The 115343-nt window shown below is 53.5% G+C and carries 110 protein-coding genes, 2 pseudogenes and 1 riboswitch (2 of these 113 only partly in view); of the genes and pseudogenes, 44 read left to right on the top strand and 68 right to left on the bottom strand.

Annotation, left to right across the window (positions count from 1 at the left end; genetic code table 11):
* The 5 genes from thiK to ACMYSP_RS02895 form a co-directional block, all read left to right on the top strand.
* Nucleotides 1–561, top strand: the 3' portion of a protein-coding gene (thiK, locus tag ACMYSP_RS02915; protein WP_434585466.1) for a thiamine kinase. The gene continues 258 nt to the left of window position 1, outside the view; 561 of the gene's 819 nt are visible here — the last part of the coding sequence; its start codon lies beyond the left edge, outside the window; it ends in the stop codon at nt 559–561.
* A 31-nt stretch (nt 562–592) separates the two neighbouring features.
* On the top strand, nt 593–1603 hold the full coding sequence (gene nagZ / locus ACMYSP_RS02910; RefSeq protein WP_434585465.1) for a beta-N-acetylhexosaminidase: 1011 nt from the start codon (nt 593–595) through the stop codon (nt 1601–1603).
* A gap of 26 nt (nt 1604–1629) precedes the next feature.
* Nucleotides 1630–2172: an alpha/beta hydrolase YcfP gene (gene ycfP / locus ACMYSP_RS02905; RefSeq protein WP_154143625.1), complete on the top strand. Its 543-nt coding sequence runs from the start codon at nt 1630–1632 to the stop codon at nt 2170–2172.
* 233 nt (nt 2173–2405) lie between these two features.
* Nucleotides 2406–3710, top strand: coding sequence for an NAD(P)/FAD-dependent oxidoreductase (locus ACMYSP_RS02900; protein WP_434585464.1), 1305 nt, complete (start codon nt 2406–2408; stop codon nt 3708–3710).
* A 242-nt stretch (nt 3711–3952) separates the two neighbouring features.
* A complete protein-coding gene (locus ACMYSP_RS02895) occupies nt 3953–4492 on the top strand; it encodes a glycine zipper 2TM domain-containing protein (RefSeq protein ID WP_434585463.1) in 540 nt (179 codons plus the stop codon).
* A 56-nt stretch (nt 4493–4548) separates the two neighbouring features.
* On the opposite strand, the gene ACMYSP_RS02890 is transcribed toward ACMYSP_RS02895, so the two are convergent.
* Together ACMYSP_RS02890 and ACMYSP_RS02885 are read right to left on the bottom strand one after the other, a co-directional pair.
* Nucleotides 4549–6735, bottom strand: coding sequence for a TonB-dependent siderophore receptor (locus tag ACMYSP_RS02890; RefSeq protein WP_434585462.1), 2187 nt, complete (start codon nt 6733–6735; stop codon nt 4549–4551).
* A gap of 240 nt (nt 6736–6975) precedes the next feature.
* Nucleotides 6976–7611, bottom strand: coding sequence for a TetR/AcrR family transcriptional regulator (locus tag ACMYSP_RS02885; RefSeq protein WP_434585461.1), 636 nt, complete (start codon nt 7609–7611; stop codon nt 6976–6978).
* Nucleotides 7612–7857: 246 nt separating this feature from the next.
* Between ACMYSP_RS02885 and bhsA the strand changes: the two genes are divergently transcribed.
* Complete coding sequence (gene bhsA / locus ACMYSP_RS02880) at nt 7858–8115, top strand: multiple stress resistance protein BhsA (RefSeq protein WP_434585460.1); 258 nt, start codon at nt 7858–7860, stop codon at nt 8113–8115.
* A gap of 242 nt (nt 8116–8357) precedes the next feature.
* Here the strand turns inward: bhsA and ldtC are convergent, their stop codons facing one another.
* Nucleotides 8358–9320: a L,D-transpeptidase LdtC gene (ldtC, locus tag ACMYSP_RS02875; protein ID WP_434585459.1), complete on the bottom strand. Its 963-nt coding sequence runs from the start codon at nt 9318–9320 to the stop codon at nt 8358–8360.
* A 168-nt stretch (nt 9321–9488) separates the two neighbouring features.
* Complete coding sequence (mfd, locus tag ACMYSP_RS02870; RefSeq protein WP_434585458.1) at nt 9489–12935, bottom strand: transcription-repair coupling factor; 3447 nt, start codon at nt 12933–12935, stop codon at nt 9489–9491.
* 336 nt (nt 12936–13271) lie between these two features.
* Here mfd and lolC point away from each other — a divergent pair, with 336 nt between their 5' ends.
* The 5 genes from lolC to cobB are packed head-to-tail and all read left to right on the top strand — an operon-like array spanning nt 13272 to nt 18206.
* Nucleotides 13272–14471 (top strand): lipoprotein-releasing ABC transporter permease subunit LolC, encoded by a 1200-nt coding sequence (lolC, locus tag ACMYSP_RS02865; protein WP_434585457.1) that lies wholly within the window; start codon nt 13272–13274, stop codon nt 14469–14471.
* Nucleotides 14464–15165, top strand: a complete 702-nt coding sequence (lolD, locus tag ACMYSP_RS02860) for a lipoprotein-releasing ABC transporter ATP-binding protein LolD (RefSeq protein WP_434585456.1) — start codon at nt 14464–14466, stop codon at nt 15163–15165. Before lolC ends, lolD begins: the two co-directional genes overlap by 8 nt.
* Nucleotides 15165–16409: a lipoprotein-releasing ABC transporter permease subunit LolE gene (lolE, locus tag ACMYSP_RS02855; protein ID WP_434585455.1), complete on the top strand. Its 1245-nt coding sequence runs from the start codon at nt 15165–15167 to the stop codon at nt 16407–16409. Before lolD ends, lolE begins: the two co-directional genes overlap by 1 nt.
* A 46-nt stretch (nt 16410–16455) precedes the next feature.
* Nucleotides 16456–17367 (top strand): N-acetylglucosamine kinase, encoded by a 912-nt coding sequence (gene nagK / locus ACMYSP_RS02850; protein ID WP_434585454.1) that lies wholly within the window; start codon nt 16456–16458, stop codon nt 17365–17367.
* A gap of 14 nt (nt 17368–17381) precedes the next feature.
* Nucleotides 17382–18206, top strand: a complete 825-nt coding sequence (cobB, locus tag ACMYSP_RS02845; RefSeq protein WP_434585453.1) for a Sir2 family NAD+-dependent deacetylase — start codon at nt 17382–17384, stop codon at nt 18204–18206.
* A gap of 83 nt (nt 18207–18289) precedes the next feature.
* On the opposite strand, the gene ACMYSP_RS02840 is transcribed toward cobB, so the two are convergent.
* Genes ACMYSP_RS02840 through ACMYSP_RS02830 form a run of 3 tightly spaced genes read right to left on the bottom strand, consistent with a single transcriptional unit; the run spans nt 18290 to nt 20048 of the window.
* Nucleotides 18290–18577 (bottom strand): pentapeptide MXKDX repeat protein, encoded by a 288-nt coding sequence (locus ACMYSP_RS02840; protein WP_434585452.1) that lies wholly within the window; start codon nt 18575–18577, stop codon nt 18290–18292.
* A gap of 60 nt (nt 18578–18637) precedes the next feature.
* Nucleotides 18638–19426, bottom strand: a complete 789-nt coding sequence (locus ACMYSP_RS02835) for a molybdopterin-dependent oxidoreductase (protein WP_434585451.1) — start codon at nt 19424–19426, stop codon at nt 18638–18640.
* A gap of 10 nt (nt 19427–19436) precedes the next feature.
* Nucleotides 19437–20048 (bottom strand): cytochrome b/b6 domain-containing protein, encoded by a 612-nt coding sequence (locus tag ACMYSP_RS02830; protein ID WP_434585450.1) that lies wholly within the window; start codon nt 20046–20048, stop codon nt 19437–19439.
* A 313-nt stretch (nt 20049–20361) separates the two neighbouring features.
* Between ACMYSP_RS02830 and ACMYSP_RS02825 the strand changes: the two genes are divergently transcribed.
* Complete coding sequence (locus ACMYSP_RS02825; protein WP_434585449.1) at nt 20362–21990, top strand: long-chain fatty acid--CoA ligase; 1629 nt, start codon at nt 20362–20364, stop codon at nt 21988–21990.
* Between the two features lie 47 nt (nt 21991–22037).
* Here the strand turns inward: ACMYSP_RS02825 and potD are convergent, their stop codons facing one another.
* Genes potD through potA form a run of 4 tightly spaced genes read right to left on the bottom strand, consistent with a single transcriptional unit; the run spans nt 22038 to nt 25834 of the window.
* Entirely contained in the window at nt 22038–23072 is a 1035-nt protein-coding gene (potD, locus tag ACMYSP_RS02820) for a spermidine/putrescine ABC transporter substrate-binding protein PotD (protein WP_434585448.1), read from the bottom strand.
* The gene (gene potC, locus ACMYSP_RS02815; RefSeq protein ID WP_123753853.1) at nt 23069–23860 is read right to left on the bottom strand and encodes a spermidine/putrescine ABC transporter permease PotC; all 792 of its coding nucleotides are present in this window, start codon (nt 23858–23860) and stop codon (nt 23069–23071) included. Before potC ends, potD begins: the two co-directional genes overlap by 4 nt.
* A complete protein-coding gene (gene potB / locus ACMYSP_RS02810) occupies nt 23857–24714 on the bottom strand; it encodes a spermidine/putrescine ABC transporter permease PotB (RefSeq protein WP_434585447.1) in 858 nt (285 codons plus the stop codon). Before potB ends, potC begins: the two co-directional genes overlap by 4 nt.
* On the bottom strand, nt 24698–25834 hold the full coding sequence (gene potA, locus ACMYSP_RS02805) for a spermidine/putrescine ABC transporter ATP-binding protein PotA (protein WP_434585446.1): 1137 nt from the start codon (nt 25832–25834) through the stop codon (nt 24698–24700). The genes potB and potA overlap by 17 nt, the downstream gene beginning before the upstream one ends.
* A 257-nt stretch (nt 25835–26091) precedes the next feature.
* Between potA and pepT the strand changes: the two genes are divergently transcribed.
* Nucleotides 26092–27321 (top strand): peptidase T, encoded by a 1230-nt coding sequence (gene pepT, locus ACMYSP_RS02800; protein ID WP_434585445.1) that lies wholly within the window; start codon nt 26092–26094, stop codon nt 27319–27321.
* Nucleotides 27322–27434: 113 nt separating this feature from the next.
* Here pepT and ACMYSP_RS02795 read toward each other — a convergent pair whose 3' ends face one another.
* From ACMYSP_RS02795 to ACMYSP_RS02770, 6 genes are all read right to left on the bottom strand, one after another.
* The gene (locus ACMYSP_RS02795; RefSeq protein ID WP_434585444.1) at nt 27435–28556 is read right to left on the bottom strand and encodes a JmjC domain-containing protein; all 1122 of its coding nucleotides are present in this window, start codon (nt 28554–28556) and stop codon (nt 27435–27437) included.
* 122 nt (nt 28557–28678) lie between these two features.
* Complete coding sequence (gene phoQ, locus ACMYSP_RS02790) at nt 28679–30145, bottom strand: two-component system sensor histidine kinase PhoQ (protein WP_434585443.1); 1467 nt, start codon at nt 30143–30145, stop codon at nt 28679–28681.
* Nucleotides 30142–30816, bottom strand: a complete 675-nt coding sequence (gene phoP / locus ACMYSP_RS02785; protein WP_434585442.1) for a two-component system response regulator PhoP — start codon at nt 30814–30816, stop codon at nt 30142–30144. The genes phoQ and phoP overlap by 4 nt, the downstream gene beginning before the upstream one ends.
* A 286-nt stretch (nt 30817–31102) precedes the next feature.
* Nucleotides 31103–31738: a helix-turn-helix domain-containing protein gene (locus ACMYSP_RS02780; RefSeq protein WP_434585441.1), complete on the bottom strand. Its 636-nt coding sequence runs from the start codon at nt 31736–31738 to the stop codon at nt 31103–31105.
* A 115-nt stretch (nt 31739–31853) separates the two neighbouring features.
* Nucleotides 31854–33146: a DUF1254 domain-containing protein gene (locus ACMYSP_RS02775; protein WP_434585440.1), complete on the bottom strand. Its 1293-nt coding sequence runs from the start codon at nt 33144–33146 to the stop codon at nt 31854–31856.
* 26 nt (nt 33147–33172) lie between these two features.
* Nucleotides 33173–34690: a DUF1254 domain-containing protein gene (locus tag ACMYSP_RS02770; protein WP_434585439.1), complete on the bottom strand. Its 1518-nt coding sequence runs from the start codon at nt 34688–34690 to the stop codon at nt 33173–33175.
* A 270-nt stretch (nt 34691–34960) separates the two neighbouring features.
* On the opposite strand from ACMYSP_RS02770, the gene ACMYSP_RS02765 reads away from it, so the two are divergent.
* Nucleotides 34961–35254 carry a hypothetical protein gene (locus ACMYSP_RS02765; protein WP_434585438.1) on the top strand — a complete coding sequence of 98 codons (294 nt, stop codon included), beginning with the start codon at nt 34961–34963 and terminating at the stop codon, nt 35252–35254.
* 123 nt (nt 35255–35377) lie between these two features.
* Here ACMYSP_RS02765 and purB read toward each other — a convergent pair whose 3' ends face one another.
* From purB to rluE, 5 genes are all read right to left on the bottom strand, one after another.
* Entirely contained in the window at nt 35378–36748 is a 1371-nt protein-coding gene (gene purB / locus ACMYSP_RS02760; RefSeq protein WP_434585437.1) for an adenylosuccinate lyase, read from the bottom strand.
* 3 nt (nt 36749–36751) lie between these two features.
* Nucleotides 36752–37393 carry a high frequency lysogenization protein HflD gene (hflD, locus tag ACMYSP_RS02755; RefSeq protein ID WP_123753863.1) on the bottom strand — a complete coding sequence of 214 codons (642 nt, stop codon included), beginning with the start codon at nt 37391–37393 and terminating at the stop codon, nt 36752–36754.
* A 61-nt stretch (nt 37394–37454) separates the two neighbouring features.
* The gene (gene mnmA, locus ACMYSP_RS02750) at nt 37455–38561 is read right to left on the bottom strand and encodes a tRNA 2-thiouridine(34) synthase MnmA (protein WP_434585436.1); all 1107 of its coding nucleotides are present in this window, start codon (nt 38559–38561) and stop codon (nt 37455–37457) included.
* Nucleotides 38562–38617: 56 nt separating this feature from the next.
* Nucleotides 38618–39076 carry an NUDIX hydrolase gene (locus tag ACMYSP_RS02745; RefSeq protein WP_123753865.1) on the bottom strand — a complete coding sequence of 153 codons (459 nt, stop codon included), beginning with the start codon at nt 39074–39076 and terminating at the stop codon, nt 38618–38620.
* A 20-nt stretch (nt 39077–39096) separates the two neighbouring features.
* Nucleotides 39097–39747, bottom strand: a complete 651-nt coding sequence (rluE, locus tag ACMYSP_RS02740; RefSeq protein WP_434585435.1) for a 23S rRNA pseudouridine(2457) synthase RluE — start codon at nt 39745–39747, stop codon at nt 39097–39099.
* A gap of 234 nt (nt 39748–39981) precedes the next feature.
* Here rluE and icd point away from each other — a divergent pair, with 234 nt between their 5' ends.
* Nucleotides 39982–41232: an NADP-dependent isocitrate dehydrogenase gene (icd, locus tag ACMYSP_RS02735; RefSeq protein ID WP_434585434.1), complete on the top strand. Its 1251-nt coding sequence runs from the start codon at nt 39982–39984 to the stop codon at nt 41230–41232.
* 159 nt (nt 41233–41391) lie between these two features.
* On the opposite strand, the pseudogene ACMYSP_RS02730 reads toward icd, so the two are convergent.
* The 3 genes and pseudogenes from ACMYSP_RS02730 to tssD form a co-directional block, all read right to left on the bottom strand.
* Nucleotides 41392–41553 (bottom strand): annotated as a pseudogene (locus ACMYSP_RS02730) (IS3 family transposase); the annotation flags it as partial.
* A gap of 256 nt (nt 41554–41809) precedes the next feature.
* On the bottom strand, nt 41810–41941 hold the full coding sequence (locus ACMYSP_RS02725) for a hypothetical protein (protein WP_434585433.1): 132 nt from the start codon (nt 41939–41941) through the stop codon (nt 41810–41812).
* A gap of 16 nt (nt 41942–41957) precedes the next feature.
* Nucleotides 41958–42167: pseudogene (gene tssD / locus ACMYSP_RS02720) on the bottom strand (type VI secretion system tube protein TssD); the annotation flags it as partial.
* A gap of 295 nt (nt 42168–42462) precedes the next feature.
* Here tssD and ACMYSP_RS02715 point away from each other — a divergent pair.
* The gene (locus tag ACMYSP_RS02715; protein ID WP_434585432.1) at nt 42463–42711 is read left to right on the top strand and encodes a DUF4282 domain-containing protein; all 249 of its coding nucleotides are present in this window, start codon (nt 42463–42465) and stop codon (nt 42709–42711) included.
* A gap of 368 nt (nt 42712–43079) precedes the next feature.
* Here the strand turns inward: ACMYSP_RS02715 and ACMYSP_RS02710 are convergent, their stop codons facing one another.
* The 7 genes from ACMYSP_RS02710 to ACMYSP_RS02680 all read right to left on the bottom strand — a co-directional run bounded on the left by ACMYSP_RS02710 (nt 43080) and on the right by ACMYSP_RS02680 (nt 51898).
* Nucleotides 43080–44159 (bottom strand): LacI family DNA-binding transcriptional regulator, encoded by a 1080-nt coding sequence (locus ACMYSP_RS02710; RefSeq protein ID WP_434585431.1) that lies wholly within the window; start codon nt 44157–44159, stop codon nt 43080–43082.
* Entirely contained in the window at nt 44149–45588 is a 1440-nt protein-coding gene (locus tag ACMYSP_RS02705; protein ID WP_434585430.1) for an inositol monophosphatase family protein, read from the bottom strand. Before ACMYSP_RS02705 ends, ACMYSP_RS02710 begins: the two co-directional genes overlap by 11 nt.
* Nucleotides 45589–45642: 54 nt before the next feature.
* On the bottom strand, nt 45643–46746 hold the full coding sequence (locus tag ACMYSP_RS02700; protein ID WP_434585429.1) for an ABC transporter substrate-binding protein: 1104 nt from the start codon (nt 46744–46746) through the stop codon (nt 45643–45645).
* A 26-nt stretch (nt 46747–46772) separates the two neighbouring features.
* Nucleotides 46773–47852, bottom strand: a complete 1080-nt coding sequence (locus ACMYSP_RS02695) for an ABC transporter ATP-binding protein (RefSeq protein WP_434585428.1) — start codon at nt 47850–47852, stop codon at nt 46773–46775.
* 1 nt (nt 47853) lies between these two features.
* The gene (locus tag ACMYSP_RS02690; protein WP_434585427.1) at nt 47854–49677 is read right to left on the bottom strand and encodes an ABC transporter permease; all 1824 of its coding nucleotides are present in this window, start codon (nt 49675–49677) and stop codon (nt 47854–47856) included.
* Between the two features lie 217 nt (nt 49678–49894).
* On the bottom strand, nt 49895–51187 hold the full coding sequence (locus ACMYSP_RS02685) for a histidine-type phosphatase (RefSeq protein ID WP_434585426.1): 1293 nt from the start codon (nt 51185–51187) through the stop codon (nt 49895–49897).
* Between the two features lie 15 nt (nt 51188–51202).
* Nucleotides 51203–51898, bottom strand: a complete 696-nt coding sequence (locus tag ACMYSP_RS02680) for an oligogalacturonate-specific porin KdgM family protein (protein WP_434585425.1) — start codon at nt 51896–51898, stop codon at nt 51203–51205.
* A 479-nt stretch (nt 51899–52377) separates the two neighbouring features.
* On the opposite strand from ACMYSP_RS02680, the gene ACMYSP_RS02675 reads away from it, so the two are divergent.
* Entirely contained in the window at nt 52378–53115 is a 738-nt protein-coding gene (locus tag ACMYSP_RS02675; RefSeq protein ID WP_434585424.1) for a metallophosphoesterase, read from the top strand.
* 31 nt (nt 53116–53146) lie between these two features.
* Here ACMYSP_RS02675 and ACMYSP_RS02670 read toward each other — a convergent pair whose 3' ends face one another.
* Nucleotides 53147–54001, bottom strand: coding sequence for a LysR family transcriptional regulator (locus ACMYSP_RS02670; protein ID WP_434585423.1), 855 nt, complete (start codon nt 53999–54001; stop codon nt 53147–53149).
* 99 nt (nt 54002–54100) lie between these two features.
* On the opposite strand from ACMYSP_RS02670, the gene ACMYSP_RS02665 reads away from it, so the two are divergent.
* The 3 genes from ACMYSP_RS02665 (at nt 54101) to ACMYSP_RS02655 (ending at nt 56567) form a co-directional block, all read left to right on the top strand.
* Entirely contained in the window at nt 54101–54970 is an 870-nt protein-coding gene (locus ACMYSP_RS02665) for a DMT family transporter (protein ID WP_434585422.1), read from the top strand.
* A 19-nt stretch (nt 54971–54989) separates the two neighbouring features.
* Entirely contained in the window at nt 54990–55907 is a 918-nt protein-coding gene (locus ACMYSP_RS02660; protein WP_434585421.1) for a M14 family metallopeptidase, read from the top strand.
* 141 nt (nt 55908–56048) lie between these two features.
* Entirely contained in the window at nt 56049–56567 is a 519-nt protein-coding gene (locus ACMYSP_RS02655; RefSeq protein ID WP_434585420.1) for an anti-virulence regulator CigR family protein, read from the top strand.
* Between the two features lie 70 nt (nt 56568–56637).
* Here the strand turns inward: ACMYSP_RS02655 and ACMYSP_RS02650 are convergent, their stop codons facing one another.
* The 3 genes from ACMYSP_RS02650 to ACMYSP_RS02640 form a co-directional block, all read right to left on the bottom strand.
* A complete protein-coding gene (locus tag ACMYSP_RS02650) occupies nt 56638–57384 on the bottom strand; it encodes an SAM-dependent methyltransferase (protein WP_434585419.1) in 747 nt (248 codons plus the stop codon).
* 10 nt (nt 57385–57394) lie between these two features.
* Complete coding sequence (locus tag ACMYSP_RS02645) at nt 57395–57652, bottom strand: YjhX family toxin (protein ID WP_434585418.1); 258 nt, start codon at nt 57650–57652, stop codon at nt 57395–57397.
* A 278-nt stretch (nt 57653–57930) separates the two neighbouring features.
* Nucleotides 57931–58254: a gamma-glutamylcyclotransferase family protein gene (locus ACMYSP_RS02640; RefSeq protein WP_434585417.1), complete on the bottom strand. Its 324-nt coding sequence runs from the start codon at nt 58252–58254 to the stop codon at nt 57931–57933.
* 167 nt (nt 58255–58421) lie between these two features.
* Nucleotides 58422–58490: riboswitch (Fluoride riboswitch) on the top strand.
* A gap of 78 nt (nt 58491–58568) precedes the next feature.
* On the opposite strand from ACMYSP_RS02640, the gene ACMYSP_RS02635 reads away from it, so the two are divergent.
* The 3 genes from ACMYSP_RS02635 (at nt 58569) to crcB (ending at nt 60434) form a co-directional block, all read left to right on the top strand.
* The gene (locus ACMYSP_RS02635) at nt 58569–59477 is read left to right on the top strand and encodes a DHHA2 domain-containing protein (RefSeq protein WP_434587001.1); all 909 of its coding nucleotides are present in this window, start codon (nt 58569–58571) and stop codon (nt 59475–59477) included.
* Nucleotides 59474–59911, top strand: coding sequence for a universal stress protein (locus ACMYSP_RS02630; RefSeq protein ID WP_434585416.1), 438 nt, complete (start codon nt 59474–59476; stop codon nt 59909–59911). The genes ACMYSP_RS02635 and ACMYSP_RS02630 overlap by 4 nt, the downstream gene beginning before the upstream one ends.
* A 169-nt stretch (nt 59912–60080) precedes the next feature.
* On the top strand, nt 60081–60434 hold the full coding sequence (crcB, locus tag ACMYSP_RS02625) for a fluoride efflux transporter CrcB (protein WP_434587000.1): 354 nt from the start codon (nt 60081–60083) through the stop codon (nt 60432–60434).
* A 116-nt stretch (nt 60435–60550) separates the two neighbouring features.
* Here crcB and arsC read toward each other — a convergent pair whose 3' ends face one another.
* The 3 genes from arsC to ACMYSP_RS02610 are packed head-to-tail and all read right to left on the bottom strand — an operon-like array spanning nt 60551 to nt 62642.
* The gene (gene arsC, locus ACMYSP_RS02620; RefSeq protein ID WP_434585415.1) at nt 60551–60976 is read right to left on the bottom strand and encodes a glutaredoxin-dependent arsenate reductase; all 426 of its coding nucleotides are present in this window, start codon (nt 60974–60976) and stop codon (nt 60551–60553) included.
* 9 nt (nt 60977–60985) lie between these two features.
* Nucleotides 60986–62278 (bottom strand): arsenic transporter, encoded by a 1293-nt coding sequence (locus ACMYSP_RS02615; protein WP_434585414.1) that lies wholly within the window; start codon nt 62276–62278, stop codon nt 60986–60988.
* 43 nt (nt 62279–62321) lie between these two features.
* Entirely contained in the window at nt 62322–62642 is a 321-nt protein-coding gene (locus tag ACMYSP_RS02610; protein WP_434585413.1) for a metalloregulator ArsR/SmtB family transcription factor, read from the bottom strand.
* 87 nt (nt 62643–62729) lie between these two features.
* Between ACMYSP_RS02610 and arsH the strand changes: the two genes are divergently transcribed.
* Nucleotides 62730–63428, top strand: coding sequence for an arsenical resistance protein ArsH (arsH, locus tag ACMYSP_RS02605; RefSeq protein WP_434585412.1), 699 nt, complete (start codon nt 62730–62732; stop codon nt 63426–63428).
* A gap of 30 nt (nt 63429–63458) precedes the next feature.
* Here arsH and ACMYSP_RS02600 read toward each other — a convergent pair whose 3' ends face one another.
* From ACMYSP_RS02600 to ACMYSP_RS02575, 6 genes are all read right to left on the bottom strand, one after another.
* Complete coding sequence (locus ACMYSP_RS02600) at nt 63459–64199, bottom strand: SDR family oxidoreductase (protein WP_434585411.1); 741 nt, start codon at nt 64197–64199, stop codon at nt 63459–63461.
* Between the two features lie 275 nt (nt 64200–64474).
* Entirely contained in the window at nt 64475–65602 is a 1128-nt protein-coding gene (locus ACMYSP_RS02595) for an NADH-dependent flavin oxidoreductase (protein WP_434585410.1), read from the bottom strand.
* Nucleotides 65603–65641: 39 nt separating this feature from the next.
* Nucleotides 65642–66475, bottom strand: a complete 834-nt coding sequence (locus ACMYSP_RS02590; protein WP_434585409.1) for an SDR family NAD(P)-dependent oxidoreductase — start codon at nt 66473–66475, stop codon at nt 65642–65644.
* A gap of 72 nt (nt 66476–66547) precedes the next feature.
* Nucleotides 66548–67186 (bottom strand): SDR family oxidoreductase, encoded by a 639-nt coding sequence (locus tag ACMYSP_RS02585; RefSeq protein WP_434586999.1) that lies wholly within the window; start codon nt 67184–67186, stop codon nt 66548–66550.
* Between the two features lie 18 nt (nt 67187–67204).
* Nucleotides 67205–68137: an alpha/beta hydrolase gene (locus ACMYSP_RS02580; protein ID WP_434585408.1), complete on the bottom strand. Its 933-nt coding sequence runs from the start codon at nt 68135–68137 to the stop codon at nt 67205–67207.
* Nucleotides 68134–69057 (bottom strand): alpha/beta hydrolase, encoded by a 924-nt coding sequence (locus ACMYSP_RS02575; RefSeq protein WP_049005641.1) that lies wholly within the window; start codon nt 69055–69057, stop codon nt 68134–68136. The genes ACMYSP_RS02580 and ACMYSP_RS02575 overlap by 4 nt, the downstream gene beginning before the upstream one ends.
* 136 nt (nt 69058–69193) lie before the next feature.
* On the opposite strand from ACMYSP_RS02575, the gene ACMYSP_RS02570 reads away from it, so the two are divergent.
* The 3 genes from ACMYSP_RS02570 to ACMYSP_RS02560 all read left to right on the top strand — a co-directional run bounded on the left by ACMYSP_RS02570 (nt 69194) and on the right by ACMYSP_RS02560 (nt 72532).
* Nucleotides 69194–70093, top strand: coding sequence for a LysR family transcriptional regulator (locus ACMYSP_RS02570; RefSeq protein ID WP_434585407.1), 900 nt, complete (start codon nt 69194–69196; stop codon nt 70091–70093).
* A 319-nt stretch (nt 70094–70412) separates the two neighbouring features.
* A complete protein-coding gene (locus ACMYSP_RS02565; protein ID WP_434585406.1) occupies nt 70413–71453 on the top strand; it encodes a zinc-dependent alcohol dehydrogenase family protein in 1041 nt (346 codons plus the stop codon).
* 89 nt (nt 71454–71542) lie between these two features.
* On the top strand, nt 71543–72532 hold the full coding sequence (locus tag ACMYSP_RS02560; RefSeq protein ID WP_434585405.1) for a zinc-dependent alcohol dehydrogenase family protein: 990 nt from the start codon (nt 71543–71545) through the stop codon (nt 72530–72532).
* A gap of 5 nt (nt 72533–72537) precedes the next feature.
* Here the strand turns inward: ACMYSP_RS02560 and ACMYSP_RS02555 are convergent, their stop codons facing one another.
* From ACMYSP_RS02555 to ACMYSP_RS02545, 3 genes are all read right to left on the bottom strand, one after another.
* A complete protein-coding gene (locus ACMYSP_RS02555; RefSeq protein ID WP_434585404.1) occupies nt 72538–73437 on the bottom strand; it encodes a LysR family transcriptional regulator in 900 nt (299 codons plus the stop codon).
* A gap of 221 nt (nt 73438–73658) precedes the next feature.
* The gene (locus tag ACMYSP_RS02550; RefSeq protein ID WP_434585403.1) at nt 73659–74150 is read right to left on the bottom strand and encodes a DinB family protein; all 492 of its coding nucleotides are present in this window, start codon (nt 74148–74150) and stop codon (nt 73659–73661) included.
* A gap of 249 nt (nt 74151–74399) precedes the next feature.
* Nucleotides 74400–75245 (bottom strand): oxidoreductase, encoded by an 846-nt coding sequence (locus tag ACMYSP_RS02545; protein WP_434585402.1) that lies wholly within the window; start codon nt 75243–75245, stop codon nt 74400–74402.
* 106 nt (nt 75246–75351) lie between these two features.
* On the opposite strand from ACMYSP_RS02545, the gene ACMYSP_RS02540 reads away from it, so the two are divergent.
* Entirely contained in the window at nt 75352–76272 is a 921-nt protein-coding gene (locus ACMYSP_RS02540) for an AraC family transcriptional regulator (RefSeq protein ID WP_434585401.1), read from the top strand.
* Nucleotides 76273–76326: 54 nt separating this feature from the next.
* Here the strand turns inward: ACMYSP_RS02540 and ACMYSP_RS02535 are convergent, their stop codons facing one another.
* Nucleotides 76327–76704 carry a RidA family protein gene (locus tag ACMYSP_RS02535; protein ID WP_434585400.1) on the bottom strand — a complete coding sequence of 126 codons (378 nt, stop codon included), beginning with the start codon at nt 76702–76704 and terminating at the stop codon, nt 76327–76329.
* Nucleotides 76705–76878: 174 nt separating this feature from the next.
* Here ACMYSP_RS02535 and ACMYSP_RS02530 point away from each other — a divergent pair, with 174 nt between their 5' ends.
* Nucleotides 76879–77097, top strand: coding sequence for a DUF7661 family protein (locus ACMYSP_RS02530; RefSeq protein WP_434586998.1), 219 nt, complete (start codon nt 76879–76881; stop codon nt 77095–77097).
* A 1-nt stretch (nt 77098) separates the two neighbouring features.
* Here ACMYSP_RS02530 and ACMYSP_RS02525 read toward each other — a convergent pair whose 3' ends face one another.
* The 4 genes from ACMYSP_RS02525 to fhuE all read right to left on the bottom strand — a co-directional run bounded on the left by ACMYSP_RS02525 (nt 77099) and on the right by fhuE (nt 81251).
* Nucleotides 77099–77815 carry a hypothetical protein gene (locus ACMYSP_RS02525; RefSeq protein ID WP_434585399.1) on the bottom strand — a complete coding sequence of 239 codons (717 nt, stop codon included), beginning with the start codon at nt 77813–77815 and terminating at the stop codon, nt 77099–77101.
* A 41-nt stretch (nt 77816–77856) separates the two neighbouring features.
* Entirely contained in the window at nt 77857–78252 is a 396-nt protein-coding gene (locus tag ACMYSP_RS02520) for a VOC family protein (protein WP_434585398.1), read from the bottom strand.
* Nucleotides 78253–78425: 173 nt separating this feature from the next.
* The gene (locus tag ACMYSP_RS02515) at nt 78426–78950 is read right to left on the bottom strand and encodes a GNAT family N-acetyltransferase (protein WP_434585397.1); all 525 of its coding nucleotides are present in this window, start codon (nt 78948–78950) and stop codon (nt 78426–78428) included.
* A 96-nt stretch (nt 78951–79046) separates the two neighbouring features.
* Nucleotides 79047–81251: a ferric-rhodotorulic acid/ferric-coprogen receptor FhuE gene (fhuE, locus tag ACMYSP_RS02510; RefSeq protein ID WP_434585396.1), complete on the bottom strand. Its 2205-nt coding sequence runs from the start codon at nt 81249–81251 to the stop codon at nt 79047–79049.
* 567 nt (nt 81252–81818) lie between these two features.
* On the opposite strand from fhuE, the gene ACMYSP_RS02505 reads away from it, so the two are divergent.
* Complete coding sequence (locus ACMYSP_RS02505; RefSeq protein WP_434585395.1) at nt 81819–82907, top strand: YncE family protein; 1089 nt, start codon at nt 81819–81821, stop codon at nt 82905–82907.
* Nucleotides 82908–83005: 98 nt separating this feature from the next.
* On the opposite strand, the gene ACMYSP_RS02500 is transcribed toward ACMYSP_RS02505, so the two are convergent.
* Nucleotides 83006–84460 carry a UbiD family decarboxylase gene (locus ACMYSP_RS02500; protein ID WP_434585394.1) on the bottom strand — a complete coding sequence of 485 codons (1455 nt, stop codon included), beginning with the start codon at nt 84458–84460 and terminating at the stop codon, nt 83006–83008.
* Nucleotides 84461–84470: 10 nt separating this feature from the next.
* Nucleotides 84471–85049 (bottom strand): non-oxidative hydroxyarylic acid decarboxylases subunit B, encoded by a 579-nt coding sequence (locus ACMYSP_RS02495; protein ID WP_434585393.1) that lies wholly within the window; start codon nt 85047–85049, stop codon nt 84471–84473.
* A 97-nt stretch (nt 85050–85146) separates the two neighbouring features.
* Here ACMYSP_RS02495 and ACMYSP_RS02490 point away from each other — a divergent pair, with 97 nt between their 5' ends.
* Both ACMYSP_RS02490 and ACMYSP_RS02485 read left to right on the top strand, forming a co-directional pair.
* The gene (locus ACMYSP_RS02490) at nt 85147–85620 is read left to right on the top strand and encodes a MarR family winged helix-turn-helix transcriptional regulator (protein WP_434585392.1); all 474 of its coding nucleotides are present in this window, start codon (nt 85147–85149) and stop codon (nt 85618–85620) included.
* Entirely contained in the window at nt 85611–86624 is a 1014-nt protein-coding gene (locus tag ACMYSP_RS02485; protein WP_434585391.1) for a GlxA family transcriptional regulator, read from the top strand. The genes ACMYSP_RS02490 and ACMYSP_RS02485 overlap by 10 nt, the downstream gene beginning before the upstream one ends.
* A gap of 31 nt (nt 86625–86655) precedes the next feature.
* On the opposite strand, the gene ACMYSP_RS02480 is transcribed toward ACMYSP_RS02485, so the two are convergent.
* Nucleotides 86656–88041, bottom strand: coding sequence for an MFS transporter (locus ACMYSP_RS02480; RefSeq protein WP_434585390.1), 1386 nt, complete (start codon nt 88039–88041; stop codon nt 86656–86658).
* Nucleotides 88042–88307: 266 nt separating this feature from the next.
* Complete coding sequence (gene yddG / locus ACMYSP_RS02475; RefSeq protein ID WP_434585389.1) at nt 88308–89225, bottom strand: aromatic amino acid DMT transporter YddG; 918 nt, start codon at nt 89223–89225, stop codon at nt 88308–88310.
* Between the two features lie 394 nt (nt 89226–89619).
* On the opposite strand from yddG, the gene ACMYSP_RS02470 reads away from it, so the two are divergent.
* The 4 genes from ACMYSP_RS02470 to ACMYSP_RS02455 all read left to right on the top strand — a co-directional run bounded on the left by ACMYSP_RS02470 (nt 89620) and on the right by ACMYSP_RS02455 (nt 94516).
* On the top strand, nt 89620–90522 hold the full coding sequence (locus tag ACMYSP_RS02470; RefSeq protein WP_434585388.1) for a dihydrodipicolinate synthase family protein: 903 nt from the start codon (nt 89620–89622) through the stop codon (nt 90520–90522).
* Nucleotides 90523–90532: 10 nt separating this feature from the next.
* The gene (locus ACMYSP_RS02465) at nt 90533–92032 is read left to right on the top strand and encodes an aldehyde dehydrogenase (protein ID WP_434585387.1); all 1500 of its coding nucleotides are present in this window, start codon (nt 90533–90535) and stop codon (nt 92030–92032) included.
* Between the two features lie 234 nt (nt 92033–92266).
* The gene (locus tag ACMYSP_RS02460; protein ID WP_123753905.1) at nt 92267–92956 is read left to right on the top strand and encodes a GntR family transcriptional regulator; all 690 of its coding nucleotides are present in this window, start codon (nt 92267–92269) and stop codon (nt 92954–92956) included.
* Between the two features lie 240 nt (nt 92957–93196).
* Entirely contained in the window at nt 93197–94516 is a 1320-nt protein-coding gene (locus ACMYSP_RS02455; RefSeq protein ID WP_434585386.1) for an NAD(P)/FAD-dependent oxidoreductase, read from the top strand.
* A gap of 115 nt (nt 94517–94631) precedes the next feature.
* Here ACMYSP_RS02455 and asd read toward each other — a convergent pair whose 3' ends face one another.
* Together asd and ACMYSP_RS02445 are read right to left on the bottom strand one after the other, a co-directional pair.
* Entirely contained in the window at nt 94632–95750 is a 1119-nt protein-coding gene (asd, locus tag ACMYSP_RS02450; RefSeq protein WP_434585385.1) for an aspartate-semialdehyde dehydrogenase, read from the bottom strand.
* A gap of 418 nt (nt 95751–96168) precedes the next feature.
* The gene (locus tag ACMYSP_RS02445; protein ID WP_434585384.1) at nt 96169–97083 is read right to left on the bottom strand and encodes a LysR family transcriptional regulator; all 915 of its coding nucleotides are present in this window, start codon (nt 97081–97083) and stop codon (nt 96169–96171) included.
* Between the two features lie 101 nt (nt 97084–97184).
* On the opposite strand from ACMYSP_RS02445, the gene ACMYSP_RS02440 reads away from it, so the two are divergent.
* Entirely contained in the window at nt 97185–98099 is a 915-nt protein-coding gene (locus ACMYSP_RS02440) for a DMT family transporter (protein WP_434585383.1), read from the top strand.
* A gap of 211 nt (nt 98100–98310) precedes the next feature.
* Here ACMYSP_RS02440 and ACMYSP_RS02435 read toward each other — a convergent pair whose 3' ends face one another.
* Together ACMYSP_RS02435 and ACMYSP_RS02430 are read right to left on the bottom strand one after the other, a co-directional pair.
* Nucleotides 98311–99453, bottom strand: coding sequence for a phytanoyl-CoA dioxygenase family protein (locus ACMYSP_RS02435; RefSeq protein WP_434585382.1), 1143 nt, complete (start codon nt 99451–99453; stop codon nt 98311–98313).
* Nucleotides 99454–99460: 7 nt separating this feature from the next.
* Entirely contained in the window at nt 99461–100291 is an 831-nt protein-coding gene (locus tag ACMYSP_RS02430) for an SDR family oxidoreductase (protein ID WP_434585381.1), read from the bottom strand.
* Between the two features lie 113 nt (nt 100292–100404).
* Here ACMYSP_RS02430 and ACMYSP_RS02425 point away from each other — a divergent pair, with 113 nt between their 5' ends.
* The gene (locus tag ACMYSP_RS02425) at nt 100405–101418 is read left to right on the top strand and encodes a LacI family DNA-binding transcriptional regulator (protein ID WP_071359347.1); all 1014 of its coding nucleotides are present in this window, start codon (nt 100405–100407) and stop codon (nt 101416–101418) included.
* Between the two features lie 247 nt (nt 101419–101665).
* Here ACMYSP_RS02425 and ACMYSP_RS02420 read toward each other — a convergent pair whose 3' ends face one another.
* Nucleotides 101666–101881 carry a DUF6500 family protein gene (locus ACMYSP_RS02420; RefSeq protein ID WP_434585380.1) on the bottom strand — a complete coding sequence of 72 codons (216 nt, stop codon included), beginning with the start codon at nt 101879–101881 and terminating at the stop codon, nt 101666–101668.
* Nucleotides 101882–102236: 355 nt separating this feature from the next.
* A complete protein-coding gene (locus ACMYSP_RS02415; protein WP_434585379.1) occupies nt 102237–102986 on the bottom strand; it encodes an SDR family NAD(P)-dependent oxidoreductase in 750 nt (249 codons plus the stop codon).
* A 147-nt stretch (nt 102987–103133) separates the two neighbouring features.
* On the opposite strand from ACMYSP_RS02415, the gene ACMYSP_RS02410 reads away from it, so the two are divergent.
* Complete coding sequence (locus tag ACMYSP_RS02410) at nt 103134–104045, top strand: LysR family transcriptional regulator (RefSeq protein WP_434585378.1); 912 nt, start codon at nt 103134–103136, stop codon at nt 104043–104045.
* Between the two features lie 977 nt (nt 104046–105022).
* Here the strand turns inward: ACMYSP_RS02410 and ACMYSP_RS02405 are convergent.
* Nucleotides 105023–105247, bottom strand: coding sequence for a hypothetical protein (locus ACMYSP_RS02405; protein ID WP_434585377.1), 225 nt, complete (start codon nt 105245–105247; stop codon nt 105023–105025).
* 497 nt (nt 105248–105744) lie between these two features.
* Here ACMYSP_RS02405 and ACMYSP_RS02400 point away from each other — a divergent pair, with 497 nt between their 5' ends.
* The gene (locus ACMYSP_RS02400) at nt 105745–106755 is read left to right on the top strand and encodes a DUF1214 domain-containing protein (RefSeq protein WP_434585376.1); all 1011 of its coding nucleotides are present in this window, start codon (nt 105745–105747) and stop codon (nt 106753–106755) included.
* 155 nt (nt 106756–106910) lie between these two features.
* On the opposite strand, the gene ACMYSP_RS02395 is transcribed toward ACMYSP_RS02400, so the two are convergent.
* The 3 genes from ACMYSP_RS02395 to ACMYSP_RS02385 are packed head-to-tail and all read right to left on the bottom strand — an operon-like array spanning nt 106911 to nt 109471.
* Nucleotides 106911–107675, bottom strand: coding sequence for an inositol monophosphatase family protein (locus ACMYSP_RS02395; protein ID WP_434585375.1), 765 nt, complete (start codon nt 107673–107675; stop codon nt 106911–106913).
* Between the two features lie 9 nt (nt 107676–107684).
* Nucleotides 107685–108704, bottom strand: coding sequence for a LacI family DNA-binding transcriptional regulator (locus tag ACMYSP_RS02390; protein WP_434585374.1), 1020 nt, complete (start codon nt 108702–108704; stop codon nt 107685–107687).
* Entirely contained in the window at nt 108701–109471 is a 771-nt protein-coding gene (locus ACMYSP_RS02385; protein WP_434585373.1) for an MBL fold metallo-hydrolase, read from the bottom strand. Before ACMYSP_RS02385 ends, ACMYSP_RS02390 begins: the two co-directional genes overlap by 4 nt.
* Before the next feature lie 162 nt (nt 109472–109633).
* On the opposite strand from ACMYSP_RS02385, the gene ACMYSP_RS02380 reads away from it, so the two are divergent.
* The 4 genes from ACMYSP_RS02380 to ACMYSP_RS02365 all read left to right on the top strand — a co-directional run bounded on the left by ACMYSP_RS02380 (nt 109634) and on the right by ACMYSP_RS02365 (nt 113610).
* Entirely contained in the window at nt 109634–110683 is a 1050-nt protein-coding gene (locus ACMYSP_RS02380; RefSeq protein WP_434585372.1) for an ABC transporter ATP-binding protein, read from the top strand.
* 29 nt (nt 110684–110712) lie between these two features.
* Complete coding sequence (locus ACMYSP_RS02375) at nt 110713–111852, top strand: ABC transporter substrate-binding protein (RefSeq protein ID WP_434585371.1); 1140 nt, start codon at nt 110713–110715, stop codon at nt 111850–111852.
* A gap of 67 nt (nt 111853–111919) precedes the next feature.
* Nucleotides 111920–112753, top strand: a complete 834-nt coding sequence (locus ACMYSP_RS02370) for an ABC transporter permease (RefSeq protein WP_434585370.1) — start codon at nt 111920–111922, stop codon at nt 112751–112753.
* Entirely contained in the window at nt 112750–113610 is an 861-nt protein-coding gene (locus tag ACMYSP_RS02365; protein WP_434585369.1) for an ABC transporter permease, read from the top strand. Before ACMYSP_RS02370 ends, ACMYSP_RS02365 begins: the two co-directional genes overlap by 4 nt.
* A 608-nt stretch (nt 113611–114218) precedes the next feature.
* On the opposite strand, the gene ACMYSP_RS02360 is transcribed toward ACMYSP_RS02365, so the two are convergent.
* A protein-coding gene (locus ACMYSP_RS02360) for an NACHT domain-containing protein (protein ID WP_434585368.1) crosses the window boundary here: on the bottom strand, nt 114219–115343 show its 3' end. Its footprint extends 1584 nt past the window's final position; only the last 1125 of its 2709 coding nucleotides appear in the window; its start codon lies beyond the right edge, outside the window — the gene reads right to left on this strand; it ends in the stop codon at nt 114219–114221.

The following is a 115343-nucleotide window of genomic DNA, read 5'->3' as shown; positions in this document are numbered from 1 at the left end:
ATGGTGGTGGATTATTGCGCGGGCGAGATAAAAAGCGCGCTGCCGGGCAGTCCGCAGCTGGCGGGATTATTGTATCATCTGCACCAGCAGCCGCGGCTGGGCTGGCGTATTGCGCTGGCGCCACTGCTTACACGCTACTGGCAGCAGTGCGATAGCGCACGGCGTACGCCATTATGGTTGCGCTGGTACCGCCGTTTGCTGCGGCGTGGTGAACCTCGTCCTCTGCGCCTGGCGCCGTTACATATGGACGTGCACGCCGGCAATATCGTCCACGCCGAGAAGGCCTTGCGGCTGATCGACTGGGAATATGCGGGCGATGGTGACATCGCGCTGGAGCTGGCGGCGGTGTGGATCGCCCCTGAGGCGCATCGCCAACTGGTGAGCGATTATGCCCGGCTGGCGCGTATTGATGAGCGCCAGCTATGGCGACAGGTTCAACGCTGGCGCCCGTGGGTCATCTTATTGATGGCGGGCTGGTATGAGCGTCGTTGGCAACAGACCGGCGACCGGCAATTTATCACGCTGGCAGATGAAACATGGTGTCAGTTAGACAAAGAATAAAAGGATAAGAGAGGTCAGTGTGGGTCCGGTAATGTTGGATGTTGAAGGGTTTGAACTGGATGCAGAAGAGCGCGAGATTCTGGCGCATCCTCTGGTTGGCGGATTGATTTTATTCACCCGTAACTACCACGATCCGGCACAGCTACGGGAACTGGTTCGCCAGATCCGCGAGGCTTCTCGCAACCATCTGGTGGTGGCGGTCGATCAGGAAGGGGGCCGCGTTCAGCGTTTTCGTGAAGGCTTTACCCGCCTGCCAGCCGCGCAATCTTTTGCTGCACTGCTGGGTATGGAAGCCGGTGGGGCGCTGGCGGCCGAGGCCGGTTGGTTAATGGCCAGCGAAATGATTGCCATGGATATTGATATCAGCTTTGCGCCGGTTCTGGACGTTGGGCATATCAGCGCCGCCATTGGCGAGCGCTCTTATCATGAGGATCCGCAGAAAGCGTTGGCCATTGCCCGTCACTTTATTGACGGGATGCACGACGCGGGCATGAAAACCACCGGTAAACACTTCCCGGGACACGGTGCGGTGAGCGCTGATTCCCATAAAGAGACGCCACGCGATCCGCGCGCGGAAGCCGAGATACGGGCCCGGGATATGGCGGTATTTCGTACCCTGGTGGCGGAAAACCGTCTCGATGCCATTATGCCGGCACACGTTATCTACAGCGACGTCGACCCTCGTCCGGCCAGCGGCTCGGCACACTGGCTGAAGACGGTGCTGCGCGGCGAACTAGGTTTTGACGGGGTGATTTTCTCCGACGACCTGTCGATGGAAGGGGCGGCGATCATGGGCAGCTATGCTGAACGGGGGCAGGCCTCTCTGGATGCCGGTTGCGATATGATCCTGGTCTGCAATAATCGTAAGGGTGCGGTCAGCGTGCTGGATAACCTGTCGCCGATCAAAGCAGAGCGTGTTACGAAATTGTATCATAAAGGTTCATTTACCCGTCAGGAGTTAAGGGATTCTGCCCGTTGGAAGACGGTTAATGCGCAGCTGGAACATCTCCACGCGCGTTGGCAAGAGGCGAAGTCTGCGTAATTGACCTGAAGTCTGGTGAGGATGCGATGATTATCTATTTACACGGTTTTGACTCAAACAGCCCCGGCAACCATGAAAAGGTGCTGCAGCTGCAGTTTATCGATCCCGATGTGCGCCTGATAAGTTACAGCACGCGGCACCCGAAACATGATATGCAGCATTTGTTAAAAGAGGTCGACAAAATGCTGCAGCTCAATACCGACGATCGGCCGCTGATTTGCGGTGTAGGTCTGGGCGGTTACTGGGCAGAACGGATCGGCTTTCTGTGCGATATCCGTCAGGCGGTTTTCAACCCCAATCTGTTTCCTGCTGAAAACATGGAAGGCAAGATTGACCGGCCTGAAGAGTACGCGGATATCGGCACCAAATGCGTGAACAACTTCCGTGAAAAAAATCGCGATCGTTGTCTGGTGATCCTCTCCCGTCAGGATGAGGCGCTGGACAGCCAGCGTTCCGCCGATCTGCTGCATCACTACTATGAGATAATCTGGGATAACGAGCAGACCCATAAATTTAAAAACATCTCACCACATCTGCAGCGTATAAAAGCCTTTAAGACCCTCGGCTGACCCCTCCCCAAGACCCGTTGTATGACCATACAGCGGGTTTTTTTATGCCATTTTTATTGCCCGCTTAAAAAACATGCGGTAAAACTTGATGCATATCAATTTTGGTATGACCAATGACCCGTTCATGGTATTCTCAATATCGCTGAATGGTTTCACTGCTGTAACTTGTTGTTAAATAAGAGCTATTTTTATAACTTTTAATTAACAATTGGTTAATAATTTTAGGGGGTCTCGTGACTACACCATTGAAAAGAATCGTCATCGTAGGTGGCGGCGCTGGCGGGCTGGAACTGGCGACTCAGCTGGGGAGAAAGCTGGGACGTCATAAAAAAGCGAAAATCACGCTGGTCGATCGTAACCATAGTCATTTATGGAAGCCGTTGCTGCATGAAGTGGCGACCGGTTCACTCGATGAAGGTGTTGATGCGCTGAGCTACCTGGCACATGCCCGCAATCACGGCTTCCAGTTCCAGCTGGGTTCCGTAGCGGATATCAATCGTGAAGCCAAAACCATTACCCTGTCGGAATTGCGTGACGAGAAGGGCGAACTGCTGGTGGCGGAACGTAAGCTGCCGTATGACACCCTGGTGATGGCGCTGGGTAGTACCTCAAACGATTTCAACACCCCGGGCGTCAAAGAAAACTGTATTTTCCTTGATAACCCGCATCAGGCGCGTCGTTTCCACCAGGAGATGCTGAACCTGTTCCTGAAGTACTCGGCCAACCTGGGTGCCAACGGTAAAGTGAATATTGCTATCGTAGGCGGCGGGGCGACCGGCGTTGAGCTGTCTGCTGAGCTGCATAATGCGGTGAAACAGCTGCACAGCTACGGTTACAAAGGGCTGACCAACGAAGCGCTGAATGTGACGCTGGTGGAAGCCGGTGAGCGTATTCTGCCGGCGTTGCCGCCGCGTATTTCCGGCGCTGCGCATAGCGAGCTGACCAAGCTTGGCGTGCGCGTGCTGACCAAAACCATGGTCACCAGCGCCGACGCCAACGGCCTGCACACCAAGGATGGCGAGTTTATCGATGCCGACCTGATGGTCTGGGCTGCGGGGATCAAAGCGCCTGATTTTATGAAAGAGATCGGCGGTCTGGAAACTAACCGCATTAACCAGCTGGTGGTGCAGCCAACCCTGCAGACCACGCTGGATCCGGACATCTATGCTATCGGCGACTGTGCCTCCTGCGAGCGCCCGGAAGGTGGATTTGTGCCGCCGCGTGCGCAGGCCGCGCATCAGATGGCTACCTGCGCGCTGAACAATATTCTGGCGCAGATGAAAGACAAGCCGTTGAAATCCTACGTCTATAAAGACCATGGTTCACTGGTGTCGCTCTCTAACTATTCGACGGTCGGCAGCCTGATGGGTAACCTGATGCGTGGTTCGATGATGGTGGAAGGGCGTATCGCTCGCTTCGTCTACATCTCGTTGTACCGCATGCACCAGATTGCGCTGCACGGTTACTGCAAAACCGGGCTGATGATGCTGGTGGGTCGTATCAACCGTATTATTCGCCCGCGTCTGAAACTGCACTAAAATCCTGAATCATTAGCGTCCGGAGCAGGCCATCAGCCTGTCCGGAGCCATAACCCGGCAAAGCGTCGACTCGCCGGGTTATTTCCAGAATATCCGTCTGCTTTGCTTGCTATATCGTCTCAGATTCCTCTGAATCCCCGCTATTTGCCGCTGCTTCTCGCATTTTTCATCCGCTTTCTCATTTGCAAGGTTCCCTGCGCGATCGCAAAATTACGGTTATCAGCAACAAGGGAGGATGTCCCGTGAATAAATCAATGTTGGCGGGTATAGGGATTGGCGTCGCTGCCGCGCTGGGCGTAGCAGCCGTCGCTGGTCTGAACGTGTTAGATCGCGGACCGCAATATGCGCAGGTGGTTTCCAGTACACCGATTAAAGAGACGGTTAAAACCCCGCGTCAGGAGTGCCGTAACGTCACCGTAACCCATCGTCGTCCGGTGCAGGATGAAAACCGCATTGCCGGTTCGGTACTGGGGGCCGTGGCGGGTGGTGTTATCGGTCACCAGTTTGGCGGCGGTCGTGGCCGTAGCGTGGCGACAGTTGCGGGCGCGCTGGGTGGCGGCTATGCCGGCAACCAGATCCAGGGAGCGATGCAGGAAGGCGATACCTACACCACAACGCAGCAGCGCTGCAAAACGGTGTACGATAAGTCGGATAAAATGCTGGGTTACGACGTCACTTATAAAATTGGCGACCAGCAGGGCAAAATCCGTATGGATCGCGACCCCGGCACGCAAATTCCGTTGGACAACAACGGCCAGTTAATTCTGAACAATAAAGCGTAAAAAAGATGCCAGTAACGATAAGCCCCCCATCCGTTCAGGCTGGGGGGCTTTTTTTATCAGAAGCTCAGGGCGTAGTTCAGACCAAAAGTGCGTCCGCGGCCTTTGTACTCATACAATGAGCTGCTGCCATAGGTCGGGCTGTACAGCAGCGGCGCTCGTTGACCCCAGACGGTGACATAATCTTCATTCAGCAGGTTTTCAATGCTGAAGGTCAGTTTACCCAGCGGCAGTTCATAGCTGCCGATAAAGTCGACGGTATTGTAGCCATCCAGCTTGTTGCCGCTGGCGTCACTCAGATCGAAGACCTGCTGGGTCTGCACGCGCAGTGACCACGGATCCGGCGCCCAGCCGACCCAGGCGGTGGCTTTCGATGGCGAGGCGAGGGTGACATCCCATTTCTGCCAGCTACCATCCGTCTTCACCTGTGATTTCAGGACGTTGAAGTTCGCGCCGGTACTCCAGTCGCTCTGCGGGAAGGCGTAGTCAACCGCGCCTTCCACGCCGTAAATACGTCGCTTGTCAGACTGCACGTCGATGGTCATATCGGTGCGGTTAACGACGATGGTTTTGTCTGAGGTGGAGTAGTATGCCGCCAGCTGCGTGCGCAGGTTATCGCCGGTGTAACGCCAGCCCAGCTCGTAGGAGTTGACCTTAATCCCCTGCAACGGCGAGTCGCCGACGTTGACGCTCGACAGCAGCGGGTAGTTGCCGTTTACCGCCGCGCCATATTTACCGATGCCGTAGTATTTCCCTGGATCCGGAAGCTCGACCCCTTGTGAGAAGTTGAACCAGGTCTGCTGGCGGTCGGTGAGGTGGGCGACAATCCCGGCGTTAAACAAGAAGTTATCGTAATCGGTTTTGCCACCCGGGATGGCATCAGCCGAATTGACTTTGCCGCTCGCCACGTCTTGCTGCTGAGCATAGCCGACAAAATCATTGACCCGGTTTTCCGTCCACTGATAGCGCACGCCGCCGCTCAGGGTGAAGATATCATTAAGGTCATAACTGCTTTGCAGGAACGGCGCCAGGTTGGTGATGCTGTAGCCCGGGTAGCGGCCGGTGGTGTAAATCGCGTCGTTGTGCAGGCCGCCGGATGCCATCGAGGTATTGAGGTCGAAGAACATCTGGTTGGCGTTGAAGGTCTCGTGATCGGCATCCAGTCCCCAGGTCAGATCCCAGCCGTCAAGCGGTTGGCTGTTGAGGGTGATTTTCGCCCCGTACTGATCGGTATCCTGTTTTGAGGAGGAGAAGCTGCTGACCTGGCCTTTGCTGAGCGTCGGGAAGGGATAGAAGCTCAGCGACTCGTCGCGGTAGTAGATCTGGCTGACCAGGTTCTGGCCATAGAAATCGGCGTCGGAATATTGCAGGCTAATCAGATGGCGCTCGGTACCGGGAACGCGGTCAGAGTCCAGCCCGTTGGTGGTGTAGGCTTTCCCGTCGCCGGTGACTGCCGACATATTTTTGCCAAGATAGAGGCCGTAATCGTCGCCCTGGCTTTTATAGTATTGCGTCACCAGCTGCAGCTGGCGGTTTTCGTCGATGTTAATCGTCCCGGTACCCATGACATCCAGGCGGTCAGAATGCTGCAGGCCGGTCTGGGTGTTATCAAGGATCAGCGCATCGTTATTGCCGTCATACCAGCCACCGAAGCGCTGATACGCGACAGATAAGCGCCCGGAAGCGTGATCGGTTCCACCGCTGACTGCTGCCGCTACTCGCTCGTCATGGTCGTTGCTGTTGGCAAAACCCGTTTTACCGCCGAGCTCAAGGTCAACCTGGCGTTCCTGCTGACCTTTTTTGGTGACGATATTGATCAGGCCGCCGGTACTGCCGCCGCCGTACAAAGAGGTGGCGCCAGAAATCACTTCAATGTGTTCAATATTGAACGGATCGATAGAATCGAGCTGGCGGCTGTCGGTACGGGATGAATTGAGGCGCACGCCGTCAATCAGTACCACGATGGCCCGGCCACGCATGTTCATACCGTAGTTAGTGCGTCCCTGGCTGCTGACGTCAATCCCGGGGATCAGTTGGGCCAGTACGTCTTTAAACTCCTTGCCCCCCTGTACCTGCTGTTCAATTTCCTGACCTTCGATAACCCAGGTGGTTTGCGCCATTTCGGCGACGGTACGATGGGTTCGGTTGGCACTCACGATAATGTTTTCTTCATCGACCTGTGCGGCAAACGCGGGCAGGGCAGTAGCCAGCAGCAGTGGGTTAAGCACCCAGAGACGCGTGTTCATTCGCATTCCTTTTATGAGTTAATTGCAGCATTGTTTTTTTATTCCGGGACTGATGCCCGGCGGTTACAGACTGAAATATTTCGAAAAGCAAATGCGAATTTTGCACATATTGATTATCGTTATCAATATCATTTACAACAAAATAACGACTTAATAATATGAAAACATTAATAAAAATAAGGTTAAAGCTGGAGGGGGAGTGAAGGCCCGGTGGTGAGTGTCACCGGGCGGCAGTGCAGATTAGTGCTGAAGGATTTGTGGCCACAGCCGCAGCGTGGTGTCGGCGATGCGCATCAGTTTCTCGAAGTCAGCGCCTTCGCGCGCGCTGATAGACATCCCTTGTAAAACGCAGTTCAAAAACTGCGCCAGCTGCTGGACGTCACCTTTTTCCGGGAGCTCCCCGCGCAGCTGACGCTGCTGAAGAAACTGGGCCAGGGTCTGCTCTTGCTTCGCATGGCGTGATTTGATGGTGTTGGCGATATCGGTTGACGAGGCCGCCAGTGCCGCTGAGGTGTTGATCATAAAACAGCCCGCTGGCGTATCTTTGCTGGTAAAGCAGGTCGCGATGGCGGTGAAGTAGTCGCGCAACGCCTGGTCGACGGATTTATCCTCGGCAAACAGCACCGCTTCGTGCCTGGCCGCGAAGCGCGAAATATAGCGATCGAGTACCGCCAGGAATAACCCTTCTTTGTTGACGAATTCCGCATACAGCGTCGGCGCCTTTGCCCCGGTCGCTTCTACAAGATCGGCAAGAGAAGTTGCCTCGTAGCCGTGCTGCCAGAAAAGTGCCATGGCCTTATCCAGCGCCGCTTCCTTGTCGAACACTTTTGGTCGGCCACGGCTTTTTTTTACGCAACTTTGAACGTCAGTTGTCATGGTGCCGCTGTACCTATGTTGGTTTGTTGAGTGGGCATTATAAAAATAAACGCTGCAACCTACCAGCGCCGAACCCGCAAAAATAAATAATTCATATATGTATGAATTTTAAGTTGTTTATAAATAAATAAACGATCGTTATAAAAATGATTTGACGTGTGATATGGATCACATTAATATTTACCTAGCGATCGTTAAGTTAATTCTTGCGACCCTACTAAAATCATCTGCATAGGTATAATAATCATGAAAAACATCAAAACTCTGACGCTGGCCGCTGTGCTGAGCTCTCTCTCTTTCGCCAGTTTTGCTGCTGTTGAAGTGCAATCCACTCCAGCTAACCAACACAAAATTGGTACCGTTTCCGCGACCGCTGGCACCAACTTAGGTTCTCTGGAAGATCAGCTGGCACAAAAAGCGGAAGAAATGGGCGCCACCTCTTTCCGTATTACTTCCGTCACGGGTCCGAACACCCTGCACGGAACCGCTGTTATCTATAAATAAGTCTGTTTTACCCCTGTCATGCCACTGACAATACGCGAGCCTGACCCCTTTATCAGCTCGCGAGTAGTACGCTGTAAGATGTTCCCTGCTATGCCACAGACGTGAGGCGGTTCTCACCCCTTTATGAGACCGCTGCATGTCGACTTTTCGCGTTATCTTGTTTGTTAGATATCCATAAAAAAACCGCCTGTCAGGTTACCTGCAGGCGGTTTTTTTTCATGTCGGGAGCCCGACTTATTCCCTTACATTGCTTGCTCGTGCGCCACATGGTGGCGGGTCACGTTAATCGGCATGCCTGAGCGCAGTTCCATGGCGTGGTTCATCACCTCCTGATTGGTTGCCGGTGACTGTTTAAAGCTCTCCATCGTGCTGTTCAGGACAATCGGCAGAGTTTGCGGATCGTCATCCAGATGTTTGGACAGGGGCTGGTGGATCTCCACCAGACGCGTTCCGTCCGGCTCAACGGAGGCCTTAATTGGCGTGTTGATGATGTTGACTCTGGTGCCCGGGGTGATCTTGTTAAACAGCGTCTTGATGTCATCATCGCGCAGACGGATGCAGCCGGAGCTGACGCGCATGCCAATACCAAAATCAGCATTGGTACCATGCAGCAAATAGACACCGCCGTAGGCCGCGAGGCGAATGGCGTGATGGCCCATCGGGTTATCCGGCCCGGCAGGCATCACGGCAGGGAGGTCTATCCCCATCGCTTTATAGCGGGCCCGAATGTTGGCGGTTGGCGTCCAGGTCGGGTTGGCGCGCTTGTCGGAGACGGTGGTAACCATAGTGGGCGTAATCGTATCGCCCCCCAGTTGACCAATACCGATAGGGTAGACGGTGACCTCGTTTTTACCCGGCGGGTAATAATAGAGGCGCAGTTCGGCAAGATTGATCACCAGACCTTCGCGTGGCGCATCGGGTAACAGGGTCTGTAGCGGAATGGTCAGGACGCTCCCGGCCCGTGGCACATAAGGGTCGACGCCAGGGTTGGCCTGCAGCAAGGCCAGGAAGCCGACGTTGTAGCGCTTGGCGATAGCCTCCAGCGAGCCGCCGTTGTTTTGCACGACGTGAAACTGGTTCTGCCCCACAACGCGGCTGCCCGCTGGCGGTAGCGGCCAGGTGTTGGCGCGGGCGGGAAGCACCATGACGACGGCGACGGCCAGTGCTGCCAGCCAGAGAGATAAACGCGATACGAAAATAGTCATAATAAATAAGTGGTTATTTTTTATGAGGAAACAGACGGGAATTATCGCGTGGGTGAATGTGGGGAAACCCTGGTATATTGCAAAACATTTGTAAAGTTTGCCAGGGATGTCAGATGCTGACGGCAGAAGAGCAGGGATACGGTTGCTGCCACCGTATCCCTGAGATGATTATGCTGCGGCGTTCTCTTCGAGCTGGCGCATAAACTGACGCACCCACTCCATACGAGTTTTACGTTCGCCGAGGTCCTGCATAAACTTCAGGCGGGTCGGTCCGTCGAGGCGGAAATGCTGCGGCTGCTTCTGCAGCAGCCCAATCAGCCAGACCGGGTTGACGTTGTTCTTTTCATTGAACTCAATCACGCCGCCTTTCTCGTTGCCTTCCAGCTTACGGATGCCGAGTTTTTGCGCCTGTTGTCTCAGGCGGGCGATGTCCAGCAGGTTTCTCGCCGCATCCGGCAGCAGGCCGAAACGATCGATTAGCTCAACTTTAATCTCTTCCAGATCGTGCTCATGCTTCGCGCTGGCGATCCGCTTGTAGAACGACAGGCGGGTATTGACGTCAGGAATAAAATCATCCGGCAGCAAGGCCGGCATCCGCAGCTCGACTTCGGTCTGCTGACTGGTGAGATCCTCAAGGGAAGGTTCACGCCCGGCTTTCAGCGCATCGACGGCATTTTCCAGCAGCTCCATATACAGCGAGAAGCCGATGGTGGTCATCTGTCCGCTCTGGTCCTCGCCCAGCAGTTCACCGGCCCCGCGGATCTCCAGATCATGAGTTGCCAGCGCGAAGCCGGCTCCGAGATCTTCCAGCGAAGCGATGGCTTCGAGGCGCTTTTGCGCATCGGTGGTCATGGCTTTCGGATGTGGCGTCAGTAGCCAGGCGTAGGCCTGGTGATGCGAGCGCCCGACGCGCCCGCGCAGCTGGTGCAGCTGTGCCAGGCCGAAATGGTCAGCTCGCTCAATGATAATGGTATTGGCGGTGGGGATATCGATCCCGGTTTCGATAATAGTGGTACACACCAGCACGTTGAACCGCTGGTGGTGGAAATCGTTCATGACGCGTTCCAGCTCGCGCTCGCGCATCTGCCCGTGACCGATAGCAATGCGCGCTTCCGGCACCAGCTCCGCCAGGCGGTCGGCGGCTTTCTGGATGTTTTCCACGTCATTGTAGAGGTAGTACACCTGGCCGCCGCGCAGCACTTCACGCAGGATGGCCTCGCGTACCACCAGCGAGTCGTATTCACGCACGAAGGTCTTCACCGCCAGACGGCGGGCCGGCGGAGTGGCAATAATGGACAGATCGCGCATTCCGCTCATCGCCATATTCAGGGTTCGCGGAATCGGCGTGGCGGTCAGGGTCAGGATATCGACATCGGCGCGCATGGCTTTGATGCGTTCCTTGTGTCGGACCCCGAAGCGGTGCTCTTCATCGACGATCAGCAGCCCAAGATCGCGCAGTTTGACCTCATTTTGCAGCAGCTTGTGCGTCCCGATAAGAATATCGATTTTGCCTTCCGCCGCCTGTTCCAGGATCTGCGCTTGCTCTTTTGCGCTACGAAAACGCGACAGCATTTCGATGCGAACCGGCCAGTTGGCGAAACGGTCGCAGAAGTTATCGAAGTGCTGCTGAGCGAGCAGGGTAGTCGGCACCAGCACCGCTACCTGTTTGTGGTTCTCAACCGCCAGGAAGGCGGCGCGCATTGCCACTTCGGTTTTGCCGAAGCCGACATCGCCGCACACCAGGCGATCCATGGCCAGCGGCTGACACATATCGCTGAGTACGGCGTTGATGGCCTGCGCCTGATCCGGGGTGGTTTCAAAGGGGAAACCGTCACAAAACAGCTGATACTGTTCGCGATCGTGTTTAAAGGCAAAGCCCGATTTTGCAGCGCGCTGGGCGTAGATATCGAGCAGTTCCGCCGCCACATCGCGGACTTTTTCCGCCGCTTTCTGCCGCGCACGAGTCCAGGCATCGCCGCCGAGTTTATGCAACGGTGCGTTTTCTTCCGCGCCGCCGGCATAGCGGCTGATCAGATGCAAAGAAGAGACCGGCACGTACAGCCTGGCATCATTGGCGTAGATGAGCATCAGATACTCGGCGGTGATCCCACCCGCTTCCAGAGTGGTCATCCCGGCATAGCGGCCAACGCCGTGCTCGAGGTGCACCACCGGCTGGCCTTCATGCAGCTCTGCGAGGTTGCGGATTAAGGTATCGGGGTTGATGGTGCGCCGTGAATCCTGACGACGACGCGCCACGCGCTCGCCCAGCAGATCGCTTTCGCAAATCAGCGCCAGCGAGCGTTGCCCATCGATAAACCCGTGCTCAGCCGCGCCAATCATCAGATAGCGACCATTACCGCTCGCCTCTTCCAGCCGCAGAATATGTTTCGGGGCGATTTTGATCCGCGCCAGCACTTCACCGAGCGCTTCGCGGCGGCCTTCACTTTCTACCGAGAAGATCACCGGACCGTTAAACGATTCGAGGAAGCGGCGCAGATTATCCAGCGGCGCCTTACTCTGCGCCTGAATGGAGAGATCCGGCAGCGTCTGATAGCCGAGGTTGGTATTGGCGGCTTTCTCGGCCAGACGCTCGGTTTTTAGCTGCACGCGCGGCCACTTTTTCAGCTCGCTGAACAACTCATCGACCCGCAGCCAGAGCAGCTCAGGCGGCAGCAACGGGCGCATAGGGTCAACGCCACGGCTTTCAAAGCGCGCGCGGGTTTCATTTTGAAAACGCTCGGCGCTGGCTTCCAGATCGCCGGTGTTGACGAGCAGGGCGTTCGTCGGGAAGTAGCTAAACAGCGGCGGAAGCGGTTCATTGAAGAACAGCGGCTGCCAGTATTCGATCCCGGTCGGCAGCGTGCCTTTGCTGACCTGCTGATAGATATGTTCGGCATCGCGTTTCACTTCAAAACGGTCGCGCCACTGGCTGCGGAACAGCTCGATAGCGGTCTGATCGGTCGGGAACTCGTGGGCTGGCAGCAGATTGATGGCCTGTACTTCTTCCAGCGTGCGCTGGCTGTCGACGTCAAACAGGCGCAGGCTGTCAATTTCATCATCGAAAAAGTCAAGACGATAGGGTTGTTCGCTGCCCATCGGGAACAGGTCGAGCAGGGCGCCACGGGTGGCATATTCGCCGTGCTCCATTACCTGATCCACATGGCGATAGCCGGCGCTGTCCAGTTGCGTACGCAGACCATCGCGCGACAGGCGCTGGCCTTTTTTCATGACCAATGCATGTCCGTGCAGGAAGCTGTGCGGGCAGACGCGCTGCATCAGAGTACTGACCGGCACGATCAGCACGCCGCGTTGCATAGTCGGTAACTGGTAAAGCGTGGCGAGGCGGGAAGAGATAATATCCTGATGCGGCGAGAAGCTGTCGTATGGGAGGGTTTCCCAGTCCGCCAGGCCGATCACCATGCTGTCGGTAAACTGGCGGATTTCATCATTCAGACGAAGGGCATTTTGCATATCCGGGGCGACGAGTATCACCGGGCCAGCATGGCGTTCGGCCATTTCCGCCACCAGGGTGGCGCAGGCCGCACCGGTTAATTCACCGAGGTGCCGCTGATCGCCGGGCTTCACCGGCAGTGTGTATCGATAATGTTGAGACATAGCTGTTATCAGGATCCCTTCGTGATTCGCTCTATGTGGATACCGTAAATCTTTCGCGTTGCAGCGTGAAGTATGAGGGGTATATAAGGGCAAACCGCTAATATTCAATGATGATTATTATCCGTGATTGACCCGCATTCGCCAACCCGATTGACGGCAGGTTAGGGGCGTCAGGGGGAAAGATTCTGATAGATAAGCGCAGAAGAACCAAATATCCAGTTGATTTTTCTTTGTTTTTTCCTCTTTTTGCGACAAAAACTTACCGTTTCAGTGATTTACGCGTTGGGTGATGACATATATACTCGTGCATCGGCTATCAGCAACCAGATGGATTACATGTACCAACCTGCCGCACTTTTTATTGGTCTTCGCTACATGCGTGGGCGTGCAGCCGACCGCTTCGGTCGTTTCGTCTCCTGGCTATCCACCATCGGCATCACGCTAGGTGTGATGGCGCTGGTCACCGTGCTATCGGTCATGAACGGCTTTGAGCGCGAGCTGCAGAACAACATCCTGGGGCTGATGCCGCAGGCCATCCTCAGCGCCCAGCAGGGCTCGGTGAATCCTCAACAACTGCCGGAAAGCGCTGTCAAATTACAGGGCGTTACCCGCGTGGCGCCGATCACTACCGGCGATGTGGTGCTGCAGAGCGCCCGCAGCGTCGCGGTGGGCGTGATGCTGGGTATCGACCCGGCACAAAAAGATCCGCTCACTCCGTACCTTGTTAACGTCAAGCAAAGCGACCTCGCCGCCGGGAAATATAACGTGATCCTCGGCGAACAGCTGGCCGGCCAGCTTGGGGTGAATCGCGGCGACCAGATCCGCGTGATGGTCCCTTCAGCCAGTCAGTTCACGCCGATGGGGCGTGTGCCCAGCCAGCGTCTGTTTAACGTCATCGGTACCTTCGCCGCCAATAGCGAAGTGGATGGCTACCAGATGCTGACCAATATCGACGATGCCTCGCGCCTGATGCGCTATCCGTTGGGGAATATTACCGGCTGGCGCCTGTGGCTTAACCAGCCGTTGCAGGTTGATACCCTCAGTCAGCAGACGCTGCCGCAGGGAACCAAGTGGCAGGACTGGCGCGAGCGGAAAGGCGAGTTGTTCCAGGCCGTGCGCATGGAAAAAAATATGATGGGACTGCTGCTGAGCCTGATCGTTGCCGTGGCGGCGTTTAACATCATCACCTCTTTGGGGATGATGGTGATGGAGAAACAAAGCGAAGTGGCAATCCTGCAAACGCTGGGGCTAACGCCGCGGCAGATCATGGTGGTCTTTATGGTCCAGGGGGCCAGTGCCGGGATCGTCGGCGCGCTGCTGGGGGCGATCCTCGGCGTATTGCTTGCCAGTCAGTTAAATAATTTAATGCCCGTGATCGGCGCGTTCCTGGATGGCGCGGCGTTGCCGGTAGCTATCGAACCGTTACAGGTCACGATTATCGCCCTGGTCGCCATGGTGCTGGCATTGTTGTCTACGTTGTATCCTTCCTGGCGCGCTGCCGCCACTCAACCCGCTGAGGCTTTACGTTATGAATAATATCCTGCTGCAATGCGACAATCTGTGCAAACGCTATCAGGAAGGCAACGTGCAAACGGATGTATTGCACAATGTCAGCTTCAGCATTCAGGAAGGGGAGATGATGGCGATTGTCGGAACTTCGGGCTCCGGCAAAAGTACGCTGCTGCATCTGCTCGGCGGGCTGGACACGCCAACCTCCGGCGACGTGGTGTTCTCCGGCCAGTCGATGAACCAGCTTTCTGCTGCCGCCCGTGCCGACCTGCGTAACCGCGAGCTGGGCTTTATCTACCAGTTTCACCATTTGTTACCCGATTTCACCGCGCTCGAAAACGTGGCGATGCCGTTGCTGATCGGCAAACAGAAGGCCTCGGATATTGAGCGACAGGCGAAAGCAATGCTGCACGCGGTAGGGCTTGAACACCGTAGCCATCACCGTCCGTCCGAGCTTTCCGGCGGCGAACGTCAGCGCGTGGCAATCGCCCGTGCGCTGGTAAATAAACCGCGTCTGGTGCTGGCGGATGAACCGACCGGTAACCTCGATGCCCGCAATGCTGACAGCATTTTCCAACTGCTGGGAGAACTGAACGTAGCCCAGCGCACCGCGTTCCTGGTGGTGACCCACGACCTGCAACTGGCACAGCGAATGAACCGCCAGCTGGAGATGCGTGACGGGCACCTGAACGCGGAACTGACCCTGATGGGGGCCAGGTAATGACGGCTCCGTTATCATTATTGATTGCCCTGCGTTTTAGTCGCGGACGGCGACGTGGCGGCATGGTATCGCTGATCTCGGTGATTTCGACCATCGGCATTGCCCTTGGGGTGGCGGTACTTATCGTTGGCCTCAGCGCGATGAACGGCTTTGAACGCGAGCTGAATAATCGCATTCTGGCCGTGGTGCCTCATGGCGAAATTGAACCGGTCAAACAGCCCTGGACCAACTGGAACGAAGCGCTGGCGAAAGTGGAGAAGGTGAAGGGTATCGTGGCCGCAGCGCCCTATATCAACTTTACCGGGCTGGTGGAGAGCGGCAGCAACATGCGCGCAATCCAGGTGAAAGGCGTCGATCCGCAGCAGGAAAGTCGCCTCAGTTCGCTGCCACAATATATCCAGAATAACGCCTGGGCCAGCTTTAAAGCCGGCGAGCAGCAGGTGATTCTGGGCAAAGGTGTTGCGGATGCACTGCACGTGAAGCAGGGCGACTGGGTGTCGATTATGATCCCCAATTCCGATTCCGAACATCAGCTCCTGCAACCCAAACGCGTCCGCTTGCATGTGACCGGGATTTTGCAGTTAAGCGGCCAGCTCGATCACAGTTTTGCGATGATCCCGATGGTCGATGCCCAACAGTACCTGGATATGGGTAGCAGCGTCACCGGGATTGCGATTAAAGTCACCGATGTCTTCCACGCCAACACGCTGGTGCGTGATGCGGGAGAAGTAACCAACAGCTACGTCTACATCAAGAGCTGGATTGGGACGTACGGCTATATGTATCGTGATATTCAGATGATCCGCGCCATTATGTACCTTGCGATGGTGCTGGTGATCGGCGTGGCCTGCTTTAACATTGTCTCCACTCTGGTGATGGCGGTGAAAGATAAAAGTAGCGATATTGCGGTCCTGCGCACGCTGGGGGCCAAAGACGGCCTGATCCGCGCCATTTTTGTCTGGTATGGTTTACTTGCCGGTTCGGTCGGCAGCCTGATAGGGGTGGCGATCGGCGTGGTTGGCGCGCTGAAGCTGACATCGGTGATTAACGGGATCGAATATCTGATTGGGCACAAACTTCTGTCCGGCGACATCTATTTTATTGACTTCCTGCCGTCTGAACTGCACTGGCTGGATGTCGTTTACGTGCTGGTGACGGCACTGTTGCTGAGTTTGCTGGCCAGCTGGTATCCCGCCCGCCGCGCCAGCCGCATTGACCCGGCGAGGGTGCTGAGTGGCCAGTAATTTATCGTCATAACCGGCTTTGCTGGTTAACAAGAGGAATTGCTGAATGTACTACGGATTTGACATTGGCGGCAGCAAGATAGCACTGGGTGTCTTCGATCAGGAGCGGCAACTGCGTTGGGAAAAGCGCGTTGCCACACCGACATCAGGTTATGAGGACTTTCAGCAGGCGGTGGAGTCGCTGGTACGCGAAGCGGACAGCCGTTTTGACTGTCAGGGATCGGTAGGCATTGGCATCCCCGGGATGCCTGAAACGGCGGACGGCACGCTGTACGCTGCTAACGTCCCCGCCGCCAGCGGCCAGCCGCTTCGCGCCGACCTTAGCGCGCGCCTCGGGCGCGAGGTTCGTCTGGATAACGACGCTAACTGTTTTGCCCTTTCAGAAGCCTGGGACGACGAGTTCACGCAATATCCGCTGGTGATGGGGTTGATCCTGGGCACCGGCGTTGGCGGCGGGCTGGTACTCAACGGTAAATCGATTACCGGACATAGTTATATCACCGGCGAATTCGGCCATATTCGCCTGCCGGTGGATGCCCTGGAGGTGGTGGGGCGTGATTTCCCACTTACCCGTTGCGGCTGCGGCCAGCTGGGCTGCATTGAAAATTATCTCTCCGGCCGTGGTTTCGCCTGGCTGTATGAACACTTTTATCAACACACCTTAACCTCCCCAGAGATCGTCGCCCAATGGCAACAGGGCGAGGTGCGGGCGCGTGAGCACGTCGAGCGCTATCTTGACCTGCTGGCGGTTTGTCTGGGAAATATTTTAACCATTGTCGACCCGGATCTGCTGGTGCTTGGCGGTGGGTTGTCTAACTTTACAGCAATAAGCGAAGGGCTGGCGCAGCGCCTGCCGCGTCATTTACTGCCGGTTGCCAGGGTACCGCGAATTGAACGCGCGCGTCATGGTGATGCTGGAGGTATGCGCGGTGCGGCCTTCCTTCATTTGACTCGTTAACCACAGGGGTAGCTATGTTGTCGCGCCGCTTACACCGATTGAGCCGTTTTCGCCGTAACAAACGTCGCTTGCGTGAACGTCTGCGCCAGCGAATTTTCTTTAAAGAGGATAAAACGGCGTTGGAAACAATGGATAAACCTAAGGTTGTGGTGCTGACCGGCGCTGGGATTTCGGCGGAGTCCGGTATAAAAACCTTCCGTGCAGCCGATGGCTTGTGGGAAGAGCACCGGGTTGAAGATGTGGCCACGCCGGAAGGTTTCGCCCGCGACCCCGCGCTGGTGCAGGCGTTTTACAATGCCCGTCGCCGACAACTGCAAGGTCCCGATATTGTTCCCAATGCGGCGCATCAGGCGTTGGCGCGGCTGGAATCGGCGTTGGGTGACCACTTCCTGCTGGTGACGCAGAATATTGATAACCTGCACGAGCGCGCCGGGAATCAGCGGGTAATTCACATGCATGGCGAATTACTCAAAGTCCGCTGTTCGTGGAGCGGGCAGGTGCTGGAGTGGACCGGGGACGTCACCGCAGAGGATAAGTGCCACTGCTGTCAGTTCCCGGCGCCGCTGCGCCCGCACGTGGTCTGGTTTGGCGAGATGCCGCTGGGAATGGATGACATTTACAGCGCGCTGGCCGATGCCGATATCTTTATTGCCATCGGCACTTCCGGGCATGTCTATCCGGCGGCAGGTTTTGTACACGAAGCCCGTCTGCAGGGGGCGCATACGGTAGAGTTAAACCTTGAGCCAAGCCAGGTGGGCAGCGAATTTGCTGAAAAACACTACGGGCTGGCGAGTGAAGTGGTGCCGGCATTCATTGAGCAGCTGTTAAAAGATCTGTAAGCGTCGGGGTGTTACCCGCGCATAAAAAAAGCGATTGCCTGGCCGGGCAATCGCTTTTTTCCTGGCGTCGGGCGCGACGATAATTAATGACTCATCGCGCCTTTGGCCATCTTGTCTTTTGACATTCCGTCTTTGCTCATCGTGTCTTTATGCATGCTGTCTTTCGACATCCCATCTTTCTTCATCCCGTCTTTAGCCATGCCATCTTTCGACATACACTCTTTTTTCATGCTGTCTTTAGTACAGTCATGGGACATTTTGCCCATACTGTCTTTCGCCATATTATCCTTGGCCATATTGTCGGCCGCATGGGCGCCGGCCATTCCAAACAACAAAGCAGAGCACATCAGCAGGGTATTGAGCTTTTTCATTTCGTCATTCCTTCATATTGTATGAGTTCTGGATCAATCACAGATGATGACCACAGTGAATTAGCTACCGCCGAACCAGTTATAGCCCTGGTCCTCCCAGTAACCGCCGGGGTAGCGATTGGTGATTTCAATAGCCAAAATATGTTTGGGGTTCTTATAGCCCAGCTTGGTTGGGATCCTTATCTTCATCGGGAAACCATATTGACGAGGCAAAATCTGGCCGTCGTACGTTAGCGCCATGAGGGTCTGCGGGTGGAGTGCAGTTGCCATATCAATACTGGTGTAGTAATCATCCGCGCAGCGGAAGCTGACGTAGCTGGCATTCAGGTCCGCGCCGATCGTTTTGAGAAATAAAGCAAAGGGTACGCCGCCCCATTTACCAATAGCACTCCATCCTTCCACGCAAATATGCCGTGTGACCTGGCTGACCTGCGCCATGTTATGCAGTTCGGCAAGGCTCCAGGCACGCTTGTCACTCACGCGCCCGGTAACCTCCAGGCGATAATCGCTGCCATCGATCGTCGGCGCCTGATCTTCGCTATAAAACGCATTAAACGGGAAAGGGCGCGTTATCATGCTTTCGGGATATACCGGTGCGAGGTCATTAGGATTAAATAACCATTGCTGAATACGATCGTTAAATCGGGAAATACGGCTGAGGGTATTTTCGACCGAGCTATTATTACTGATATCACAACCGGTCAACATCATTAAACCGCCGAGGGTTAAGCCCTGTTTTAAAAAACGACGACGGCCTTCGGCAGACAGTTGTTTATTTATTTCCCGGCTGGCGTCCTGGATAATGATGTTCTTATCGGCAGTCGGCAGTGATTTATCACGTTGGCTCATCAGAAACCCCTTATCGTCCACGGAGCATGGCGAGTAATGTTTTCGGTACTAACAGCACCATGACCAGATGAATCACCACAAACCCCACAAGTGCCGACATCGCCAGGAAATGGATAACGCGGGCATTGTCATAGCCGCCGAGTAATTCTCTCAGCAGGGGAAACTGCACCGATTTCCAGATAACTAAACCAGATACTGCCAGAATAATGCTATCGACCATCACAAACAGATAAGCCAGTTTCTGAACGTGGTTATACTGTCCGGCATGGTCATGGGCCAGCTTACCGCGCAGGGCCGAAAACAAGTCATGCGCCAGCCCTCGCGGCGACAGCGGCCAAAACTGGCGTGTTAATCGCCCGCTGCAGATATTCAGAATGAAATACGCCAGGCCATTTATCGCAAATAACCACATAGCGAAGAAATGCCATTGTAATGCCCCGCCTAACCAGCCGCCGAGGGTAATAATATCCGGGATATTAAAATCAAATAGTGGCGATGCGTTATAAATACGCCAGCCGCTGGTGACCATTATTAATATCGCGAGGGCATTCACCCAGTGACATATTCTTAACCATAAAGGATGAATGGTCGCGGGCTTAACCTGAAACGTTGGGGTGTTCATTGTTATATTTCCGGTTAGTGCGTTAAAAACAGTGTGGCTCAAAAGTGGTCCCCGATGTATCACAAAACCTTAAATTAATTGTGATAACTTCCGCCGGATACTTATCCGGTGCCTGACCGGTTTCACCCGACCCGCTGCCAGTCGTAAGCTGTTGTAAAAAACCAGCTTCCATCACATTCCCCACCGCCAGAGGGCGATTGTTGTGCGTCAACGCTAAATTTTGCACATCTCTTTTGGTCGGTTCTCTGGGTTGTTGCCAGATTTAGTGGTAGCCCAACACACAACACTATCAGCCAGTCGCGGAGTATCATTCATGCATCCATCGATGATGTATCAGGATTTAACGACCCGAGCGCTAATCGAACATGCCGCGCGGTATCACACCGATACCGGTATTGTCTCGGTCGGGACGTTAGCAGGACGGGAGTACAGCAGCTGGGGGCAGGTGGCAGAGAATGCTCGGCGTCTGGCCTGTGCCATGCAGAGTCTGGGGATAACGCCAGGTGCCCGCTGTGGCACTCTGGCGTGGAATAATCGCCGGCATCTGGAAATCTATTTTGGTATCAGTTCTGGTGGGTGGGTGACGCACACCATCAACCCGCGTCTGTCCGTTGAGCATCTGGTGTTTATCATCAATGATGCTGCCGACGAGGTCCTGTTTTTCGACTATACGTTCCTGCCGCTGATCGCCGCGCTGCGCCCTCACTTACCGACGGTGAAGCATTTTGTTCTGCTGGAGCCCCACAACGAGGAGGCGCTTGCCACCGTGGACGCGCTGCTGTTCTTCGATGAACTGCTTGCCGATGCGGACCCACAGTATCGCTGGCCCGCTCTCAGCGAGCAGTCTCCCGCCTCGTTGTGCTACACCTCGGGAACAACAGGGAAGCCAAAAGGGGTACTGAACACCCACCGTTCGCTGGTGCTGCATGCGCTCAGCGGTAACCAACCGGATGCCGCCGGTATTTCGGCGCAGGATTCGCTGTTGCCGGTGGTGCCGATGTTCCACGTCAATGCCTGGGGAACGCCGTTTATCGCCGCCATGGTGGGGGCGCGGCTGGTGCTGCCGGGGCCGCATCTTGATGGTGAAAGCCTGCTGCGACTGCTGAGTGAAGAGCGGGTCAGCGTGGCGTTTGGCGTTCCGGTGATCTGGGCGGGACTGCTGGCGGCGCTGCGCAAATCAGATATTCGCTTGCCGCATTTTAAACGCTCTTTTGTTGGTGGCTCGGCCTTACCGCCATCCATGATTGAGGTGTTCCGCCGCGATTATGGTATTGAACTGATCCACGCCTGGGGAATGACGGAAACCTCGCCGATCGGCACGATCAACACGCCGTTAAGCAAACACAAGGCGCTGCCCCAGGAGGCGCAGGCTAAGCTGGGCCACGGCCAGGGGCGGGCAATTTTTGGTATTGAGTTGCGGGTCGTGGATGTGGACGGCCAGCCGCTGCCTGACGATGGTGAGACACAGGGATATCTGCAGGTACGTGGCCACTGGGTGGTCGCCAGTTATTATGGTCGCCCGGAGAGCGCAATGACTCCGGACGGCTGGTTCGATACCGGCGACATTGGCACCCTCAATCAAAATGGTTACCTGGTCATACAGGATCGGGCGAAAGATATTATTAAGTCCGGCGGCGAGTGGATCTCCACGGTTGAGCTGGAGAACATTGCCATCGCCCACCCGGCGATCCGCAGCGCGGCGGCGATTGCGGCGCAGCATCCACGCTGGGATGAACGACCGGTGGTGCTGTGCGTCAGGGAGGAGGGCGGCGAGATTGAAGAGCATGAGCTGCTGGCCTGGTATCAGCAGCGAATACCGAAATGGCAGTTGCCGGACCGGATTCTGTTTATCGACAGCCTGCCGGTCAGCGCTACCGGCAAGGTACTGAAGAATCAGCTGCGGGCTGAATTCGGTCAGATTCTGATGGGCGATGAAGCATAAATAAAAACGCCCCGGCGCTCAGGCCGGGGCGGCGTTGCGGCAGCGGATTAACGACCCGCTTTCAGCTTCTGGTAATACTCTTCATACAGCGTGCTGGCGCTACCAACATCATTCTGCCATTCGCCTTTGGCGATGGTGTCGGCATCCGGATAGAGTGATTTGTCATTGGCAACCTCCGGGCTCAGCATCTTGCGCGCCGCCAGGTTAGGCGTCGGGTAGCCGATAGTCTCGGCGACCTGTTTGGCCACTTCCGGGCGCAGCAGGAAGTTAATCAGCTTCAGCGCGCCGTCGACGTTTTTGGCGTTGGCCGGAATTGCCAGGCTGTCCATCCAGAAGATCCCGCCTTCTTTCGGCCATACTACCTCCAGCGGCGTGCCGGCCTGACGGGCCACCCAGGCTGAGCCGTTCCACACCATTCCGAGATTCACTTCGCCTTCCATATACGGGTTGGCCGGGTTATCGGAGTTGAACGCCGCGACGTTAGGCATCAGCTTTTTCAGCTCCTGATAGGCCGCTTCAATTTCTTTCGGGTCGGTGGTGTTGCCGGAATAGCCCAGCTTACGCAGGGCAATCTGGAACACCTCACGCGCATCATCGGTCAGCAGCAGGCTGCTTTTGTAATCCGGCTTCCACAGATCGGCCCAGCTGGTGACGGTTTTCGGGTCGATAGCATCGCTGTTCACGCCAATCGCGGTGGCGCCCCAGATGTAGGGAATAGAGTAATCGTTGCCTGGGTCGAACGGTTTATTGAGCATTTCAGGATCGAGATTGCCGAAGTTGCTTAGCTTGCTCTTATCGATCTTCTGCAGCATCCCCTCTTTACGCATCTTATCGACGAAATAGGTGGAAGGGACCACCAGGTCGTAAGCGCCGTCTTTGTAGGTTTTGAGCTTGGCGTACATGGTTTCATTCGACTCGTAGGTCGAGTAGATAACCTTGATCCCGGTCTCTTTGGTGAACTGTTCCAGCAGTCCCGGCGGCACGTACTCGGTCCAGTTGTAGAAGTAGATCGTTTTGCTGTCATCGGCGTGCGCGGCACCCATTCCGAGCACCAGCGCCGCGGCGGCGAGCATTTTTTTCATTTCGATGTCCCCTGAGATTTCGTTTTATCACGAGCAACAATCTGGCTGGCAACCACCATAACCAGAGAAAGCAGTAACAGAATGGTCGCCAGCGCATTCACCTCCGGTGAAACGCCCACTTTAACCATCGAGTAAATCTTGAGCGGCAGAATCTCATACCCTGGACCGGTGACGAACGAAGAGACCACCACGTCATCCATCGACAGCGTAAAGCTGAGCAGCCAGCCCGCCGCCACCGCCGGCATCGCCAGCGGCAGAATGATTTTGCGCAGGATCGTCAGTTCACTGGCGCCGAGATCTTTCGCCGCTTCCAGCATCCGCACGTCAAAACCTTTGAGCCGCGAATAAACCGTCACCACCACGAAAGGCAGGCAGAAGGTGATGTGTGAGAACAATAGCGACCAGAAGCCAAGCTGAATGCCGATCAGCATAAACAGCACCAGCAGCGAGATCGCCATGACAATATCCGGCGACATCATCACTACAAACAGCATGCCGCTGACGAACGGTTTGCCGCGAAAACGATAGCGATACAGCGCCACGGCGGTCAGCGAGCCGATAAGCGTTGCAAAGGTCGCCGACAGCACTGCCATGGTCAACGAGTGCTGAGCCGCCTGCAACAGACTGTCGTTGTTCATCAACAGGCCATACCATTTGCTGGTGAAGCCCTGCCAGTTGATGCCGAAGCGCGAACTGTTAAACGAATTGACGATCAGAATAATGATCGGAATATAAAGATAAGCATAGATGGCGGTCATAAAGCCGCCGCGCAGCAGTCGACCGATCATTCGAGTTCCACCTTCTTGTTCAGCAAACGCGCCGCCCGCCAGTAAACCAGCAGCATCAGGCCCATCACCAGGGTCAGCGTAATGCTGGTGGCGGCACCAAATGGCCAGTCGCGAATATTGAGGAACTGGCTCTTGATGACATTACCGATCAACAGGTTTTTCGCGCCACCCATCAGGTCGGAAACGTAGAACAGCCCCATTGCCGGCAGCATCACCAGCAGGCAGCCAGCAATAATGCCCGGCATGGTCAGCGGAATGATAATGCGGATAAAGGTTTGCAGCTTGCTGGCCCCGAGATCTTTCGCCGCTTCCAGCAGCGGGCGATCCAGCTTCTCAATGCTGGAGTACAGCGGCATCACCATAAACGGCAGCAGAATGTAGACCAGGCCAATGATAACCGCTGACGGGGTGTACATGATGCGCAGCGGGGTATCGATGACGCCCAGCCACAGCAGGAACTCGTTGAGATAGCCTTTAGTGCTGAGGAATATTTTCAGCCCGTAGATGCGGATCAGTGAGTTGGTCCAGAACGGCACGATCAGCAGAAACAGCAGTAGCGGACGCACCTTCTCCGGCAGGCGGGCCAGAAACCAGGCGAAAGGATAACCCAGCGCCAGACAGGCGAGCGTCGCCAGCAGCGCCATATTCAACGAGTGCAGCAGCACATCGTAATAGAGCGGGTCCAGCAGACGCGCATAGTTATCCAGCGTAAAGACCATTTTGACGAAACTGGTGTCGTCGCGGGTCAGGAAGCTGGTGGCGATAATCATCAGGTTGGGCAGGAAGACAAACAGCACCAGCCAGCCCACGATAGTGGCGATGACCACATTCTGGAATTTACTGGTGTTCTTCATCGGCCAGCACAACCTCCCAGCTTTCTACCCAGTTAATGGCCATTTTCTGGTCCAGCGGGTGGTCAAAATCCGGGTCGTCTTCATTAAAGAATTCGCTGACCATCACCATTTTGCCGTTTTCCAGTTCGACGACCGATTCCAGCGTCATTCCTTTGTAGTTGCGCTCGCGGATATAACCGATGAGCCCGTCGGCGTCGCTGCCGTCGTGGACTTCATCGACCCGCAGATCTTCCGGTCGCAACAGGACGTTGAGACGTTGGCCCTTTTCAACGGGGAAATTGACGTAGATGTTGCATTCCCGGCCTTCGACGCTGGCGCGAACGCGCTGCGCGTCCAGACGTTCAATGACCGTGGCGTTAAAGAGGTTAATTTCGCCGATGAAGCTGGCGACGAACAGGTTTTTCGGCTCTTCGTAAATTTCACGCGGTGTGCCGTCCTGTTCTATCTTCCCGTCGCGCATGACCACGATACGGTCAGACATGGTCAAGGCCTCTTCCTGATCGTGGGTGACGAACACGAAGGTGATACCGAGCTTGCGCTGGAGCGCCTTCAGTTCGTTTTGCATCTGTTTGCGCAGTTTGTAATCCAGCGCCGACAGCGATTCGTCGAGCAGTAACAGACGGGGTTTATTGACAACGGCCCGGGCGATGGCGACTCGCTGCTGCTGGCCGCCTGAGAGCTGATGGGGTTTACGCTGGGCAAACTCTTCGAGCTGTACCATCCGCAGCGCTTCGTGGACGCGAGGGGCAATGTCCGCCGCCGGCGTTTTCTGCATGCGCAGACCAAAGGCGACGTTTTCGAAGACGCTCATATGGGGAAACAGGGCGTAGCTTTGAAAGACGGTATTGACGTGGCGGTCTTCCGCCGGAACATGGGTGATATCCTGGTCTTCGAGGTGAATTCGCCCGGTGTCGACATTTTCCAGCCCGGCGATAAGACGAAGAACGGTGGTTTTACCGCAGCCAGAGGGGCCAAGCAGGGTGAGAAATTCACCATTGTTGATGGTCAGATTGAGATCGGCGATGACCATTTTTCCATCAAAGCTTTTGCCAATTCCCGCCAGCTGTACCAGCGGAGAAAGCGAACGCGGTTGTATATTCAATTTTTGACTCTGTCCCATGTAGACGCAACGAAAAACGGGTCGTTGCGGGGTTTGTGGTTAACCACCTTTGGGGCTGCACATGATTATTTAAGGGCCAACATTCTACGGCAAACGCTTGCGATAGCCAAACCCTGTCGCATACAGATGCATGACCTTTACAACATTACGCCGGTTAATGTATTAAATTCTTATTTGCCGGGTTAAAAATGACCTGACGCAATATTTGTCTTTTCGGGCTTATGAATAATGTTGTCACAAAAGAAGAGGGTGGCTACATGGATAAATTGCTTGAGCGTTTTTTACAATACGTTTCTCTGGACACACAGTCGAAGCCTGGCGTGCGTCAGGTACCAAGCACGGAAGGGCAGTGGAAGCTGTTACGCCTGCTACAGAAGCAGCTGGAAGAGATGGGACTGGCCAACGTAACGCTGAGTGACAAAGGGACGGTAATGGGAACGCTTCCGGCAAACGTCGCCGGCGAAATTCCAGCCATCGGCTTTATTTCTCACGTTGATACGGCACCTGATTTCAGCGGCAAGAATGTAAACCCGCAGATTGTCGAAAACTACCGCGGCGGCGACATCGCGCTGGGGATTGGCGATGAAGTGCTGTCGCCGGTGATGTTCCCGGTGCTGCATCAGCTGCTGGGGCACACGCTGATTACTACCGACGGTAAGACGTTACTTGGCGCCGACGATAAAGCCGGTATCGCCGAAATTATGACCGCGCTGGCCACGTTAAAGGCCAAACAGATCCCGCACGGTGACATTCGTGTGGCCTTCACGCCGGACGAAGAAGTGGGCAAAGGGGCGAAGCATTTTGACGTTGCAGCCTTTGATGCCCGCTGGGCCTACACCGTTGACGGCGGCGGCGTGGGTGAGCTGGAGTGTGAAAACTTCAATGCAGCGTCGGTGACCATTAAGATTGTGGGCAACAACGTCCATCCGGGGACGGCAAAAGGGGTGATGGTGAATGCGCTGTCGCTGGCGGCACGCATCCATGCTGAAGTCCCGGCTGACGAGGCACCCGAGACCACCGAAGGCTATGAAGGGTTTTACCACCTGGCGAATATCAAAGGCACGGTTGATCGCGCGGAGATGCATTACATTATCCGCGATTTTGACCGCAAGCAGTTTGAAGCCCGCAAACGCAAGATGATGGAAATTGCCAAAAAGGTCGGGAAGGGGCTGCACCCGGATTGCTATATTGAGCTGGTGATTGAGGACAGCTACTACAATATGCATGAAAAAGTGATTGCCCATCCGCATGTGGTCGACATTGCGCGTCAGGCGATGGTGGATTGCGATATTGAACCGCAAATGAAGCCGATTCGCGGCGGCACCGACGGCGCTCAGCTGTCGTTTATGGGGTTGCCTTGCCCGAACCTGTTTACCGGTGGCTACAACTACCACGGTAAGCATGAGTTTGTGACCCTGGAAGGTATGGAGAAAGCGGTGCAGGTGATTGTTCGTATTGCCGAGCTAACGGCAAAACGCAGCGCCTGATACCCACGAAACCCCGGATAGCGCGGTGCGCATCCGGGTTACCTGATACTCATACCCATCTGCAGCCCGGCTAAGGCGTAACGCGCCGTCAGCCGGGGCAGGGATGCAGTAATTTAGTCCTCGAAGAACCAGTATCCGCTGTTGACCAGCGCCGCCAGCATGGCGAGGAAGGATGGATCTTCCAGCGCATCGCCAAAATGCTGTGCCTTCAACGACAGATGGGTCGCCAGGGCGTCCAGCGCCGGGCGGTGTGGCGAATTAATTTTCTCGCCGTTGACGAAGACCTCGCCATCAATGCGCAGCACCCGCAGTCCACCAAGACGCACCAGGCTATCGCCCTGTTGCAGCGCGTCGTAAACCTCATCTGGCTGATACGGTGGTTCTGCTGGCGCGACGTCCAGTTCATGACGTGACTGGGTAATAAACTCGCCAAACCACTGTTTGAAATGTTCTGGCTGGTTGATCAGCCCCAGCATCATGTCACGCAAACGATCCAGTTCTGACGGCAGAATATCCGCAGGATGATCGCGCGCTGGCACATCAGGATCGGCATAGCGCTGGCTACCCAGTTCACGCTGCAGAATATAATCGGCAAAGCCGCTGAACAGTTCGCGGGCGTTCGGCGAGCGATAGCCCACGGAATAGTTGAGGGAGTTTTCCAGCGAATAGCCTTCGTGCGGGAAACCTGGCGGGATATAGAGAATATCGCCCGGCTCCATCTCTTCATCGATGATGGCGTCGAATGGATCCACCTGCAGCAGGTCCGGGTGCGGGCAGTGCTGCTTCATCGGCACTTTTTCCCCCACGCGCCAGCGACGGCGTCCCGTCCCCTGGATGATAAACACATCGTACTGATCGAGGTGCGGGCCTACGCCACCGCCGGGTACCGAGAACGAGATCATCAGATCGTCGATGCGCCAGTCGGGCAGGGCGCGGAACGGGTGCATCAGCGCGGCGGTGGGTTCGTGCCAGTTATTCACCGCCTGAACCAGCAGCGACCAGTTGTTTTCACTCAGGTGATCGTAGCTTTCGAAGGGACCATGGCTGACCTGCCATTTTCCGTCCTGATGGCTGACCAGGCGGCTGTCGACTTCACTTTCCATCGCCAGCCCGGCCAGTTCGTCCGGGCTAATCGGATCGATGAAATTGGCAAACCCGCGTTTCAGCAGCACCGGGCGCTTTTGCCAGTAGCGTTCGATAAAGTCAGGCCAGTTAAGCGTTAATTGATAATCCATTTTATTTATTCCACAGCAGGTGTTTGTTTGGGATTATACACGCCATCCTTCAAACTGCCTCTTTGTTGACGGCGATTGTCTTGCGCAGTCACAGAGTTCAGTTACCTCCGTCACCTGGCGGGTCAACTTTGAGTAGCGTCCGGCAGTTGGCGACCAAAAATCACTTCCATGCAGGCGCCGCCGAGCAGGCTCTCACTGGCAATAATCTCGCCGTCGTATTGCACAACAATATCGCGGGCCACGGAGAGTCCCACGCCCTGGCCTGGGCGCAGCGTATCGGCGCGCTGGCCCCTGTCAAACACGCTGTCTCGTAGGCTCATCGGAATTCCCGGCCCGTCATCCTCCACCAGAATATGCAGATGATGGTCGTTGGTCTGACGCACGGACACCTCGACAAACTCCAGGCAATATTTGCAGGCGTTATCCAGCACGTTGCCCATGACTTCCATAAAGTCATTCTGTTCGCCGACAAAGCTGGTTTCTGGCGAGATATCGAGGGTGATATTGACCCCTTTACGCTGATAAACTTTATTAAGGGCCGATGTCAGCTTGTCGAGCAGCGGGGCGACCGGGTGCAGTTCACGGCTCAGGAGCGTACTGCCACTGCGCATGCTGGCGCGATGGAGATAGTAACCAATTTGCTGCGAGATACGGCTGATCTGCTCAAGCATCACCGGTTCCGCCTCTGTGACATCCAGCTTCTGGCTGCGCAGAGAACGCAGCGTGCTTTGCAGCACCGCCAGCGGGGTTTTCAGGCTGTGGGTGAGGTCGGTTAAGGTGGTGCGATATTTGTCGTAACGGTCGCGCTCGCTTTTGAGCAACCGGTTAAGGTTGCTGACCAGGCGGGTCAGTTCGCGCGTGGTGTCCGGGTTGAGCATCTCACGGTGGTGTTCTTCGAGTTCGCGCACCTCTTTTGCCAGCGACTCGATCGGACGCAGGCTCCACCAGGCTGCCACCCATAGCAGCGGGATCACCAGCAGAAGGTTGGCGACCAGCACGTAGATAAACCAGCTCCACACCATATAGGAGCGCTTCAGTTCGACCGGGATCGTATCGACCACCACGATGCTCAACTGCGGCATTTTATCGGTCGCTGGATAGATATTTATTGCTACCGAGTGGGTCATTTCTGAACCGTCGTCCTGCTGACGCAGCTCATCCAGCTGTTCCCTGACTTCCTGATTATTCCGCAGCAACATGCTGCTGCTGTCGACGTCGGATTCGATTTCATGGAATCCGTTACTTTTGAGCCACTCGGGCTGAATGCGCTTGGCCAGCCATGCGACATCGCGTTGCATCCACAGCAGATTGCCTTTCGCGTCATAAATCAGCGTGACCGTCGGGCTTTGCATATTGAGATTTTCGGGGATATCAACATCGATGCTGTTATTTTCCCACTTCGCCAGCATATAGAACAGGTTGCTCTCACCACGCAGCAGGCGGAAGGTGGTTTTATCAAAGCTGACGCTGTAGCCCACCAGCGCGACCATGCCGTAAGCCAGCGAAAGCACCAGCACCACCGCGGCCGTCGCCAGTAAAAAGCGAACGCGTAAAGACAGCGGCAAAATATGCCGTAACGGGCCTTTCATCCGCGGAGTTCGAATAAATAACCCTGGCCGCGTACCGTCGTAATCACATCATTCGGGTGTTGTGCCTGGATTTTTTTCCGCAGTCGTCCCATCAGGACATCGATGGTGTGGCTTTCGCGCAGTTCGGCGTCGGGATAGAGCTGGAGCATTAAGGAGTCTTTACTGACCACTTTTCCGCGATTGCGGATCAGCGTTTCCATAATGGTGTATTCAAACGCGGTCAGTTTGATCGGCTGATCGTTAATTGATAGCTCGCGGCGCGACAGGTCGACCTGGAAAGGTGGAATAGAAATAACCTGCGAGGCCAGGCCGCTGTTGCGACGCAGTAATGCCTGCATCCGGGCGGCAACTTCTTCAATATGGAACGGTTTGGTGACGTAATCATCCGCGCCGGCGCTCAGCACCTCGACTTTATCCTGCCAGCTTTCGCGGGCAGTCAACACCAGCACCGGAATCGATACATCATGGCTGCGCCAGCGGCGAATCAGCGTCAGGCCGTCTTCGTCAGGCAAACCCAGATCGACAATCGCGATATCCGGCACGTGTTCGCCCAGATAGTAGTCCGCTTCTTTTGCATCTTCTGCTGCATCCACCTGGTGACCTAATTCCTGGAGCTGGACTTTCAGGTGATGGCGCAGTAAAGCGTTATCCTCAACGACAAGTACGCGCATGCCTTTTCTCCCGTTTTTTTTGGTTTTGAGTAGTGTAGCGCTGATTAGATATACTGAATTTAAACGGCTGTAAATGAAAGGCTTTCTTTGCTACCCGGCCTGCCGTCGCCCTTGGTGCCGTGGCCTCCCATGCCGCGGTGGAAAGGGGGCGCTCCCGCGCCCGAGATCCCCCGGTGAGACAGGGTGGCATATCATGGGCATATACTGGCAAGTTTAGGCCCGCGTTTCCAGCTATACGCGAGCTGGCCCGCCAGAAAACACCCGCGTTGCTGACGCCGGGAAAGGGTTAAGAGCGTTCGGCGGTGTCGGGTAATGCATTGATCCGCAATTTGTAGCCGCCGCGCACGAAATCAATATAGCGCTCGGTTTTTAGCGCAGAGACAATATTCAGAATGCTGCTGCGGGAAAGCCCCGTTCGTTCCTGGACATAGCTGAGGATATTGACCCGTTCTTTTGTCGCATCTGGCAGGCGATCCAGCTCGCGCAGATAGTGACAGACCACGGGAAAAGTACGTTGATTCACAATTTGCATATCGCGGCAGAGCATGGTGTTGGTATGAAAGGAGAGCACCTCGGCGACTTCACGCCACAGGCCATGTTGTTCAATACACTGCTCGGCCTGATGATTTTCAATGCGTGAAAACAGGCATTGTGTTTCCGCGCGTAGCACGTTGCTTCTCATCGGATAAAACATCTCGGAAAAACCGAAAATATGCGGTTCAACAACCGTGGCAACCAGAATCCCATCGGTGATACGCGATATAGAAAGCTCACCTTCGAGAAATACGTAGATATACGGGATGCCATTGTTATCCCAGGAAAGCCTTTTGCGCGGAGCCGCTTCAATAGTTTTTCCATAAGGCGTGAGTACGCTGATTAAGCGTTCGATAGATGTGGTTGGTCTGGCTGGGGGTGTAATCATGAATAACCTGGTAAAAAAATAATCATTGACGCTATTTTAGAATAAAAAAGCCCTTCATGGGTTAGATGAAGGGCAAAGGCTTTAATTTAATGGTGCAGCATGCGGTCGCTGTCGTTTATTTGACGACTTCCAGCGTTGGCATCGGATATTTCCCTTCACGAATCGCTTTATCAGGCCCGTACAGGCGCATAATGATATAGGCATCTTTTTCGGGGATCGGCAGCCAGTTAGGATTATTCGCATCCCCTTTGGCGCTTAAGTCGATGGTGTACATGCCGTCAGCGTCCGGCTTGAGCGTCCGGTCGCCGCGGCTGTGGCGATTAAGTTCGTTATGTGCCATCAACATGTTATCAGAGCCATAGACCGTAAAGGACCAGAACTGGCTAACATCTGGCGCCTTAAAGTGCATGCGGTATTTTTTACCGTGCGCGCCATTAATATTTTGCCCGTCTGAGCCCTTCAGCGCCTGCAAATAGACGGACTCTTCCGGTGGCAGGCCCCATTGCCCGATCAGCGTTCCTTCTGCAAACAGGTCGCGCTGCTGATTTTGCAGTTCTGCCCGGGTTCCCAGCAGGCCTTCTGATGTGGTCATTTTTGGAAGCAGCGCCTTGAGATGAGCCGACCCCAGCTCTTCACCTTTTTTGGCAGCGGCAAGTTGCTCTGCGGTGAAGTCGGTTTTACACGGCGCCAGCCCGATGTCTTTGTACTGGTCGAGCCATTTTTTATCAGCGGTTCCCATATCGCCTTCGCACAGGACAACGTTCACGCGCTGCAACCAGTTGGTTTTCGCCGGGTCAGGCCAGTGATGGACGGTGGCTTTTGGCCCCGGTTCTCCCAGATAGGCTGACAAGGTACGGATATTCCAGTCATCCATATACCCGAGGGCGACTTTGGTATCCTCCGGGCTGGTGGCCATGATACGGCCCATCAGCTTCAGAATATCGGAGTCAACGCGGATGACTTCGGTAACGCTGGCGGGAACATCCCCTTTCCAGGTGCGCGAGGCAAACATAAAGTGCCCGCCTTTGGTCCCGCGGGTGCGTGACCCAATCATCGAAGTGGTGTAGTGGCCCATGTCCATGGTGTGGAGGATCCAGTAGCGCCCTTTATCCATGTCCGGGACGCTGACAATGACCGGTTCAGCGCTGACGTCTAACCAACCCTGCAGATGAAGCGTATCGTTATTGATGGTTGGATGATCTTTGTAGGTATCATCAGCAAGGTGTCGGATGTTCTGAAAGCGGTTCATCGGGGTGTCAGTTTTTACCGCGGTGTCATAGAAAAACTTATAGGCTTCATCCATGGAGTAGCCATAGACGTAGGCGTCCTGCGCCATCTTGTCGCTAATTTGCGCCATTGCAGGCAGCGCGATGGTACACAACGCTGCGGTAAGGATTAACTTTCTCATAGGTACTCCGGTGAGGGTTGGTGCGCTCAAACGCGCTCAAAATCGGCTAATTTAAAGGTTTTGTGATTCAGTTCTGCGGTTGGACCATAAAAGCGCATGGCCGGTAACGGGCGCTTGCCACTGGTAGGGATCCAGTTATTCTCCTGTCCAGCCGGGGCCGCCGGACCGACATACAGGGTGACGCTGCCGTCCGCGTTTTTGTTCATGTTATCAAGGTCGTAAGATGACAGGGTGGTGCGCTCGCTGTCGCTGTAGATAAAGGACATGGTGTCGCGGTTATAGACGGTCAGCGCCCAGAACTGTTTCACCGGCATCTGGGCAGGGATCGTGAGTTTATAGAGCTGGCCGGCTTCGAGCAGACGACCTTCGCTGTCGGCGAGGCTCATCAGATATTGCGTGGCGGGCATGTCGCTGAGCACTTTTGGCATATAGGTACACCAGAAGTATTCCGCCGCGCGATTGATCAGATCGATCCTGTCCGGATAGATAAAGGTGAACGTTTTATTGTCATCGGCCTGCAGCAGCGAAGCGTAGTGGCGATCGGGCCAGAAGAGCTTCTCCTTGGGAAAATTGTCGTACCAGTATTGCATGTAGAACCAGGCGTCAATGGCGGCCTGGCGCAGCGCTTTTTTCGTTTTTTCATCCGGAGTGAAGGTTAAACCATGACCTATTCCCAGTGATGACAGCATCCCCATCATCACTTTGTCCTGCTCGCGGACGGGCTCCACGCTGGCGACCGCGTGCAAATCGTCAAAATGACGTTCGTCGTAGTAGGGCAGTGTGGGATAGCGTTGGTTACCCGGGTCGACAAAGCGCTGTGCAGGGGGGCTGGCCGCTTCGGCAAGATAATACATATGCAGGCGTCGGGAGTAGTGATAGGCGTCTTCCGTCGTTTTTCCGGGCGCTTGCACGGAGCGGAAGGCAAATGCGACGCGAAAGTTGGGTGACGGTACGTGCAAATACCCTTCGGGGATCGCGTCACTATACCCAGGAGGCGTGAGCAAAAACTTGCCGCCTTTGCCTTTATCAAGACCCGCCGGACCGACGTCGGCAATGGTGAACTGCCACGCATCGACTATCTGTCCGTATAAACTGCCGTCGGCGCTGGCAGCAGGAACCTCAAGCACAACGGGGCCTTTTTGCAGGTCGGTGAACGCTGAAATATAAGGGGTGGTACTGTTGGCGGTAATCGCCTCCAGATGCGGGGTTGCAGGCTTTGAATAGGCAATAATATCGTTATCTTTAAGACCTAAATTTTCAAATGCTGCCCGGCGAAAACTGTAAATAGCGACCGCTGGCATGTTCCACAACACCGCTTCAAAGGCTCGTTGGTATTTGATCTGGTAGTCAAAATCTTCCACTGAACTCGTCGCGCCTGCCGGCGGCAGGCCACCGGCGGTTTCGCCTTTTTGTCCGGCGCCAGAACGCAGGGGAGTCTTCAGCGAAATGCCTTGTGCCAGGGCCGGTGACGTGTGTTTTAATACGGCCAGGCCGACGGCCGAACCGAGCGCCAGCTTATAAAACTCTCTACGAGTCATTGACATCGCTAAACTTCCCCCGTTAACGGTAAGTAAAATTATCTCTATGAACTATAGAGTGTTTTTTTCTTATGCGTGTTCGCAGTGTAAAAATATTCCGGCAGCGGGCCGGCAGAATCAATCGGGCAAATATGTATTAATGAACATTGCGGCGCGCAGGAGGCGTGAATGGCGAGCGCCCGGGGATTATTTATCGTTATCATCAGGAAGTTTATGAGGGGCCGTATATCCTTATTGATGACTATCCCTGCATATCCCTGCACATGGAGTTCCTGTATGAAACTGAATGAGTTAAAAGGCTTTCCGCTGGTGCTAACAACATGTTTAACCTTAGTTTTCTGTTCATCTGCTCTGGCGGAAAACCCGGCCAGCAGCACCTCAGAGAAACAGGCAGAAAAAGAGCAGCTAAAAAACCCGGGCCACATTATTGATGACTGTCGAGCGGTCGGTGGCGCGCAGGTGAAGGAGGGGTGCAAAACTCAGGCTGAGCTAAAAAAACATGAAATGAAAAATGACGCGAAAATGGAAAACGGTGCTTCGATGGATGATGTGACGAAAAAAACGAATTAAGGCGCGAGATGTCGAGTGTGTTTATTGTTCTGACGATCTGATGGCCGGGATAATTCCCGGCCATCTGTTTATCTTTTTTTACTGGCTCCGCACCGATCCCCGAAGGACGGCGAGGCAAAGCGATTATTTCAGTTCATCAACCATGGTGGTCGCGCGGCCAATGTAGTTGGCCGGGGTCATCGCTTTCAGGCGAACTTTCTCGGCTTCCGGCAGCGGCAGGCTGTCGATGAACTGCTGCATACCTTCCGCATCTACGCGTTTGCCGCGGGTCAGCTCTTTCAGCTTCTCGTACGGTTTTTCGATCCCGTAGCGGCGCATCACGGTCTGGATCGGCTCAGCCAGAACTTCCCAGTTATGATCCAGTTCGTCCAGCAGACGATCGCCGTTCAGCTCCAGCTTGCTCACGCCCTTAAGGGTCGACTGGTAAGCAATCAGCGCATAGCCAATGCCGACACCGAGGTTACGCAGTACGGTGGAGTCCGTCAGGTCACGCTGCCAACGAGAGACCGGCAATTTGCTGGCCAGATGTTGCATCATCGCGTTTGCCAGACCGAGGTTACCTTCGGAGTTTTCGAAGTCGATCGGGTTAACTTTGTGCGGCATGGTGGAAGAACCGATTTCGCCGGCGATGGTTTTCTGTTTGAAGTGGTTCAGGGCGATGTAACCCCACACGTCACGATCGAAATCGATCAGAATGGTGTTGAAGCGCGCGATGCAGTCAAACAGTTCGGCAATGTAATCGTGCGGCTCGATCTGGGTGGTGTACGGGTTCCATTCGATGCCCAGCGAGGTGACAAACTCTTCGCTGAACTGGTGCCAGTCAACTTCCGGATAGGCGGCGATGTGGGCGTTATAGTTACCGACCGCACCGTTGATTTTGCCCAGAATTTCTACCTGGTTCAGCTGGCGATACTGGCGCTCCATGCGGTAAGCGACGTTCGCCATCTCTTTACCCATGGTCGACGGCGTGGCTGGCTGACCGTGAGTACGGGACAGCAGCGGGACGTCGCGGTACTGAACCGCCAGCGCTTTAATTGCGTCGATCAGCTGGCGCCAGTAAGGCAGCACCACCTCATCACGCGCGGTTTTCAGCATCAGCGCATGGGAGAGGTTGTTAATGTCTTCGGAGGTACAGGCGAAGTGGATGAACTCAGAAACCGCGTGCAGTTCAGCGATATCGGCCACTTTTTCCTTGAGGAAATATTCGACGGCTTTCACATCATGGTTAGTGGTGCGTTCGATGGTTTTGATGCGCTGTGCATCTTCCACGCTGAAGTCGGCAACGATTTTATCAAGGTAACCGTTTGCGTCGGCAGCAAAAGCAGGAACTTCCTTGATCGCTGCGTGCGCGGCTAACTTCTGCAGCCAACGTACTTCAACCTGTACACGAAATTTCAGCAAACCGAATTCGCTGAAAATTCCGCGCAGCGCGCTGACTTTATCGCCGTAGCGTCCATCGACAGGGGAAACGGCGGTCAGTGAGGATAATTCCATAGATCACAACTCCGGGGTTAAATGAGCAAGAATTTGTTTTGCCTGGTTAACCAGACGATTACGAGAAAACATAAGCTGCATGCGGCCACCGCCGACCTGATGCCAGAGCACGGCGGCGCGAATGCCTGCCAGCAGAGAGGCGCGAACTTTGGCCTGAACCTGCGGGCTTTGCAACACGGCCGGTGAGCCGGTTACCTGAATACGTGGGCCTAACGGACTAATAACATCAACATAAATTCCGGCCATGGCGCTGAGTAACGTTTCAGACTGCAGGTCGAAATGCTCCAACTGGCGGCGCAGGCCGGAAATGCGGTTGCCGAGGGTGTCCATCGCCCCTTTGCTTCCGTCAAGCTTACGCTCCAGCACCATCAGGCTCAATGTGTAGCGGGTCAGTTCTGCATTGAGGCCCTGACGACTGCCGCTATTGAGTACGCCGAGCATGGTTTCCAGCCCGAGACGAAGATTAGCTTCACTGCCACCGTACACCGCCAGCGTGGAGTTCGGGTTGAGATCGATAATGCTGTTCAGTGAAACGTGCAGGGCATCGCTGTCGCAATGGCCCTGATGTGCCAGCTGCTGTACCAGACGAGCGGCCTGGCAAATACCGGCTAGTGCCAATGTGATGTCATAGTAATTCTTCGCCACACATACTCCTTGTAAACCGTCGGCGACGGACTCTGCCGCACCGGCGGTAAAAAACGGTCTGTCAGGACTGCAGCGGCAGGCGCTGCTCGATCACGCCACCACCGAGGCACACTTCACCACGATAGAAGACCGCGGACTGGCCTGGCGTAACGGCCGCAACCGGCTCGTCAAAGATAACTTCAATGCGCTCGTCATCCAGGGCATTCACCGTGCACGGGATGTCGGTCTGACGGTAACGGGTTTTCACCGTGCAGCGCAGGGTGCCGGTTACAGGCTGGCGGTCAACCCAGTGCAGCTGTTGAGCAATCAGGCCTTTTGACATCAGACGCGGATGGTCGTGGCCTTGTGCCACCACCAGAATGTTGTTTTCGACGTCTTTATCGACAACGTACCACGGATCTTCGCTACCTTCTTTGGTCCCGCCGATACCGAGGCCTTTACGCTGTCCAAGGGTATGGTACATCAGGCCCTGGTGCTCGCCGATTTCGTCGCCATCAACGGTGACTATTTTGCCAGGCTGGGCCGGGAGGTAGCGGCCAAGGAACTCGCGGAATTTACGTTCACCGATAAAGCAGATCCCGGTGGAGTCTTTTTTCTTCGCGGTGATAAGGTCAAGATCTTCGGCGATTTTACGCACCTGCGGTTTTTCCAGTTCACCCACCGGGAACAGGCTTTGGGCGATCTGCTCATGGCCGAGGGTGTAGAGGAAGTAGCTCTGGTCTTTATTACCATCCAGGCCTCGCAGCAGCTGGCTTTTGCCGTTGACATCAGCACGGCGCACGTAGTGACCGGTGGCAATATAGTCAGCGCCGAGGTCTTCGGCGGCAAATTCAAGGAAGGCTTTAAATTTGATCTCTTTGTTGCACAGAATATCCGGGTTCGGCGTGCGCCCGGCTTTATATTCGGCCAGGAACAGTTCAAACACGTTGTCCCAGTATTCTGCGGCAAAGTTTACGGTATGAAGCTCAATCCCGAGCTTATCGCAGACGGCTTGCGCGTCGGCGAGGTCGGCAGCGGCGGTGCAGTATTCCTCACCATCGTCTTCCTCCCAGTTCTTCATGAACAGGCCTTCTACCTTATAACCTTGCTGAAGCAGCAACCAGGCAGAAACAGAGGAATCGACGCCGCCGGACATGCCGACGATCACTTTTTTTTGGCTTTCTGACATTGGAATATTCACCACATTGAACTTCAAGGCGGCATATTCTAGCACGCACTAGCGGCTCAGGCACCCCCCAGGAGCGGCCAGTTAAACGCGCCAATCAGTGACAGCGGCTGGCGCGGGTCCTGTTGATAGCTGCGGATGCTCTCGGCAACCAGTTGGGAGCGTAGATTTGGCGCGTTGAGGATCTCCTCCGCGCTCAGCCACAGGCAACGGTCGATATCGCTGTCATGCGGTTCAGTGGCGCACATATCGTTAAGTTCAATGGCGAACAGGAAGCGTAAAAATGGCGTTTTGTCGGGGGCTATCCACTGATGCATGCGGATAAAATGTTGCGGCGTCGCGCGAATGCCGGTCTCTTCCCACAGTTCGCGTTCAGCGGCCTGTACCAGGGTTTCATCAGCTTCGAGGTGACCTGCGGGCTGGTTCCATAGTGCTTTACCGTTGATGGTTTCCTCAACGATGAGAAATTTGTCCTGCGCATGAACGATGCAGGCGACGGTAACGTGCGGTTTAAACATTCGGTGGGTTCCTTTTGTGATTACTCAACCTGGCGCCATTCACCGTTGGCCAGACCGTCGAGAGTGTAACCACCCATGGCGTAACGAATCAGACGCAGCGTCGGGTATCCCACGTGGGCGGTCATGCGGCGAACCTGACGATTACGCCCTTCATAAAGGGTGATCTTCAGCCAGGTGGTCGGAATCGCTTTACGTTCGCGGATGGGCGGGTTTCGCGCCCACAGCCAGGCGGGTTCAGCCACTGGTTCAATACCGGCGGGCAGGGTGGGGCCATCATTGAGCGTGACGCCATCGCGCAACGCAGTCAGGGCCTCGTCTGTCGGCTGGCCCTCGACCTGGACATAGTAAATTTTACCGGTGCGTTTACCCGGTTGGGTCAGCTGCGCCTGCAGCGCGCCGTCGTTTGTCAGCACCAATAGCCCTTCGCTGTCGCGGTCAAGACGACCTGCGGCATAGACGCCGGCGACCGGAACAAAATCTTTTAGGGTGCTGCGCCCGGCTTCGTCAGTAAATTGCGGCAACACATCGTAGGGTTTATTAAACAAGATGACGCGTTTTGGCTGGTGTTCTTTGCGTTGTCTGGCACTTTGTTGTGAGCTGAATCGCTCAACGCGATGTTTTCTAAATGAAGTTTTCTGCATGGTATTTTCAGATCCTGGCAATTGCCGCATTATAGCCTAATTACGAATGCCTTTCATGGACGCAAACATTCAGGTAGTATTGACATGCTCATCACAATTTTTTAACAAAAATATTGCTCAAACTGATTCGCGCTACTAGAAGGCGGCACGGACGCGAATCTCCGGTTAGCGGGACGACCCGGTGGCAGGAGTGGGCGGATAAAGCCAACGCTCGGTTAGTGTGAAAAGGAAGAGCAGAACCAGAAGCGCTCGAAGGAGAGGTTAATGGAAAGCAAAGTAGTAGTTCCGGCGGAAGGTCAGAAAATCACCCTGCAAGATGGCAAACTGAATGTCCCTAACAACCCGATCATCCCGTTTATCGAGGGTGATGGTATCGGTGTTGATGTGACCCCAGCGATGCTGAAAGTGGTGGATGCCGCCGTTGAGAAAGCCTATAAAGGCGAGCGTAAAATTTCCTGGATGGAAATTTACACCGGCGAAAAATCGACCCAGGTTTATGGCCAGGACGTCTGGCTGCCTGCCGAAACTCTTGATCTGATTCGTGACTATCGTGTTGCTATCAAAGGCCCTCTGACGACGCCAGTTGGCGGCGGTATTCGTTCTCTGAACGTTGCGCTGCGCCAGGAACTGGACCTCTATGTCTGCCTGCGTCCAGTACGTTACTACCAGGGTACTCCGAGCCCGGTTAAACATCCTGAACTGACTGACATGGTTATCTTCCGTGAAAACTCCGAAGATATCTATGCTGGTATCGAGTGGAAAGCAGACTCTGCTGAAGCTGAAAAAGTGATCAAATTCCTGCGCGATGAGATGGGCGTGAAGAAAATTCGCTTCCCGGAACATTGCGGTATCGGTATCAAGCCGTGCTCCGAAGAAGGCACCAAGCGCCTGGTTCGTGCGGCTATCGAATACGCTATCACTAACGATCGCGATTCGCTGACCCTGGTACACAAAGGCAACATCATGAAGTTCACCGAAGGCGCGTTCAAAGACTGGGGTTACCAGCTGATTCGCGAAGAGTTCGGTGGCGAACTGATTGACGGCGGCCCGTGGCAGAAGATCAAAAACCCGAACACCGGTAAAGAGATCATCATCAAAGACGTTATCGCTGACGCCTTCCTGCAGCAGATCCTGCTGCGTCCGGCTGAGTACGATGTCATTGCTTGTATGAACCTGAACGGTGACTACATCTCTGATGCCCTGGCGGCACAGGTTGGTGGTATCGGTATCGCTCCGGGTGCAAACATCGGTGACGAGTGTGCACTGTTCGAAGCAACCCACGGTACTGCACCGAAATATGCAGGTCAGGATAAAGTGAACCCAGGTTCAATTATTCTGTCCGCTGAGATGATGCTGCGCCACATGCAGTGGTTCGAAGCCGCAGACCTGATCGTTAAAGGCACCGAAGGCGCAATCGCCGCTAAGACCGTGACCTATGACTTTGAACGTCTGATGGAAGGCGCTAAACTGCTGAAATGTAGCGAGTTTGGCGACGCGATCATCGCGAACATGTAATCAGCCATCGCTGATTAAAGACAGAAGGGAGCCTGGCGGCTCCCTTTTTTACGATCGTTCAAAATCTTTCCCCAACACACAGCAGCATCGGATGAATTTGGAGAACCTAAGGAAAGATGGATTGTCGGCTGAAGCAGAAAACTGCTTGTAAGCGCGGCTGTTATATATCCACATCGTCAGTGGATATCCACAGTTTGCCACTATCCTGTCGAGTACCCGGATTACCTGCGGTGCAGGAATATTCAGGTCAATTTCTATGGACAGAGCCTCACTATTAAAATCATCCACCGCGTTGAAGGTTCGGAAACACCGACCGCAGACGCACGGGCCTTGGCTCAAATGCATTTTTTTGATTTAAGGAAAACCACAATAAAGACAACCCCCGCGGAACTGATTCCAAACAAAATGCCGGTGAGGATCATAATATCTTCAGTCGCTTCTATACCTTCTGCAACATTAAAAAAAATCTTAAGCGTGTATATCCATTCCAGTGGTACGAAATCAAACCACAGCCTGGAAGCGAAAACGAACACTACGCATGTGCAGATAGTGGAAACAAATACTCTCATCGGCTTTTTCATATAACGGCGATCGTCCCGTAGGCTTTAAAACTGGTACATGGAACGGGGATCATCGTAGTTTTGAGCATAGCTGCTCTCAGATAGTCGAAATCACTCAGGTGTAGAAGTGTGATGCATCCTTCGCTCAACCCGCGTGGTCCGGCAGGGTGAAGAAGAGTCGAACTCTTTCTCCAACGTTATCGGAGAATGCATACGCGTGCCCGTAAGTTTTCCGGTGTTGCTATCTGTAGGAATATGCAGCCCGTGGCCAAAAGACAGGACTTCGATACTCTCTTCTCGATCTTGAACATCTACCGAGCCTTTGATGCCTGCACCGCCATCATCCTTCAGCCATAAGTAAGCAGGAATAGCCATTTTAAAACCTCGAATTATCAGTGTAAGAAGTGCAATTCTTAACTAATAGGCTTTTATTTTAAAGGGTTATGCCTGGCAATTTGTGCCATAGGGTGGGTGAATGATTTGGGGTTAAACAACAACGGGAGCCTATTTGGTTCCCGTTTTTTTTCCTTCAAATCGTTGCCAATAGGTAGGCGTAAAACGTCTCTCTTCTGAAAGGACAGTATTGTAATAATAAATATTTACATTTTGAAATGTTCTTCGTATATTCATTTTTTCTTTTGGATGAAGTTTATTTTTTACAGGAGTTAAAATGAAAGTCCTCTTGGGTTTTGACCATTTGATTACACCTAAAGTGTTGGTGTTTCTGTATTGGCTGCTTATGGTGCTTATCATCGTTGGCGGCATTTTTTCTATGTTTAACGGGCAATTCATCGCCGGATTCTTTGGCACTATTTTCAGTATGATTGGCTGCCGGGTCGCTTTTGAGCTGATCATGATTGCTTTCAAAAATAATGAATATCTGCGCCGTATCGCAGAGAACATCGAACAGCCAAAATAATCATCTTCCCGCTCATCTTAGCAGGGCTGCGATTAAGATGAGCGGGATTGCCATAATACTTGTTGTTATACCCGTCGTCTTCCAACTGCCATCACTCACCCAAATCACTGACTTAAGTAAGTTCACCGGGGCTCGCTCAGTTGGCGGTGACCTGCAGGTTGTAATTCATTGGCTATATATATTTACGAAATGAATATGCAGAACACTTTTGTTAACCTCGCAGCTTCATTGCTCAATATATTATGGTCGTGAGTGAGCCTGAACGACACAATCTGTATTGTTAATCATCTCCCGAAATAACGGCACTGCATGTATAGGCGGTATCGGTTGAAAAACGTCCCCCTGGCTGAGACCAAGCCATATTGTGATTAACCGTCCTGGTCCGGTTCCATTGCGCGATCCGCTCCTCCCGTTTCTTGCTGCGGAAGGCGTGGTTCACGCAGTGTTTTGCGTTTGACCAGCCGTGCATCAAAATACTGGCTCCCTGGGTGGTCTCCGGCAGGGGAAAGAATCCGTTCACAAGCGGCTTTTGCCATCTCAGCCAGCGGCTGAGAGAAGGTGGTAAGCTGATAGCCCTGCCAACTGGCCTGTTCGATATCATCGAAGCCGATAACGCAAATATCTTGCGGAATACGCAAACCAAACTCGTGACGTGCGGCGTCAATGAAGCCGCAGGCGATAAGGTCAGTGACACAGAAAACGCCGTCAGGCGGTGTCGCCTGGCTTAGCAATTCGCGCGCGGCAAGCACGCCGGTGTGATAACTGGTTGTGCCTGGGCTAATAAACGCGACATCACGGCCGGCGGCGGCGGCGGCATCCAAAAAGCGCGTTTCACGGATCACCATACTTGGCGATCGCGCGGAGGAGGAAACCAGCGCCAGATGATGGCACTCTGCCGCTATCAGGTGGTCGAGCGCCTCCGTCATCGTCGTACGGTAGTCAATATCAATGTTCTCTGCGCTGGGAAATTGCCCCATACGGTTGATCAATATGACCTGTTGCCCGCTTTGCAAACAGAGCTGGATCAGTGACTCGGGAGGCTTTCCCGAAAGCACGATTGTCGCCGTGGAGCGATAGTTCAGCGTCTGCTGCAACGCTTCCCGGGCACTGACTTCACCCTCATCAGTGTTGATCACCATTACCGCGCGCCCCGCTTTATTGAGGCGGCGAGTCAGATGATCCAACAAACTTGACTGATAAGGGGAGGCGAGATTGCCACCCAAAATACAGACCGGTCGACTGGCTTCCTTGGATAGCCCGCGGGCCAGGTGATTGACGTGGTAATTGAGCACCTCGGCTGCGGCCAGCACTTTACGGCGAGTTTCTTCAGAAACGCTGCGGCCCGGCGTGAACGTACGCGACACCGCTGAACGGGAGACGCCCGCCAGGCGCGCCACCTCAGTGGCGCTGGCGAAACCGGTGGTCTTGTTCTGGTTATTATGACTCATTACAGTGTTCCACTGCGCTGCATGACTGTTCACGCAGAATGGCATGTTCCGCCAGACGGATCAGCGACGGCTTCGGTGTTTCAAACCATTCATCCGGATGGAGCTGGCGTTTATCACGGATCAATGCGATGGCGTCATCGAGGGTCGGGAAGCGGCTGGGGCACTCGAGGTGCATGAACAATGCCACCAGAGCTACAGAACGGCTGCGCCCACCACGGCAGTTAACGAGGATATTGCCCCGCTTGCGGTTGCGGTAGGAGGCCTTTTCTGGAATCTGCTGCAACAGCGCTGAACGCATCAGCTGGTAGCCCGCGTGTAGCATCTCCGGCGCATTGCCGTCGCCATCGACCAGCCCCAGTTTGTAGTAGCGCACCGGGCCCGAACCGAAGGTGAGAAGAGGGGGCGTCGCACCGCTCTCCGGCACCGTCACCCAGTCAATATCGAGGTTTACCGCACAGTTAATCACGACACCAATATCATGAGCTGCCAGCAGCGCAACATCGCTTACTCCGCTGGAGTCGCCGATATAGATGTCCACGCCCCAACCAGGAAAATCTTCCACAATCAGACTGACAGGAGGACGAAGGTAGCGTTTGCCCTCAAGCGTTGCCGTCGCCGCAGGCTGGGAACCGGCCGCCAGCGGGATCCCTGAGGCATGAGCCAGGTCGTCGGCGATGCCCGGCGCGGCTGCCAGGACGGGCAGGCCGTTGAAGATGCCCTCCGCGTTATCGGGAACGGCACCGATTTTACCACCGGCTTCCCGTACCAGCAGCAGCCCCGCCAGACAGTCCCATGCGTTCATATGAATCTCGACGTAGCCGTCGGTGCGGCCCTCCGCCACCCACGCCAGCGCCAACGCTCCGGACCCGCCGCGGCGGACGCTGGTACCCAGATTAAGGAGAGCGGACATCACCTCAAGATAGTTGCGCTGACTATGGCGCGCAGACCAGCCCAGCTCTACGGCTGCCCGGCGGGTGTCGGACACCGTAGTGCAGTGCAGCGGCTGGTCATTTTTCAGCGCGTAGTGGCCGCGGCGAGCCAGATACAGTTCCTGGCTGACCGGGTTATAAATGGCTCCGAGCTCGGTAATGCCGTCACGAACCCAGGCGATGCAGACACAAAAATGAGCAATCCCGCGGGCAAAGTTGGCGGTACCGTCAATCGGGTCCACAACCCACAGGCTCTCTGCGTTGCCGGGGTGGCAGGCAGCCTCTTCACCAAGGATCGTGTCCTGAGGGAACATACTGCCGAGCGCATCCCGAATCAGCGCTTCAACGAAAGTATCGGCCTCGGTCAGAATATCCTGGTGACCCTTTAATTCGTACTCGCCGGCTTTACGAGAGAGGAAAAAACGCAGGGCGGTATCCCCGGCGTCGACAATAATGCGTTTGAGTGCGGCTTCGCGCTGTTCAATATCGATAGTGGTCAAAATACGTTGCCTGTTGTCAATGAAAGAGAGGTGCCTGTTGATCATCCATGGGAACTACTTTTTATAGTTCAGGCTCCAGATATCCTGCCAGTCCTGGCGGCTTTTCCAGTCCTCCTGCGCAGTAGAGGTCAGATACTCCATTAGCGCGCCGCGATATTTCTCAATGCCGGATGCTTCATTTGCCGGCAAGGCAACGGTCGAGTTGGTGGACATTTTTCCGTCAACACCCTGCGGTGCAATCCCTTCTGCAGTCAGCAGGTAGCGCATAAATAATCTGGCGGTATTCGGGCTTTTACTGCCGGTGGCAATGACGCCGAGGCTGGGGTAATTCCAGCCGATAAATGGCTTCAGCTCGCCGCACAGTCCCAGCTTCATCCCCTGTTTGTTGTCGCGGAATTTTGCGGTAGAGACCAGGCCAACAAAGTCGGTCTTACCATCCGGTGCGCCGATAGCGGAAGCGGCGTCGTTATCAGAATGAGTCAGCAAGACGCCATTGGCGGCCAGCGCTTTGACAAACGCTGCAGTAGCGGACGATTCAGTAGTTTGCAGCGGCTTGCCAAAGGCTTGCTGGTAAGCGTCGCGCACCTGCTGGTCATAGTGGGTCTCCATCTGGCTGAACCAGTCGGTATAGGCCGGTTTGCTGGTGGGGTCTTGCATGGCGATGCGGCCGCGCCATTTCGTTTCGGTCAACTGCCAGATATTCGTTATCGGACACGTGCTGTGATGTGCAGTGTTATAAGCAAACACATTTGGCGCCAGCACGACGGTCAGCGGATCCTGATAGCGCGCAGCAATGTGGCCTTTCAGATCCTCAGGGACCCAGCTCTGGACATAGCCTTTTTTCAGCAGTTGAGCGATCCCTGCAGGCGCATCCTCCACAATGGCTACATCAGCCCGGACGTTATTGGCCTGGGCTTCCCGGCTCATAATTTCAATAATCTGTGGTGCATCGGCCTTCACCCCGTTGGCCTGTAAGCCATATTGTTTGCTAAAGGCTTTTGCCTGCTCCACGATTTTGCCAGTAGAGGCATAAACGGTTATCGGCTGCTCCTGTTTTGCGGCCGCTAGCAGCGCCTCGATATCGGCGTTTTCGGCACGGGCGCCAGCACTGTTCAACAGGGCGCAGGCGATAAACAAGGCGGTTAAGTTACGCTTCATGGGGATCCTTAAGAGGTCAATTTGGGTTAACTGGCGGCAACGTCGTGACGTAACCCGTGATGATTAAAGAAGTGCAGGGAAGACGTCGGAAGCTGGCAGTGGACCTGTTGGCGTGCCTGCCAGCGCGGTCGCAACTGTGTCGAGTGGAACAGGCGATCCTCACCGCTGACCAGCTCGATCACCCAGCTACCGCCGGTAGGCATAATGTTATCGATAGTCATAGGGATACCATTGGTGGCAGCCTCATCGCTGAGCACTATCTCTTCAGGCCGGATGCCGCAGTGCCGGGTCTGGTCGTGCAGGGTAAACCGCTGCTGCAGGTGCCGTGCCAGCTCGCTACCTGGATGGTGAAGCGGGATCATATTCAAGCGCGGCGTGCCGATAAACTCGGCAACAAAACGATTCGCCGGGGTGGCATATATTTCATCTGGTGTCCCCACCTGCTGCATGTGCCCGGCGCTCATAACCGCAATGGTCGTGGCAAGCGTCATCGCCTCCCACTGGTCGTGGCTGACAAATACAATGGTGGTGCCAAAGGTTTCATGGAGTCGACGTAACTCGGCGCGCATCTCAAGGCGTAGGGTGGCATCCAGATTAGAAAGCGGTTCATCCAGCAGCAAAACCCCAGGGTTTACCGCCAGCATGCGGGCGAGGGCAACCCGTTGTTGCTGGCCACCGGAAAGCTGTTCCGGGTAGCGTTTGGCGTAATCAGCAATGCGCAGTTTTTCCATGACGTCCTGACAGCGGGCGAGGCGCTCTTCGGTGGATACTTTTTGCAGGCGCAAGCCAAAATCCACATTCTGCTCAACGGTCATGTGCGGCCACAGGGCATAACTTTGGAAGACCAGCCCGATCCCCCGTTTTTCTGGGGGGACATAGGTGCCACGGGCTACCGAGTCGACAATCTTATCGGCGATACGGATTTCACCGCTGCTGGCGTGCTCAATGCCGGCAATCATTCGCAGGATGGTGGTTTTGCCACAGCCGGAGGGCCCTAACAGGCACATAAACTCGCCGTCTTTCACCATCAGATTGATATGGTTAACTGCTGGGGCATCGCTACCAGGGTAGGTTTTCGTCAAATTCGTTAACTGGATCGTAGGCATCTTATTTCTCCAGACCATCAGCCAGACCGGTGCCGGTGATCTTTTGGATCATCACGGTACCAGCCCATGAAATCAGGGCTATCATCAGCACGACGGCGTTGGCCGCCTGCTGGTAGTTGTAGTCAATCAGGCGTAGAGACCAGGTGGTCAAAACGTCCGTCGCAGGGGTGGCCAGTATGACGAACAGGCTGACGCCTTTAATGCCCGAGATAAACGGCAGCAGGATCCCGGTCGCCAGCGGTGCGGCCTGAATAGGAATAACGATACGGCGGATACGGGCGAACCACCCGGCACCGGCGATGCGTGCCGCTTCTTCAGCTTCTTTGCCTAACTGGGTCATCGCCGCTATCCCGGAGCGGCTGGCGTAAGGCATTTTTTCGGCGATGAGGGCCAGTACCAGAATCAGTGGTGTTCCGTACAATGCAGGCACTGGCCCACGAGCGACGGCGAAGAGTGAAAGAAACGCGGCGGCAAAGGCGATACCGGGCACCAGATAGGGCAGAAACGTCAGTTGGCGCAGCAGGGCTGACATCCAACGAAAGTGGCTGCGCATGACGGCGTAACCGACCAGCAGGCCGAGTATGCCGCAGGCGACGGAGGCTGAACCCACGATCAGTAAGGTATTTCCGGCGGCTTGCCAGAACTCTGGCGACAGCAAAATACCGTTATGCAGCGCCACGGTGTCGAGGTTATGACCGATCCAGTAGGCAAGCGTGAAGTTATCGGCGCTAAAACGGCCCGGCAGGATCATCACCGTGGACAAAAACAGGGTTAATAGCGGGATAGCCACGCCCAGCAGCACGAAGGCCAGCGGCAGCGCCCCGGCGGCAGTACGCCAGCGGCCCAGGCTGCGGCGGCGTTCCATCACCCCTTTTCCCCCTACCGTGACAAAGCGTTTTGCCTCGCGCAGCATTTTCATATCCAGTATCAGGGTCAGCATGCCCATCAGCATAATCACCGTCGCGATGACGGCCGCGACGCCGGACTGACGCGTCCCGATTGCCCGGTACAACCCGGTGGAAAGCGTATCGAAATGCACCGGCAACCCGAGGATATAGGGGAGGGCGAACTCGCCGATGCAGTCGGCGAAAATAAGCAGCGCGGCGGAAAGCAGTGCCGGACGCACGAGTGGAATGATGATTTTAAAGGCAATCGCCGAACGTGAAGCGCCGAGTACCCGGGCGCACTCTTCCATCTGGCTGTCCATCCGTTTGAGGGCATTGCCCACAATCAGGATCACCAGCGGGGTGTAGTGCAGTACCATGATCGCGACGATCGGGAAGTAGCCATAGGCTACCCAGTCCGGCGTCTGGACCCCCATCGCCTCGAGCCATCCCGGTTGGCCGCCAATGGCGTGGTTTTTGAATAGCGTGTTCCAGGCCAGGGCAAAGGTCCAGGAGGGCAGCATAAACGGCACGATAAGTAGGGTGGCAAATCCTTTTCTGCCAGCAATATCTGTCCGGTGAATAAGCCATGCCAGCGAGACACCGACCACCAGCGCGGTCGCTACGGTGGTGAAGGCGACGGCCAGGGTATTAAGCAGCGGTGTCCAGAGCAGCAGGTCGGACATCCGTGAGGTTAGCGTGCGCAGTATGTACCAGGCGGTAAGATCGCCTTCCTCCGCCCCGATACGACCCTCGTCACCACTTTGCACCAGCACGGCATTCAATAACACGGAAACGACTGGCGCGAGAATTATCCAACTAAACAGCAGCAACAGCAGCGCCCCCAGCAGATTAGCGGGCTCTTGTTTGATGATTGACAGCGTGTGGCGGAGTTTGGGCCATACGGCACGACGGTGGCTGATTTCGTATTGGTAAGACACGGGGTTACCCCTGGCTGTGAAAGACAGTCAGGAATATATCGGCGGAATGTGACAGTTTTGCGAATTGTTTGCACCTATGTGCAAATATTTTCGAGATTATTTCTCCCCCCCAATGAGCATGGGGGGGAAATAGAGGGGCGATTAACCACTGCGCAAACAGGATTATTGGCTGACAATTCTGTGGCGAAGAACTTACTCCTCGGAAAGGCACTTATCGTTATTGAAATACGCTGATGTTCTCACCATCACTCACCATATTTTTCTCGGCCAGACTCACAAAAGTCTTTAGTGGGCACAACACCCCGATAGCCGTTTTATGGCACCCGGCGTGAGTAAATTCAGCTACCGGAAGCGGATTGTGCGCATTGAGCGGAGAAAGTTGACGCCACTGCTCCAATGTTCTGGCACTGAATGTCAGTTGAACCCATCTTTCTCCCGTCTGTTTATCAAGGTAGCGAGCCATAATTAAACTGCCGCCAGGTGGAATATCGTTTCGAGGGTAATCTGGTAGCTGCCAGTTAAAGCCGAGCATTGTCTGGATTTGCGAAATATTGCTGTCATGGCCGACGAAAATAATTAACGGGCTGTGCCATTGGGGCGGGCTGTTGGTATTATTGTCAGGATTGACTTCGGAGGATAATGCACCAAGTAGTTGACGCATTAATATCGAGCCACCGTGACGAGCATATTCCATAGTGTTACTCACCAAATCATACTTTGCGGCATGCAAGGCCATTAATTTATTCACCTCCTGAGCATTGCGGGCATGTCCAAAAGCAACGTCGGATAATGGTAAATTCTCACTGTATTGCAGCCGGATGGTTTCACCAATCGACGCGCCTTTTGATACCGGCCCGCTTAATTTCGCTTTCCCTTTATCATTTATTTTTACTTCCCAGGATTTATCCAGGAATTCACAACTCTTTTGCTCATCGGTACATACCGCACGGCGTAAATCAGCGACTGCGGTTGCATACTTCTTTTGTGCCTCAATGGAAGACCCTGTTCTTTCGCGCACTTGCTGATAGACGAGTTGTTCGTTCGGTTTGGCAATGCCCATTTCAATCGTATCAAAGAGTGGGTCCTGCTGATGTTCAGAGGTGTGAACCGCAACACCGCAGCCTGGGAACATACCGTCCAGCAGGGCGACACCGGTCGCTTTCGTTCTCTGGTCGGGGGCTGCCCACAGCCACACTTTCCCAGACATAGGGCAGTGCCCTTTATGACCGAGCATTAGTCCGCGTGAGCGCCAGTTTTCCAGCTGCCATGCGCCCTGAGCCATCATCCCAGCATAACCATGTCCGGTCAGAAATCCTTCAGGAACACTCCACTGTGGCCACTTTCTCCCGGTGGCTTCTTCCAGCCCTGCGGTATCTGTTTGCGGACGAACGCCGTGGCGACTGAGCATCACGACCTTTTCAAGTTCATAGCGTGGACTCTCTGCGGCAGCCGCATACGACGAGGGTATCAGGCTGGCAAGCAGCAGTGGCAAGGTCAGTAATTTCTTCATTTGCGTGTCCCCGTCTTAAAATTCGTAAGTGATGCCGGTAATAAATTCCGTCTGTCGCTCGGCAGAGCTTTTCGAAACGGCTATGTTTTTAACCCCAATATAAGGTGAGAAATGACGGCTGAGTTGATAACCGATTTCAAACTCATGTTCAATATCTGAGGGTTTGTTATTATACAACTTTTCATTACCATGATACCCGGTAAAGGTATAGCTTAATTTGAAATCACCGATCTCTTGTGATATTTCAGCATCGATTCTGTCAACTCGCTTGGTTGGTTTATCATCACGATCGCTGATTTCTTTACGATAGCGTAGCGCGAATTTTGTTGAATCAAACAGGCGATATTTAAATTTTATTGAAGGTTTGTATTTCTCTTCGTCTTCTTTAATGGTGTAGGTCATCCCGGGCTCAACGCTGAGCTTGCTGGTTATTTTTTGAGTGTAGTTGACTTTGAATTCTTTATCGCTGAGTTTTCGGCGATCGAAAAAATCCCCTGCATCACCATTTGATTTCTCCTCTGGGTGAAATTTTAATTTAGTACCAATGCCGATGCCTGATTCAAAATCATGGGCGATTTCCACCTCATCCGTATGTTCTTTTGAAATGTCCTCATACTTGTGTTCGTAGTTTATTTCCAGGGCGAGAGCTGCCTGTGATGTAAAAAGCAGGCTGCTGCTGGCTATCGCAAAAAATATAGTCTTGTTAATCATTTTGTATCTTATCTGGAGTTAATCATGAGGTGCCGGAGTCTACGGATTGAATATTTCAGTCAGGTTTCATTTTTAATCAATATTTGTGACTTGATATTATTGGTGGGGTATTAGCTCCAGCCATGAAATAGAAGAAAGAGGACGATGACGTCTGACATCTATTCACTGATGGTGAAATGTATTGCACACCACCGTACATCACGAGCGCTGTAGAATTTAATGACGGAGCCGATCGCTCCCATTCACGGGAGAAATTTTTGCATATTTTTTTCATCATGAGTCTTTTTGCACTAACGGTGAGGCCGCCATGGCCCGGCTAAACTTCCTGGCGACCCCTGGCAGGTACTCTTACACTGTTACCCAGACTGCTATGAATCAAGATGCGGATCAGGTTAGATTCAGGCCATTAGATAAGTTAACCGACGCAGAGTAGACAGTGGCGATAAACGCCCATTGAAGAGATCGTTTAGAGGGGGGTTATGCTGATAGCACAGGTTTCAGATATTCACGCTTCACCGGGCAATGACCATCTGCTCCGCTTTGACCGGGTTTTGACATGGCTTGCGCATGTGCGACCGGATGCCCTGGTGTTAAGCGGTGACCTGACGGATGATCAATGGCTGGAAGGCTATCAACAGATCGCGGCGCGCCTGGAGCAGCAAGATTATCCTTCGCTGATCCTGCCGGGTAACGCTGACGATCGTCATCTGATGAGAGCGACATGGGGCGACAGTCGATGGGCGCAGGATGCACCCGCGGGGGCGTTACATGCTGTTCATCAGGTCGGCGCGTTGCGCCTGATCGGCCTCGATTCGACGGTTGAAGCAGAGGATTATGGCGATCTGTGCAACCACACGGCATGGCTGGAGAATCAACTCCGTTACGCAGACGGCTCCCCGGTGCTGCTGTTTACCCATCATCACCTGTTTCCCTCGGGCATCCCGACTCTGGACCAATCGATGTGCAGAGGGCTGAGCGGGCTGGAGCAAGTGATAAAAGACACGCCGGCCAGGCTGTTAGCCATTTCTACCGGGCACGTACACCGACCGGTCGCGGGGATCTTTGCGGAGGTGCCGGCGTATATCTGCGGATCCGTTTGTCCGGCCAATCCCGTATGGTTTGGAACCGCCAACGTACCGCCAGTCAGCGACCCGCCGGCGCTGATGCTTCACCGCTACGCCGATAACGCGCTGACAAGCCATCACATTGGTGTGTAACTGGCCGACAGAAATCACCCATTCGTGCGTTTTACCGTTGCAGCTGAAGTTTAATCTCATTGACCAGCAGCGGGTTGAGCGCTGAGCTGGCCGCGTTTCCCCGGGAGACCACCACCACATCCAGCGACGGTAGCTCCGGAAGTTTTTCGCAATGGATGATGTGCAAATGTTCCGGGACGCTGCAGCGCGTCAGCACCGCGACGGCCATGCCACTTTCAACCACGGCAATCTGACCTGCTACGTAGGGACTGCTGTAAGCAATCCGGTACCCCGAAGGCAACTGTTCAAGCGCGGCCAGCACCTTTTTTCGCGCCTCGCTGCCATATTCATAAACGGCAACAGGCAAGGGGTGATCCTCCTTGATGACCGTGCTTTTTATGCCAGTCCACACCAGCTGTTCGCTGAAAAGTAACTCGCCGCGCCCGGAGATATCCCGGGTGACAATCGCCACATCCAGCATGCCGGACTCGATTTTGGGGATAAGGGTCAGGGAAGGCTCGCAGAAAAGCGATATCTCAATTGCGGGATATTTTTCACCGAAGGCCTTCAGTACCTGGGGAAGGTAGCGAACGGCGTAGTCATCGGGGATCCCGAGGCTGATTTTTCCCTGTACGTTCGAGCCCGTCAGGCTCTGCATGGCCTCGGAGTAAACTCCCAGCAGGCGCTGGGCATGAAGCAACAACTCCTGACCCGCCTGGGTGAGGGTAAGCCGTCTGACCTCACGATTGAACACCTTGCGGCCCAGCGTCTCCTCGATTTTTTTGATGTGCATACTGATTGCCGATTGCGAGCGGCACAGCGACGAGGTGGCTTCAGTCATCGAACCCGTGCGTGCCACGGTGATAAAGGTTTTTAGCCAGCTAATTTCCAGATGTGGTTCGCTCATATTACCTATCCGATAATCGAATGCTAATGCAGTGTATTATTCATTTTACGGGTAATGGTCTGACGGGTAAATTCGCCTTACAGATAATTGAGGTGAAATATGGGCAACGTCAGAGCTTATCTCGCCATCCAGGCATGCACGGTTTTGTTCGGTTTATCGGCGCTGATGGGAGAGCAAATCCACAGTGATATTACGACGGTGGTATTTGGACGAGGGATGTTTGCGCTGGTTTTTCTCGGGGCGCTGCTGTGCCTGTTCGACAGGACGCGAGCAGGCATTCCCTGGCGGGATAAAAGCAAGCTGCTGCTCAATGGCGCACTGCTGGCCGGCCACTGGTTTTGCTTTTTTATGGGCGTTAAAGAAGGGGGCGTGGCGATCGGTACGCTCGGCTTTGCGACATTTCCCGCCTTTGTCATTATGATTGAGGCGGCGCTGTTTCATAAAAAACCGGCGCTTTTCGATATATTGTTGATGACTATGATCGTTGCCGGCGTCTACATACTCGCGCCGATGAATCGCGAAAGTACCGGCAGCCTGACCGGGCTACTATGGGCGCTGGGATCGGGGGTTATTCATGCGTTGGTGATCATTTTTAATCGGTACCTGCGCGTTCAGGCAACGGCAATACAGTCCTCCTGGTGGCAGTGCGCGGGCTGTGCTCTGGTGACGCTCCCAGGCGGGATCGCGGGCCTGGTGAATAGCAGCGGCCACGATCTGGTTTTCATCGGTTTACTGGGCGTTTTGTGTACTGGCCTGGCATACTGGATGCTGACCTGGGGCTTGCGTACGCTACAGGCGAGTACCGTATCCATGATGATTGTCCTTGAGCCGGTGTATGCTTTGCTTCTGGCCTGGATTTTCTTGCATCAGCAACCCGGTGGACAAACCCTGATTGGGGCGGTGTTAATTATCGGCGCCTCGGTATTATCCGTCTGGTTGCCGGCGCGTCGTCGCGGCTTAACTGATTAATTTTTCTGTAGAGTGAAATATGACAACTGAAACGTTTTATCCCATCGGTACGCCCGGGCAGCCCTGGTCCGAGACTGAAAAGCAGCTGTGGCGAGAGCGTCAGACGCGCGTCAGATATTATAAAAGTGATGTCCTTGACGTTCTGCAGTCGCTCAATGACCGCTACGATCTTGTTCAGTATGGCGAGCTACACTACGGCGATGACCACTATCCGTTAATGGCGGCAAAGTCGAAAGCGTGGGATCCCAGCCTGCCTGTAGCGCTGATTACCGGCGGTGTCCATGGTTATGAAACCAGCGGCGTACTGGGCGCGCTGGAATTTTTATCGCACTATCAGAACGACTATGCCGATGCGGTCAATCTGCTGGTTATCCCTTGTGTCAGCCCCTGGGCATACGAGCGTGTTGCCCGCTGGAACTACCATGCGGTGGATCCCAACCGGCAGTTTTATCCGCAAGGTCAAGCGGAAGAGTCGTTACAGGTGATGGCATTTATCGGGCAGATACAGGAACGCTTCCTGGTACACGTCGATTTGCATGAAACGACGGATAGCGATGAAAGTGAGTTCAGTCCGGCGCTGGCCGCCAGAGACGGCCGGCAGTACGAGCCAGAATGTGTACCTGATGGTTTTTACCTGGTCAGCGACACGCGTAATTCCAGACTGGACTTCCAGAGTGCGATTATTTCCGCTGTGGAAGCGGTGACGCATATTGCCCCGGCAGACCAGAAAGGCAGCATGCTGGGCTATCCGGTGGTGACTCACGGCGTGGTTGAGTATGACAATAGCGCCTGGCATTTATGCGCTACGGTGACCAACGCTCCCTTTACCACCACCACGGAAGTCTATCCCGACAGTGCATCGACTTCGCCGCAGGAGTGTACCCGGGCGCAGGTTGTCACGATCCGCCAGGCTATCGAATTCGCGTTATCACAGTGAATGTACTGGCCGGGAGCCTGCCCAGGCTATCCCGGCAATCACTATCCGCGAGGTGTTTAAAATTCAGAAAGCATGAGATTGTTAAGGGTATTGCCTTAACCTATATTCTCATCGTGTACTGCACCTCACGGAATAAACAGAATGCTAAAGCGTCGAACCCTCAACACTGCTCTTGCGGCCATGATATCCCTCGCCGTGCTGGCCGCGCTGGTTTATGCAAACCCAGGTAACGGCAACGGCAACGGGCACGGTAATAGTGGTAACAGCGGTAATCACGGCAATAATGGTAACAAGGGCAATAATGGTAATAATGCCAATAACGGCCAGGATAAAGGCAAGTCGAATGCCGACCACGGTAGCCGTAAAAACTATGGCAAACCGGACCATGTTGACGCCGATATCAGCTTTACCCGCGCGCGCTCGCTTGCGGTGAATTACGGCCTCGTCGGATATAAAACGCTGCCACCGGGTATCGCAAAAAACCTGGCGCGCGGTAAGCCGTTACCTCCGGGAATTGCCAAAAAAACCTTACCAGCGTCCATGATTAACGATTTACCCTATTATCCGGGTTACGAATGGCGCGCTGTTGGCGATGACCTGGTGCTGATTGCATTAAGTACCGCCATTGTGACCTCAATCATCAACGGTGTTTTCGATTAAACGAGCCGGATTGCGATAAGCCCCGCGGTTGCGGGGCTGAGTTTGTTGTGCAATATCACTCCGTCTGAGATTACCGCTGCATCAATGCAAATACACCCCAGCCGACATACTCCCTCGTCCAGCGCACATGCTGCTGGGGTGCGGTCGTCAATGCCGTGCGTACCTCTGGTGCAAAGTCATCGTCCGGGTGTTGCTCCAGCCAGCGGCGCATCGTGAGCCATTTTGCCGCTTCGTATCGGTCCCAGCCTTCCTGATCTGCCAGCACCATCTCCACCAGGTCATAGCCCTGTTTGTCAAAAGAGGCGACAAGGTCGGGAAGGGGGAGAAAATCGGTCACGGCGCTGGCACCACAGGCTTTGGCGATCGCTTCTGTTGCGGGGACCTGTCGCCAGTAAGGTTCACCGATAAGCAGGATCCCACCGGGTTTGAGGCTCTTTGACAGCAGTTCAATCGTCCCGGCGACGCCGTTAGCAATCCAGGTTGCGCCGATGCAGGCCGCCACATCACATTTTTCATCGGCAACGTAACCGGCGGCGTCGTGATGGATAAAATGCACCTGTTCGTTAACGCCAAGTTCCTCCGCGCGCTGTCTGGCCTGGGCGGTGAAGAGGGGGCTCAGGTCGATGCCGACGCCGCGAATACCATGATCGCGTGCCCAGGTGCAGAGCATCTCGCCCGAGCCGCTGCCGAGATCGAGAATACGTGCATCCGGCGGCATGCGTAACACGCGACCCAGCGTGGCGTACTTTTCTGGCGTGAACGGGTTATGGATCCGGTGTTCACTTTCGCTAATGGTAAAAATACGTGGGATATCCATTATCCACTCCTTAACGGTTATCGGGCTGAGCGCGAACCTGACTCAAGCCGGTGGTATTGATGCGGTAGGGTTGACCATTCACGGACTTAATCAGTTTTTTGGTTCTGAGTTTTTTGAAGACGGCGAGCGTGCAGTCGGAGAGCAACAACCCTTCCCGGCTGTAGCATTCAACGGCGGTGACGCGGCCTGATACATCGCGGACGTGCGTAATACGTCCACCTTTGGCGAGTACGTGTAAGGTACGTTGTTCCTGACGGGATAAATTCATACTGGAAAACCTGTTTCATCATCATGTGCAAAACGTGCAAACACATAGCCGTGTCCGCATTCGATTTCAGCGCAGTGATAATCAGTCCGGCCTGAAGAGGTCGGGGGGCTGATTATCAGATGATGACATTCTCCAGCATCAAAGCCTCGGGTTGAGTTGAAAGGTATTTACGCGATGAATAATAACACACAGTGTTTACCGGTGTATTTGGAGAGGGAAAAATGTGATCTGCTTCAGAAAGTTCATTTGGCCCGCCGCGTCGCGGGCTTGGGAGATAACTACTTGAGCATGTAGATGAAGGATTTCACCGTTTGACCGTCAACCGTCGTGACATCTACCGGCACGCGCTCGTATTCCGCACCTTCGAACTCATCCAGCACATGCCAGTGATTGCCCAGATGCGCAGAGGTGAAAAGGAAACCATCAACGTGGTTGCCCGAATTGTCCAGCACAATGCCGGGATAGCCCATTTCTGCGCCCCAGCCTTTGTTCAGCAGCGAGCCGCCAACGCGTCCTTCCTGCCATGTGCCGCCAATATTCTCAAGAACATGGGCATTAGGGCGACCCGGGCCCAGGGTTCCGTATACAAACAAACTTTCCATGCTTCCTCCGATTATTAAGCGATAGTCATGATATCGTACTCGCAGCGTCGCTTTCCATATCGCCGACGAGATGAGCTGCGGTGAGATCTGGCGCTAAAGGAAATGGCGATAAACCGGGCCTTATCAGCCAATATGGCGGCTGACAGGCAGGTTTTTCTGGCCTATACTGCTTGCAAGGTGATGGCGTTCCACCTTTCCCAACCGCCCCGTTCGGGGCTGATGACGCCTGATATGACTCTTGATTTCCAGGAGGTATGTCAGGCCGTCGAAAATCCTTCCCGGCCTGTGTACTTCCCTTTAGCGGGGATACACCATTGATTAATGTATTTGGTCACCTTAACCCAGACAGCGATGCTATCTGTACGGCCACCGTAACGGCGGACTGGCTGAACCGGAGCGGTCGTCCAGCTCGTGCCTGGCGGCCTGGAGAGGCGAATCCTGAGACGCGCTTTATTTTTGCCGCCGCCGGACTGAGCCTGCCACCCCTCCTTGATATTCCCCTGAGTGATGAACCGGTCTGGCTGGTGGATTTTACCGAGCCGACGCAGGGGCCCGCAGACCTTGAACAGAGCAATATTATCGGCGTTATCGACCATCACCGCCTCGGTGGGCTGATCACGCAGTTGCCGCCTGAGGTGTGGATTAAACCGGTTGGGAGCAGCGCAACGGTGCTCTGGCTGCTGATGGACGAAGAGATGCGCCGCACGACGCTTCCGGCGTACGCGATCCTGCTGCTTGGCGCGCTGCTCAGCGATACCGTCAATCTGCGCTCACCCACGACAACCGAAGATGACATCCGAATCGCCACTGAACTCTGCGCCCTGGCAGGGGTAGAGCGTCAGTCCTTTGTTCAGCAACTGCTGGCTGCCAAAACCGATATCAGCGGACAGTCTGCCGGGCAGTTGCTCAATAAGGATCTCAAAGCGTTTTCTCTCGCCGGTACGGATGTGCGGATTGCGCAACTGGAGGTGGGCTCCCCCGATCAGGTCGCTCCTTTACTGGGGGAACTGCAACATGCGATGGCGCAGATGGCAGTAACCACCGGCGCCGGGCTGATCGTACTGATGGTGACCGATATCCGTGAATGCAGTTCCACACTCTATTTTGCCGGACCGGAGGGGAAGCAGGTGGCTGCATCCGCCCAGCCGGGCATGGTCAGCCGCAAGAAGCAACTGCTGCCGTGGCTTGACCATTTCCTCCGCCAGCGTCGGAGTCAGTTATGAACAGTTACGCTCACGCACTGGTTCTCGTTGAGGGTAAAGAGGACGGGGTGCCCCTGCTCGCGCAGGCGGTTACGCTGGCCCGTCAGCTGCAGATGAAAATCACGCTCGCCCATATCTGCACCGACTATCGGGAGCTGAACTACGTTTCGGACAGCAGGATGGATGATGCAGTTTCGCAGGAGGTTCTGCAGGCAAAGGCACTGTTCAGCGAGCTGACTTCGTTGGTGACTGAGCATGTTGATGTTCGTCAGCTGGTTACCCTGCGGCGTTTTGAAGATGTCCAGAACTGCATCGCCGAGATGGGGGTTGACCTCTTAATCGCCGGCCACCGCAACCGCTTTATGGGAACGCTGACGTCCCGGTCAAACGAATATATCAACCACCTGAACGTTGATGTTCTGATTAAGCATGTTTACGACGAAGGGAAAGTATAACGCTATGAATTTTATACTTAAAAATTACCATCTGCGAAGTCATGACGGCTTGCGGTAATCATAGCGGTATCGGCAGAGGGGATGTCGGGTCTATCCGGCATCCCTCATGGTTCAGCATGTATATTGAGATGAAGTAGGGAGTGTCGCAGTGAGTCAGTTGGTAGCAATTATGATTGGCGGGGCAGTGGGGTGTGTTATTCGCTGGTTTTTTGGGATTAAGCTGAATAGTCTTTTTCCTTCTCTGCCGCCCGGCACGCTGGTGGTTAACCTGCTGGGGGCTTTTATCATCGGCGCCGCAATGGCATTTTTTATGCGCCACCCTCAGCTGGATCCGGCCTGGAAACTGCTGATCGTTACCGGTCTGTGTGGCGGGTTGACCACCTTTTCAACGTTCTCGGTCGAGGTCTTCACTTTATTACAGGCAGGGAACATCTTATGGGCGTTCACCTCGGTCATGGTACACGTGATGGGGTCACTGATCATGACCGCGGCGGGTTTTTACCTGCTGACATTACTGATCTAAACGAGGCCGTGCGGCCACAATAGTCCACCGTTACGTCCTGCGTGAGCAGCATCCGCCTTCGCACCATACCGTCAAACTGACGGGGCTCCAGGTGCGAGGGCGGATGTTGGGAACGATTATTTAACCCGCTTCCCCGATGGGTCCACCACGGCTTCTCCGTCCTCTTTGGTAAAAGCGCCTTTCTGGTTATCGGGAAGAATATCCAGCACAATTTCTGAAGGGCGGCAAAGACGGGTGCCAAGGGGAGTGACAACCACAGGGCGATTAATCAGTATCGGGTGCTGAAGCATAAAATCGATCAGTTGTTCTTCGGAGAACGTGTCTTCATGAAGCCCCAGTTGTTCATAAGGCTCCACGTTCTTGCGCAGAAGCTCCCGTGCCGTGATACCCATATCGGCAATAAGCGTGACCAACTGATTGCGTGTCGGTGGCGTTTCAAGGTAAAGAATCACTTCCGGCTCCACTCCGCTGTTGCGGATTAACGCCAGCGTGTTACGCGAGGTACCACAGGCCGGGTTGTGATAGATAATAATGTTGCTCATTCCCGTATCTCACGACAAAGTGACAGAGAGCCGCCATCCCAGCGCGGCCAGCGTAACAAACAGCACTGGCAGGGTCATGATGACGCCAGTGCGGAAGTAATATCCCCAGGAGATAGTCATATTTTTCTGTGCCAGCACATGTAGCCACAGCAGGGTGGCCAGGCTGCCAATCGGCGTAATTTTCGGGCCTAAATCGCAGCCGACGATATTGGCATAAATCATTGCCTCTTTGATGACACCCGTCGCCGTGCTGCCGTCAATCGACAGTGCGCCAATCAGCACCGTCGGCATATTGTTCATCACCGATGACATCAACGCGGTGAGGAAACCGGTGCCGAACGTTGCGACCCATAACCCCTTGTCGGCCAGTTGATTCAGCACCCAGGAAAGATGTTCAGTGAGCCCCGCATTGCGAAGCCCATATACCACCAGGTACATGCCCAGCGAGAAAACCACGATCTGCCAGGGGGCACCGCGCAGGACTTTGCCGGTATTAATGACACAGCCTTTCTTTGCCACCACCATAAGTACTGCCGCGCCGGTGGCTGCTATTGCGCTGACGGGGATGCCCAGTGGTTCCAGAATAAAGAACCCCACTAAAAGGAATAACAACACCACCCAGCCCGCCCTGAACGTTGCCGGATCCTTGATCGCACTGGCCGGTGCTTTCAGCAGCGTAATGTCATACATTGCAGGAATATCTTTCCGAAAGAAGAAATGCAGCATGATCAGGGTGGCGGCAATGGCCGCTATGCTCACCGGGACCATGACGGAGGCATACCGGGTAAAGCCAAGATTGAAGAAATCCGCCGAGACGATATTCACGAGGTTAGAGACTATCAGCGGCAAACTGGCGGTATCCGCGATAAAGCCCGCCGCGATAACAAAGGCCAGCGTCGACCTTGCGCTGAATCCCAGTGCGAGCAGCATGGCGATGACAATCGGCGTCAGGATCAATGCCGCACCGTCATTGGCAAACAGCGCAGCAACGGCCGCACCGAGCAGCACTATCCAGGTAAACAAAAGGCGGCCTCGTCCGTTTCCCCAGCGAGCGACATGTAGCGCAGCCCATTCGAAGAAGCCGGATTCATCAAGCAGCAGGCTGATAATGATCACTGCGATAAATGCCGCCGTCGCGTTCCAGACGATATTCCAGACGGTGGGGATATCCCCAATGTGGATGACCCCGGTGGCCAACGCCAGCGCGGCTCCGATACTTGCGCTCCAGCCAATGCTGAGGCCTCTGGGCTGCCAGATGACCAGCACCAGGGTCAGTAAAAAGAGGCTTGCGGCCAAAAACATTTCAGGCTCCAATACATATGATTATCTGTATGTGATTGCGCATTTAGCAGGCGCTGCAGGCCGATGTTGCCAATCGCTCGCGCACATCATCCCGCAGACATTGCCAGGACGTTGTGATGACTTCTGCTGCCCATGCCGGCATGTGCGGGGACAGACGATAGTGGATCCATTTACCTTCCCGACGATCGAGTACCAGCCCGGACTCGCGAAGAATAGCCATATGCCGCGAGATTTTAGGTTGTGACTCGCTAGTGACTGCGCAGATGTCGCAGACGCAAAGCTCTCCAGATTCCCGGAGAAGCATGACAATAGTCAGACGCGTTTCATCTGCCAGAATTTTGAAAAGCTGAACAGGCAGTAGCATTTATCACTCCGTTCCCTTTAGAATTCATATATGGTAAATCATATGTGATTCGTTTGAAATCACCGAAACCGTCTGGAGGAGAAAAAAATGGTTCAATTTCCTGCCCTGAACGCTGGATGCTTTGATCAACAGATCGCGGAACAGCTGAAACAACAGGAACCGCCGCGGTTCCTGATTTTGTATGGCTCAGTAAGAGACCGTTCCTACAGCCGCTTTGCCGCCGAGGAAGCCGGCCGCCTGCTGATGGCAATGGGGGCGGAGGTCAGAATATTTAATCCCTCCGGCCTGCCCTTGCCCGATGATTCACCAGATACGCACCATAAAGTCATCGAACTGCGTGAACTGGTCAGATGGTGCGACGGGATGGTATGGAGTTCACCGGAGCGGCATGGAGCAATGAGTGCGGTTATGAAGGCGCAGATTGACTGGATACCGTTAAGTGAAGGTGCCGTTCGTCCTTCGCAGGGCAAAACGCTTGCGGTGATGCAGGTTTGCGGGGGCTCGCAATCCTTCAATGCCGTGAACCAGATGCGAATTCTGGGCCGATGGATGCGAATGTTCACTATCCCCAACCAGTCCTCAGTGGCCAAAGCCTGGCAAGAATTTGATGAAAACGGACGAATGAAACCCTCGCCCTGGTACGATCGGGTGGTCGATGTGTCTGAGGAGTTGTTTAAGATAACCTTGTTACTGAAAGGGCAGAGGGATTATCTGGCAGACCGCTACAGCGAACGAAAGGAAACGCACGAGGAGCTTTCGCGCCGCGTCAATCAGGAAAAAATCTAACTTCTGGAAATGATGCCGTTATTGCTAAATCTAGTAATGCACCAGCCCGCCATCCACGGCGTACTGGCTGCCGGTGACATAGGATGCATCATCAGAAAGCAGAAAGAGTGCAACAGCAGCGGCTTCTTCTGCTGTTCCTGCCCTACCAAGAGGGACCTGGCTGACCACAAAATCTTCAAACTGCTGACGCGACTCTTCCGGCATAAAATGCCTAAAGTTCGTTTCGATCGGCCCTGGTACCAGGGTATTGGCCCGTATGCCACGTACGGCCAGCGCAGAGGCCCAGCTTTTAACCATGGCGACAACGGCGCCTTTAGTTGCGGCATAGAGGCTTGTCATTGCGGCACCTTCATAGACAGAAGAGGATGAGGTGACCAGAACAGATGCGCCTGAATTGAGTGAGGCGGAGAGTGCGGCAAGCTGCAGCATCGGACCCCGGACGTTAGTATTCATCATGTGGTTGAAAGCATCAGCCGTCACAGATTCCGGCGTCCCGACTTCTGCGAAGCCGGCATTAAGCCATAGCCCGTCAAGCGAGCCCCAGCGGCTGATATCCGTTTGCAGTTTTTCGATATCCGCTTCGCTGGCAGCATCACTTTTGAGGATAAGCGATGTCTCAGGTAGCAGACGACGGGCATGTTCAAGCCGTTCTTCATTAAGCCCTGTGATGGCCACATGACCGCCCTCACGGACAATACGCTGAGCACCTGCGAATCCCATACCGCTGGTACCGCCGGTGATAAGTATGCGTTTACCCTGAAATCTGCTCATGATTACCTCGTCTGTGTCTTTCGAATTATCACTTACCTTACGAAGATAGCTATCGGTCGTCATCTGTTTCATGACGCAACAGAGACATGATTGTTTCAACGCCTGAATGTGATAGTTAACTGTCTGCTGCGAAGGTCAGCGGTGAGCGAAGAGCGGACCTTCTCGCCCTGTACGGATAGAAAGCTACAAATTGATGTTTCACCTTCCAGATAGTTACAGGCAAAACGGTATATTTCAGAATTACCCGTACTGATGTCTGATTACTCAGGTCTTGTTTATGTCGGGAACCATCCTGGCGTCTTCAGAATCACTTGCCATAGTTTTTCAGGGATCGCCAGTTCGTCTGAGTGTTGCGACAGGATAAGCGTGTTTTTTACCTTATCCTCATGGCCTCCCTGCACCAGTTCCATCCAGTTGGGATTCATGACAATCGTCCGACCTAAGGCAACCAGTGACAGTCCGGCCTCCAGAGACCGTTGAGCCGCTTGTGACGAAGTAATTTTTCCCGCTGCCAGCAAAGGTAAACGCCCATTCAGCTGCTCGACAAACCGCGCCAGGATCGTATCCTTACCCTCACTGCCCTGCGGCCGATCGGTCAGTACGTCGTGGAGTGAGATATGGAGATAGTCAATGAGAGTCTCTTTCTCTAACTGCCCCGCCAGCGCCTGGGAGTCATTAATCCGTAATCCTCCGTCTCCTGACTCTTCCGGCGATAGCCGGTAACCCAATAAAAAGGGTTTCCTGGCATGAATTTCAATAACCCGACGGACTTCCCGAACGACCTCCAGCGGGAAACGCATACGGTTTGCTAATGAACCACCCCATTCGTCAGTACGCTGGTTAAACCAGGGAGAGAAAAAGTTCTGGATAAGAAAACCATGCGCGCCGTGCAATTCAACACCATCAAAACCGGCCTCAATTGCGCGGCGAGTGGCTTCGCCGAAGTCATGGATCACACCAGAAATTTCGTCATGACCCAACGTCCGGCTGGCTTGTTCGCCACGATTAAAAGGGCCAGCCGGAGCGGCCAGGGCACTGGCGCTGACGAGCTCTCCACCTGGGATGAGTTCGGGAACCGCTTTATTACCGGCATGAAACAGTTGCAGGATTGCCAGCGCCCCCCCGCTTTTTGCCGCATCAGCCAGTTTCCTCAGACTCGGGATAAAACGATCATCGTAGGCTGCGAATTCATTGGTGAAACCCACACCGTTTCTCTGAACATGAGCGCATCCCGTTATCACTAATCCCACACCGGTAGCACGTGCCCGATAATAGTTTACTTCTTCATCTGAAATAGTTTCATCGTCATTAGCGGACCAGGTGGTCATCGGTGCCATAACGACGCGGTTACGCATCCTGAGGCCATTTTTAAACGTGAAGGCCTGGGTTAATAAGTCAGTCATTGTACTCTCGATATTTAAAACATCGGGTGCTTACACCCATTAATCAAAATCGGTTGTATTACTCAGCGCCGCAAATTCGCGTATCTCTTTAATACGGGCTTCCAGCGAAGGCATTACATAACTGATAGCGTCATTCCCTATAAGCAGCTGTCGAGGTGGGCTCTCCATTTCAACCACCTGACAAACGACCTGTGCAAGTTTGGCCGGGTCCCCTTGTTGTTGACCGTCAGCAGATGCCATGAGCTCCCGGGCATTACCAAAAATGGCGTAGTCCTCAATCTTTTTTTCGCCATAGTGGGCCGAACTATTACTGAGAAACTCTGTGCGGAAGAAACCGGGTTCAATCGCGGTGACATGAATCCCAAGCGGCGCAACTTCATCGGCAAGGGCCAGCGTCATACCTTCAACGGCAAACTTCGATGCAGAATAGAATGTAGCGTTTGCGACCGCTTTGACACCCGCGATCGAGGACGTATTAATAATGCGTCCGCTACGTTGTTGACGCATGACCGGTAAGACAGCGCGTAGCACAGTGGCCATGCCGAACACGTTAGTGGCAAACTGCAGCTCTATTTGTTCAGCGGTTGCCTCTTCAAAACGCCCCAGCAGGCAGAATCCTGCGTTGTTAACCAGAACATCAATACGCCCGAAACGGCGAACCGCGGCATCAACGGCAACCTTAGCCTGGTGCTCATCGCGAACATCAAGCTCCTGCAGCTCAATATTTTCTGCCGATGCCGTGCTGAATATTTGGCGTAATTTGTCCATATTACGCCCCGTTGCCACCACACGATCTCCCTGTTGCAAAGCGGCATTCACTATATTGACCCCCATACCGCGGGCAGCCCCGGTTACAAACCAAACTCGACTCATTTCAGTTCCCCTTGATAAGTTTAATAACCCGTACTGCCAGAGGGGCTGTACGGGTTTAATGGCATGATTGATTTACATAAAGTATGGTTTGTCACCATCAGTCCCGGGCTGGTTAACACCGATATTTTCACCAATATGTTTTTCAGGTTTATCAATCATATCGGCAATGAATGCGGCAACGCTTTTGCGGGATACAACCGTGCCTTTGAACGGCTCATTGCGGGTAGTGAGTTCATAATCAATCGTATCTTCATCCGTCAGCCAGGCCGGTCGCAGGATGGTGTAATCCAGCCCGGAGGCTTCAATCGCATCAGCCGCACGGCGGAATGGCCTGAGCGGTTCGCCAATAATGGCGTTATTCCACTCGCCGAATTTTCCCGGGACTTCATCATAGATACCGAGAGAAAGGACGAAAATCAGGCGTCTTACGCCAGCGGCTTTCATCGCCGCAATCACCGCTTTCGCCTGGAGATCCAAATCCTCCCCGGTCAGATTGGCGTAAACCACATCCTGACCCACCATGGCCTGTTCCAGCGCCGCAGGGTTTAACACATTGCCCATGATAATCCGGCTATTGGCCGGATGAGCCTGGGGGATTTTTTCTGGCTGACGGGCAAATAACGTCTGTGTGACGCCTGGTTTATCGGCCAGTTGGTCGATAACATGGCGGGCAATCTGCCCGCTGGCGCCAAGTACCAGGACTTTTTGAATGATGTCTTTCACAGGGCATTACTCCAGATGTGCGGCAAAGAACGGAAGCACTTTTACCATTGCTTCGTGAACCGCTTCCGTTTTGTCATAGAGTTCGTAATGCGAAAAATCGGCTAATGAGACCAGCTGACGGTCACGGGAGGCTACAGCCCGACCATAGATTTCCATCCCGTCACGGTAAGCGCCGAAAGCACCCACTTTTTCACCGACCACCACCATTACTGGCTGAGTCAGCAACACTTCTGCAAAAGCGAAGGCATCCCAGGCCAGCGTTTTCTGCGCATGCGAGAACACCATCCGCGTTGCCCCGCCTGGCTGCTGGCCGCGCGGCGTTTTGTAGTAGTCTGTTGCCTCAAATACGTCACGCTCAGTAAGTCCACCTGCCTTTGCCATTTCCGGGCTGGCGGGGAGCAGTTCATTAACCTGAACCTCCCCCCCACGGGCTTCATTTGTACGCTGTGCCGCCATCGCATTCAGCGCGCCAATAGGGTCGTAATTGCTGAAGCCTTCGCGAAAAAGACGACCGATATTTACGCCGGTGATGCTCACCACGGCTTTAATACGTTTCTCCGTCAGTGCGGCATTAATGGCATAGCCACCGCCGCCGCAAATGCCCAGCACGCCAATCCGTTCAGCATCGACATACGGCAGGGTGACGGCGTAATCAATAACCCGACTGATATCTTCCACGCGCTGAGTCGGATCCTCCACCCAGCGTGGAGAGCCGCCGGACTCCCCCTGGAAGCTGGCGTCATAGGCGATCACGACATAGCCTGCTTCAGCCAGCGCTTTTCCGTAGACATTGCCGGACGTCTGTTCCTTACAGCTGCCAAAAGGGTGGACGCTGATAATTGTCGGATACTGTTTTGACTCATCGAACGTAGGTGGAAACTGAACGTTGGCGGCAACATGCCAGGCCATATCGGCATTCTGGATTTGAACATGTTTCATGACAGAATCTCCCCGAAGAATGGGGCTAATACGGAAACGGCTTCAGCGACGTAGGCTTTACCGTCATACAAGTCCATGTGGTTAGCACCTTCGACCATGTGGTACCGCTTGTCCTGACTTGAGGCGCGATCGTACAGATCATCGCTCATCCATTTACTTCCCGCCACGCTACCTGCAACAATTTGCAGCGGCTGGGTCAGGTAAATCTCCGCCATATGGTACGCGTCGTAGGTAATGATCTGGTTGAGGCTGCGCAGCGTGGCGTATCCAGGGGCCGTCGGGTACTGTGCCCGTGGCGTGTGGTAGTACTCCCAGGCCTGGCGCAACTCTTCATTTGGAGCATCAGACTCCTTCATGGGAGCCAGCGGCATGGTGGCATATTCACTGCTGCTGATATCGGTGCTACGGGCATTTGAACCGGCTTCAACATACGGCAGTGCATCAATGGACTTCACATTGTTTTCCCAGCCGTTGCGGAACATTGAGCCGATATTAACGGCGCTGACCGTTCCGATGGCCTTGATACGGCGATCCTGAATCGCGGCATTGGCGGTATAGCCCGCACCGGCGCATATTCCCATAGCGCCAATTCGCGCGGTGTCGACATAAGGCAGTGTGGTCAGGTAATCAATCACTGCGCTGACATCTTCGGTACGGATGTACGGGTTTTCCAGCTGGCGCGGTTCGCCGCCACTTTCGCCCTGATAAGACGCATCGTAAGCCACGGTCACAAACCCTTTTTCTGCCAGCTTTTCGGCATAGGTACCGGCGGTTTGTTCCTTAACGCCGCCCCCCGGATGCGAAACTACAATAGCCGGGTACTTGCGGCTTTCATCAAATGCGGGTGGGAAATAAAGCACGGCGGACAAAGAGATTGTCGGGATATTGCTGTTGGTGAAGCTGATTTTCTGGTTCATCATCCGGTTCCTCATGGGCTGTCGGTTATCTGTCATGCTTGATGGGATAACTATAGCCATTGATTATTAAGATGATTAGACCCAAAATAATGATTGGACTTATCATTTAAATGATTAATATCCCGGATGGAAAAAAGAGATGAAACGCGATGAGATAGCCGATTTGATGGCCTTCGTGGCCGTCGCCGAAGAGCGTAGTTTCACCCGGGCTGCCGCCCGTCTGGGCATGGCCCAGTCAGCGTTAAGTCAGATAGTGCGTCGCACGGAAGAGCGATTAGGGTTACGACTTTTAACGCGAACCACACGCAGCGTTGTTCCCACAGAGGCGGGTGAACACCTCTTGTCTGTTCTTGGCCCAATGCTGAACGACCTGAATTCCGCTTTGACTTCCCTGGGAGACCTGCGCGATCGCCCGTCCGGAACCATACGCATTACCACAGTGGAACATGCCGCAAAGACCATATTGTTGCCCGCCATGCGCACGCTGTTGAAATCTCACCCTGACATTAATGTGCAGCTCCTTATCGATTACGGCCTGACTGATGTCGTCTCTGAGCGCTTTGATGCTGGAGTTCGCCTGGGGGGAGAGATGGATAAGGATATGATTGCTGTTCGAATCGGGCCCGATATTCCGATGGCAATTGTTGGCGCGCCGGATTATCTCTCGCGAAGAGGTACTCCAGTGTCTGTGGCGCACCTGGTCGATCATCAGGCTATTAATCTGTACCTCCCCTCATCGGGCACCGCAAATCGCTGGAGATTAATGCGCGGGGGGCGCGAAGTCAGGGTTCGCATGGAAGGCCAGCTTTTATTGAATACGATAGATCTGATCCTCGACGCAGCTATTGACGGGCACGGTCTGGCATACCTGCCTTATGACCAGGTTCAGCAGGCTATTGAAGAAAAAAAACTGACCCGCGTTCTGGATAAATTTACCCCTGACTTACCAGGGTATCATCTGTACTATCCACACCGCCGTCATGCGGGTTCGGCATTTTCTCTGTTCATTGATGTACTTAAGTATAAGGGAGCTGTTTAGATATCTTTTCGATGATGAGTTCAGGCATTCAGGGGAAACTCGCGCATTCTGTACAACGTCCGCTCCTGGCACAGAGCTGACATGCAAGTAGAACGGATGGTCCGCTATGAGCGATCTGTGGAAGTAACGTCGAATTGACTCTTAACAACTTATTGTTATTGGCGAATCGTTTGGGGAGCGAAACCCATACTACGTCAGGCAAAATCTTGCCGCCTGATTAGCCCTGGCAATTCAACTTACCTACAGAAATACATACGCCAATAATTCCACCGGATGGAATTATTAAATCCTGATTGCTCCATTTACGCTTTATTATCGTATGGCTAAATTAATCACATCTTCCACGAACACGAGATTGATTATGTCCACCAACACAATGAAAGCCCTCATTCTGAACAGCTATGATGTCAAAGCGTTTACGGAATCTCAGATTGCCATTCCGATCCCCGCTAAAGGGGAAGTGCTGGTAAAAATTCATGCCAGCGGCGTGAATCCTATCGACTATAAAATCCGCGAAGGCTCCGCGACCTATGCAACCCCTGAGTTACCTGCCGTTCTCGGTACAGATCTGGCAGGTGAAATCATCAGCGTCGGTGAGGGTGTGACTCAGTTTAACGCTGGCGATGAAGTTTATGGCCTGACTGGCGGCGTACGTGGTCTACAGGGAAGCCTTGCGGAATATGCCGCTGTTGATGCAAATCTGATTGCCCTTAAACCAAAGAACCTTTCCATGCGTGAAGCCGCGGCGCTCCCTCTGGTGTTCCTGACCGCCTGGGAAGGTCTGGTTGACCGGGCACAGGTCAAAGCAGGTGACAAAGTCCTGGTTCAGGGCGGTTCCGGCGGTGTTGGTCATATGGTTGTTCAACTGGCAAAAATATTGGGTGCTGATGTTTATGCTACAACTTCTGCGTCCAAAAAGGCGATGGTTGAAGGCTTTGGCGCAACGGCGATTAATTACCGCGCCCAGAGCGTAGATGAATACGTGCAGCAGTACACTCAGGGTAAAGGCTTTGACGTTATTTACGATACCGTGGGAGGGGATGTCCTGGCCGCATCACTTCCGGCAGTGAAACATTATGGGCATATCACCAGTTGCTATGCTTTCGGAGAGTTGAACATCGCGCCTTCTTCCTTACGCTGCGCGACAATTTCGGCTGTATTCGTGTTATTGCCAATGCTTTCCGGTGAAGGCCGTGCTCACCACGGCGAGATCCTGCGCAAGCTCACGCAGTTCGTGGAAGATGGCAAACTTCATCCTGTTGTGGACCCGCGCCGCTTTAACCTGAACTCCGCTCTCGATGCACATGATGCTGTCGAACAGGGGTCTGCAAACGTAAAAGTGGTCATCGATATTCTGTAATGTCATCAACCAGGGCATCGAAGATCTGATTCCTTAAGATTGTTGTTGGGACCGGCCCGAATGAGCCGGTCACTACAGAGAGAGTTGAAATGGCAAATGTCTATCGGTTTCACCGTCTGGGCGGCCCGGGAGTTCTGCAACTGGACCAACTCGATTTAGCTCCGCCTTCCGCAGACGAAGTCCAGGTACGAATCAAAGCTATTGGGCTCAATCGTGCCGATATCATGTTCCGTAATGATGAATATATCCTGAAAGCGGCACTCCCTTCCCGGGTGGGTTACGAGGCGTCGGGTGAAGTCGTCAGCGTGGGTAATAACGTGAAGCATTTTTCACCGGGCGATGCGGTTTGTATTCTGCCGCCGGATGATCTTTCACGTTATGGCACCTATGCGGATGAAATGAATATCCCGCAGCAGTTTCTGGTTCATAAACCTGCCACGTTATCCTGGGAGGAAGCCAGCTCGGTCTGGATGCAGTACCTGACCGCCTGGGGCGGTATCATTCGGGCCGCACGAGTTAAAAAAGGAGACTTCGTGCTGATTACGGCGGCATCCAGTAGCGTCGGAATTGCAGCGATTCAGATAGCGCGACAGGCGGGTGCAATCCCTGTTGCCGTCACGCTGAGCAGTGACAAGAAAAATACGCTTCGTGAAATGGGGGCTGCACACGTTATTGCAACAGATGACGAAGACCTGCTTGATGCACTAACCGCAATAACTGGCCCGGAAGGACTTGCTGCTGCATTCGATGCCGTCGGTGGACCACAGGTAATGCAGATTGCCCAGGCGTTAAGGAAATTTGGCCGCCTGATTATTCATGGGGCGCTCAGCCCGGAGCTGACGCCTTTCCCGCTTAAACTTGCTATCAGCAAATCACTTGCGGTCGAAGGATACCTTTTTGCAGAAATCCTCCGTCATCCTGAGCTGCGAGAAGAGGCCAAACGTTTCATCCTTAGTGGCCTGATTTCCGGGACACTAACACCCTGTATCGACGCGGTTTTCCTCTTTGAACAGATGCAGGATGCCCAGCGCTATCTTGAGAACAATCGCCGTTTCGGCAAAGTGGTGGTGACTGTCTGATTGACCTATGTCCGGAGGCGCTTCAGATTCTCGTAGAGATGATCATAGAGCTTGCGGATCCGCAGCGGGACAGGGCCACTTTGCGGGCGGAACAAATACAATCCCCAGGGTGACGAAGCGATGTCTTGCATCACGGGGATCAGTTTCCCGCTATCCATATACGGATAAGCCAGAAACCCGGGCAGGTGCCCATATCCAAGCCCTTGTACAACGGCTTCGCAGTACGCATCCAGATCATCGGTCACAAACCCAGGTGATTCAGGGGTGAAGCTGCGTGAGTTTTCGAATCCCCACGGCCAGTATCGGTTCGTCTGATTATCCAGTAATGCCACAACTGGCAAGGTAGTCAGATGCTCCAGTGTTGTTGGCGCGCCAACTCGTTGTATCAACTCGGGCGAACCTAGCAGGTAAAAGTTAAAATCCAGCACTTTACGGGCAACAAAACGATTATCGCGCAAAAATCCCGTTCTCAGACCAATATCAATCTGGCTGTCGATAACATCAGAATGCGAGTCTGTAAGCACGCAACGGATAGTTACATCCGGGTATTGCTGATGAAATGAAATCAACGCAGGCAGGACGAAGTGGCGGCCCAGTGAGGCTGGAAGCGTCAGACTGATTTGTCCGGTCATCAGGCTGTCATCGTCGGATGACGGGACACGCAAGAGACTGTCCATTTCCTGGATGATTTGCTTCGCCTTGATAGCGAAGCGCTCACCCTCGCGGGTAATTTTGCTGTTACGGGTCGTCCGGTAAAAAAGAATTTCCCCCCGACGGGTTTCGAGTTCCTGAATTGCCCGTGTCACAGTCTGTGGTGATTTACCCAAGACGAGCGCTGCTTGCTTGAAGCTGTCACACTCTGCCGCAACACAGAAAATCTTTAGTAGTTCCAGTTGATTAGTCATATTTTTCTGATGGAAATCGCTTATTTACCAGAGCCCCAATAGCGCGATTATTTATACCCTCATCATTTAAAGCAACCGGTATGTCAGCTCCCGACACGAAGCGGACAGCTGTAAAGGTCCTCTATGAGCGGGGAGGGGGCTTTCCTTGACATTCATTTATGTGCACAAGTTTGGCTTAAGGGCCACTGGAGTTGTAAATTTGCATGGCCCTGTCAATATGTTTACCCGTGGTTATGATCTCTTAGAAAAACGGTCACGACGTCCTTGGGTGGGGTTACACCACTTTCTGAAAGTAGCCAGCCTACGGCGCCGCGATGATATGTCCCGTGAAACAGCACATGATTGAGCATATCCACCGCCTTCATCTCACCATGACCGCCATCGACAAACTGGAATGTAATGGTTTCATCAAGGTCTGCGGGAGACATCGAATTGACGTGTTGAATATACCAGTCTGTACATTCAGTCATCGTTTTCAGAAGCTCATCAGCTGAAGGGGTTTCTGGCGTGTTAAGTGCCGTGTAGGAATGCTTCTGGCCGGTAATGTTAGCTCTGAAGATCCTATCAACCACATGTATGTGATTCATCAGTCTGAGCGTCAGATGGTGCTTTTCTGTATATGCAGACGCATCAATTTGATTAATAGCGTGTAGCGTTTCAATATCGATCCAGCGTTTATATCTAAACAGCGTAACTATCGTGTCATTACCCATGCGTCACCTCTTTTATCTATTTTATAATCATATCAGTAACATGTAGGGCCCTCTACTGCCTTCTGTTGCTGGCATTTAGCCGTCTGGCCAACGGCATCAGGGGGGGGGCGTTAAGTTAGAGGGAACGTTGACTTCACCGCGCGTCCGCAAGGTCAACATCGCTGATGTGCAGGGCATCAGCACGATGCCCGATACAAAAATGGCCGTATGGGCAAGCGGCCATTATGGGTTATCCAATGCACTCCCTGCCTACGCCGGTAAGTCGCTATCCGTTGAACGTGTCAGTGTTTCCCATTGCTCGATTTCCTTATCTAATGCAGCGAGTTTTTGCCGCACTAAACTCAGTGCATCGCTGCCAAGCAATAAATGGGTGGGAGGGTTCTGGCTCTCAATAATTGTCAGCATGGCGCGGGCGGCCTTCATGGGATCGCCGAGTTGCTTGCCGCTTTTTTCCATCCGCGCCTGTCGAATGGGTTCGAACAGGGCATCGTAGTCCGGAATGCTGCGAGCGCTGCGTACCATTGAGCGCCCGGCCCAGTCGGTACGAAACGATCCTGGCGCCACGGCGGTCACGTGTACGTTGAACGGGACCAGCTCTTTGCTTAACGTTTCTGATATGCCTTCCAGCGCAAATTTGCTGCCGCAATAATAGCTAATGCCGGGCAGGGTGATAAAACTGCCCATTGAGGTGATATTAATAATATGGCCGCGACGGCGCTGGCGCATGCCTGGCAGCACGGCTTTAATCATTGCCACTGCGCCAAACACATTCACCTCAAACTGCTGGCGCATCTCTGCGAGCGAGGATTCTTCCATGATGCCTTCATGGCCGTAACCGGCATTGTTCACCAGCACATCAACCGGGCCGACGGTCGATTCAACCTCCGCGACTACCTCAGCAATACGCCCGGTGTCCGTAACATCCAGCAAGCGGCCGAAAGCCCGATGTGCATCAAGCGCCTCGAAAGCCTGCTTTGCGTGGTGGTTACGCACGGTCCCGATGACCCGATGACCTGCGGTGAGGGCTTCCTGCGCCAGCGCACGGCCAAAGCCGCTGCTGACGCCGGTGATTAAAATGGTTTTTACAGATGCCATAAAAATGAACTCCCATGAACAGTGAAGGTTGCATGGTATTCTCTGTACTGTGGTATTTTGAGGCCGGATCTTCTCTTTTTATTGCCTGATTTTATGAGGTGCCGTGATGTCCGGGATGATTAGCATGATGAAAACACTGGCCGCGCAGGAGGGCTACAACCTGACCGCGTTGCCTGATGTGCGAATCTTGCGTGCCGACCGGCCGCTTGCCAGAACCCCTGTGCTGTACGACCCGGGGATCGTGATTGTCTGTCAGGGCAGCAAACGCGGCTATTTTGGCCAGCAGACCTATTTATATGATGAGCAGCACTACCTGGCGGTTTCGGTGCCGGTGCCATTTGTGATGGAAACCGACGCCTCGGCAGAACACCCGTTGCTGGCGATTTATATGCACCTGAATTTTCAGCTTGCCGCTGAACTGATGTTGCAAATCGAGCAGCATGGGGCCCCGCAGCCTCCCGCCGTGCCGCAAAGCATGATGTCGAGCCCCATGGATGACGCGGTAAAAACAGCGGTGCTGCGTTTGCTAGAAGTTCTGAACAATCCGCTTGAGGCGGCGATCCTTGGCCCTGCGCGGGTGCGTGAGCTCTATTTCCGCGTACTGACGGGCGAGCAGGGCAACGCAATGCGCGCCGCGCTGGCCTTGCAGGGGCAGTTCGGCAAAATCGGTAAAGTACTACAGCGCATTCATGCCCTCTACGCTGAGCCGTTCACGCTGACGCAACTGGCGCAGGAAGCAGGAATGAGTGTGCCGACGTTTCATAGCCATTTCAAAGCGATTACCCGGATGCCCCCGATGCAGTATGTGAAATCGGTCCGCCTGCATCAGGCGCGGATGTTGATGGTGCGCCAACAGATCACCGCCAGCGCTGCGAGTTATGCCGTTGGCTATGAAAGCCCGTCGCAGTTTAACCGCGAGTTTAAACGCCTGTTTGGCCTGCCACCGGCAGAGGAGATAAAACGTATGCAGCGTCATTTCGCTGTTCCGCCAGCACAGCAAGCGTCGGTATTTATTTCATCGCATTAAGCGCCTGGCCCATCAGGCTTTAAAGCTGACCTGGCATGACTCATCAGCCATGAATCAGAGGGCAAAAACCGTTTCAATTTCAATCTTGAGATCGGATGAAAAGAGACGGCTGACTTCCACCAGTGAACTGGCAGGCAAGTGCTCGCCGTAATGTCGGTAGAGTACCTCGCGCAGCGCATTGATCTCCTCAAAAGAGGTAATGAAAATGGTCACTTTAATAAGGGAGGAGAAATCAGCACCTTCTGCGGTGACGATTTTACGGATCTGACAGAAGATTTCTTCTGCCTGTTCAGCGATGCCTGATTGCTGTGCGGGCGTTCCAAATGCCGTTAGCCCCGAGATATAGAGCGTGTCGCCATGTCTCACGGAGTGAGCGTAGGGGGCCTTCACCTCACCTAACTCAGGGTAATTTTTGCGAATCACCTTATTCATAATGGGTTCCTTTAATGGGGCAGGCAGAAATCAATCTTATCATTGTCTTGTTACGGCTCAATTTTCATGAGCATAGCGAACACGGCTTACTCTGTTTGCTCAGTTTTGGCGATTCCGTTAGTCTTGGAAAACGCATCCTCGCTTGGGATCACCACGGAGTTAAACGCAGTTATGATGCTGATTTTTGATGTCTTCGGGCGACACATTGGAGTCCAGCGAGAAGGCGATCGCTGGCTGGTTTTACGTGTTGACCTGACAGAGCAAAAGTATTCCCGGCTTTATGATGTCATTATTCCTGATGAGCTCACAGAAGCTGAAATCCCCGGCTGGCTGGCTGATATTTTTCATGAAGCCGCGACGGAGAATCATCCTGAGGTAAGGCGGATTCGGTAATTCATTCGCTGAGCTTACATGATTTTTTTGACGAGAATTCTTTGACCGGATAGCACTTCTCCCAGTTGTAATTCACTCTCGCTAACGTCAAATCTGCGGCAACATTGCCGAAGCGAGTAGCCTGATGCCGGATAAATAATTCGCGCAATTCGGCGGGTAAGCATGCCGCATCGTAGCGCAAAAGCGTGCTGTGCCAGAATGGGGCAGGCAAGGAACTGCCAGCATGACGCGCCAGCAGCTCATCTTTCCATTGTGAATGTAAAATGCTTTCACAGAATGACTGGCGCAGGGCAATGGCTGGATCATCAGGGATCCCTGCCAGCAAGAGCTGACTGGGCAACGCTACCAGCCTGAGCTGCTTGATCACAATGGGTTGGGCCTGGTATTCGCTCCAGATTGTCGTCAATTGTTCGGTTTTAGCCGGCAGCGGCTCGTTCTCCGCATACAGCGGTAGCGTCAGGGGCAAAAAGGTAAAATGGAAGCTGCTGAGCGGGAGGATATCAGCCAGTCGATCGCCGGCCATAAGCCGGTGTAATTCACGTAGCAGATCCGCGACGAGATCGGGGACTGGCGGTTGAATACCTGTGGCCAGCGCCAGTTTGACGGGATCGTAGTAGCGCTCTTTCCTGATGTCGCCGATTCCGGGATGTTCACGCCATATATGCAGTGTTCTCTGATTAACTGAGAGATACTCGTTTTCGAGGCGGGACACATTCATGGCAGTCCTTGTGATGAGTAAACGCGTCGGGCACGTTAACTTTACTTGTTTTGGTAAAGATCCCAGCGGTTGCCGAAGAGGTCTTCAAATACAACGACCGTACCGTACTCCTCTTCGCGTGGCTCCTCGCAAAAGGTTACCCCTTTTGCCTTCATGGCGTGGTAGTCGCGCCAGAAGTCATCGGTCTGAAGGAACAGAAATACCCGCCCGCCACATTGATTGCCGATAAAGCTTTCCTGCCTGTCGTTTGAGGCGCGGGCCAAAAGAATGTTGCAGTCGCTTTGCGGATTCGGGGTCACCACCACCCAGCGTTTCCCTGGCTGAGGGGTATCCTCAACGAGGGTAAAGCCCAGCTTGTTGGTGTAATACTCAATGGCGCGATCGTAGTCATCAACCACGACGGCCACATACCCTATGCATCGCTTCTGCGTTCTCATTTCCTGCTCCGTGAAGTGGTCAACATAAATGTCTGGAAGATCCTTTTTAGCATAAACAAAACGGTTTCACCGCCTGGAATGGTTTACAGAATCGACGTCCATTTTGGGGTGTGGGAGAGTGCGGGCAGGGCGGCGGGTCTGCACTGAGCGAGAAGCGGAACTTGTCATGGTTATTACTCTGTCATGGCCTTGAAGTTCAATCGCATAGCTACGCGCCGTGCCGGATTGAAGCCCATTTTAACTTCCTCTGCTTTCTGGATCATCAGGTGTGGCGGGCACGATTGTCCTTCCACAATCTCAAAACCTAACGCTGCGTAAAATTTGGCATTAAAGGCGGCCATGTTATCTGTCGTGAGTGTGGCGCCGGTCAGGCCGCGTTGCTGCCCATAAACCAGGATTGTTTGCATTAATAATCTGCCTATTCCACGACGCTGCCAGTCAGGATGCACATCAATTTCAGCAATGTGCATCCATATGTTTTCATAAATACCAGCAACGAACCCTACAGGGGTTAAATCAGCCGCAAAGGCTGCAAGCAGCAGGCCATCTCGGCTGAAATCATGAAATTCCTTTAGGCTATTTGCGACAGCCTGACCCGTTACCGCACCTGCTTCACGAAGTGTTTCAAACGCCGCTAATTCAATGGCGCGGAGTGAAGAAAAATGTTCAGGCTTCGCAGCACTTATCGTAATGTCCAAAACTCCGTTCTCCATTTTTCTTTTTTAGTTTCAATACGGCTATGCGCGAGGAGTACATTAACTGTTCAAACGACGCCTCGCTGCAGGTTTCTTTTATCAGAATTGATACGCGACGGTCACTGAAACATTACGCGGCTCACCGTAGACGTAGCCACTCATATAGGTGTAGTACGTCCGGTCAAACAGGTTATTCACGTTAGCCTGTACCGAGACCTGTTTATTAACCTGATATTGGGCAAACAGGCTAGCCAGTGGATAACTGCCCTGGTAAACCCGCTGGGTGCTGCCATCGGGGGCGGTAACATCCTCAAACACACGGTTTTGCCAGTTGATTCCCCCGCCAATGGTCAGCGCCTGGAGCATCGGCAGGCGATAACGGGTAAACAATTTCAGGTCGGTCTGAGGCTGATCCGGGTTATAGCGACCTTCAGAATCACGCGCGACATAGCGGGTTGCGCCAAAGGTCATTTGCAGATTATCGGTGAGTGCGCCGTTCAGCTCAAACTCGGCTCCTTTACTGCGTGCCCCTTTGGTTGGCGAATAAGCCTGCTCGCTGCTGTTATTGACAAAACTGCCATCAACGGCCTGACCAACATTATTTTGTTCGATGCGGAAGACCGCCATGGTTGCGGTGAGGCGGCCATCAAACCAGGCGGATTTCAGACCAGTTTCATAGCTTTTACCCGTGACGGGAGCCAGATATTTTCCACTGCTGTCGCGATAGGTCTGCGGTTGGAAGATAGAGGTGTAGCTGGCATAAGCAGACCAGGTGTCATTGATGTCATACACCGCGCCAGCGTAGGGAGTGATGTTGTTTTTTTCCATATTGCCGCTCGTCCCATCGGTGCTGTACCTGGTATAACGCGCACCGACAATGAGCGACAGCGGGTCGCTCAGAGAGAAACGCACCGCGGTGTAGGCCGATTTCTGGCGTACTACGTCATCCGCGTTCTGATACCAGTCACCCCATGTGGGCTCGGCGATATTGCCATTCCAGTGATTGTTGAAGATGCCGATATCGCTGGTGGCAATATCACCGGTATCTTCATCCGTGATGCCGTTGCTACTGTTGGTCACATTATGCTGGCGGCTGTAGCTCATACCCGCCATCAACTGATGCTCACGCCCGAAGAGCTCAAACGGACCGCTGGCGTAACCATCCACGGAAGTCAGTTCACGCTTGCCCCGGTCCATGCTGCCAAAACCATCGGCACCTTCGCCGGTGTCCTGATCCGGGTATGACAAATAGCCCACATAAAGTAGCTTATCGCTGAAGGTGTTTTCAGCATGGGTACCGTTCAGGCGGAACGTCCAGCCGTTATCAAAGTTATGTGTCAGGTCGGCATACACTTTGCGAGCGGTTGTATGATAGTAGGTCCAGTCGGCGGCTGAATTCAGGCTGCGCGAGTAATGGGTCAGGGCTCCATTGCTGTAGAACACCGGGTTGCCACCCCAGGTGGGATCGTTGGTATCGGCATCCTGATAATCGTAGCCAAGCGATAACGTGGTGTTATCGGTAATATCCGCATCCACCACGCCATAGAAGAATTTGGTGTTTTTACTATACCGATCCAGCCAGCTGTCCTGATTCTGGTAACCGGCAATGATGCGGCCGCGCACCGATCCTGATGCATTTAATGGGGTGGACACATCGGCGACATAACGCTGTTTATTCCAACTGCCGTAACTGGCGTTGAATGTACCGGTAAACGCTTTGCTGTCAGCATGTTTACGCACCATATTGACGGAGGCCGCCGGGCTGCCCGCCCCGGTCATCAGGCCCGTGGCGCCACGAACCACCTCGATACGGTCATAAATTGCCGTGTCTGAAGCCGCATCGCCATAGTTCCAGGCATCGCCCACCGTGGTAGGAATACCGTCAAAGGTAAAGTTGCTCAGTTGAAATCCACGCGAGAAGTAGTAGGTTCGCTCACTGTCAATCGCATTACTGGTGATGCCCGTGGTGTTATTGAGAACATCATTTACCGTCTGCAGTTGCTGATCCTGCATACGTTGCTGAGTGATCACGCTAACGGACTGCGGAACATCGCGTGGTGTCAGCAGTAGTTTTGTCCCTGCACGCGTGGTTTTAACCTGGTAATCTGTCTGGTCCTGAGATGCCGTGGCGTCGCTATCAGCATTCGCATTCACGACCATGACTTCCGGCGTTTGCGTTTCTTCTGCCGCCAGGGCAGGGTTGAGGAAGGCATGTATTGCCATTGTCAGAACTGAGATGGTGAAGGTTTTACGGATGCGTGGCCCACCCGAACCCACACAGATTTCCCTGCGATCCAAAAACATAGTATTTCCCGCCAAAAAGAGTGTTGTTGTGTCAATTCTTATTTTTAAGTGCAGCGCTACGCGTTCTCGTCTGGCCAACCCAATGAACACGTCAGCGCAGAGCGGTTTCGTAGCGGCGCGATTTCTCACGCAAGTTTTGCGGGGGGGATGTCACAGCGGCGGCATGTGCCCAAACATTTTTGTATTACGCACGATGCTGCGGCATTTAATGCTAAGAACCGCACTTGTTGAGAAAGCCAATGATAATCATTTGCTTTAAAAAAACTAAAAATGTCTCATTTAATTGTGTAACTGGTTGTGTAAATTAATGTAAATCAACGCATAGCGCTGAATTCTACACGTTGGTTGTCGATGTTCAGGCTTTTATCACCGTGAATTCATTGCCAAATTTGGCCATTTTCAGCTTAAAAAACGTGTTTATGCTGTGAATTGGCAGGGCACAGGAATCTGTGGTTTTCCGCACATTTGCGTCATTTTAGTTAATGCGTATTATTCTCATTCTCTCTTCGGCCCTCCGGTTAAGGCAGTCACTTACCGGGATCCCGTTATCCATCGATGGAGTTAAGAATGAAATTGTTTTTCAGCCCGCGTCAGGTTCCCCTTGCCGCTGCGATCGTTGCCGCCATTAGCCTGACGGCTTGCCAGGCACCGGCCAAAAAAGCAGAAGTGCCTGCCGCCGTAGTGAAGCCAGTCAATACGCAGTTGACTCAGCGTGTACTGGGGGATGGCCTGTATGAACTGGCCTATTCTCCTGCAGAGAAGGCGTTGTATGTCGCCAGTGCTCAGGGCTTTAAAAACGTCAATGGCGGTATGATTTACCGCCTCGACCCCGCGACTCTGGAGACTCAGGCTGAAACCCACACCGATCTGAAAAACTTTGGTATGGCGATGACAGACGACGGTCGCATCTTCTACACCACCAATTCACTGGACGGCGGCGTGTCGCAAGTTGATGCGCAGAGTGGCAAGGTGCAGAAACGCCTGATGCTGGGGGGCAAGAAAGACAAAGGTGGCGACGTGCCAGGTGCACGTGAAATGCTGCTGCTGGGGGACGAGTTGTTCGTGGGTCGCGTAGCCGATCCTGGATTTATCTCGGTGGTGGATACCAAAACGTTCACCTTGAAAACGACCATCAAGAATGCCGGTAAATGGGTAACGGGCTTGATTTACTCCCCGGTCACCGAACGCGTTTATGCCGCTAATGGTGCGGGTGAAATTTTGGTCATTAACCCACGGACCTACAAAATTGAACAGCGCTGGACGGCAGGTGATGGGAAGGAATATCTGTTCCTGAATATGGCGGAAGATCCGTCTACGGGTCGCCTGTTCGTCACCGACGACTCTAAAGGCAAGGCCACTCTGGTCTTCGACGAACACACTGGCAAAGTAATTAAACGTCTTCCGGGCGATGCGCTGGGTATTAAGTTCAACAGTAAACGTAATGAGATCTACATATCTCAGCGCGAGTCGAAGAAAGTGCTGCAGCTTGATGCTACCACTTATGCTGTGAAAAACAGCTGGTCCTTCGACACCAACCCGAACAGCCTGCTGGTCTCGGCGGATGGTCAAACGCTGTATGTCTCGCTGAAGCAGGCATTTAATGAAGATAGCTCCACACAGGGCAAAGATAGCGTGGCGCGCATTGCGCTTAAGTAAGCGCGACCGAGCGTAGCAGCGCATTGAATTGCGCTGCTTGCGCTAAAACTGCGATCGTACCCCTGGTTTCGTCTCAGGGGTCGTTGATTCAGTTGAAATTACCAGTTTTCCAGCACTCGCCGGCGAACGTCTTCTGGATAACCTTGCTCAAATGATGCATGCAGATGCCGGGTGGCCTGGAGTGTATCAAACACCACTTTGGCTCCTTTACCTGCGACATACTCTTCTTCTTCATAGCACTGCGGCAGACGAATGACGCGTTGATCATCGAACACCACGCGGTGCCCAACCGGGTGGACGCGGGTTGAGAGTGCCCATACCACTTCCCGGAGGTTGGTCGGGTCGAAATCATCGTCCACCACGTAGACTTTTGGAATGAAGACCATCGCGTCGGTACGGAACAGCACGTCGCCGATACGCTGGGACAGCTCGTGACTGGTGACCCCAGGCAAGCGTTCATGCCAGTCCTGCGGTACCACCACCAGCAGCCAGTGCACCGTGGAGTCTTCCGGGATCCAGGCGGTTTTGATCGGTAGCCCGGCGTCACGCAGATGTGTTAACGCGTCGGCGGCAAGACCCATCGCCCACAGGGTATGAGACTCATCCGTCGGGCGGCCGGTAATGGACATTGGCCAGATGGGATCGTCCCGATGGGTGATGGTCTCCACGTGGAAGGTTGGCTGCGCCGATGACCCTTCGCCCAGATAACCGCCATATTCACCATATGGGCCTTCCTGACAATCCCGGTGGATGGAGACGTGCCCTTCGATAACAATTTCCGCCGTGGCAGGCACGTCCAGATCAATACTGACGGCTTTCACGACGGGAACCGGTGCGCCAGCCAGCGTGCCAATATAATCGGCTTCGTCAGCATGCGCCGGGATCGGAATGCCCGAGACGCAGGAGATGGCTGGAGCAGGCCCCTGAACCAGCGCATACGGCATTGGTTTGCCTGCGTTTACCCACTCGGTCCAGATCTGCCCGATATGCTGGCTGGGCACAATCAACCCCACCATGCGCTTGCCGTCAACCTTCATCACCCGCGCGATCGACCAGTTAATCCACTTGCCGTCCAGCGATTTAACAATCAGCGTGCCCCAGGTGTTGGCATAGCGGCCGCCGTCTTTATCATGGGCAAATGGGATGGGGAAGCTATCCAGCGTGGCATTATCTCCGCGCAAAATGTTTTGCTGGCAAGGCGCGGCAGCAGAATCAACACGCACGGGTGGAATGCCGGGCTGGCTGCGTGCCGCCGAGAGCGCCTCAATAATTTCTGGCCCGGTAGATCCTGGAGCCAGCCCTAAAGACATGGCGACGCGGGCATAAGGCATATCGGCACGTGAGGAGAGACTGGCCGGGGCGCCAAACAGGCGAAAACCGGGAGCAACGCCCGCCACCTTATGGAACAGGGGTGCCGGAGACTGGATTTCATAACTGCGGCGGGTGATGGCACTGGGTTCGAAATCGCCGTCAACTTCGCGGGTGACATGCATGATGTCGCCCATGTCATCAAGCGCATCAATAAAGCTTCTTAAATCATCATAATACTTCATGCGGCACTCCTCAGGCCGAAGGGGAAGACGAGTGGGGCTGGCCCCAGCGTTTTGTTAAATCGTTATCGAGGCCAAACTGATCCAGAATGCGCGACACGCAGTGATTGATGATGTCATCAGTGGTGGCTGGTTTGTTGTAAAAGGCGGGCATCGGCGGCAGCATCACGGCGCCCATGCGCGTCAGGGCGAGCATGTTCTCCAGATGGATGGCGTTAAGCGGCGATTCGCGCGGTACCAGCACCAGTTTGCGTTGCTCTTTGAGCGTGACGTCCGCTGCCCGGGCAATCAGTCCGTCGCCGTAGCCGCAGCGGATAGCGGCCAGCGTTTTCATGCTGCAGGGGACCACAATCATGCCATCGACGCGAAAAGAGCCGCTGGAGATGGCCGCTGCCTGATCGTGTTCACTGTAAGTCTTCGAGGCGAGAGCGATAACGTCCTGTACACTGTAGGGCGTTTCAAGTTGAATCGTGGCACGTGCCCATTTGGAAATGATCAGATGCGTTTCAACGTCGAGCTCCTTGAGCGCGGCCAGGACGCGAATACCAATTGCAGCGCCGGTAGCGCCAGTCATGCCTACGACAAGCTTCATGAGGGTTCCTTTTCATCGAACCTTTGAGTTATAGTTTGAGTTCAAACTGTTTGCGTTCGAACTATAGTTTTATCGTTTTCAGGAGTCAATACAGCCGATGTCAGAAAATCACGATCTCATTGTTGCCGCGCCGCTCTGGCCACACGGCGACAGTTCGCTAATGCATTTGATGCGTCGGGCAGGGCAGCACTCATCGATGTGCTGGACACAGTGCGTCGATACCGGGTTATCTGCGGTGCAGTACGCCATACTGGTGGTATTAGCCGAAGAGACCACCTGCGATCAGCAAACGCTGGGCAACCGGGCGGGGTTTGATAAAGCGACCGGCACCTACGTGATCGACCGTATGACCAAAAGCGGGTTGCTGGATGTGCAGATCGATCCGCAAAATCGCCGCCGCAAGCTGGTGAGAATGACCGCGAGCGGCGAAGCGATGCTTGCACAGATGATTGAGCAGGCGAAAAGCGCGGAAAAGATGATTACGGCAGGGCTGGATGCGCAGGATATCAGCGATCTGAAACGTCTGCTGAGCAAGCTGGGTGGACTGAAGGAGCATGATCAATGCCTTTGACCCACGTTGAGCCGAAACCAGATTTGACCATCGGTTTTTTGCTGATGCGTCAGTTTACCCTGGCATCCGTTGCCGGGCTGGTGGAGTCTTTGCGTTTTGCCGCGGATGAATCCTTCTCCAGCCGGCAGATTTTTTGCCGCTGGGAGTGGATGACCTGCGACGATGGGCCGGTAACGGCCAGCTGCGGGCTGCCTGTCTCGCCGACGGCAAAGCTGGATTTCACGAAAGCGTGGGACTACTTCGTGGTGGCGGGTGGCTTGCTCGAAGAGACGCGCAGTTCGCCAGAATGGTTATTGCAGGCGCTGCGCGAACTGCATGCGCGAAACATACCTATCATCACCCTGTGCAGCGGGGCGTTTGTGGCGGGAAACGCGGGACTGCTGGACGGGCGTCGCTGCGCTATCCACTTCACGACCCGCGATGAATTCCGGATGCGCTTTCCAAAAGCGATTCCGGTGATCGACAAGACTTACATCAAAGACGGCGGGATTATCTCTTGTCCCGGCGGCACGGCCATTGACCTCGCGGCGGATCTCATCCGTCAGCACTGTGGGGTAGTGCGCTCCCAAAAAGTGCTTAAATATCTGCTGGTCGATAACGCCACGCAGCCCACCGCCAGGGCCCGGCACAACGCTCCGCTCAACGCGCCGGACGTCTATGAAAATGAGCTGATCGGCAAGGTGATTGGGTTTATGCAGCATCACCTTGATTCGCCGATCCCGCTGGGGGAGGTCGCGGATTTTGCAGGTATCACCTTCCGCCAGCTAAACCTGATGTTTACCCGCTGTACCGGCCATTCGGCGGCGGTGTACTGGCGCAGCATGCGCCTCGAACATGCGCGTAAGCTGATGGCGGATTCGAGTAACAGCATCAATGCCATTGCGACCGCTAGCGGATTTTCGGACGCCTCACATCTGATTTCATGGTTCCGTAAGCAGTATGGCGAAACGCCGAGCGCATTTCGTAAGCGGCGCAGGGAAGTTGAAAAACTGGTGAAGAAATAGAAAAGGGCTGCATCGTGCAGCCCTTTGTGACTCAGAGGCTCTGCCGTTTTGGCATCGTTGCCTGCATAGTCATCTTTTCACGCGGACGATCGTCATCCAGCGAGGAAGCATCTTCCAGGCTGCGGGCGTTGGTCTCCGGCGCCAGGAACCACGACACCACCAGGCCAAAGAAGGTGATTGCCGCGGCGATATACATCGTTGGGCCGATGCCAATACTCTGCAGAGAAACCGGCACCAGCCAGGTACCGATCGCGGCGCCAATTCGCGACAGCGATGTGCCTACGCCCACCGCACCGGCGCGTATCTCCGTGGGGAAAATTTCGTTTGGATAGACCAGCTGCAACACCTGTGCACCGCCAATAAACAGCGCGTACAGCCCGAACATCAGCAGGATCGCCGCAGACGGCCCATCGCGCAGCAAACCTAACAGCAGCAGCGCCAATCCCGACCACAGGAAGCTATGCAGCAAGAGTTTACGACGCCCCAGGGTATTCACCAGGCGGGTGGCAATGATGCAGCCCACCACGAACAGCAGGGTGATGGCTACAGACCCGTAGGAGGCCCAGCCGCCGGTCAGGTGCAGCGCATCCAGCACCTTCGGTGCAAACGCGTAGACAGCAAACACCGGAATGACGGAGCAGGTCCAGAAGATCGTGACAAACGCCATACGCTTGCCGTAGCCGGAGTGGAGCAGGTTGGCGAAAGAGAGATTTTTACTTTCAGCCTGCGCAGGTAAGTTGTCCAGGCCAAACTCAGGGCCGTAAACGCGGCGAATAACCGCTTCGGCCTCGGCGTGCCGGCCTTTACTGATCAGCCAGCGCGGGGACTCCGGGGTGCCCATGCGCACAATGAACAGCAGAACGCCAATGACGGCGGTGCTGGCGAGGGTCAGGCGCCAGGCATCAGGTCCGCCAAAATTCAGCAGCGCTTCACCGATCAGATAAGCTGCAGCTGCACCAGCGAACCACAAGATGGTCAGCGTAGCGAGGCACGGCCCGCGGTTTTTCTTCGGCAGAAACTCCACCAGGAAGGCGGTGGCGACCGGGTATTCAATCCCCACGGCAACCCCGTTCATAAAGCGCAGGGCAAACAGCATTTCGCCACTTTGTACCCAGTATTGTGCCACGGAGCAGACGACGAACAGCGTCGGGCCAACGAAATAGAGAACGCGACGTCCAAGGCGGTCAGTCAAAGCACCGCCAATAAAGCCACCAAAGAAGATGCCGATCAACGCCGAAGCGGCAATCAGACCTTCCCAGAAAGCGCTGAGACCCAGGGCAGGGGAGACTTTCATCATGGCAATGCCGATGATGCTCAGCACATAGCCATCAACAAAGGATCCCCCGCCTGAACGCACGGTCAGCAACCGATGGAAGCGGTTAAGTGGAACGTCTTCTACAGAAATAGTATTTGACATGGTTACTCCTGTCTTTCCCCGATGACGTTGAATTAACTGTGGTAACAAGCCTTATTGACGATGGCGGCGTATTACAGACACGTGAAACCGGTGCCGTTAATCAAACGATCGCAGAATAAATGTAGGTCAGGTAAAAAAGTTAAAATGTTATCCAGCGCAGAGATAGCGATCTGGAGAAATCAATAAATAGTCATTTGTGATAATTTATGGCAAATACTCCTCCGGTGCAGGATAGTCGGATAAGATGTTTTTTTATTATCGGGTGGTTACTGACTTTCAGTTACTACGGGTTTAATTTTTGGCGCCACGCTGCGGGTAGACCACCAGCAGATTAGCGAGCCCAGGCTCACCATGGCGGTGCCTTGCCAGAACGCAAGGGTCAGCTGTGAATTCAGCATAAATGCGGCCAGTACCGCCGAGATGATCGGGATGAAGTACGAGGCGGCAGCCAGCACGGTCACATTGCCGTGTAAAATCCCGACGTTCCAGGCTGCGTAACCAAAGCCCATCGCGATGGCTGCCAGCACCAGGCTAATCCCCGCGTGCCAGGAAAGCACAAACTCCGGCTGCGGTGATAACAGATATTTCAGCCATAATGTCAGGGCGGTTAAAATAAAGAACAGGGTAATGCCGTTATTGCCGTTGGCGATAATTTTGGTGACCACACAATATATTGCCCAAATTATCGCGCCGCTAAAGGCCAGGCCGTAGCTGAGCGGGTTTTCCATAATGTTGCTGGTCATCTCACTGAACGCGAAGCCTTTATCGCCGCCCAATACCAGGCATATTCCGGCAACAGCTAAAATAACCCCCAGAATAATGAGCGGGCTGGTCTTTTGGCGATTCACAATAACCGCCAGTAAAATGGTCATGCTCGGCCAGAGATAATTAACCATCCCGACCTCGATGGCCTGGCGACCCGAGTGGGTGAACCCTAGTGAGAGCGACAGGCAGAGCTCGTAGCACACAAACAGGATGCTGCCGGCGATCAGGTAGAGCGGCGGGAACTGCCGCAGTTTCGGAAAGCCAATGGTGAACAGTAGCAGAATGGCGCTACAGGTGTAGATCAACGCCGCGCCTCCCACCGGGCCAAAACCCTCACTCACGCTTTTAATCAGCCCAACGATCGCGCTCCACAGGAGGATCGCTATGAGTCCGATGAGCGTCGCTTTCTTCTGGGGCATACCCTGTACCTCTGTTTACATTAAGTTCACAACCGGGTCGTCTGACGTGGCATTCTGTTAATAGCTAGTTAAATCCTGCCTTAAAACTATGCCTCCAGATGAACGCTGTAAATACGTTCTGATGGGCAATTACACCGGAATGTGATCGCTATCTGAAATCATGTAGAAAATAACTACGGCAAAAATGTATTTATAAGTAATTGATAATAAGTAATTAAAATTACACACCCCGTATAAATATCCTACTTTTTGGTATTTACGTTGTATTTTCTGTGTATACAAAAAATATTCAACCATTGACCTCTTTCACAACCACGTGCAAATTTTTAACAAACGCAGCCTGGTGGGCTGCTGAACAGACTGTCATGGTCGTGAATTCCCCCTGGAGGTTATCGTGTTGACATTTGAAGGTATCTACACCCCGGCAATCACCCCTTACGCAGCCGATGGCAGCATTGATTTCACTCGTTTTTCCGAGGTACTGGAGTCGCTGATTGAAGGCCGCGTACACGGCATCATCATTGGTGGTTCGACCGGTGAATACTATGCTCAGACCCCGGAAGAGCGTAAGGCGCTGGCCGGGCACGCACGTCAGGTCATTGGCAACCGTCTGCCGCTGATTGTCGGCACCGGCGCCATCCGCACCGAGGACGCGGTGGATTACGCAAAGCATGCCCGGGAAATCAAAGCCGATGCGATCCTGGTGACCTCTCCGCCCTACGCGTTGCCGACCGAACTTGAAAATGCCCATCATGCGTTGACGGTAGATAAAGCCGCGCAGTTGCCAATCATGCTGTACAACTATCCGGGTCGCATGGGGATCACCATGGGGGAGACCTACTTCCGTGAAGTGAGCCGCTCGTCCAACATCGTGGCTATCAAAGAGAGCTCTGGAGATTTCAATAATCTGCACCTGCTGGCCTGCAAGTTCCCGAACATTGCGCTCTCCTGCGGCTGGGACGACCAGGCGCTGGAGTTCTTTGCGTGGGGCGCGCGCAGCTGGGTATGTGCCGGCTCCAACTTTATTCCACGTGAACACGTGGCGTTGTATGAAGCCTGCGTGGTGGAAAAAGACTTCGAAAAAGGGCGCAAGATCATGGCTGCCATGATGCCGCTGATGAACTTCCTCGACGGCGGTAAGTTTGTACAGTCCATCCGTTACGGCTGCGAGCTGAACGGTCTGACCTCCGGTCAGGTCCGCGCCCCGCTGCAAAACCTCGATGAAGACGAAAAAGCGCAGCTGAAAGCGGTGATTGCCGATGTGAAACGGAACGTGGCTGCGGTCGCGGTGGTGTAAGGAGGGCACAATGAAACAGCTTCAGACGCTTAATGACATCACGCGCCTTGCGCACGATCTTCCGCTTCCTGACAAAGCGTTTATCAATGGTCGTTTTGCCGCCGCGCGTTCCGGTAACTCGCTGACGACGTACAATCCGGCGACCGGTGAGGCCATCGTCAATATCGCGGCCTGTGATATTGACGACGTTAACGCGGCGGTAAGCGCCGCAAGAACGGCCTTTGAGGCCGGTAGCTGGAGCAAGCTGGCGCCGGGCGAACGTAAGTCCGTGCTGCTTAAGCTGGCGGCACTGATGGAACAGGAACTTGAGTCGCTGGCGGTGCTGGAAAGCCTCGACAGCGGAAAACCGGTTAGCGAGTGTCTGGCCGTGGACGTGCCGGAGACTATCCATGTGCTGAAGTGGCATGCGGAAGCGATCGACAAGCTTTACGATCACACAGCGCCGGTTGGTAACGCCATGGCGCTGGTGGTTCGTGAGCCAATTGGCGTGGTGGGCTGCGTCCTGCCCTGGAACTTCCCGCTGTTGATGCTCGCCTGGAAAATAGGCCCGGCGCTGGCGGCAGGCTGTTCGGTGGTGGTGAAACCGGCTGAGCAGACCTCTCTGACCTCGTTGCGGGTGGCGGAGCTGGCGTTTGCGGCAGGCGTACCGGCGGGCGTGCTGAATATTGTCACCGGTACCGGGCAAGCGGTGGGCGAGCCGATAGGTTTGCATGCCGATATCGATATGGTGAGCTTCACCGGCTCCACGGCAACCGGACGTCGTTTCCTGCATTATGCGGCGGAGTCCAATCTTAAAAAGGTGGTGCTGGAGTGCGGCGGCAAAAATCCGGCGCTGGTCTTTAATGATGCCGATGATATTGCTGCGGTAGCCGGACACGTGCTTAACGGCGCATTCTGGAACATGGGCGAGAACTGTTCTGCCACCTCGCGCCTGCTGGTGCAGGAAGAGGTAAAAGAAGCGCTACTGGCGGAGATGGCGAAGCAGATAGGCGGCTGGACGATGGGCAACCCGCTCGATCCGCACAACCGGCTTGGCACGATGGTCTCCCCGGAACACTTCAGCAAGGTGAGCAGCTACCTCGACACGGCGCGTCAGGAAGGTTTGCGCGTGCTGCATGGCGGCGACACGGAGCAGGGCGCTTACGTGCAGCCGACGGTAATCGACGGCGTAACCCCTGAAAGCGCGCTGTTCAGGGAGGAGATTTTTGGACCGGTGCTGTGCGTGACCACCTTTAAAACCGAAGCCGAAGCCATTGCGCTGGCGAATGACACGCCGTATGGCCTGGCTGCGTCGGTCTATACCAGCAAGCTCAATCGCGCGATCCGTGTATCCCGTGCGATTCGCGCCGGAACGGTGACCGTGAACTGCTTTGGTGAAGGGGATGCCACCACGCCTTTTGGCGGCTATAAGCAGTCCGGCTTTGGCGGGCGTGATAAATCGGTGTTTGCCCTCGATCAGTACACCGAACTGAAGACCATCTGGATTGATGTGGCAGAAGACGACGCCTGAAGCCCTATGAAACGGCCTGGAAGCGAGAATGTCTTTCTGATTCTGTCTGCGGGTGGCGGCGAGCCTTAAGAGAACGCAGGGACGCATCTTCTCTCACCGACAGAACACCGCTTCTTTTCACCGCGCCAGCAGTGAAATGGGCAGAACGTGATCCCGGCGGTGGATAATTTTTGCTGTAACGCCCCTTTATCTGTAGGTTAAGCAGCATAACAGGTTGATATTCAGGAGGCGGTAATGGGAACGGGGAAGGCAGCGCTGTATGAGGATCTCAAGCGGCACATCTTAACGATGGAACTCGATCCGGATGAGCTGCTGGATGAAGCCAGCCTGACTGCGCAATACGGCCTGTCACGCACGCCGGTGCGCGAAGTATTTCAGCGCCTGGCGGGTGAAGGCTATCTTGAGATTGTCGAAAAGCGCGGCGTTCGCGTTATCCCCATGAGCCATGCGACGCTGCGTAACTTTTTCCTGGTGGCGCCGATGATCTACGCGGCCACCGGACGTCTTGCGGTGCAACACTACAAGCCGGCGCAGTTAAAGGCGCTGAAAGAGACGCAAAAGCGCTTTCGCAAAGCGGTGCACAGCCATGATGCAGAAGCGCTGGCGCTGGAGAATAACCGCTTTCACGAAATCATGGGGGAGATGGCGGCCAACCCTTATCTGCAGCCGAGCCTTGGGCGTTTGCTGATTGACCATTGCCGCATAGGTCATACTTTTTTCCGGCCGCGGAATGAGGATATGGAGCGACGTCTGCAGCTTTCTGCCGATCATCACGATGCTTTTATTGCCGCACTGGAGGCGCGCGATGAGCAGGCCGTGGTGGATTTAGTGTTTGAACACTGGGAGCTGTCGCGGGAAAACATGGAGATGTTTATTGCCCCTCAGGGATTGAAAGCCGATGAGCGTGTGCAGTCTCCTGAGTAACCCCGCATAAAGACCAGCCTGCAGGCATCCGCCTGTAGGATTAACAGTACCGGAAAGAGTCATATCGCCGCACGTACGGGGGCTTTTACACGTCTGAATTAACCTTGATTTAACTGGATTTATACTTGTTGTATACATGAGATATACATCACGTATTCATTTTTTTAGCCTGGATAACATAATCCCAGCCTCGCATTTCAAGCGAATAAGCAAACATGACAGCGTACCGGAGTAATTAACGTGCAAAAGATCACCTCTCTTCCTGCCGATGACGCCCTGCCAGGGTGGTATCACACCAGTCCATCGCGCACCCCGCGTCCTGCCCATGTTGGGCAAAAGCATGCGCGTTGGGCAATCGTTGGTGCCGGGTTAACCGGGCTTGCAGCGGCGCGTCAGATGGCGCTTAACTTCCCTGATGATGAAATCGTGTTGATTGAAGCGCAGGAGGTGGGGTTTGGTCCTTCCGGGCGTAACGCGGGTTTTGCTATTGACGTGCCGCATGACATTGGCGCGAAGGACTATATTGGCGATGTGAAAACCGCCAACCTGATACTCAAGCTCAATACTCTGGGGCAGGACTACCTGCGCGCTATCGTGAAGGAACAGGGGATCGCCTGTCAGATGTCCGAGTCCGGAAAATACCAGGCGGCGGTGGGCGAGCAGGGCGTGGCGATTCTGGAGGCCTATCGCCGTGGGCTGGAGAAGATTGGCCGTGACACGCAGATGATTGCAGGCAGAGATCTCCCGGAACATATCGGCACCTCGTACTATAAACAAGCGCTCTATATTCCGGGGACTATTCTGCTCCAGCCATCTGCGCTGGTAAAAGGGCTGGCAAACAGTCTGCCTTCGAACGTGACGCTCTACGAACATACGCCGATCGCTTCCATTGATTACGGCGATAAAATCACGCTGGTACATGATAACGGCTGCATCACCGCAGATAAGCTGATCCTGGCGAATAACGCCTTTGCATCGCACTTTGGCTTCCTGCGCGGACGGCTGTTGCCCACCTTCCTGTACGGCAGTCTGACCCGTCCGCTGACGACCGACGAGCAATCCTTGCTGGGCGGTAAGCCGGTGTGGGGCGTGATCCCGGCTCATCCGTTTGGCAGCACCGTGCGCCGAACGATGGATAACCGAATTCTGATGCGTAATAGCTTTAGCTTCCACCCGGATGGCCGCCCGCGAGAGCATCACCTGAAGAACTTTATTGCCCGGCACCGTAAATCCTTTGAGCGGCGCTTCCCCACGCTTAATCAGGTCGATTTTGAATACTCCTGGAGCGGGGCCATTTGTCTGTCAGAAAATCATGAAGGCTTCTTCGGCCAGCTGGCCCATAACGTCTATGGCGCACTGTGCTGTAACGGCCTCGGGATCACGCGCGGTACGGCCACGGGCAAACTGCTGGCGGATATGATTGCCGGCGAAAACAATGAATTAATTCATTTTCTCAAGTCATCACCAGGGCCAAATAAAACGCCGCCGGAGCCGTTTTTGTCGATTGGCGTCAATTCGGTGTTGAAATGGGGACAATACAGAGCAGGGCTTGAGGTATAGTCTTTACCTCATTGATAACACAATGGTTTATGTGCTAACAGGGTTGCTGAAGCAACCCTGAAACAACATCACAAAAGCACCTGCCAGGTAGATGCTTTTGGCTAACTTATATGCGTTAGACTTTGCCAAGCAGAATATTCAACATCCGGCGTAATGGTTCCGCCGCTCCCCACAATAGCTGATCGCCAACCGTCAGAACCGAGTAGACAGGGTCATTATTTAGCGACATTTTCTTGTAACGGCCAATACCAACCTGAAGCGAACCGCTGATATGAGCCGGAGTCAATTTACTGACACTTTCATCCTTGGTATTGGGCACATAGTTAACCCAGGGGTGGGAATGCGTGACTAATTCTGCAAATTCTTCTTCGGTTACTTCACGCTTGAGCTTCATGGTTATTGCAGCACTATGGCAGCGGATCACGCCGACACGAATACACAAACCATTTACCGGGATCGTACCCGGAGAAAGACCCAGAATTTTGTTCGTTTCTGCCTCACCTTTCCATTCTTCCCGGCTATTACCATCCCCTAAATCGCTGTCTATCCATGGAATGATGCTACCCATTAACGGTGCGCCGAAATGGTGGGTGGGCATGTCAGCACTGTTAATCAGTTCACTGACCTTATTGACTAACGGAAGCACGGAACCTGAAGATGCCAGTTCATCGGAGGTTAAATGCTGACTTATAAATGCGCTTTGAGCGATTAATTCCCTAACATATTGAGCCCCTGCACCAGATGCAGACTGATAGGTCATCACACTCATCCATTCGATTAGGTCAGCTTTTATCAACCCGGCTAGCCCCATTAGACTCAGTGTGATGGAACAGTTGCCACCGACAAAAAGTTTAATTCCCTCTTTGACTGCGCGATCAATAGTGGGGCGATTGACGGGGTCGAGAATAATGCAGGCGTTGTCATCCATCCGTAGCGCTGAGGCTGCGTCAATCCAGTAGCCTTTCCAGCCTTGATTAATCAAAGCAGGGTATATTGCTTTCGTATAATCACCGCCCTGGCAGGTTATGATGATATCCATTTCGGCCAGGGCACTTATGGAATTAGCATCCTTGAGTGTGTAGCTGACGCCGCCAATGACGGGCCCGGCGGCACCGGCACTTGAAGTACTGTAAAAATGTGCAGAAATATGGTCGAAGTCGTTCTCTTCGACCATTCGCTGTAACAAAACAGAACCCACCATGCCTCGCCAACCAACAATGCCAACTTGCTTCATGTGCTTAACCTTCACTAAGTTATGAGAATGTTAATTTTTTCGAGGCACGTTATATCTCATCCCAAAATGAAGGTCATTACGAATTGCACCAGATTCCTTCATTATTAAAATGTTTCATACGGTATCAGCGGTTTTTATAGCGGGTTCGCATAAAAGAATTTTTTAATCATATGATATTAATCAGGAAAATAAATTAAGTCGCTGCTTCACGACATCAGCAATAAAAGGTAGGAATAGGTACGAATGAAATTGGATTCGTGTCTCTCAGATATCCGCTTCTGGCGCTTAACCGATCGCTGCAAAGGTCTGCTTTGAGCGAACAGCGGAAGTTAGCACTAATCTGCCAGCTTAAAAGATGACTACCGAAGCTGTAGCCATTCATTCTTTAGCTTCCCTGGACCGATTTTTGACAACGCACTTAGCTCTTACCCTCAAGTCTCACAATCAGCGCACGTAGAAAATCCCTTAATCGCTGAGCCGGAACTGACAGTTGTTGTCTGGCGTTGGTGACTACGCCGACGTCCATGTAGGTGATGCAGTCCTCAATCGTCCGGCGAATGACACGCTGACCGTTTAGCGACCAGGGGCGGTAGACCAGGTCGGATAAGATGGTGATGCCGTTGCCCTGGGCGACGAGGCTGCGAACCGCTTCAAAGGAGTTACTGCGGAAGTGGATGCCGGGCTGATAGCCAGCGTGCTGCCAGACCTGGGTGATCACCGTGGGGTATTGGTCGGTTTCGAGCATCAAAAAGGGCAGCTTCTCGATATCCCGTAGGCGGATAACAGACTGACTCAGCAAGGCATGTCCCGGGGCGATCCACAGCTGGCGCAACGATCGAATAATGGTTTCGACCTCAAGGTTGCTGTCGCGCTCAATGTTTGAAGTGAGTAGTAGACAAAAATCAACCTGCTGCTGGCGTAGAGCGGTCAGCAGGTCAGGTGCCGTGGCCTCGAAATAGTCGATTTCCAGTAAGGGAAAACGGTTTTCAATGTCACTAAGCATTTCCGGTAGTAGGTATGCCGAGAGCGTCTGGGCTATCCCTATTCGCACTTTTCCGGCCGTCGTTTCCGGTTGACGATGCAAATCCTCCAGGGCGATGTGGCTGTTGCTGATGATCGTGCGGGCATGCGTCAGAAAACGTTCCCCGGCCAACGTGAGTCGGATCCCTTTTGGCTGACGCAGAAAGAGCTGTGCATTAAGTGCCTCTTCCAGATTCCGTAACGCGACTGTCATGGAAGACTGCGAAACGTGACAACGACTGGCCGCTTTAGAAACTTGCAATGTTTCTGCTAAGGCGATGTAAAATTCAAGTTGCCTGAGAGTAAACTTCATAGTTTAAAACGATACCATTTGAGCAAAACTTTATATTAGCATCTCCATTTTCTTCGCGGTAATGTTCCGGGAACAAAATTGTATTATTGAGGGGTGTAGTTATGCCTTATTTATTACTCACGCTCGCCGCGTGCTTTTGGGGCGGGAATTATGTGGTGGGACATCTGTTAGTCAGTCTTGTCGACCCTGTTCTATTATCCTGTGCTCGCTGGATATTCACTGCCATGTTGCTGGTAGCGCTCTACCACAGGCAGATTCGTGAGCAATGGAACGCTATACAGCGTTCTTTTCACATAATTACTTTGCTGGCTTTGTTTGGGCAGGTACTTTTTCCACTGACCCTGTACATTGGTCTGCAATATACCTCGTCGTTTAATGCTGCCATTTATTTGTCTACGACTCCGGCATTGGTTATATTGATCAATAAAACCATTTTCAAAGAAAAAATAACAGCTCAGAATATCGCTGGGGTGATTATCAGTTCTTTCGGTGTAGTCTGGCTGGTGATGCAGGGGGATTTATGGCATCTGGATACCCTAAAGCATCTCAATCGTGGCGATCTGTGGACGATGGGCTCGGCAGCAAGCTGGGCGGTATATTGCGCGTTTCTGCGTCTTAAACCTCGTGAAGTAGGGGGGAATGCGTTTGTGGCCGTTAGCGCGACGATAGGTGCTGTAGTGCTTCTTCCAATATTGATTTTCTCTATGGCAAAAAATGGCATTCCGGCGCTTGCCGAATTTAGTCACGGCGGTTTGGTTATTGGTCTGCTGTACCTGATTATTTTTCCGTCGTGGCTCTCGTATTTGTTGTGGAATAAAGGCATTCAGGCGATTGGCGCGACGCGTGGAGAAGTGTTTTCCCACTTCATCCCGCTGAGTGGTGGTTTATTCAGCGTGATGTTTCTCAGTGAACCATTACATTTATATCATCTGGTTAGCGCGCTACTGATTATCTGCGGAATTGCACTTTGCTCAGGCAAATCAGCGAAAAGAGCATTCAACGCTATCGTGTCATAAACAAAACGCACTGTGACAAAAGGTACTTCCACTTTTGGCACTTAACTGACCGCTGCCCAGGACTGTTTTGAACGAGGAGCGATAGTAAGAACATATTCGTCCGACTGGCTACACGGCAAACCAGCTCACCGCATTTGATAATCCAGGGAAACATTGGCATGGCGCAATCCACACGTGAGCAAATTACGCCATGCCTGCCACATATGCGCTGCTAAGCTTTTCTCTTGCTCTCGTGATTTGCCAGTTGCCGAATAAACTCTTCAGCCGTACAACCTTGTTGTAAGGCTTCAAGCAACAACTGCTGCTGTGTTTTTGGCACCAGGCCACCCAGCGGCGGATCGGTATCAAGATTGGTCGGGAAGGAATAACCTTCAGCGCTTGCAGCCACAACTGCCTGTAGCTGCTCATCGGTTAATGGTTTATCCAGCAAAACGGGATAGATCGCTTCCATGACTTTGACGTGATTCACTTTTTCCATTGTTTTGCCGAATGCGGATGAGACCTGCAGCAAATTAGCCGTACGGACATGGTCCTGCGTCACGTTATTCCCCGCGGCATGGAACAGCGCCGGATTGAAGAACAGCCCGTCGCCTTTTTTCAGTGGCAACTGAATGGCATGCTGCTGGAAAAATTCGATAAAGCGCGGATCGCGCCATGCCAGGTATCCTTCAGCATATTGCTGCGACCACGGTAAAAGCTGCGTCGGTCCTGACTCTACCGGCATATCGCTGTGCGCGACCGCACCCTGAAGCGTCAGGTATTGCGACAGAATCTGCAGAGGCAGCGGGAAGCGGGCAACCACCTCATTAATCTGGAAACCGAGATGGTAATCCCGATGCGGCTGCTGCGCTTTACCGCCCGGGCGGACCTGATTCACCTGGGCCGTGATTTCATAGCCGGGGCCAACCCAGGCTTCGCAAATCAGGGCCAGTAAAGGATTGCTGTAGTAGTCGACGAAGGCATCGGCATCACGCTCAGCGACTTTTTGTAGCGCGTTCCAGATACGTCCATTGCTACCGGCTTTGGCAAAGTGATCGCCACCGCCACCGTTTGCCGCTTCACTGACGAGAATATCGTCAAACACCTTATTGCTGCAGTCTATGGCTGAGACATCGCGGTACAAGCCCTGAACCACGAACACGCCTGGTCCGCCAGACAGTGCGTGATGCAGTTCGCCCAGCATGGTTTGACGATCGGCTCTGGCTGCGGCAAGCAGATCATCATGATGATAGATCGGTACGTTTTTATCGGCGGAACGCGCCAGCGGGAAATCGTCCTTACGCAAGGTTTGCGCGCATAGCGTGGCGAACTTATCGAGAGAAATATGGCTGTCATTAATATAGGGCGTATTCATTTTTACCTCACAGCGTCAGGGCATGTGGTGGCTGAAAACCGCCGTTGTCACCGCAACCGACCACGCTTTGATCGAAATCGATCACCGCGCCTGTCATCATTCCCGACTCCTCTGAAAGGAGAAATGCTACGCCACGGGCGACCTCGTCTGGCTTCAGCAATCGGCCAAAAGGCTGGGCCTGCTCAGCACTGGCAAGCCAGTTTTCTTCAGCATCATGATATTGCCGCTGGATGTCGTGTTCATGCGGCGTGTCCATCCAGCCAATGTTCAGGCCGTTTACTCTTATCCGGTTGCGCATAACGCTGAAGGCCACGTTTTTGGTCAGCGTGACCAGGGCGCCTTTCGATGCGGCGTAGGCGGTCAGGAAGCTCTGGCCGCCGTGGGAAGTCATGGTAATGATATTAACAATGCTGCCTTGTACGCCCCTGGCAATCATCAGTTTGATCGCCGCCTGCATCAGAAAAAAAGGCGCGCGAGTGTTGACCGCCATGATGGCGTCAAATAATTCCGGAGAGGTATCAAGGATGGTGCCACGGTCCGACATGCCTGCACAGTTCACCAGTCCATGCAGCGTGCCAAACGCCGATTCTGCGGCGTCCACCACTTTTTTGCAGGCTTCTGGCGAACTGATATCCGCTTCGACGAATATCACTTCACATCCGCCATGGCTAAGGGTTTCTGCTTGTTCACGTCCGGCTTTCACGTTACGTCCGCAAATGATGATGCCTCGCGCCCCACGCTCTACCAGCAGACGGGTAACCGCTGCGCCGAGTCCCTGGGTTCCGCCAGTAACGACGAACACTTTGTTGTTAAAACCACTGCCATTAATCATGTCCATTTGTTGTCCTTTCTTATTGAGGAGAGATCGGGTTTGTTCGCTTGCTTACCCTGACCTTAGCAGCTACATTCGGTTAACAATATGTACACATAACCTCAAAAAGACCTCAATTTATGGCAAGGTCATTTTCCATCAAACAAATCGCAGCCCAGTCAGGCGTGAGTAAAGCTACGGTCGACAGGGCGTTGCACCAGCGCGGCAGCGTGAGTCCCCGTACAGCCCGACGCATTGCGCAGGCAATCAGCGATCTGGAATTACAACAGCGCACCAGCCTTGCAAGCGGTCGCACGTTGCCGATCGACCTGGTGATGCACACGCCGGAACGCTTCAGTTCACTGACGGTCGCGGCGCTGCTCAGCCAAATTAAAACCTTTTCACCGTTTCGCCTGACGCTACGCTGCCACATTTTTGAAGAAGTCACGCCTGAGGAGTTGCAACGTGAACTGCGCCGCTGCGGCAATGACAGCTACGGCGTGTTGCTCAAAGCCAGCGATCATCCGTTGCTTGAAAGCGCTATTGCGGAACTGGCGGAGCTTAATGTTCCGGTTGTCACGCTGGTCACTGACCTGCCGCACAGCAGACGTATCCGTTACGTGGGAATGGATAATGCGGGGGCGGGGAGAACAGCAGCATGGCTCTTGTCGCGATGGCTTTTGAAAGAAGCGCAAACGGTCGCAGTCGTGCTCAGCAGTAAGGATTTTCGCGGAGAAGAACAGCGCATGGCAGGCTTTATCCAGGCGCTAAGCGATCGGGCACCGTATCTGAAGACCATCGCCGTCAGTGAAGGATATGGTATCGATACGCTGACTTTTACGCAGATGCGCAAAGCGCTGGAACAGGACCCTTCAATCCAGTCTGTTTACAGCGTAGGCGGGGGAAACAGCGCTATTCTACGGGCTTTTGCAGCGATGCAACGAGAGATAAAAGTCTTTATTGGCCACGATCTGGATGAGGAAAACCGCAGTCTGCTGGCTGCTGAAAAAATGGATGCGGTGATTGATCATGACCTGTGTGAAGACGCACGGTCAGCATTTAGCGCCATCCTGCGTTTCCATGGCTTTTTGCCGGAAACAGAGAATGAAATAGCGCCATCGCGTGTCATTGTGGTCACACCTTACAATATTTAAATTAACTTGTTGTTTATAAGGGAACAGATTGTATTTAGTCGATCATGCCAGACCGTTTTAACTTCCCCCAGTGCCGATGAGGTTTCGAGAGCGCTTAAATGTGTACAAGTGACAACGTGCATGACAGCTGTGAAGGTCTGCTTAGAGCGAGGAGCGGAAGTTCATGACATCTGTCAGGTCAGTAACCGGGTTAAGTCAGTCCTCTGCTAAACCCATTGTTTCAGAAGAACCTATAACTACAGGTACGCTACATGGCTAAAACGAGGGATTTTATCCTTTCTGCCTTTTCAAAATGATCTAGTTTCATCTCCATAATCCACCAATGCGCAACCTCCATCAGCAGTTCAGGATCATCATTTTTATTGGCAAAAAAGGCATAGAACGAAAGCCCTACATTGCTGCCCTTAGAAGCAATTTTTGCCTCACACGTCTTGATGATTTTTTCCTTCATTCCTGGCTGCACATTCACTCCTTATATATTTTCAGGGTCAGAGCGTTACGATATAACATCAGTCCGTGCGCTCTGTTAAAACAATAATCGGTTACCCACTCATTGTGAAGCATCTGATTAAGGTCCGTTCCTGGCACACAGCAGCCGTCTGGCCAAAACTCGTCATAAGAAGGGAGTTCTGCGCAAATTTTGTTGACGATGGTGAAGTGATTTGCAAACGGTCGCTATGTTTTGCGAGATGATAAAACCTATCAGGGATGGCTGGAGCCGTATTGTGCGCTGTCACACTGTGAAGTTAAAACTGCGTGACACCAGCCGTCCATTGAAAACCCGTCGCCTCGAGGGAGTTGACGGTGTGATATCAGCTTTAAATCTGCGCCATACCGCCGTCCACAAACAGTTCTATGGCATTGATAAAACTGGCGGCATCAGAAGCCAGAAACGCAACGGCTTTGCCGACTTCCGCTGGCTCACCAATCCGGCCCAACGGAACCTGCGCCGCCAGTGCATCAAACAGGCCCTGACGCGCTTCCTCAGCAACCAGTCCCCCTAATCCAGGCGTTTTGACCGGACCCGGACTCACGACATTCACCCGAATACCACGCCCCTGCAAGTCCAGCGCCCATGAGCGAGCAAAGTTTCTCACTGCGGCTTTACTGGCGCTGTACACGCTAAAGTTAGCCGTCCCTTTTACCGAAACGGTGGAGCCGGTGAGGATAATGGATGAACCAGCGCCAAGCAGTGGCAGCGCTTTCTGGACGGTGAATACTACTCCGCGAACATTAGTCCCGAAAATCCGGTCAAAATGTTCTTCGGTTATGGCACCCAGCGGCAGCATATCTCCGCCACCGGCGTTAGCAAATAAAATGTCCAGACGCCCCGACTCTTCTGCAATCTGCGCGTAAACCTTATCCAGATCGTCAAGACGGGATACATCGGCCCGAATCCCCTTAGCCGACGAGCCGATCAACGCGATGGCCGCATCCAGTTCCTGCTGACGACGTCCGGTGATGTAGACTTTTGCCCCCTGCGCCGCCAGTTCCTGAGCACTGGCAAGACCGATTCCTGTGCTGCCGCCCGTGACCAGGGCAATTTTGTCTGAAAGTGGTTTACTCATGATTCATATCCTCGACGTTGTTTCGAATTGGCCGTCATTCAGCCGGTGAACACACTTTAGCCACAGAGGAATTATTGATAAATTAGTAAAAATAGAAAACACTATTTCTACAGGTGAATAATCAGATGTCACACGGAGAAACATAACGTGGATCAGTTAATGGCTATGCGTGCGTTTACGCGAGTGGTGGAAACCGGCAGTTTTACGCGGGCAGCGGATTCACTGAATCTGCCGAATGCCACATTAAGTAAGCTTGTTAAATCACTGGAGGCCCATCTCGGTGTGCGTCTTTTACATCGCACGACCCGGCGCGTCGTCGCAACGCCAGAGGGTCAGGACTATTATGAAAAAGCCTCTCGGGTGCTAATTGATATTGAGGAGATAGACACTGCGTTTAGCGCCTCGCAGAGCAGACCTAAAGGGTATCTGCGTATTGATGTCGGCGGCTCTACCGCACGGGAGGTCCTGATCCCGGCGTTACCGGATTTTTTGCAGCGCTATCCGGAAATCAAAATCGATTTAGGCGTGTCCGACAGGCCGGTGGATCTTATTAGCGGAAATGTGGACTGTGTAATTCGTGGTGGCTCTCTCGATGACTCATCGTTGATCGCCCGTCATATTGGTGATGCCTCGATGGTGACCTGTGCTACGCCGGGATACCTGAAAGCCGCTGGCGTACCTGCGTATCCGGATGAATTAAGAAATGGACATAAGCTGGTGAGCTATTTGTCTCCGCTGACGGGCAGAGCCTTTCCTTTTCGCTTTACCGTAGAAGGTGAAATGCGGGAGATGAAGACGCAGCATCACATCGGGGTTAACGAAAGTAATGCGCATTTGGCTGCGGCCGTGGCCGGGATGGGAATTATCCAGACTTTTTACTATGCGGCGAAAGATGAACTGAACAACGGCACACTTGTTGAGATCCTACAGGCATGGCGTCCCGCGAGTTATCCTTTTTATGTCGTCTATCCGCAGAACAGGTACATGACGCACCGGTTACGAGTGTTTATTGACTGGCTAACCGAGGTATTCCCATCCGCACTGCGCGGTTACCGATAAACATACCTCTGATGATCCAGAGGGGTGCAAAAGATACACCAATTGCTTTTCTATTGTGCTCTTCTCTAATATCCGCCCTCGGCGGTCCTCCGCTATAAACGATCTGCGGACATTATTGTCTGTATGGTGTATGAAAAACGAGCGGCAGGTTAGCTGATATGAAAATCGCCACGCTGTTAACGTGGCGACTGAAAGCTGGTGTTATCCGTTGTCTTTCTCGTCCAGGGCTTTACGGTATATCGCTCGCTCGACTTCATCGAGATTTGTATCTGACAGCACAGATCTGCCTTTGATGGCTAAATCCGTATCTATTTCTGTCCGGGTAGCATAAGTCTTAGATGCATTTCCGTTTAGATATGCAGCCCCGTTAGTCAACGGCCCACCAAGACCTCGAGCGAAAGCTAATGAAAGAACAGCCACAGCCAATAATACTGCTATCAACGGATAAAAAAACGTAGGTGAGACTTGTTCCAAAAATAATTGCAGCCTTACGAATGGAATAACCGAGCATAGAATAAGAGCGCTACTTGCGAGAGACCATGATTTCAGTCTATTCCCTTCACGTCTGAGTATAGACACAAGACAAATCACACCTGCAATTACTAAGACGGTAAACGTGATAATCAGCGTCAGGTCAACGTGGTTAGAAATCCAATACACGGAATTCCCCACTGAGTAAATGATTGAAAGGAGGACTAATGGGACCAGTCGGTTAAATTTCTTGCTGACGACAAAATACAACACTAATACTGGGATGGCGTTGATGATGCTGCCTATTAATATAGGCATGAAAGGTATAGGCATGAAAGGTATAGGCATATTGAGCCTCGAGAAATTTATGTAAAAAATATAATATGAAGTGACTCAGGGTGCGAATGACTATATTTGGCACACAGGGGACATTCGCCGCTGCTACCACTGAAGTTCAACCACTGTCAGCCCGGACCGTCCGGTGTTTCTGTTCGGGCCTGTGCTATCTATCTCAGTAATAACTGAATCAGCTGAATTAAGATATACGCCGTCGCTGCCACTTGTATTGCCCGGAATCCCCATCTGAGATAGCGCCATTCATGGCGTTCTCTGGAATCAGCTTCTTCAATGGCGGGTTCAGAGTATTTTTTCTTTTTTGTCCTGAATTCATCTATTACCCACAGGATGAGAATAAAGAGAATGATGATTTTCTGAATTATGGGATTATCCACACAGAGTGACCCCGGCTCGCTCGCTGATAAAGGCAGAATAGATGAATAACTTTCTCGTAGCTACCACTAAATGTAGGGGGGAATTAAATTTTGTCCTGTTCAGACTTTGAAGTGATTCTGCCCATAGCAGATTGTTCCACTGTTGATTCAAAATCTGTAGTGCGAAACATATGACCGCAGCTTTGAGTAAGGTACGAACGTTTTATTTCTCTGTGGTATTTCAACGTGACCTGCTTTTCAACGAATACTACGGCAGGGATTTAGCAGCATCACATTGAATTAACAGAGAAAAATAGGCTTCGCAGCCAGGTGAAAGTCCTACGGGATAATAATACCAATGCGACTACGAGCTTCAGCATACGCAGTGTTCATTAATAAATATCTCCAAAATTGACCTACCAGCTTCTACGCTGAGACAGTAAAGCTCTATTGTTTTGTCATACTCGTAGCGTTGAGTATTGCAGGGTCATTGTTTCTTTAACAGAAAGGGTAAACAAGTGAATAAATTAACACTCATTGCATTAAGCGTAGCCACCATCAGTTTCGGTGCGCATGCTGCGAAGACGGTCACCCCTGAAAATTACGCAAGAGCTGAGGTCGATATGTCGCTTGAGAGCGTAGTTAAAGATGTGGGTAGCAACGCATTCCGCCATGATCGCTCGCTGATTCCCCTCGACAAGCAGCCTGCTGTTACCATGAACCGTGACACAATTTACTCACTCGGGACCTTTTATGTTCCGAAAGGCACCAAACTGACGCTACCAAACTCAAAAGATAACCGCTATCAATCTGCGATGATCATGCAGAATGACGATTACACCGACCAGGTGTTCTATGGGCCAGGTACTTTTGAAATCAAAGCGCAAACGGAGTTTGTTGGTATTGTCGTTCGTACTCAGGTCAATCCGGGCGATCCTCAGGACATTAATTATGTCCATCAGTTGCAGGATGCTATCAAGGTGACGCTACCAGAAGGTGTGAAAGCGAAAGAGTATAAGATTGTCGATTGGGACCAGAAGAGCCTGATGTCGCTGCGTGCGAAATATCAAGCTGAGGCGGCGAAACTGCCAAACCTGAACGACACTGTCGGATCCCGAGGTAAAGTCGACCCGAAAATGCTTAACCTTGGCGCAGCGGTAGCGCTGGGTCTGCTGCCACCGAAAGATGCAGTTTATATTTACCGTGATTATGGCCTGAAAGGTGACAAATGCTACAAGGCAACCTATGACCGCCCTGATTTTGGTAAAGGCGGTTTCTTCTCTTTCACCATGTATGGTGCTGATAAGTACCTGCACAGCGAAAATTCGCACCTGGATAACCACACCATCAAATCAGATAAAGATGGTAAGTTTACGCTCTACTTCGGCCCGAAAGAACGTTGTGGTCAGGTAGAAAACTGGCTGCCAACCCCGGGTGATAACTGGTATCTGGGGATGCGTATCTATCGCCCTGGTGAATCGGTGATTAACGGCTCTTACACTGTACCGACACCTGTTGAGGTTAACTAATCGGCGCTATCGATAACACAAGGACGCCAATCTGACGCTGGTTGTCTGCTTCCGGCGAATGGCCAGTAGGGATCTTTCAGGCGCGGGGAGTTTGCTTCCATAATCCCGGTCATCCGGACTGGCCTCGCTGATTGACGGCAGTCTGACGCGAACGTTTAGTGGCTCACCAGCAGGGCGGAAAGACGCGCCTGCACACCAGCACACCCGGCCAGCACCAGATTGCCGTTTACCAGGCCATTATCGGCGAGAAAGACATTACTGGTACCGCCCGCTTCAACAATGATCAACATCCCCGCCAGCGCGTCCCAACTGTTCATGTGCTCCTCGTAATAGGCATGCACCTGCCCGGTAGCAACGTGAGCGAGCATCAGCGCCCCGGCACCAAAGCGGCGATACTCCATGCCGGCATTGAGTACGCGAGCAAGGGAGCAGGTATAGTTTTCGACCGGCGCGCGGCTGGAGCGGCCCATACCGATAACCACCGTTTCTGGATCCGGCTCGCGTAGCATCAGACGCTGGTCGTTAAGAAACGCCCCTTCACCCCGGCGGGCGAAGAAAAATTCATGACGATCCGGGGCGTAGATAATTCCCAGCTCCGTTGTGTTCCCGCGAACGTAAGCCAGTGAGATGCACCAGTAATCCATCCCCTGAATATAGTTGGTCGTCCCGTCGATAGGATCCAGCACCCAGGTCCCGTGTTCACCGGCCTGCAGCCCGCTCTCTTCCCCGAGAAAGCCATCCTGTGGATAGTGGGCGTTCAGCCAGTGTTTGATCTCTTGTTCCACATACCGATCGGCGTGTGAAACAAAATCCTGACGCGCTTTTTTATCCACCTGTAATTCGGCATTACGTAATGCCTGTGCTTCTGCGCCCAGCTGGCGAATCAATGCGCATAGTGACTGGTGTTGTTGTTCGGTCATAGCCTGCTCTTATTGAGGTAATGGCGACGTGCGCCGGGAAATGAGTTGCACATCCACCCAGATGGTCCGCGAGGGTTGCAACGGATCGTCGGCACGTTCCAGCAGGCGGGTTAATGCCTGACGGGAAATCTCCTCGACATCCTGATGCAGGGTGGTGAGCTGGTAACTGTATTGCGCCGTTTGCGGCGTATTGTCAAAACCGATGAGCTGAAAATCGTCCGGACTGTGTCTGCCGCGCTGGCGCATCCCGTCAAGAAAACCGCAGGCCAGCTGTGCATTGGCACAGAAGATGCCCTCAAGAGTCTCATCCGCCCCAACGGCGGCCTGAAATCCACCGTCGTAGCCTTCGGCGGGGGCGATAATCGATTGCAGATTGTGGGCGGTCTCGACACCTAAAGTCTGTAGCGCCTGATAAAAGGCCTCGCCGCGCATTCGACCGGCCCAGGTGGAGTGCGCGGTATTGAGCCAGCCAAAACGACGGCAGCCGTTGTGCACCAACTGCCCGGCAGCGAGGGTTGCGCCGTAGACGTTGTCTGAGCTGACGTAATCCACGAAAGGGATATCCGGCTGGCGGTTGATACCCACCACCGGGATCTGCTGCGACACGCACTCGTTCACCAGTGATTCCGGGGGCTGACCCGAGGTCACGATCACCCCGGATACCCGAAACTGGGCAAAACGACGCATCGTGTGGGCCAGATCCTTTTCGCTGTGGATTTCACTCACCAGCGCCTGAAAACCACACCGCTGGATCTCGCTCAGCAGGGCATCCAGCAGGCTACTGCGAAACGGGTCGCTAATGCGCGAGACAATCACGCCGACCAGATGACTACGGCGGCGGTTTAGCCCTTGCGCGAGAAAGTTAACCTGATAACCGAGCTCCGTTGCCGCGCGCAGGACCCGTTCCCGGGTGGCGGGAGAGATACTGCCGTTGTTGCTCAGTGCTCGAGAGACCACCGCCCGCGAAACGCCCGCCCGGTAGGCGACATCCTGCGCGGTAACGCTCTGTTTACGGGAGGCGGAACTCATGCCGGGCGTTCCTCGCTGGAAATCACGGGGGTGTTAAGCGTGCATTGCAGACCGTCATAGCTGACGAACAACCCGTTGCTGGGCTGGCATGCGCGCTTCAGGTCATGCAAAATCGCGTCGTTACAATGATAGAGCCCCAGTGCCGGGAGATTCAGGTGCTGAAACAGCGCCAGGCAGGAGGGAAAATCACCGTGGGACGCATCATCGTCCAGAGCCGTCAGTGAGGCACACTCCTGGAATGCGAGACCGGCCCCCTCCATCAGTGCCACCGATTCTGGCGTTGGCCGACCGTCGCCGCTGTAAAACAACGTCTGCTCACCCTGGGTGATACGAATGGCGCGGTTGGTGAGTTCATGCCGGGTTTCGGCGGTCTGGATATACCAGTCGTGCCACCTCCATGCGTCGGTGGTGTCGCGCCAGTCGAGATCAAAACACAGTGTGGTCTGCGGCCAGTTGGCGAGTGCGGCCAACTGCATTAGCACGGGGCGCTGCTGCGGCTGACTGTAAATAATCAACGTTTTCTGGCGCGAGAAGCTGTGCCAGTGATTCAGCAGCGCCGTTAGCCCGGTACAGTGGTCCGGATGGACGTGGGTGAAATAGACGGCGTCGATATCATTGACGTCGCCTCCACGTTGCCACAATGCCCGTGGAATCGTGGGGCCGCAGTCAATTAACCATTGTCGGTTCATCTCATCGATTATCCGCAGCGCAGAGGTATTTTGCTCGCGGGAGAAGGCGCTACCGCACCCAAGCACATCTATTTTCATGTTCTCTCACCAAAAATGTTTGACGCTTAATTAAATTGTCACAAATACCCGACAAAGTAGGCTCACATAATGTCGAGTCAACATTGCATTTTTTTTACATTCGAATGAACACGTGTTCATCGCAGTAAAAAAAGTCACCGCAGCGATTTTTAGGTAATAAACATGAGTTATTTACAGATAGCCGGGATTCAAATTAGCTATGGCGAAAAGGTGGTGTTGCATAATATCGATCTGCACGTCGAGAAAGGCGAGATGATTGCGCTTTTGGGACCCTCCGGCTGCGGAAAAACAACGCTTCTCAATGCGCTTTGCGGGTTTATTGCGGTAAAACACGGGGAGATTACCGTTGCCGGCCGTGATATTACCCATAGTGCGCCGGAGCAGCGCAATATCACCATGGTATTTCAAAGCTACGCACTGTGGCCGCATCTGACGGTCGCGCGCAATATTGGCTATGGGTTGAAACTGCGCAAATGGCGTCGTGACGATATTGACCGCCGCGTTGCGGAACTGCTCAGCATCGTTAATCTGGCCGGTCTGGCGGATGTGAAGGTCACCGAGCTTTCCGGCGGGCAACGGCAACGTGTTGCTCTGGCGCGGGCGCTGGCCATTGAGCCGGACGTGCTGGTGCTGGATGAACCCCTGTCGAACCTTGATGCAAAAGTACGTCTCAACGTGCGGCATGAAATTAAATCTTTGCAAAAACGCCTCGGGTTTACCTCATTAATTGTGACCCACGATCAGCAGGAAGCGCTGGTCATGGCCGACCGTATTGCGGTGTTAAATAACGGGCGCATAGAGCAAATAGGAACCCCGGAAGATATTTACCAGCGTCCGGCAACGCCATTCGTTGCTGATTTCATGGGCGCGGACAATAAAATCAACGTTAACGACTTCTTCGCGAAAACGAATATTTCCACGAGCGAGCAAGGGGAGTGTTATGCCGACGATTTCCGCGACTGCACCCTTTATTTTCGTAGCGCCGATGCAGCACTTTACGCATTAACCGACCGCGGGCCGGGCGAGGGGGTAACCCTTAATGGCGTGGTCGAGCAAAGTGCTTTTCTCGGCAATTTATACCGCCACAGCGTGCGCTGTCGCGAGCGCGTATTACTGGCGGATTCAACCCAGTGCTGGCCTGCGCAGTCATCCGTACGACTTCACGTTCCGGCCGCTGCTTTACATATTTTTCCATCGTCTCAAGCAAGTTGACTTCATTGTGTTCATTTTGGGGATAGACCATGTTTACTAAAACGAAAGCTGCCGTAATGACGGCCTTGTTTCTGAGCTACGGCGTGCAGGCTGATACCATTCTGAACGTTGCCACAGCAGGCGATCAGAATATGGTGGATTATGTGAAAACCTGGCTGGGGCCGAAGTTTGAAGCGGCACATCCAGGGGTGAAAGTGCAGGTGGTGGGTACGGGGCCTGGAGATGCTGGCTCGAATAAAATCATCGAGAAACTGAGCGCACAAAAAGAGAGTGGTGCGAAGACCTGGGATATAGATGTGGCAGTCGTTCACCAGAAAGCCGGTGGTGAACTCGTGGAAAAAGGGCTGCTGGAGAAATATCGCCAGCAGATTAGTACCGGCAGCATGGTGAGCGCGGATAGCGCGAAAAATGCCCTCGGCGTGAATGTCGATGGCTACGTAATGCCGATGTTCTTAAGCCAGACCGCCATCGCCTGGAACAGCGAAGCCATCAAAACGCCCCCGGCGTCTTATGACGAACTGGTGAGCTGGGCGCAGAAAAACCCGCAGGCTTTCGGCTATAACGGCATCAAAAACGGCATGTCCGGAGTGAGCTTCGTGGTGGGCTGGATATACGCCTACGGTACGGACGCCGGGCGTCTGTCCGCGCTGCCTTACGACAAAGGCGTGGAGAAAAACTGGAGCCAGGCGTACGAGAAGTTGAAGGCCTTCAATAAGAACGTGACCTTTACGCCAGGCAATGCCGGTACGCTCGATATGCTCAGTCGCGGTGAGATCACCATGGGGCCGGTGTGGGTGGATATGTTCTACAGCTGGAAAGACCAGGGCAAGCTGCCGCCATCCATCAAGCTGGCGCTGCTGTCGCCGGGTATGCCAGGGCAACCGATGTACTACGTGACCCCGGCGAAGGCGGCAAACCCGCAGCTGGCGCGTGAGTTTATCGAGCTGGCAACCAGCCCTGACGTGCAGGCGCAGGGGATCGTAAAACAGTTTAACTGGTACCCAGGTATTGATGCGGAGCACGTGAAGCCGAAGCTGGATCCGGCAACCTGGCAGAAGCTGTTCGCGGAAATATCCCCGCAAGCGCTGGCGGATCACGGTAAAAGCTTCCCGATAGCCCCTTACTTTGACGACATAAAAGAAGGCTACGAAAGCCAGGTCGCCAATTAATTATCGCTAATGCTCAGGTTCGGCATGACGCCGTCCTGAGCGTTTCTTTTCTGATGTCAGGTTTGCTATGCGCCGTTCGTTGAAATATCTGTTACTGGTCGTCCCCGCCGCGCTGATGATCGCCGTGCTCTTTTTGTACCCGCTTGGGTTCTCACTGATTGCTGCGTTTACCAACGATGCGGGGCAACTGACCCTGGGCCATTTCACTAAGGTTTATGCCCTCTATTCCAGCGATATCGTCTTTACGGTGGTGATTGTGCTGATCTCCGTGGCGCTGCTGGCTGTCATTTCCATCACGCTCTCGGCGGTCATCACGTTGTCACCCTGTCGGCCAATTGTGCGCATGCTGGGGTTCTTGTATCGTCTGCCGCTGTTTATCCCGTTTATTGTGGCAGCACAGATGATGCGCACCTTTCTGGCCAAAAACGGCCTGATGAACAATGCGCTGGTGGCAACCGATCTGTTTACGCCGATGGAGACGATTTCCTGGCTGGGCTGGAAAGGGATCATCATTACCTTTGTCTGGAAACAGCTGGCGTTCGCCACGCTGCTTATCTGCGGCGCAATGGCGGCGCTGGAGCCGTCGCAAATCCTCGCCGCACGAAATCTCGGGGCCTCGCGTCCGGGCATTCTGTTCGACATTATTCTGCCGCAGGTGCTGCCCACTATCGGTGTGGCGCTGGTGCTCTCTACCGTGACCATGATGTCGGTGCTGTCCGTGCCGTTGATGATTGGCGTCGGCACGCCGACGATGATGACCGTGGACATGGCGTTTCGCGTCAACTCTTACGGCGACTACGCGGTGGCCAACGCGCTGGGCGTGGTGTCATTGCTGATTTGCGGTGCGCTATCGTGGTTCTACCTGCGTCACAGCCTGCAACAGAAGGGGGGGGACTTATGAAAGAGGTGAGTATGACGTTGCCGAAAACGTGGCTGGCGAAAGGGCATCGAAAACTGAGCGCCAGTCTGCCGCTCCAGACGCTGCTGTTGATTTTTATGCTGCTGACGATGTTTGGCCCGCTGCTGAACTTGCTTATCTGGACGGTAGCAGAGAGCTGGTTTTTCCCCCATGCGTTGCCGAGTCAATGGGGGTTGAAATACTGGTATCAGGTGTTCAGTCCCTACAGTGATGTATCCGGCTCGATGCTGACCAGCGTGCTCATTGCAGTATTGTCGGTGGTGGTGTGTTTGTTGATTTCAGTGCCGGCAGGCTATGCGCTTTCACGGCGAGGGATGCCGCTGCGGGTGCTGTTCATGCTGCTGTTTTTGATTCCGCAGGCGTTTCCGAATCTGACGGTGTACATGAATATCGCCCGGCTTTTCTACCAGTGGGGGCTAAACGGTACGATTGCCGGCGTGGTGCTGGTACACAGCATGCACGGCCTGATGTACTCAGTATGGATCTGCGTGGCGGCCTTTTCTGCCGTAGACCCGCTGCTGGCGAGGGCATCGCGTAACCTCGGCGCCGGGCCGATTTACACCTTCTGGCATATTGTGCTGCCGCAGGCCTCGCCAGGCATTATTGCCGCCAGTATTTTTGTTTTCCTCGAATCGCTGGATGAATTTACCGGTACGTTTTTCGTTGGCGCACCGGACATCAGCACGCTACCGCTGCTGCTGTACAACGCCAGTATGTCGGGAAACTATCAGGTGTCATCTATCACGGCCCTGATTCTGCTGGTGCCGTCGCTGTTGTTTATGCTGGTCATCCATAAGTTTATGCGCCCGGAAATGCTGTCGAAGCTGGGTAAAGGGTGAGGGGGGCGTATCGCGCTTCTGAAGCCAGCTATGACGAATCTTCCCCTCGGTTGCGATGCGCCTCAAACCAGGCGCATCGCAGGTTGTTGCAGGGAATCACCGTGCTTATACTTCGCCACTCTTGCTAATGGCTGCATGACTACATAGCAATAATTGATTTATGCGAGCAATGTCTGCATTTGGCACCCGGCGGCCAGGCTAAATGGGCTGAAGGTCCGCTATGAGCGAAGAGCGGACGATCACATCGGGATGCAGGACTTGCTAATGGTGAAAACTCTAACTAAAGCAATAAATTAAATGTGCGCGAACAATCAAGTTATGCTCAAAAGGCCGCTGCGGTATGAATTCTCAGCGGCCTTTTCAGCATCTAGGCATTTCTAGCTAGTCAGTGAAGAGAAAAATCCAATGAGCTTTAACAATTATTGTGAAGGCCAAATTAAGATGTCTGTCTTTTACCAAATCGGATATGTCTGCGCAACAATCTCATCACAGAGATCACTAAATTCAAAGGATGAGATTCATTCAGGACAATAACAAGCAAGCCCTTGGCAGAGATGGTCGATCTCAGTTCGTTCATACCATGACAAACTGGAATAACAATGGCTAAATTAGTAGGTATCAGCACTCCAGCTATCATCCCATTCAGAAGAGGCGTTGAAATAGTCATCATCTGAATGTTCATAATTGTTAACTAGCTCATTCAAATGGCGACGTTCTTTCTCTGGCCTGAACTTAACCATTTCACGCAATGTAATTAACGCAGGTTTAATATTAGTGTATTTCAATGTGAATTCTTCCAATAAAATAGAGAATTCGCAGCATTGTGCATAAAGGCACAGGGCACCACGCCACCAATCATTTTTTAGATAATGAATAATTTCTATTGACCGATTCTGCATTAACTCTAATGACGCTAAGTGTTCCTGATACCTTAGATGACCAAAAGAAAATGTTTCAGATATTGGATCGAAAATAAGTATGTTACAAGGGTCGATTAGCTCAGCAACTGCTAAAGAGCATGTAGATTCCTCATAATTAAAACTAGAGTCACGAACTAAAAAAGAAACAAGCTCCTGCTTAGTCGCTGCTCTTAGAGTCTTTGAGTGCATAGCGAAAGCAATCTTATGGGATGCCTTGATTAAAATACTTTGTGATAATCTTGTACGTTTAATATCTTTAAATGTGTCATAAGAACCACATAATAATTCTAATCTTTTTGTGAAAATCTCACTTTCACTTGAAGGGATATCTATTCCTTTTTCAGCTAAATCACAAAGTAATGTTGCTAATAATGGTGTTCTGATTATGTCAGATATTTTTTTTGCCTTAATGTTATCAATCATAACCTCACTTAATGCTTGGTTTTTATCTTTAAACCATGCTTGAATGAAACTGTATAACTGAGGTTCACTGAAAGGCATGAGTGTAATGCCTAAGAAATTAATTTCAGACAAATAACTTACACAATCCCTGCTGGATATTATCAACTGAATATTATCAAATTTGCTTTTGAAAAAATTAATTGCTTCGATTATCCCAGGGAATTTTACGTAAGCCTCATCCAATCCATCAAGAATAATTTTATTTCTTTTTTTACTTCGTAGATGAATCTCAAGTTTTTCTATATTTTCTCGAACAGGTTCAAGTGATTTTGAGATCAAAATCATACTCATTAAAATGTCATAGTTTTTTGATTTTGATTCAATATTCATATCAACTTTATTTAAGAATCG

Source organism: Klebsiella sp. R390, assembly GCF_051131745.1.
Classification (GTDB): domain Bacteria; phylum Pseudomonadota; class Gammaproteobacteria; order Enterobacterales; family Enterobacteriaceae; genus Klebsiella.
Note: the sequence above shows the minus strand (reverse complement) of the source record. Positions and strands in the feature narration are given on the sequence as shown.

Bases quoted from the DNA above. Each gene is read 5' to 3' on its own strand.
- lolC (WP_434585457.1), top strand. From the start codon at position 13,272: ATGTACCAACCTGCCGCACTTTTTATTGGTCTTCGCTACATGCGTGGG.
- ACMYSP_RS02545 (WP_434585402.1), bottom strand. From the start codon at position 75,245: ATGGCATCTGTAAAAACCATTTTAATCACCGGCGTCAGCAGCGGCTTT.
- ACMYSP_RS02645 (WP_434585418.1), bottom strand. From the start codon at position 57,652: ATGAATTTATCCCGTCAGGAACAACGTACCTTACACGTACTCGCCAAA.
- lolE (WP_434585455.1), top strand. From the start codon at position 15,165: ATGACGGCTCCGTTATCATTATTGATTGCCCTGCGTTTTAGTCGCGGA.
- ACMYSP_RS02395 (WP_434585375.1), bottom strand. From the start codon at position 107,675: ATGACCGAACAACAACACCAGTCACTATGCGCATTGATTCGCCAGCTG.
- ACMYSP_RS02795 (WP_434585444.1), bottom strand. From the start codon at position 28,556: ATGGATTATCAATTAACGCTTAACTGGCCTGACTTTATCGAACGCTAC.
- ACMYSP_RS02370 (WP_434585370.1), top strand. From the start codon at position 111,920: ATGCGCCGTTCGTTGAAATATCTGTTACTGGTCGTCCCCGCCGCGCTG.
- ACMYSP_RS02540 (WP_434585401.1), top strand. From the start codon at position 75,352: ATGTCCGGGATGATTAGCATGATGAAAACACTGGCCGCGCAGGAGGGC.
- ACMYSP_RS02590 (WP_434585409.1), bottom strand. From the start codon at position 66,475: ATGAGTCGAGTTTGGTTTGTAACCGGGGCTGCCCGCGGTATGGGGGTC.
- potC (WP_123753853.1), bottom strand. From the start codon at position 23,860: ATGATCGGTCGACTGCTGCGCGGCGGCTTTATGACCGCCATCTATGCT.
- pepT (WP_434585445.1), top strand. From the start codon at position 26,092: ATGGATAAATTGCTTGAGCGTTTTTTACAATACGTTTCTCTGGACACA.
- ACMYSP_RS02480 (WP_434585390.1), bottom strand. From the start codon at position 88,041: ATGTCAAATACTATTTCTGTAGAAGACGTTCCACTTAACCGCTTCCAT.
- ACMYSP_RS02560 (WP_434585405.1), top strand. From the start codon at position 71,543: ATGGCAAATGTCTATCGGTTTCACCGTCTGGGCGGCCCGGGAGTTCTG.
- ldtC (WP_434585459.1), bottom strand. From the start codon at position 9,320: ATGACTATTTTCGTATCGCGTTTATCTCTCTGGCTGGCAGCACTGGCC.
- nagZ (WP_434585465.1), top strand. From the start codon at position 593: ATGTTGGATGTTGAAGGGTTTGAACTGGATGCAGAAGAGCGCGAGATT.
- ACMYSP_RS02890 (WP_434585462.1), bottom strand. From the start codon at position 6,735: ATGAACACGCGTCTCTGGGTGCTTAACCCACTGCTGCTGGCTACTGCC.
- mfd (WP_434585458.1), bottom strand. From the start codon at position 12,935: ATGTCTCAACATTATCGATACACACTGCCGGTGAAGCCCGGCGATCAG.
- ACMYSP_RS02680 (WP_434585425.1), bottom strand. From the start codon at position 51,898: ATGATTAACAAGACTATATTTTTTGCGATAGCCAGCAGCAGCCTGCTT.
- ACMYSP_RS02770 (WP_434585439.1), bottom strand. From the start codon at position 34,690: ATGTCAATGACTCGTAGAGAGTTTTATAAGCTGGCGCTCGGTTCGGCC.
- ACMYSP_RS02425 (WP_071359347.1), top strand. From the start codon at position 100,405: ATGGCAAGGTCATTTTCCATCAAACAAATCGCAGCCCAGTCAGGCGTG.
- ACMYSP_RS02835 (WP_434585451.1), bottom strand. From the start codon at position 19,426: ATGAGCCAACGTGATAAATCACTGCCGACTGCCGATAAGAACATCATT.
- ACMYSP_RS02495 (WP_434585393.1), bottom strand. From the start codon at position 85,049: ATGAAGCTTGTCGTAGGCATGACTGGCGCTACCGGCGCTGCAATTGGT.
- ACMYSP_RS02430 (WP_434585381.1), bottom strand. From the start codon at position 100,291: ATGGACATGATTAATGGCAGTGGTTTTAACAACAAAGTGTTCGTCGTT.
- ACMYSP_RS02665 (WP_434585422.1), top strand. From the start codon at position 54,101: ATGGGCAACGTCAGAGCTTATCTCGCCATCCAGGCATGCACGGTTTTG.
- ACMYSP_RS02700 (WP_434585429.1), bottom strand. From the start codon at position 46,746: ATGAAGCGTAACTTAACCGCCTTGTTTATCGCCTGCGCCCTGTTGAAC.
- ACMYSP_RS02650 (WP_434585419.1), bottom strand. From the start codon at position 57,384: ATGGATATCCCACGTATTTTTACCATTAGCGAAAGTGAACACCGGATC.
- fhuE (WP_434585396.1), bottom strand. From the start codon at position 81,251: ATGTTTTTGGATCGCAGGGAAATCTGTGTGGGTTCGGGTGGGCCACGC.
- phoQ (WP_434585443.1), bottom strand. From the start codon at position 30,145: ATGAAAGGCCCGTTACGGCATATTTTGCCGCTGTCTTTACGCGTTCGC.
- ACMYSP_RS02630 (WP_434585416.1), top strand. From the start codon at position 59,474: ATGAACAGTTACGCTCACGCACTGGTTCTCGTTGAGGGTAAAGAGGAC.
- ACMYSP_RS02685 (WP_434585426.1), bottom strand. From the start codon at position 51,187: ATGAAGAAATTACTGACCTTGCCACTGCTGCTTGCCAGCCTGATACCC.
- ACMYSP_RS02695 (WP_434585428.1), bottom strand. From the start codon at position 47,852: ATGCCTACGATCCAGTTAACGAATTTGACGAAAACCTACCCTGGTAGC.
- yddG (WP_434585389.1), bottom strand. From the start codon at position 89,225: ATGCCCCAGAAGAAAGCGACGCTCATCGGACTCATAGCGATCCTCCTG.
- ycfP (WP_154143625.1), top strand. From the start codon at position 1,630: ATGATTATCTATTTACACGGTTTTGACTCAAACAGCCCCGGCAACCAT.
- ACMYSP_RS02365 (WP_434585369.1), top strand. From the start codon at position 112,750: ATGAAAGAGGTGAGTATGACGTTGCCGAAAACGTGGCTGGCGAAAGGG.
- ACMYSP_RS02390 (WP_434585374.1), bottom strand. From the start codon at position 108,704: ATGAGTTCCGCCTCCCGTAAACAGAGCGTTACCGCGCAGGATGTCGCC.
- ACMYSP_RS02550 (WP_434585403.1), bottom strand. From the start codon at position 74,150: ATGGGTAATGACACGATAGTTACGCTGTTTAGATATAAACGCTGGATC.
- ACMYSP_RS02440 (WP_434585383.1), top strand. From the start codon at position 97,185: ATGCCTTATTTATTACTCACGCTCGCCGCGTGCTTTTGGGGCGGGAAT.
- ACMYSP_RS02500 (WP_434585394.1), bottom strand. From the start codon at position 84,460: ATGAAGTATTATGATGATTTAAGAAGCTTTATTGATGCGCTTGATGAC.
- ACMYSP_RS02830 (WP_434585450.1), bottom strand. From the start codon at position 20,048: ATGAACACCCCAACGTTTCAGGTTAAGCCCGCGACCATTCATCCTTTA.
- mnmA (WP_434585436.1), bottom strand. From the start codon at position 38,561: ATGTCAGAAAGCCAAAAAAAAGTGATCGTCGGCATGTCCGGCGGCGTC.
- ACMYSP_RS02490 (WP_434585392.1), top strand. From the start codon at position 85,147: ATGTCAGAAAATCACGATCTCATTGTTGCCGCGCCGCTCTGGCCACAC.
- ACMYSP_RS02460 (WP_123753905.1), top strand. From the start codon at position 92,267: ATGGGAACGGGGAAGGCAGCGCTGTATGAGGATCTCAAGCGGCACATC.
- ACMYSP_RS02465 (WP_434585387.1), top strand. From the start codon at position 90,533: ATGAAACAGCTTCAGACGCTTAATGACATCACGCGCCTTGCGCACGAT.
- rluE (WP_434585435.1), bottom strand. From the start codon at position 39,747: ATGCGGCAATTGCCAGGATCTGAAAATACCATGCAGAAAACTTCATTT.
- ACMYSP_RS02715 (WP_434585432.1), top strand. From the start codon at position 42,463: ATGAAAGTCCTCTTGGGTTTTGACCATTTGATTACACCTAAAGTGTTG.
- ACMYSP_RS02555 (WP_434585404.1), bottom strand. From the start codon at position 73,437: ATGACTAATCAACTGGAACTACTAAAGATTTTCTGTGTTGCGGCAGAG.
- ACMYSP_RS02575 (WP_049005641.1), bottom strand. From the start codon at position 69,057: ATGATGAACCAGAAAATCAGCTTCACCAACAGCAATATCCCGACAATC.
- ACMYSP_RS02615 (WP_434585414.1), bottom strand. From the start codon at position 62,278: ATGTTTTTGGCCGCAAGCCTCTTTTTACTGACCCTGGTGCTGGTCATC.
- phoP (WP_434585442.1), bottom strand. From the start codon at position 30,816: ATGCGCGTACTTGTCGTTGAGGATAACGCTTTACTGCGCCATCACCTG.
- lolD (WP_434585456.1), top strand. From the start codon at position 14,464: ATGAATAATATCCTGCTGCAATGCGACAATCTGTGCAAACGCTATCAG.
- nagK (WP_434585454.1), top strand. From the start codon at position 16,456: ATGTACTACGGATTTGACATTGGCGGCAGCAAGATAGCACTGGGTGTC.
- ACMYSP_RS02520 (WP_434585398.1), bottom strand. From the start codon at position 78,252: ATGAGAACGCAGAAGCGATGCATAGGGTATGTGGCCGTCGTGGTTGAT.
- ACMYSP_RS02535 (WP_434585400.1), bottom strand. From the start codon at position 76,704: ATGAATAAGGTGATTCGCAAAAATTACCCTGAGTTAGGTGAGGTGAAG.
- ACMYSP_RS02745 (WP_123753865.1), bottom strand. From the start codon at position 39,076: ATGTTTAAACCGCACGTTACCGTCGCCTGCATCGTTCATGCGCAGGAC.
- ACMYSP_RS02600 (WP_434585411.1), bottom strand. From the start codon at position 64,199: ATGAGCAGATTTCAGGGTAAACGCATACTTATCACCGGCGGTACCAGC.
- purB (WP_434585437.1), bottom strand. From the start codon at position 36,748: ATGGAATTATCCTCACTGACCGCCGTTTCCCCTGTCGATGGACGCTAC.
- ACMYSP_RS02675 (WP_434585424.1), top strand. From the start codon at position 52,378: ATGCTGATAGCACAGGTTTCAGATATTCACGCTTCACCGGGCAATGAC.
- ACMYSP_RS02825 (WP_434585449.1), top strand. From the start codon at position 20,362: ATGCATCCATCGATGATGTATCAGGATTTAACGACCCGAGCGCTAATC.
- ACMYSP_RS02840 (WP_434585452.1), bottom strand. From the start codon at position 18,577: ATGAAAAAGCTCAATACCCTGCTGATGTGCTCTGCTTTGTTGTTTGGA.
- arsC (WP_434585415.1), bottom strand. From the start codon at position 60,976: ATGAGCAACATTATTATCTATCACAACCCGGCCTGTGGTACCTCGCGT.
- ACMYSP_RS02595 (WP_434585410.1), bottom strand. From the start codon at position 65,602: ATGACTGACTTATTAACCCAGGCCTTCACGTTTAAAAATGGCCTCAGG.
- potB (WP_434585447.1), bottom strand. From the start codon at position 24,714: ATGAAGAACACCAGTAAATTCCAGAATGTGGTCATCGCCACTATCGTG.
- ACMYSP_RS02380 (WP_434585372.1), top strand. From the start codon at position 109,634: ATGAGTTATTTACAGATAGCCGGGATTCAAATTAGCTATGGCGAAAAG.
- ACMYSP_RS02445 (WP_434585384.1), bottom strand. From the start codon at position 97,083: ATGAAGTTTACTCTCAGGCAACTTGAATTTTACATCGCCTTAGCAGAA.
- ACMYSP_RS02565 (WP_434585406.1), top strand. From the start codon at position 70,413: ATGGCTAAATTAATCACATCTTCCACGAACACGAGATTGATTATGTCC.
- ACMYSP_RS02385 (WP_434585373.1), bottom strand. From the start codon at position 109,471: ATGAAAATAGATGTGCTTGGGTGCGGTAGCGCCTTCTCCCGCGAGCAA.
- bhsA (WP_434585460.1), top strand. From the start codon at position 7,858: ATGAAAAACATCAAAACTCTGACGCTGGCCGCTGTGCTGAGCTCTCTC.
- ACMYSP_RS02775 (WP_434585440.1), bottom strand. From the start codon at position 33,146: ATGAGAAAGTTAATCCTTACCGCAGCGTTGTGTACCATCGCGCTGCCT.
- ACMYSP_RS02655 (WP_434585420.1), top strand. From the start codon at position 56,049: ATGCTAAAGCGTCGAACCCTCAACACTGCTCTTGCGGCCATGATATCC.
- potD (WP_434585448.1), bottom strand. From the start codon at position 23,072: ATGAAAAAAATGCTCGCCGCCGCGGCGCTGGTGCTCGGAATGGGTGCC.
- ACMYSP_RS02610 (WP_434585413.1), bottom strand. From the start codon at position 62,642: ATGCTACTGCCTGTTCAGCTTTTCAAAATTCTGGCAGATGAAACGCGT.
- crcB (WP_434587000.1), top strand. From the start codon at position 60,081: ATGATTGGCGGGGCAGTGGGGTGTGTTATTCGCTGGTTTTTTGGGATT.
- ACMYSP_RS02580 (WP_434585408.1), bottom strand. From the start codon at position 68,137: ATGAAACATGTTCAAATCCAGAATGCCGATATGGCCTGGCATGTTGCC.
- ACMYSP_RS02505 (WP_434585395.1), top strand. From the start codon at position 81,819: ATGAAATTGTTTTTCAGCCCGCGTCAGGTTCCCCTTGCCGCTGCGATC.
- ACMYSP_RS02375 (WP_434585371.1), top strand. From the start codon at position 110,713: ATGTTTACTAAAACGAAAGCTGCCGTAATGACGGCCTTGTTTCTGAGC.
- ACMYSP_RS02570 (WP_434585407.1), top strand. From the start codon at position 69,194: ATGAAACGCGATGAGATAGCCGATTTGATGGCCTTCGTGGCCGTCGCC.
- cobB (WP_434585453.1), top strand. From the start codon at position 17,382: ATGTTGTCGCGCCGCTTACACCGATTGAGCCGTTTTCGCCGTAACAAA.
- ACMYSP_RS02660 (WP_434585421.1), top strand. From the start codon at position 54,990: ATGACAACTGAAACGTTTTATCCCATCGGTACGCCCGGGCAGCCCTGG.
- arsH (WP_434585412.1), top strand. From the start codon at position 62,730: ATGGTTCAATTTCCTGCCCTGAACGCTGGATGCTTTGATCAACAGATC.
- ACMYSP_RS02885 (WP_434585461.1), bottom strand. From the start codon at position 7,611: ATGACAACTGACGTTCAAAGTTGCGTAAAAAAAAGCCGTGGCCGACCA.
- ACMYSP_RS02485 (WP_434585391.1), top strand. From the start codon at position 85,611: ATGCCTTTGACCCACGTTGAGCCGAAACCAGATTTGACCATCGGTTTT.
- icd (WP_434585434.1), top strand. From the start codon at position 39,982: ATGGAAAGCAAAGTAGTAGTTCCGGCGGAAGGTCAGAAAATCACCCTG.
- ACMYSP_RS02435 (WP_434585382.1), bottom strand. From the start codon at position 99,453: ATGAATACGCCCTATATTAATGACAGCCATATTTCTCTCGATAAGTTC.
- ACMYSP_RS02415 (WP_434585379.1), bottom strand. From the start codon at position 102,986: ATGAGTAAACCACTTTCAGACAAAATTGCCCTGGTCACGGGCGGCAGC.
- potA (WP_434585446.1), bottom strand. From the start codon at position 25,834: ATGGGACAGAGTCAAAAATTGAATATACAACCGCGTTCGCTTTCTCCG.
- ACMYSP_RS02670 (WP_434585423.1), bottom strand. From the start codon at position 54,001: ATGAGCGAACCACATCTGGAAATTAGCTGGCTAAAAACCTTTATCACC.
- ACMYSP_RS02710 (WP_434585431.1), bottom strand. From the start codon at position 44,159: ATGAGTCATAATAACCAGAACAAGACCACCGGTTTCGCCAGCGCCACT.
- ACMYSP_RS02530 (WP_434586998.1), top strand. From the start codon at position 76,879: ATGCTGATTTTTGATGTCTTCGGGCGACACATTGGAGTCCAGCGAGAA.
- ACMYSP_RS02640 (WP_434585417.1), bottom strand. From the start codon at position 58,254: ATGGAAAGTTTGTTTGTATACGGAACCCTGGGCCCGGGTCGCCCTAAT.
- ACMYSP_RS02780 (WP_434585441.1), bottom strand. From the start codon at position 31,738: ATGATTACACCCCCAGCCAGACCAACCACATCTATCGAACGCTTAATC.
- ACMYSP_RS02525 (WP_434585399.1), bottom strand. From the start codon at position 77,815: ATGAATGTGTCCCGCCTCGAAAACGAGTATCTCTCAGTTAATCAGAGA.
- ACMYSP_RS02765 (WP_434585438.1), top strand. From the start codon at position 34,961: ATGAAACTGAATGAGTTAAAAGGCTTTCCGCTGGTGCTAACAACATGT.
- asd (WP_434585385.1), bottom strand. From the start codon at position 95,750: ATGAAGCAAGTTGGCATTGTTGGTTGGCGAGGCATGGTGGGTTCTGTT.